The 95,999-nt window shown below is 70.2% G+C and carries 80 protein-coding genes and 3 pseudogenes; 43 read left to right on the top strand and 40 right to left on the bottom strand.

The features are described from left to right. A pseudogene (locus PV679_RS24930) lies at nucleotides 1-142 on the top strand (xylosidase); the annotation flags it as partial. A 97-nt stretch (nucleotides 143-239) separates the two neighbouring features. Here PV679_RS24930 and PV679_RS24935 read toward each other — a convergent pair. The 6 genes from PV679_RS24935 to PV679_RS24960 all read right to left on the bottom strand — a co-directional run bounded on the left by PV679_RS24935 (nucleotide 240) and on the right by PV679_RS24960 (nucleotide 9,784). After that, nucleotides 240-2,486: an ROK family protein gene (locus PV679_RS24935; protein WP_319682618.1), complete on the bottom strand. Its 2,247-nt coding sequence runs from the start codon at nucleotides 2,484-2,486 to the stop codon at nucleotides 240-242. Continuing rightward, nucleotides 2,479-5,634, bottom strand: a complete 3,156-nt coding sequence (locus PV679_RS24940) for an alpha-mannosidase (RefSeq protein WP_319682619.1) — start codon at nucleotides 5,632-5,634, stop codon at nucleotides 2,479-2,481. Before PV679_RS24940 ends, PV679_RS24935 begins: the two co-directional genes overlap by 8 nt. 250 nt (nucleotides 5,635-5,884) lie before the next feature. Then, nucleotides 5,885-6,964 (bottom strand): Gfo/Idh/MocA family oxidoreductase, encoded by a 1,080-nt coding sequence (locus tag PV679_RS24945; protein WP_319682620.1) that lies wholly within the window; start codon nucleotides 6,962-6,964, stop codon nucleotides 5,885-5,887. Beyond that, a complete protein-coding gene (locus PV679_RS24950; protein WP_319682621.1) occupies nucleotides 6,949-7,608 on the bottom strand; it encodes a ThuA domain-containing protein in 660 nt (219 codons plus the stop codon). Before PV679_RS24950 ends, PV679_RS24945 begins: the two co-directional genes overlap by 16 nt. Next, a complete protein-coding gene (locus PV679_RS24955) occupies nucleotides 7,605-8,894 on the bottom strand; it encodes an enolase C-terminal domain-like protein (RefSeq protein ID WP_319682622.1) in 1,290 nt (429 codons plus the stop codon). Before PV679_RS24955 ends, PV679_RS24950 begins: the two co-directional genes overlap by 4 nt. A gap of 104 nt (nucleotides 8,895-8,998) precedes the next feature. Beyond that, complete coding sequence (locus PV679_RS24960; RefSeq protein ID WP_319682623.1) at nucleotides 8,999-9,784, bottom strand: IclR family transcriptional regulator; 786 nt, start codon at nucleotides 9,782-9,784, stop codon at nucleotides 8,999-9,001. Nucleotides 9,785-9,941: 157 nt separating this feature from the next. On the opposite strand from PV679_RS24960, the gene PV679_RS24965 reads away from it, so the two are divergent. The 7 genes from PV679_RS24965 (at nucleotide 9,942) to PV679_RS24995 (ending at nucleotide 20,014) form a co-directional block, all read left to right on the top strand. After that, nucleotides 9,942-11,330: an ABC transporter substrate-binding protein gene (locus tag PV679_RS24965; protein WP_319682624.1), complete on the top strand. Its 1,389-nt coding sequence runs from the start codon at nucleotides 9,942-9,944 to the stop codon at nucleotides 11,328-11,330. Continuing rightward, on the top strand, nucleotides 11,327-12,334 hold the full coding sequence (locus PV679_RS24970) for a sugar ABC transporter permease (RefSeq protein ID WP_319682625.1): 1,008 nt from the start codon (nucleotides 11,327-11,329) through the stop codon (nucleotides 12,332-12,334). The genes PV679_RS24965 and PV679_RS24970 overlap by 4 nt, the downstream gene beginning before the upstream one ends. Further along, nucleotides 12,331-13,209: a carbohydrate ABC transporter permease gene (locus PV679_RS24975; protein ID WP_319682626.1), complete on the top strand. Its 879-nt coding sequence runs from the start codon at nucleotides 12,331-12,333 to the stop codon at nucleotides 13,207-13,209. The genes PV679_RS24970 and PV679_RS24975 overlap by 4 nt, the downstream gene beginning before the upstream one ends. Then, on the top strand, nucleotides 13,209-14,099 hold the full coding sequence (locus PV679_RS24980) for an NAD(P)-dependent oxidoreductase (protein ID WP_319682627.1): 891 nt from the start codon (nucleotides 13,209-13,211) through the stop codon (nucleotides 14,097-14,099). Before PV679_RS24975 ends, PV679_RS24980 begins: the two co-directional genes overlap by 1 nt. Next, on the top strand, nucleotides 14,099-15,208 hold the full coding sequence (locus PV679_RS24985) for a glycoside hydrolase family 99 protein (protein ID WP_319682628.1): 1,110 nt from the start codon (nucleotides 14,099-14,101) through the stop codon (nucleotides 15,206-15,208). Before PV679_RS24980 ends, PV679_RS24985 begins: the two co-directional genes overlap by 1 nt. A 175-nt stretch (nucleotides 15,209-15,383) precedes the next feature. Continuing rightward, complete coding sequence (locus PV679_RS24990) at nucleotides 15,384-19,340, top strand: discoidin domain-containing protein (protein ID WP_319682629.1); 3,957 nt, start codon at nucleotides 15,384-15,386, stop codon at nucleotides 19,338-19,340. 125 nt (nucleotides 19,341-19,465) lie between these two features. Then, nucleotides 19,466-20,014 carry a GNAT family N-acetyltransferase gene (locus PV679_RS24995; RefSeq protein WP_319682630.1) on the top strand — a complete coding sequence of 183 codons (549 nt, stop codon included), beginning with the start codon at nucleotides 19,466-19,468 and terminating at the stop codon, nucleotides 20,012-20,014. Between the two features lie 38 nt (nucleotides 20,015-20,052). On the opposite strand, the gene PV679_RS25000 is transcribed toward PV679_RS24995, so the two are convergent. Further along, nucleotides 20,053-20,703: a glycerophosphodiester phosphodiesterase gene (locus PV679_RS25000; RefSeq protein ID WP_319682631.1), complete on the bottom strand. Its 651-nt coding sequence runs from the start codon at nucleotides 20,701-20,703 to the stop codon at nucleotides 20,053-20,055. A 380-nt stretch (nucleotides 20,704-21,083) separates the two neighbouring features. On the opposite strand from PV679_RS25000, the gene PV679_RS25005 reads away from it, so the two are divergent. From PV679_RS25005 to PV679_RS25020, 4 genes are all read left to right on the top strand, one after another. Then, nucleotides 21,084-22,481 (top strand): DUF6421 family protein, encoded by a 1,398-nt coding sequence (locus tag PV679_RS25005; protein ID WP_319682632.1) that lies wholly within the window; start codon nucleotides 21,084-21,086, stop codon nucleotides 22,479-22,481. 109 nt (nucleotides 22,482-22,590) lie between these two features. Continuing rightward, nucleotides 22,591-23,352 (top strand): SDR family NAD(P)-dependent oxidoreductase, encoded by a 762-nt coding sequence (locus PV679_RS25010; protein ID WP_319682633.1) that lies wholly within the window; start codon nucleotides 22,591-22,593, stop codon nucleotides 23,350-23,352. Further along, complete coding sequence (locus tag PV679_RS25015; RefSeq protein WP_416069794.1) at nucleotides 23,331-24,419, top strand: threonine aldolase family protein; 1,089 nt, start codon at nucleotides 23,331-23,333, stop codon at nucleotides 24,417-24,419. Before PV679_RS25010 ends, PV679_RS25015 begins: the two co-directional genes overlap by 22 nt. A gap of 186 nt (nucleotides 24,420-24,605) precedes the next feature. Continuing rightward, nucleotides 24,606-25,298 (top strand): B3/4 domain-containing protein, encoded by a 693-nt coding sequence (locus tag PV679_RS25020; protein WP_319682634.1) that lies wholly within the window; start codon nucleotides 24,606-24,608, stop codon nucleotides 25,296-25,298. Nucleotides 25,299-25,544: 246 nt separating this feature from the next. Here the strand turns inward: PV679_RS25020 and PV679_RS25025 are convergent, their stop codons facing one another. Both PV679_RS25025 and PV679_RS25030 read right to left on the bottom strand, forming a co-directional pair. Continuing rightward, nucleotides 25,545-26,273 (bottom strand): lysophospholipid acyltransferase family protein, encoded by a 729-nt coding sequence (locus PV679_RS25025; protein WP_319682635.1) that lies wholly within the window; start codon nucleotides 26,271-26,273, stop codon nucleotides 25,545-25,547. Nucleotides 26,274-26,420: 147 nt separating this feature from the next. Then, on the bottom strand, nucleotides 26,421-26,837 hold the full coding sequence (locus PV679_RS25030) for a DUF4395 domain-containing protein (RefSeq protein ID WP_319682636.1): 417 nt from the start codon (nucleotides 26,835-26,837) through the stop codon (nucleotides 26,421-26,423). A gap of 75 nt (nucleotides 26,838-26,912) precedes the next feature. Here PV679_RS25030 and PV679_RS25035 point away from each other — a divergent pair, with 75 nt between their 5' ends. The 5 genes from PV679_RS25035 (at nucleotide 26,913) to PV679_RS25055 (ending at nucleotide 31,499) form a co-directional block, all read left to right on the top strand. Then, nucleotides 26,913-27,332 carry a thioredoxin family protein gene (locus tag PV679_RS25035; protein WP_319682637.1) on the top strand — a complete coding sequence of 140 codons (420 nt, stop codon included), beginning with the start codon at nucleotides 26,913-26,915 and terminating at the stop codon, nucleotides 27,330-27,332. 169 nt (nucleotides 27,333-27,501) lie between these two features. Further along, nucleotides 27,502-28,008 carry a flavin reductase family protein gene (locus tag PV679_RS25040; RefSeq protein ID WP_319682638.1) on the top strand — a complete coding sequence of 169 codons (507 nt, stop codon included), beginning with the start codon at nucleotides 27,502-27,504 and terminating at the stop codon, nucleotides 28,006-28,008. A gap of 199 nt (nucleotides 28,009-28,207) precedes the next feature. Continuing rightward, nucleotides 28,208-28,993 carry an electron transfer flavoprotein subunit beta/FixA family protein gene (locus PV679_RS25045; protein WP_319682639.1) on the top strand — a complete coding sequence of 262 codons (786 nt, stop codon included), beginning with the start codon at nucleotides 28,208-28,210 and terminating at the stop codon, nucleotides 28,991-28,993. An 87-nt stretch (nucleotides 28,994-29,080) separates the two neighbouring features. Continuing rightward, on the top strand, nucleotides 29,081-30,043 hold the full coding sequence (locus PV679_RS25050) for an electron transfer flavoprotein subunit alpha/FixB family protein (RefSeq protein ID WP_319682640.1): 963 nt from the start codon (nucleotides 29,081-29,083) through the stop codon (nucleotides 30,041-30,043). A 181-nt stretch (nucleotides 30,044-30,224) separates the two neighbouring features. Next, nucleotides 30,225-31,499, top strand: a complete 1,275-nt coding sequence (locus PV679_RS25055) for a DUF6986 family protein (protein WP_319682641.1) — start codon at nucleotides 30,225-30,227, stop codon at nucleotides 31,497-31,499. 24 nt (nucleotides 31,500-31,523) lie between these two features. On the opposite strand, the gene PV679_RS25060 is transcribed toward PV679_RS25055, so the two are convergent. Next, a complete protein-coding gene (locus tag PV679_RS25060; protein WP_416069795.1) occupies nucleotides 31,524-32,600 on the bottom strand; it encodes a LacI family DNA-binding transcriptional regulator in 1,077 nt (358 codons plus the stop codon). A gap of 144 nt (nucleotides 32,601-32,744) precedes the next feature. Between PV679_RS25060 and PV679_RS25065 the strand changes: the two genes are divergently transcribed. Beyond that, nucleotides 32,745-33,707 carry an ROK family protein gene (locus PV679_RS25065; RefSeq protein ID WP_319682643.1) on the top strand — a complete coding sequence of 321 codons (963 nt, stop codon included), beginning with the start codon at nucleotides 32,745-32,747 and terminating at the stop codon, nucleotides 33,705-33,707. Nucleotides 33,708-33,770: 63 nt separating this feature from the next. On the opposite strand, the gene PV679_RS25070 is transcribed toward PV679_RS25065, so the two are convergent. Next, complete coding sequence (locus PV679_RS25070; protein WP_319682644.1) at nucleotides 33,771-34,166, bottom strand: hypothetical protein; 396 nt, start codon at nucleotides 34,164-34,166, stop codon at nucleotides 33,771-33,773. Nucleotides 34,167-34,477: 311 nt separating this feature from the next. Beyond that, nucleotides 34,478-34,651, bottom strand: a complete 174-nt coding sequence (locus PV679_RS25075) for a hypothetical protein (protein ID WP_319682645.1) — start codon at nucleotides 34,649-34,651, stop codon at nucleotides 34,478-34,480. Nucleotides 34,652-34,881: 230 nt separating this feature from the next. Between PV679_RS25075 and PV679_RS25080 the strand changes: the two genes are divergently transcribed. Continuing rightward, nucleotides 34,882-35,919, top strand: coding sequence for an NUDIX hydrolase (locus PV679_RS25080; protein WP_319682646.1), 1,038 nt, complete (start codon nucleotides 34,882-34,884; stop codon nucleotides 35,917-35,919). A 207-nt stretch (nucleotides 35,920-36,126) separates the two neighbouring features. Here the strand turns inward: PV679_RS25080 and PV679_RS25085 are convergent, their stop codons facing one another. Next, nucleotides 36,127-37,491, bottom strand: coding sequence for a dipeptidase (locus PV679_RS25085; RefSeq protein WP_319682647.1), 1,365 nt, complete (start codon nucleotides 37,489-37,491; stop codon nucleotides 36,127-36,129). A gap of 148 nt (nucleotides 37,492-37,639) precedes the next feature. Here PV679_RS25085 and PV679_RS25090 point away from each other — a divergent pair, with 148 nt between their 5' ends. Then, nucleotides 37,640-38,917, top strand: coding sequence for a geranylgeranyl reductase family protein (locus tag PV679_RS25090; RefSeq protein WP_319682648.1), 1,278 nt, complete (start codon nucleotides 37,640-37,642; stop codon nucleotides 38,915-38,917). A gap of 265 nt (nucleotides 38,918-39,182) precedes the next feature. Here PV679_RS25090 and PV679_RS25095 read toward each other — a convergent pair whose 3' ends face one another. After that, a complete protein-coding gene (locus PV679_RS25095) occupies nucleotides 39,183-39,632 on the bottom strand; it encodes a nitroreductase family deazaflavin-dependent oxidoreductase (RefSeq protein WP_319682649.1) in 450 nt (149 codons plus the stop codon). 128 nt (nucleotides 39,633-39,760) lie between these two features. Here PV679_RS25095 and PV679_RS25100 point away from each other — a divergent pair, with 128 nt between their 5' ends. Next, on the top strand, nucleotides 39,761-40,462 hold the full coding sequence (locus PV679_RS25100) for a TetR/AcrR family transcriptional regulator (RefSeq protein WP_319682650.1): 702 nt from the start codon (nucleotides 39,761-39,763) through the stop codon (nucleotides 40,460-40,462). A gap of 48 nt (nucleotides 40,463-40,510) precedes the next feature. Next, nucleotides 40,511-40,612 (top strand): annotated as a pseudogene (locus tag PV679_RS25105) (DNA-binding response regulator); the annotation flags it as partial. On the opposite strand, the gene PV679_RS25110 reads toward PV679_RS25105, so the two are convergent. The 3 genes from PV679_RS25110 to PV679_RS25120 all read right to left on the bottom strand — a co-directional run bounded on the left by PV679_RS25110 (nucleotide 40,576) and on the right by PV679_RS25120 (nucleotide 42,459). Next, nucleotides 40,576-40,839, bottom strand: coding sequence for a DUF6332 family protein (locus tag PV679_RS25110; protein WP_319682651.1), 264 nt, complete (start codon nucleotides 40,837-40,839; stop codon nucleotides 40,576-40,578). The pseudogene PV679_RS25105 and the gene PV679_RS25110 sit on opposite strands and share 37 nt — an antisense overlap. A gap of 78 nt (nucleotides 40,840-40,917) precedes the next feature. Continuing rightward, nucleotides 40,918-41,265, bottom strand: a complete 348-nt coding sequence (locus PV679_RS25115; protein ID WP_319682652.1) for an SCO4225 family membrane protein — start codon at nucleotides 41,263-41,265, stop codon at nucleotides 40,918-40,920. Nucleotides 41,266-41,331: 66 nt separating this feature from the next. Continuing rightward, on the bottom strand, nucleotides 41,332-42,459 hold the full coding sequence (locus PV679_RS25120; RefSeq protein WP_416069799.1) for an MFS transporter: 1,128 nt from the start codon (nucleotides 42,457-42,459) through the stop codon (nucleotides 41,332-41,334). A gap of 172 nt (nucleotides 42,460-42,631) precedes the next feature. On the opposite strand from PV679_RS25120, the gene PV679_RS25125 reads away from it, so the two are divergent. Continuing rightward, nucleotides 42,632-43,849, top strand: a complete 1,218-nt coding sequence (locus PV679_RS25125; RefSeq protein WP_319682654.1) for an ROK family protein — start codon at nucleotides 42,632-42,634, stop codon at nucleotides 43,847-43,849. A 199-nt stretch (nucleotides 43,850-44,048) separates the two neighbouring features. Here the strand turns inward: PV679_RS25125 and PV679_RS25130 are convergent, their stop codons facing one another. Together PV679_RS25130 and PV679_RS25135 are read right to left on the bottom strand one after the other, a co-directional pair. Beyond that, complete coding sequence (locus PV679_RS25130) at nucleotides 44,049-44,573, bottom strand: ATP-binding protein (protein WP_319682655.1); 525 nt, start codon at nucleotides 44,571-44,573, stop codon at nucleotides 44,049-44,051. Nucleotides 44,574-44,745: 172 nt separating this feature from the next. After that, entirely contained in the window at nucleotides 44,746-45,063 is a 318-nt protein-coding gene (locus tag PV679_RS25135) for a hypothetical protein (RefSeq protein ID WP_319682656.1), read from the bottom strand. A 186-nt stretch (nucleotides 45,064-45,249) separates the two neighbouring features. Between PV679_RS25135 and PV679_RS25140 the strand changes: the two genes are divergently transcribed. Then, the gene (locus tag PV679_RS25140; RefSeq protein ID WP_319682657.1) at nucleotides 45,250-46,431 is read left to right on the top strand and encodes a PLP-dependent cysteine synthase family protein; all 1,182 of its coding nucleotides are present in this window, start codon (nucleotides 45,250-45,252) and stop codon (nucleotides 46,429-46,431) included. Nucleotides 46,432-46,495: 64 nt separating this feature from the next. On the opposite strand, the gene PV679_RS25145 is transcribed toward PV679_RS25140, so the two are convergent. After that, nucleotides 46,496-46,930, bottom strand: coding sequence for an SRPBCC family protein (locus PV679_RS25145; RefSeq protein WP_319682658.1), 435 nt, complete (start codon nucleotides 46,928-46,930; stop codon nucleotides 46,496-46,498). Between the two features lie 45 nt (nucleotides 46,931-46,975). Beyond that, on the bottom strand, nucleotides 46,976-47,827 hold the full coding sequence (locus tag PV679_RS25150; RefSeq protein ID WP_319682659.1) for a DeoR/GlpR family DNA-binding transcription regulator: 852 nt from the start codon (nucleotides 47,825-47,827) through the stop codon (nucleotides 46,976-46,978). A 196-nt stretch (nucleotides 47,828-48,023) separates the two neighbouring features. On the opposite strand from PV679_RS25150, the gene PV679_RS25155 reads away from it, so the two are divergent. Then, nucleotides 48,024-50,519: a hypothetical protein gene (locus PV679_RS25155; protein WP_416069796.1), complete on the top strand. Its 2,496-nt coding sequence runs from the start codon at nucleotides 48,024-48,026 to the stop codon at nucleotides 50,517-50,519. Here the strand turns inward: PV679_RS25155 and PV679_RS25160 are convergent. From PV679_RS25160 to PV679_RS25200, 9 genes are all read right to left on the bottom strand, one after another. Next, entirely contained in the window at nucleotides 50,489-52,903 is a 2,415-nt protein-coding gene (locus PV679_RS25160) for a right-handed parallel beta-helix repeat-containing protein (protein ID WP_319682661.1), read from the bottom strand. The two genes, PV679_RS25155 and PV679_RS25160, sit on opposite strands and share 31 nt — an antisense overlap. A 139-nt stretch (nucleotides 52,904-53,042) precedes the next feature. Continuing rightward, nucleotides 53,043-53,651 (bottom strand): hypothetical protein, encoded by a 609-nt coding sequence (locus PV679_RS25165; protein WP_319682662.1) that lies wholly within the window; start codon nucleotides 53,649-53,651, stop codon nucleotides 53,043-53,045. Between the two features lie 431 nt (nucleotides 53,652-54,082). After that, a complete protein-coding gene (locus tag PV679_RS25170; RefSeq protein WP_319682663.1) occupies nucleotides 54,083-54,937 on the bottom strand; it encodes an MOSC domain-containing protein in 855 nt (284 codons plus the stop codon). Between the two features lie 37 nt (nucleotides 54,938-54,974). Further along, complete coding sequence (locus PV679_RS25175; protein WP_319682664.1) at nucleotides 54,975-55,436, bottom strand: DUF6643 family protein; 462 nt, start codon at nucleotides 55,434-55,436, stop codon at nucleotides 54,975-54,977. Nucleotides 55,437-55,937: 501 nt separating this feature from the next. Further along, complete coding sequence (locus PV679_RS25180) at nucleotides 55,938-56,882, bottom strand: carbohydrate ABC transporter permease (RefSeq protein WP_319682665.1); 945 nt, start codon at nucleotides 56,880-56,882, stop codon at nucleotides 55,938-55,940. Then, a complete protein-coding gene (locus PV679_RS25185; RefSeq protein WP_416069797.1) occupies nucleotides 56,882-58,243 on the bottom strand; it encodes an ABC transporter permease subunit in 1,362 nt (453 codons plus the stop codon). The genes PV679_RS25180 and PV679_RS25185 overlap by 1 nt, the downstream gene beginning before the upstream one ends. Before the next feature lie 9 nt (nucleotides 58,244-58,252). Further along, complete coding sequence (locus PV679_RS25190; protein ID WP_319682666.1) at nucleotides 58,253-59,581, bottom strand: ABC transporter substrate-binding protein; 1,329 nt, start codon at nucleotides 59,579-59,581, stop codon at nucleotides 58,253-58,255. A gap of 105 nt (nucleotides 59,582-59,686) precedes the next feature. After that, the gene (locus PV679_RS25195) at nucleotides 59,687-61,381 is read right to left on the bottom strand and encodes a glycoside hydrolase family 13 protein (protein WP_416069798.1); all 1,695 of its coding nucleotides are present in this window, start codon (nucleotides 61,379-61,381) and stop codon (nucleotides 59,687-59,689) included. 292 nt (nucleotides 61,382-61,673) lie between these two features. After that, nucleotides 61,674-62,942, bottom strand: coding sequence for an ABC transporter substrate-binding protein (locus PV679_RS25200; protein ID WP_319682667.1), 1,269 nt, complete (start codon nucleotides 62,940-62,942; stop codon nucleotides 61,674-61,676). Nucleotides 62,943-63,113: 171 nt separating this feature from the next. Here PV679_RS25200 and PV679_RS25205 point away from each other — a divergent pair, with 171 nt between their 5' ends. The 4 genes from PV679_RS25205 (at nucleotide 63,114) to PV679_RS25220 (ending at nucleotide 68,284) form a co-directional block, all read left to right on the top strand. Continuing rightward, on the top strand, nucleotides 63,114-63,620 hold the full coding sequence (locus tag PV679_RS25205; protein WP_319682668.1) for a PadR family transcriptional regulator: 507 nt from the start codon (nucleotides 63,114-63,116) through the stop codon (nucleotides 63,618-63,620). Then, a complete protein-coding gene (locus PV679_RS25210) occupies nucleotides 63,617-64,387 on the top strand; it encodes an ABC transporter ATP-binding protein (RefSeq protein ID WP_319682669.1) in 771 nt (256 codons plus the stop codon). Before PV679_RS25205 ends, PV679_RS25210 begins: the two co-directional genes overlap by 4 nt. 5 nt (nucleotides 64,388-64,392) lie before the next feature. Next, nucleotides 64,393-66,699, top strand: a complete 2,307-nt coding sequence (locus tag PV679_RS25215) for an FtsX-like permease family protein (protein ID WP_319682670.1) — start codon at nucleotides 64,393-64,395, stop codon at nucleotides 66,697-66,699. 319 nt (nucleotides 66,700-67,018) lie between these two features. Beyond that, a complete protein-coding gene (locus PV679_RS25220; protein WP_319682671.1) occupies nucleotides 67,019-68,284 on the top strand; it encodes a TerD family protein in 1,266 nt (421 codons plus the stop codon). Between the two features lie 45 nt (nucleotides 68,285-68,329). Here the strand turns inward: PV679_RS25220 and PV679_RS25225 are convergent, their stop codons facing one another. Next, a complete protein-coding gene (locus PV679_RS25225; protein ID WP_319682672.1) occupies nucleotides 68,330-69,553 on the bottom strand; it encodes a glycosyltransferase in 1,224 nt (407 codons plus the stop codon). A gap of 58 nt (nucleotides 69,554-69,611) precedes the next feature. Here PV679_RS25225 and PV679_RS25230 point away from each other — a divergent pair, with 58 nt between their 5' ends. After that, nucleotides 69,612-70,397, top strand: coding sequence for a glutamate racemase (locus PV679_RS25230; RefSeq protein WP_319682673.1), 786 nt, complete (start codon nucleotides 69,612-69,614; stop codon nucleotides 70,395-70,397). Between the two features lie 93 nt (nucleotides 70,398-70,490). After that, entirely contained in the window at nucleotides 70,491-71,051 is a 561-nt protein-coding gene (locus PV679_RS25235; protein ID WP_319682674.1) for a hypothetical protein, read from the top strand. A 111-nt stretch (nucleotides 71,052-71,162) separates the two neighbouring features. Here PV679_RS25235 and PV679_RS25240 read toward each other — a convergent pair whose 3' ends face one another. Further along, a complete protein-coding gene (locus tag PV679_RS25240; protein ID WP_319682675.1) occupies nucleotides 71,163-71,528 on the bottom strand; it encodes a peptidoglycan-binding protein in 366 nt (121 codons plus the stop codon). A gap of 322 nt (nucleotides 71,529-71,850) precedes the next feature. On the opposite strand from PV679_RS25240, the gene lnt reads away from it, so the two are divergent. After that, the gene (gene lnt, locus PV679_RS25245) at nucleotides 71,851-73,461 is read left to right on the top strand and encodes an apolipoprotein N-acyltransferase (RefSeq protein WP_319682676.1); all 1,611 of its coding nucleotides are present in this window, start codon (nucleotides 71,851-71,853) and stop codon (nucleotides 73,459-73,461) included. 117 nt (nucleotides 73,462-73,578) lie between these two features. On the opposite strand, the gene PV679_RS25250 is transcribed toward lnt, so the two are convergent. Further along, nucleotides 73,579-74,064, bottom strand: coding sequence for an NUDIX domain-containing protein (locus PV679_RS25250; protein ID WP_319682677.1), 486 nt, complete (start codon nucleotides 74,062-74,064; stop codon nucleotides 73,579-73,581). 176 nt (nucleotides 74,065-74,240) lie between these two features. Between PV679_RS25250 and PV679_RS25255 the strand changes: the two genes are divergently transcribed. Continuing rightward, on the top strand, nucleotides 74,241-75,125 hold the full coding sequence (locus PV679_RS25255; protein WP_319682678.1) for a 3-hydroxybutyrate dehydrogenase: 885 nt from the start codon (nucleotides 74,241-74,243) through the stop codon (nucleotides 75,123-75,125). A gap of 90 nt (nucleotides 75,126-75,215) precedes the next feature. After that, a complete protein-coding gene (locus tag PV679_RS25260) occupies nucleotides 75,216-77,108 on the top strand; it encodes a helix-turn-helix domain-containing protein (protein ID WP_319682679.1) in 1,893 nt (630 codons plus the stop codon). A gap of 52 nt (nucleotides 77,109-77,160) precedes the next feature. Here PV679_RS25260 and PV679_RS25265 read toward each other — a convergent pair whose 3' ends face one another. After that, nucleotides 77,161-78,561: an MFS transporter gene (locus PV679_RS25265; protein WP_319682680.1), complete on the bottom strand. Its 1,401-nt coding sequence runs from the start codon at nucleotides 78,559-78,561 to the stop codon at nucleotides 77,161-77,163. A gap of 1,395 nt (nucleotides 78,562-79,956) precedes the next feature. Here PV679_RS25265 and PV679_RS25270 point away from each other — a divergent pair. The 5 genes and pseudogenes from PV679_RS25270 to PV679_RS25290 all read left to right on the top strand — a co-directional run bounded on the left by PV679_RS25270 (nucleotide 79,957) and on the right by PV679_RS25290 (nucleotide 84,880). Then, nucleotides 79,957-80,427 carry a DUF4334 domain-containing protein gene (locus tag PV679_RS25270; RefSeq protein ID WP_319682681.1) on the top strand — a complete coding sequence of 157 codons (471 nt, stop codon included), beginning with the start codon at nucleotides 79,957-79,959 and terminating at the stop codon, nucleotides 80,425-80,427. Nucleotides 80,428-80,548: 121 nt separating this feature from the next. Beyond that, nucleotides 80,549-80,985: pseudogene (locus PV679_RS25275) on the top strand (transposase); the annotation flags it as partial. Nucleotides 80,986-81,552: 567 nt separating this feature from the next. Further along, entirely contained in the window at nucleotides 81,553-81,846 is a 294-nt protein-coding gene (locus tag PV679_RS25280; protein WP_319682682.1) for a lactococcin 972 family bacteriocin, read from the top strand. 147 nt (nucleotides 81,847-81,993) lie between these two features. Then, complete coding sequence (locus tag PV679_RS25285) at nucleotides 81,994-84,102, top strand: hypothetical protein (RefSeq protein ID WP_319682683.1); 2,109 nt, start codon at nucleotides 81,994-81,996, stop codon at nucleotides 84,100-84,102. A 46-nt stretch (nucleotides 84,103-84,148) separates the two neighbouring features. Continuing rightward, nucleotides 84,149-84,880: an ABC transporter ATP-binding protein gene (locus tag PV679_RS25290; protein WP_319682684.1), complete on the top strand. Its 732-nt coding sequence runs from the start codon at nucleotides 84,149-84,151 to the stop codon at nucleotides 84,878-84,880. A 13-nt stretch (nucleotides 84,881-84,893) separates the two neighbouring features. Here PV679_RS25290 and PV679_RS25295 read toward each other — a convergent pair whose 3' ends face one another. The 3 genes from PV679_RS25295 to PV679_RS25305 all read right to left on the bottom strand — a co-directional run bounded on the left by PV679_RS25295 (nucleotide 84,894) and on the right by PV679_RS25305 (nucleotide 87,578). After that, the gene (locus tag PV679_RS25295) at nucleotides 84,894-85,112 is read right to left on the bottom strand and encodes a hypothetical protein (RefSeq protein WP_319682685.1); all 219 of its coding nucleotides are present in this window, start codon (nucleotides 85,110-85,112) and stop codon (nucleotides 84,894-84,896) included. 84 nt (nucleotides 85,113-85,196) lie between these two features. Next, nucleotides 85,197-86,093 carry an RNA polymerase sigma-70 factor gene (locus tag PV679_RS25300; RefSeq protein ID WP_319682686.1) on the bottom strand — a complete coding sequence of 299 codons (897 nt, stop codon included), beginning with the start codon at nucleotides 86,091-86,093 and terminating at the stop codon, nucleotides 85,197-85,199. Between the two features lie 294 nt (nucleotides 86,094-86,387). After that, complete coding sequence (locus tag PV679_RS25305) at nucleotides 86,388-87,578, bottom strand: NAD(P)/FAD-dependent oxidoreductase (protein WP_319682687.1); 1,191 nt, start codon at nucleotides 87,576-87,578, stop codon at nucleotides 86,388-86,390. A gap of 434 nt (nucleotides 87,579-88,012) precedes the next feature. Between PV679_RS25305 and PV679_RS25310 the strand changes: the two genes are divergently transcribed. Beyond that, nucleotides 88,013-88,711: a DUF402 domain-containing protein gene (locus PV679_RS25310; protein WP_319682688.1), complete on the top strand. Its 699-nt coding sequence runs from the start codon at nucleotides 88,013-88,015 to the stop codon at nucleotides 88,709-88,711. Nucleotides 88,712-89,113: 402 nt separating this feature from the next. On the opposite strand, the gene PV679_RS25315 is transcribed toward PV679_RS25310, so the two are convergent. Next, nucleotides 89,114-90,028, bottom strand: a complete 915-nt coding sequence (locus PV679_RS25315) for an SDR family oxidoreductase (protein WP_319682689.1) — start codon at nucleotides 90,026-90,028, stop codon at nucleotides 89,114-89,116. A gap of 116 nt (nucleotides 90,029-90,144) precedes the next feature. On the opposite strand from PV679_RS25315, the gene PV679_RS25320 reads away from it, so the two are divergent. Then, nucleotides 90,145-90,846 carry a TetR/AcrR family transcriptional regulator gene (locus PV679_RS25320; protein ID WP_319682690.1) on the top strand — a complete coding sequence of 234 codons (702 nt, stop codon included), beginning with the start codon at nucleotides 90,145-90,147 and terminating at the stop codon, nucleotides 90,844-90,846. 193 nt (nucleotides 90,847-91,039) lie between these two features. On the opposite strand, the gene PV679_RS25325 is transcribed toward PV679_RS25320, so the two are convergent. Both PV679_RS25325 and PV679_RS25330 read right to left on the bottom strand, forming a co-directional pair. Continuing rightward, nucleotides 91,040-91,870: a hypothetical protein gene (locus PV679_RS25325; protein WP_319682691.1), complete on the bottom strand. Its 831-nt coding sequence runs from the start codon at nucleotides 91,868-91,870 to the stop codon at nucleotides 91,040-91,042. Beyond that, entirely contained in the window at nucleotides 91,870-92,247 is a 378-nt protein-coding gene (locus tag PV679_RS25330) for a hypothetical protein (protein ID WP_319682692.1), read from the bottom strand. The genes PV679_RS25325 and PV679_RS25330 overlap by 1 nt, the downstream gene beginning before the upstream one ends. 143 nt (nucleotides 92,248-92,390) lie before the next feature. Here PV679_RS25330 and PV679_RS25335 point away from each other — a divergent pair, with 143 nt between their 5' ends. Together PV679_RS25335 and PV679_RS25340 are read left to right on the top strand one after the other, a co-directional pair. Further along, complete coding sequence (locus PV679_RS25335) at nucleotides 92,391-93,443, top strand: tetratricopeptide repeat protein (protein WP_319682693.1); 1,053 nt, start codon at nucleotides 92,391-92,393, stop codon at nucleotides 93,441-93,443. Next, nucleotides 93,440-95,908, top strand: a complete 2,469-nt coding sequence (locus tag PV679_RS25340) for a CHAT domain-containing protein (RefSeq protein ID WP_319682694.1) — start codon at nucleotides 93,440-93,442, stop codon at nucleotides 95,906-95,908. Before PV679_RS25335 ends, PV679_RS25340 begins: the two co-directional genes overlap by 4 nt. Nucleotides 95,909-95,999: the final 91 nt, after the last annotated feature.

Consider the following 95,999-nt stretch of genomic DNA (forward strand, 5'->3'; position numbering starts at 1 on the left):
CGGCACCGGCATCCGCGCCCTCGACGAAGACGGCACCCCCTGCTCCTCCGACTACTACCTCCGCCTCACCGCCGACGGCGGCCGCATGCTCAAAGGCGAAATAGCGCCGACGGCCACCCGGCCGACCCGGCCGACGCTCTGAGAGCGGAACACAGCGGAACACAACAGCGCACACGAACACGCGGGCCGCCGGGACACACCCGGCGGCCCGTGCCATTCCGGCGCCGTGCGGCGGGAGTTCAGCCGGCCGGCAGATGCCGGGCCCGGCCCTCCCGGCCCCGCAGGCGTGGCGTGAACGTCGCGTGGAAGATGGTCGACGCGGCTCCCACCGCGGCGGCCTCCGCGCTCAGCACGGACGGTTCGACCTCGACCCGCCGCAGCCGTCTCGCCGTCGGGAACTCATTGACCGTACGGGCGATCTCGTCGAGATAGAAGTCGGCGACATCGTCGGTGAAGAAGGGACCGCCCAGCACGATCAGGTCGATGTCCAGCAGATCGATCAGCCCCAGCGCTCCTCGGCCCACCGCCTGCGCCACCTCGCGGACGGCGGCGGCAGCCGCCGGATCGCCGGCCGCGGCCGCCTCACCCACCGCCAGATAGGCGGCGGTGCTGCCCGACGCGGTCGGCACCGGGCGCATTCCGCCCCGTACGGCGAGATCGGGCACGGACACCGGCGGATTGCACTCGGGCATCATCTCCGGCCGGCCGTCCTTGTCCACCCGCCCCAGTGCGATGGCACAGAGCTGGCCGAACTCCCCGGCGTTGGAGCTGACCCCGCGGTAGATGTCACCGTTGAGATAGAGCCCGGTGCCGACCCCCGTACCGAGATAGAGATAGGCGAAGTCCCTCGCCCTGCGGTCCCGGCCGATCCACCGCTCACCGGCGGCCGCCGCGGTGGAGTCCTTCTCCATGAGGACGGGACAGGGAAAGTGGTCCTTGAGCAGATACAGCAGCGGGAGATCACCCCACGCCGACATCAGCGGCGGTCCGAGCACCGTGCCCGACGCGATGTCGACCGGCCCCGGCACGGCGACACCGATGCCGAGGAAGCCGTCCTCCCGCACCGCGCCGCGCGCCTCGGCCAGTGTCTCGCGGCCCAGCTCGGCCACCCGTTCGACGAATTCCGCCGGATCGGTGTCGGCGCTGACCGGCCGGGTACGGGTGCAGACGATCGCGCCGTCGAGATCGATGACGACGGCGGTGAGCACCTCCGGGTCGATATGGATGCCGAGCGCGTGCGCGGCCGTGCCGCACAGCCGCACCGGCGTACGCGGCTTGCCGGAGGTGGCACGGCGCTGCGCGTCCTCGATGAGAATGCCCCGGTCCAGCAGCGAGCGGGCGATCCGCGACACCGACTGCTGGGTGAGACCGGTCCGGTGGGCGATCTCGCCGCGTGTGATGGTGCCCGAGAGCCGTACCGTCTCGATGACGACGCACTCGTTGAACGAGCCCAGATCGATCTGGTTGACCCCGCTCCACGACTGGCTCTGCGCCGCGCCGTCCGTGGGACGGTCCGCGCCGAGATGCCCGGCGACGTTCTCGCGCAGCCAGCGCACCGCCGCGCACGGGCCGTCGGGCCGCGCCGTCGCGTATCGCTCCAGCTCGGCGGCCAGATCGAGATAGACGCGGCGGGACGACTCCGGATGGCTGGTGCTGTCCAGCGCGATCATGGCGCGCAGAAAGGTGCGCCAGGTCGAGCGCGCCGGGATGTGATGGCGCGTCACCGGTCCCTCGGGCGGCGCCGATGGCGCCGTACCGTCCGCTCTGTCCCAGAGCGTGATCGCGTGCAGGCCGAGGTCCGGATGGCTGTCGCTCGCCACGGCCAGATAGTCCGCCAGCCCGTCCTCCGGCTCGCCACCACCGTTGTCCCTGGGCGGCGCCGAGGTCAGCGCCGCCTCCAGGGCCCGGTCGAGTCCGCTGAGCACATCCGTACCGATCACCGTTCCGGCGGCGGCCGGTGGCGCCGCTCCCTGCCGGGTGCCCGCGAGCAGCACGGCGCGCACCGGGTCCACATACAGGCCCATGACCCATACGTCGGCGCCGGGCAGCGGCGGTCTGGTCGGTACCGACGGGGCCGGCGCCTCGTCGGGAGTGAGCCGCCAGCGGCGTCTGATGCCGGCGACCGTGGCGTGCGACAGACCCAGTTCCCGTGCGACGGCCCGGGAGGCGCCGCTGCCGCCGGGCGCCAGCAGCGTACGAGTGACGACCTCCGCCTCGTCCACCGTGGCGGGCCGGCCGGTACGCGGACGGTGTTCGAGGCCGTCGATGCCGGCGCTCGTCCAGCGCTGCCGCCAGCTTCCGACGGTCTGCCGCGAGACCCCGAGACGGCGGGAGATCTCCGCGTCGCGCAGCCCGTCGGCGGCGAGCAGTACGACGCTCGCGCGTGTCGCGAGCGGGCCGCCCTCCTCGGCCCAGCGGCGCAGGACGGCCCGGTGCTCCGGAGGCAGGAAACCGAGCGGAGCGACGTCCGGACGGGCGTCAGGCACCGGTGCCTCCCGCACTGCGGTCCGCCGCACCGCGCGCGCCGCGTACCAGCCGCAGTGTGAGGATCTGGAACGGCCGCAGTGTCAGCGCGACCGAGCCGTTCTCGCACGGACGGACGGCGAGCGTCTCCTCCAGGAGATCCGTCTCGTACACCGCCGTGACCGGGAAGGCGGCGGTGAGCGCCGTCCGGGCCCGGCCGCCACGCGACTCGTAGAGCCGTACGACCACATCGCCCGAGCGGTCGTCGGCGAGCTTCACCGCCTCCACCACCACATCCGGATGGCCGACGGAGACCAGGGCGGGCGCGGCGGGACCGGCGGGACCTGGGCGCAACGGCAGATTGAGCGCGTATCCCTCGGCGATCGCGTCACCGACCTCGGCGCCGGGCCGCACGGTGTGCCGGAAGTGCTGGGGCCCGCGGTCGGCATGCGGATCGGGGCTGTGCGCGGAACGCAGCAGCGAGAGCCGCACGGTGGTGGTGGTCCCCGCGTCCTCGCGGGTGTGGCGCGACACGTCGTAGCCGTAGGTGGAGTCGCCGGCCAGCGCCACGCCCCAGCCGTGCTCGCCGACATGGATCCAGCGGTGCGCCCAGATCTCGAAACGGGCCGCGTCCCAGCCGGTGTTCTCGTGAGTGGGACGCTCGACATGTCCGAACTGGATCTCGCCGCTGCTGTGTTCGGCGTGCACGTCCAGCGGCCAGGCGGCCTTGAGGATGGTGTCCTGCTCGCGCCAGTCGACCTCGGTGCCGATGGCCAGGACCCGGCTGCCCGCGGTCAGGGACAGCTCCTGCTCGATCGTGGACCGGCCGGTGCTCCGTACCACCCGCACGGACGCCAGCAGCGGTCCGCTCTCGGTCACTTCGATGTCACCAGCCCGGTCCAGGTCACGACAGGTGGCGCGGTACTGGGCGTCGAGATTCCGCGCGCTCCAGCGCGCCGGGTCGTCGCGGTGGAGCTGGAGCAGATTGCCCGCGGCGCCCGGCGCGATGGCGTCCCGGCCGGTGGCCAGATCCAGCACGGAGCGTACGAGTCCGTCGGCGTCGATACGGATCCGCAGGAGTCCGTTGTCCAGTAGCTGACCGCCTCCGTCCACGGGCCGGACGGTCACCGGCGCGACACCGGACGGCACCGGTCCGGCGGGACCACGTCCGAGGGCCGGTGCTTCGGCCAGGACGGCGGTCCGGCCGTCGGACAGTCTCTGCCCGCCGTCCACCGGGCCATCGGCGTCGAGCACGACCACTTCGCGGCGCGGATACGGACCGGCGTTGAACACGGAGACACCGGCGGCGGATCCGCCACCGGGAGCGCCGACGGCGCGCCGGATCAGCCGGTCGAGACGGCGGTGGATCTCCCGGTAGGTCTGCTCGGCCTCCTGGTGCACCCAGGCGATCGACGCGCCCGGCAGGATGTCCTGGCACTGGTGCAGCAGGACCTTCTTCCACAGCGTTTCGAGCTCGTCGTACGGATACGGGATGTTGTCCCGTACGGCGGCGGTCGCCGACCACAACTCGGCTTCGCGCAGCAGTGATTCGCCGCGGCGGTTGCCGCGCTTGGTGCGTGCCTGACTGGTGTACGTACCGTGGTGGTTCGCCAGGTGCAGCTCGCCGCGCCACACCGGCGCGTCCGGGTACTCGTCGAGCGCGTCCCGGAAGAAGCGCGCGGGATGCTGGAGGTGCACGCGTGGTGCGCCTTCGAGGTCGGCCAGCCGGCGGGCGCGCTCCAGCATCTCGCGGCTGGGGCCGCCGTCGGCGTGGCCGAAGGGCATCAGCGAGCGGGTGCCGCCGCCCTTGTCGGCGTACGCCGCGACCGAGTCCGCCAGCTCACCGCCGGTCAGGGCTGGGCTGTGAGTGCCGGCGGGCGGGAAGTGGCTGAAGATACGGGTGCCGTCGAGACCCTCCCACCAGAAGGTGTGGTGCGGCATGGCACCGGTGTCGTCCTTCGCGAGCTTCCGGCCGAGGAACCAGCGGGCCCCGGCGAGCACGGCGAGCTGCGGGAAAGCGGCGCTCACGCCGGATGATTCCGGCAGCCAGACCCCGTCGGTGTCGGTGCCCAGCTCCTCGCGGAAGAAGCGGCGGCCGTACACGAACTGCCGGACCAGTGCCTCGCCGCCGGGCAGATTGCCGTCGGGCTCCACCCACATCCCGCCGACCGGCGCCCAGTTGCCGTCGGCGACAGCCTTGCGCACCCGCTCGAAGACATGCGGATGGTGGTCCTTCATCCAGGCGTACTGCTGGGCGGAGGAGGCGGCGAAGGTCAGCTCCGGATACTCCTCGGCCAGCGTGGTCATGGTGCTGAAGACCCGGGCGCCCTTGCGTACGGTCTCCCGCATCGGCCACAGCCAGGCGGAGTCCGGCCGGGCGTGGCCGACGGCGGCGACGGTGTGCGCGGACTCGTGCGCGCGACGGGCCAGTACGGGAGCGAGGATCTCGCGGGCATGCGCGGCGGTGCCGGGGACATCGCGCGGGTCGACGGCGTCGACGGCGCGCTCCAGCGCGCGCAGGATCTCGTACCGGCGCGGCAGTTCCTCGGGGAGCGCGTGCGTCAGCCCGTTCAGGACATCGATGTCATGGATGAGCTGCCAGATGTCCTCGTCGCGGACCGCCAGATCGGCGCGGAGCAGACGGTAGAGCGGTTCGTCGCCGACGGTGACGGGGTCGCCGTAGTGTGTGCCGGCGCCGGAGCCGGCGTCGATCGACGGATTGGCGGCGGCCTCGATGAGCAACCGCACCTGCTCACCGCCGCTCGCGGCGGCCGAGACGGTTAGGGACCGATGGTGCCGATACAGCCCTTGCAGTGGTGTGCCCTGCGCGTCGTGCACAAGGCCCTCGGCGCTGCCGCCGGAGCCGTACTCCCGGTCGGCGTCCTGGTCGAAGCCGAGGTCGAAGACCGCTTCCACCCGCCGCCCGGCCCAGCGCTCCGGGACGGTGGCCCGCACCTGGAACCAGGTGGTCGACCAGGGCCCGCCCCAGGTGTCGCCGACGGCGAACGGCGTATAGCCGGCCCGCAGGGCCACCTCGACGGGGACCGGCTCACCCGGGATGTGCCACGCGCCGACGTCCAGCGGAAGCCGCTCCGTATACAGCGCCGGACGCAAACGGCCGGCGAGGAAATGGGCTGTCCGCGCCTCTCCGGACTTCCTGCGGTCATGCATGGGCGGCCCTTCCTGTCCAGCCAGTAACCGCCATGTAAAACCAAGAGTGTTATCAAGTCAACGCCTTTCTCCATTCCTTCTTCTTCCAGGTGGTGAGGGCCGGTTGAGGAATTGTCAGGTAATTAATCTGCCGAAAAGTGAGGTCATTGGAAAGTAAATGGACTGACGTCCGGGACAAAAAGAACGGCGGGGAGGCCGCCGCCTCCCCGCCGTCCGCTCAGGGTCCCGCTGACCTGCTCCGGGACATGTCTCAGTCGCTCACCGGCTCCGGCCTGGCGCAACTGCTCTCCACCCGCAGAGCCCTGCCTTCCCGGGCCGAGTCGAGCAGCGTCAGCATGATGTCGAGGACATGGCGCGCCAGTTCGGCGGACGCGCGGTGCGGACGGCCGGCGGCGAGCGCCTCCGCCAGATCGGCGAGTCCCGTGCCGCGCCCGGCGCCGGTGTATCCGGCCGAGACCGGCAGGGTCTCCCAGCGCGCACCGGACCTGTGCAGCTCGACAGGGCCGTCGAAGCCGTTCGGGTCGGGCACCGAGAGCGATCCGCCGGTGCCGTGCACCTCGATGCGCGGCAGCCGCGCGGCGTGGATGTCGAAGCTCATCACCAGTGTGGTGAGCGCGCCGTTCGCGTGCTGGAGGACACCGGTGACATGCGTGTCCACCTCGACCGCGAACCGCTCGCCGGCCCGGGGCCCGCTGCCGATCTCGCGCTCGGCGCGCGGCCGGGAGGCCGCGCCGGTGACCCGGACGACCGGCCCCAGCAGATGGACGAGCGCGGAGAGGTAGTACGGACCCATGTCGAGCAGCGGCCCGCCGCCCGGCCGGTAGTAGAACTCCGGGTCCGGGTGCCAGCGTTCATGTCCCGCGGTGGTCATGAAGGCGGTCGCGGCGACCGGAGTGCCGATCAGTCCGTCGTCGACCGCCTTGCGCGCCGTCTGGACGCCGGTGCCGAGGACGGTGTCGGGCGCGCAGCCGATGCGCAGTCCGTCGGCTGCGGCCGCGGCCAGCAGCGCGTCCGCCTCCTCGCGAGTGGCGCTCAGCGGTTTCTCCCCGTAGACGTGCTTGCCCACGGCGAGCGCGACCCGGGCCACCTCGGCATGGACCGCGGGGATCGTCAGATTCAGTACGGCGTCGACATCGGAACGGACCACCAGATCGGCCACCGAGCCGACGACCTCGGCCCCGGGCACCCGCGCGGCGGCGGCCCTGGCGCGGCTCGGGTCGAGGTCCGTGACGGCGGTGAGCGTCACATTCTCCAGCCGTTCCAGCGTGTCCAGATAGGCGCCGCTGATCTTGCCCGCGCCGACCATGCCGATTCTCAGCGGCTCGCCCACAGCAGTCCCCTCTCGGTGAGCGCCCGTACCTCGGGCACGTCGAAGTCGTCCGGCTTGTGGCCGATGGCGGAGACGAAGACCCGGCCCGCGCCCCAGGACCTGGTCCACACGGCGGGCATGGTGACCGGACGGGACCGGTCAGCGTCCGCCTCGAACTCCGTTGTCGCCAGGACGTCGATCAGCGGATCGGTGACCATCCAGTACTTCTCCGTATGCACACGGAAGTCCGCGAGACCGGCGATCACCGGATGGTCCGTGTGCTCCTCGACCAGCGTCACCGCGTGGTCGGAGAAGCCGTGCGGATGCGTCAGGAACTGTCCGCCGGTGAGCAGTTGATAGCCGACGTCACCGCGGAAGGAGTCCACGATCCCGCCGTGCCAGCCGGCCAGCCCGGTGCCGGCGCGGACCGCCGCGACGAGCCCCGCGCTCTGCTCCTCGCTGATCTCGCCCATGGTCCAGCACTGGACCACCAGATCGGTGGCGGCGAGCAGTTCGGCGTCGCCGTAGACATCCAGGCTGTCGGAGATCCGGATGGCGTAGCCGTGTTCGCGCAGAAACGGCAGGAACAGCTCCGTGATCTTCACGGGCTCGTGTCCCTCCCAGCCGCCCCGTACGACAAGAGCCCTTCGGGCATCGGATGTCACGGTCGTTGCACGCTCCCGTCGGTGTTGCGCAGCAGGGCCCAGCGGTCGTGCTCCAGTGGCTCGGGCACGGGATGGCGGCGGGCGGCGGCCTCGTCGAAGTCGACGCCGTGGCCCGGTGTCTCATGTGGTGCGAGGCCACCGTCGGAGGCGGTGATCGTGCCGGGGAACACCTCGGCGACCGGCGGCTTGAAGACCGCGGCCTCCTGGACACCGAAGGCATGGCTGCTGATGTCCAGCGCGAGGGTGGCGGCCTGGGCGACGGGGCTGACATCGGCCGGTCCGTGCGGAGCGAGCCGGACGCCGCGCAGCTCGCAGAAGGCCGCCAGCTTGCGGGCCGGTGTGAGACCTCCCAGGGTCGGCACACGCACCCGCGCGAAGTCGATGGCAGGACCTTCGAGCAGCGGCAGGAACTGGCCGACGTCGCTGAAGAGTTCACCGACGGCGAGCGGTACGGAGGAGCCCGCGCGCAGCGCCGCGAAGTGCGACGCGTCCTCCGGAGCGAGCACGTCCTCGACGAAGTACAGCCCGGCGCCCTCGACCCGGCGCAGGAAGTCCCTCGCCTGGCGCGGGTCGAGCCGCTCGTGTACGTCGTGCAGCAGCTCCACGTCGTCGCCGACGCGCTCCCGGACCTCGGTCAGGACGGCCGGCACGGCGCGTACATACGCGGCGGAGTCCCACGGCACATCGCGACGGCGCAGCGCGCGGGCGTCGGTGGCGCCGGCCGCCTTGGTGCCGTAGGTGTCGGAGCCGGAGACGGCCGCCTGGACGCGCACATGCCGGTAGCCCCGTTCCACCGCGGCCACCACCTTGTCGGCGATCTCCGCGGCGTCGGCGCCGTCGACATGGGTGTAGGCGTCGGCGCGGGCGCGGACCTGTCCGCCGAACAGGGAGTACAGCGGCGCGCCGAGCCTCTTCGCCTTCAGGTCCCACAGGGCGACATCGATACCGCCGAGGGCGTTTCCGGTGAGGGAACCGCCGCGCCAGTAGGCGCTGTTGAGCATCAGCCGGTGGATGTCCTCGATGTCGTCGGGATCGCGGCCGACGAGCAGCGGCGCCAGATAGTCGTCGAGCACGGATCGCACGGCGAGGGTGCGCTGCGGATCGCTCGCACAGCCCAGGCCGTACAGCCCCGGTTCATTGGTCTCGACACGGACGATGAGATGGGGACAGCCGTGCGGGGCCGTCAGGAATGTGCGTACGGCCGTGATGCGGATCTTGGCTCCGCGGTCCTCCACCCAGGGAGCCTGGGCGAGAACAACATCGGAGCGGGCATCAGGCTGAGCCATGCGAACTCCAGCGTACAGATGGCAGGATGGTGTACCGCCACTTGAACGTAAGGAGCGACGAATCAATTTGTCAATGACTCTACCAATTATCGACCCGAACGGCTTCAGTGGCGGCCGAGCCGTTTGAGGAGAGTGCCCAGTGAGTGGGCGGCCTCCGTGACCGCGCGGGCCACCTCCTCGGCCCGCGCGTCGTCCATCCGGCTCTTGGGCGCCGAGCAACTGATCGCGTCGCCGCTTCCGTGTCCGGTGCCGAGCGCCACGGCCACACACCGGATGTCCGGCGAGTTCTCGCCGTCCTCCGTCGCCCAGCCGCGCAGCCGTGCCTCCGCGAGCTGGTCCAGCAGTTCGTCCGGGTCGGTGACAGTGTCCGGAGTGAGCCGCTCCAGCGGCCAGTTGAGCCGCATCCGCACCTCCGCCGCGTCGTACTGCGAGAGCATCGCCTTGCCCAGCGCGGTGGCGTGCGCGGGCAGCCGCCGGCCCACCGCCGAGTACATCCGCAGGGCGTGCCGGGACTCGCGTTTGGCCAGGTAGACGACGTCCGTACCATCGAGCCTGCCCAGGTGCACCGACTCGCCCGTCTCCTCCGCGAGAGCGTCGAGAACCGGTCCGGCGACGCTCGCGACATCGTCACCCTCCAGATACGCCGTGCCCGTCAACAGGGCCTTGAGGCCAAGGCTGTAGCGGGTGCCCGACGGATCGAGATCCACCCAGCGGCGTGCCTCCATCGTGCGGAGGATCGCGTGCAGACTGCTCTTGGGCACGGCCATCGCGCCGGCCATCTCGGCGAGCGAGAGCCGGGCGCCCTCCGCGCCGAGCAGTTCGAGCACCTCCAGCACCCGAGCGGCGGACTTGACCTCTTCGGGCTTGCGCCCGCGCGCTGCTGCTGCCACCGATTCCACGGAACCTCCGCTTCCCGCACCGGCGCCCCTCGGCGTTCCGGTCAGCACGAATCTCGACGTGCGTCTTGACGCTATATCACCCCGACCATAAGTTCAGTCACTCCAACGTCATTCGGCCTTCTGAACGGTTGATCCTTAGGTAGGGGCGATGCGAATTTCTTTTGCGCGCAATGTCCGGCTCGCGGTGATCGCCGCGGCCACCGCGCTCTCACTGACCACCCTCTCGGCCTGCGGCGGATCGTCCGGCTCCGGCGGTGACTCCACGTCGCTGGAGATGTGGACCTTCAAGCAGTCCCATGTCGGTGCGCTGCGCAACGCCGCCGCCGAGTTCAAGAAGCAGACCGGCATCTCGGTGAAGATCGAGGCATACACCCCGGACGACGCCTACAGCACCAAGGTGCAGAGCGCCACGAAGACCGGTGACCTGCCGGATGTGCTGGAAGTGCACTCCGACGGCGAGGACCGGGTGTTCGGCGCCGCCGGGATCGTCTCCGACCTCAGCGCCGACTTCAAGGGCGAGTGGGCGGGCCGGATCCAGCAGGAAGTGCGGCAGTCCGGCCTCGTCACGGACCAGCGGTTCAAGGACTCGGAGCCCGACACGGCCAAGGACCACGGCATCGAGAAGGGCGCCCGGTACAGCGTGCCGCTCACCGTGGGCACCTTCGGCATCGTCTACGCCAACAAGAAGCTGCTGGCCGAAGCGGGCATCACCGAACCTCCGGCCGACTGGGAGCGGTTCCTGGCCGCGCTGAAGGCGACCACCGCGAAGAACCCGAAGACCGGCGGACTCGCACTCGGCCTGAAGGTCCAGTCCACCGGGCTGACCTGGGTGCTCCAGCCACTGGCCTTCAGCCAGCTCGGACAGCGGGCCTACGAGGACCTGTTCGGCCAGGACAAGAGCGCCGACTTCGCCTCGCCGAACGGCCTCAAGGTGCTGAACATGTACGACCAGCTCACCCCGTACTGGATGCCCGGCACCCAGAGCCTCACCATCGACCAGGCCGACCAGGCCTTCGCGCAGGGCAAGGCGGCCTTCGGCGTCGGCGGCACCTTCACCCTCGCCTTCCTCAAGCAGAACGGGATGAACCCCGACGACGTGTTCGCCTTCGGGCTGCCCTCTCCGAAGGACGGCGCCGTACCGAACCGCGCGCTCGGCCCGCTGGCCCTGACCAGCCTCAGCCTCAGCGCCACCAGCGGCCAGCCGGACAACGCCAAGAAGTGGATGGAGTATCTGTCCCGGCAGGATGTCGCCGCGCGGTTCGCCAAGGACGCCTCCGACGTGCCGGCCACCGAACTCGGCGCCGACTCCGCCACGGTCCTCGGCCCGGCGCTCTCCGCCATGGTCGAGAGCTTCAAGGGCACGCCGCAGAACACCTACGACCCGAACCGCGGCAACGAGTTCCGCGCTCCGGGATACGAACAGGACGACGCCGGCGCCATCCTGGCCGACCTCACGCCGCTCAAGCAGCAGTCCGTCGAGGTGACCGCCGACAAGCTCCGCAAGCTCAACGACTCCTTCTGGGCGGCGGCGCAGTGACAACGGCTCCCCGACAGGCCGTGCCGGGGGCGGCCGGGAGCGGCGGCGAGGACCGCCGCCCGCCGGCCGGCGCCCCTGGCACGGCCGGCACATCACTGAGCCGGCGCCCGCGTTCGTACGAGACGCTCACCGGGTACCTGTTCGTCGGTCCCGCGGTGGTCCTGTTCTGCGTCATGGGCCTGTACACCGTGGGATACGGCTTCGCGCTCAGTTTCGCCACCTGGAACGGATTCACTCCGGACTGGAAATGGGTCGGCCTCGACAACTACGCCGATCTGCTCTGGCGCAGCCCCGTCTACGCGCCCCGGGCGCGGCACGCGGCGCTCAACACCCTCTGGGTCATGATCGCCTCGCCGGTCCTGACCGTCGCGGTCGCCTTTCCGCTCGCCGTTCTGCTGAACCGGATCAAGCGGTTCCAGTCGGTGCTGCGCTCGGTGTATTTCCTGCCGTACGTGACCAGCGGTGTCGCGGTCTTCTTCGCCTGGCAGTACATCCTCCAGCCGGACGGCGCGGTCAACTTCCTGCTGGACGGTCTGGGCCTCGGCTCCCTCCAGCAGCCCCAGGGCTGGCTCGGCAATCCGTCCACCGCACTGCCCACCATGATCGTGGTGACGGTCTGGGGACAGGTCCCGGTCGCGATGCTGCTGTATCTGACGGGCCTTCAGGGCATCGACCGCAGCGTGCTGGAGGCCGCGGAACTGGACGGCGCCGGCTGGTGGCGTACCAATGCCTCGGTGGTGTGGCCGCTGGTCCGCCCGATCACCGCCGTCGTCGTGCTGCTCAATCTGCGCGAGTCCCTCCAGGGTTTCCAGACCTTCCTGGTGATGACGAACGGCGGCCCCGGTGACCACACCAATGTGCTGGGCCTGGAGGCGTACCGCCTCGCGTTCCTCAAGGACCTCGCGCCCACCCTGGGGCTCGCCAGTGCGCTCGGCTGGATTCTGTTCGCCGCCGCACTGGTCCTGGCCCTGATCAATCTGCGAGCGCTGCGGAGCAAGACATGACATCGCTTTCCCTCAAGGCCCGCCCCGGCCCGCCCGACGAGAACGGTGCCCGCACCCGCCGGGCCGTCGCCCGCACCGTCGTCGGCGTACTGCTCGGGCTGTATGGCCTCGTCAGCGTCTATCCGTTCCTGTGGATGGTGTCGGCCGCCTTCAAGGACCAGGTCGAGGTCGTCCGCGGCGGGCATCTGATCCCGCGGAACCCGACGCTGTCCACGCTCGTCGACACCTGGAACGAGCTGCACTTCTTCGACTTCTTCCTGAACAGCCTGCTGGTCACGCTCTACACCGTGGTGCTGACGCTGGTGATCTACGCGGCGGCCGGCTACGCCATCGCCGTCCTGCGCTTCCCGGGCCGCGGCGTGCTGCAGAAGCTCTTTGTCTCGCTGCTGTTCGTGCCGGGCATCACGGTGATGCTGCCGATCGTGCTGCTGGAGAACAAGATGGGCATTCTCGGTACGCACTTCGGACTGGTGCTGCCCTTCGTCAACGGCGGCGCACCACTGTCCGTCCTGCTCATGACCGGCGCCTTCCTGGCCGTACCGGCCGAGCTGCGCGACTCCGCGCGCGTCGACGGAGCGAGCGAGCTGCGGATCTTCACCAGCGTCTATCTGCCGCTGGCCAGACCCGCGCTGATCACGGTGGCGCTGCTGACCGCGATTCCGACCTGGAACGAGTTCCTGCTCACCCGTGTCTCGCTCAACGACCCGTCCACCTACACACTGCCTCTGGGACTGCAGACACTCTCGGCGGAGAACGTGCCGCACTACAACCAACTGATGGCGGGCGCGCTCATCGTGGTCATTCCGGTGATCGTGCTCTTCGTCAGCCTGCAGCGGTACTTCGTCAACGGGCTGGTCGGGGCGGTGAAGGGCTGATGCGTGTGCTGGTCACCGGAGCCGCCGGCCATATCGGAGGCTTCGTGCTCGACGACCTGCTGGCCCGCGGTCACCAGGTCGTCGCCACCGATCTCGTTCCCGTCGACGACCCGCGCGTCGAGTGTGTCCACACCGGCGATCTCCGGGATCCTCAACTGGTGCGCAAGGCCATGGACGGCGCCGAGGCGGTCGTCCATCTCGGCGCCATCCCGCACCCCAACTCGGACGACGACGGCGCGCTGTTCGCCACCAACTGCCTGACCGCGCACCGGGTCCTCGACGAGGCGGGCCGGCACGGCATCGGCCGGGTGGTCGCCGCCTCCAGTCTGTCCGCCGTCGGACTCGCCTGGTCGCCGGTACCGCAGTCGCCGCGGTACGTACCCGTGGACGAGGAACACCCGACCCTCGTCCAGGACCCTTACGGACTCTCGAAGATCGTCCTGGAGGAGATCGCCCGCGCCACCCATCGGCGCTACGGGACCGACATCGTCTGTCTGCGGTTCCCGTTCACCGGGACCGGTGAACGGCTGACGCGTCAGCTCGAAGCCGTACGGTCCGACCCGGCGGCCCACCGGAGGGACCTGTGGGGCTGGCTGGACACCAGGGACGCGGCCGAGTCGATCCGCAGGTCGCTCGAAACAGAGCTGCGCGGCTGCCATGTCCTCAATGTCGCGGCGGCCGACACCTCCTCTCCACTGGCCACGGCGGCGCTCATGGCACAGCACCACCCCGGTGTGCCGGCGTTCGCCGAACTGGCCGGACACAGCTCGCTGTTCGACACCGGCGCCTGCGCCCGGCTGCTGGGGTTCGCGCCCCGGCACGGATGGCGCACCGGTCCTCCTCTCCTCACCGAAGAGACCCCGGAAGCGACCCCACAAGGAGAAAACTGATGTCTCCCACCCCCCACCGCGAGACCGGTACGACCCGCAGAACCTTCCTGGCCGGCACGGCGGCGGTCGCCGGAGCCGCCGCGCTCGGAGCGTCGCCGGCAGGGGCGTCCGAGCCCGTCCGGGCCGCCGCCGCGCTCTCCACCGACGTCCACATCTTCTACTACCCGTGGTACGGCTCGCCGAAGATCAACGGCTCCTACCGCCACTGGCCGCAGGGCGGCCTCACTCCGCCGAACGGCATATCGTCCGACTTCTATCCCACGCTCGGTCCTTACGACTCCGCCGACCGCGACGGAGCCGTCACCCAGCACATGAACTGGATGCGCCAGGCCGGCACCGGTGTGCTCGTCACGAGCTGGTGGGGCCGGGACAGTTACGAGGACAGGCTGTCCAGGATCCTGCTGGACGTCGCCAACGCCCACGGCCTGAAGGTCGCCTGGCACATCGAGCCGTACTCCGGCCGTACCGCCGCCTCGGTCGCCGACGACGTCCGCTACATCAACACCACCTACGGAAGCCATCCCGGCTACTACCGGGACGCCGCACACGGCAACCGCAACGCCTTCTACGTCTTCCAGAGCCTGAACATCACCGACTGGGCGCCGATCGAGGCCGTCAAGAGCCAGGGCATCGTGCTCACACAGACCACCGATGTCTCCAAGGCCGCCCACTTCGGCGGCATGTACACCTACGACGGCATCGCCGCCGCCTCGCTGCCGGACTGGAGCGGTGTCGACCGCTTCTGCACCGCGAACGGCCTGGTCTGGTCGCCGTCGTTCGGCCCCGGATACATCGACGACCGCGCCGTGCCCGGCAACACCACACCGACGGTCGAGCGGGCGAACGGCGCCACGTACGACAGGGTGTGGCAGCACACGCTCACCAGCGGCGCCACCGGCAAGCCGCCGGCCTGGGTCAGCATCACCTCGTTCAACGAATGGCACGAGGGCAGCCAGATCGAGCCCGCCACCGCCAACCCGCCGGCCGGCCTTCCCTACCAGTCGTACAACGGCGCGTACGGCACGACCGGCGCCGCGGCCGAGAGGGCCTATCTCGACCGCACGCAGTACTGGGTCCAGCGGTACGTGGCGGCGCGCGCCGCCCGCTGACCACCCTCCATGCGAGAACCCCGCCGCGTGGCCGCCCGGGAGCGGCCGCGCGGCGGGGCGTCCCGTGCTGTCCCTCTCCCGACCGGTTCCACGCTGTGACATCGCGCCAGTACGCAGACGGCGGGCGGGCCGACACCGCCGGCCGCGCCACTGTCCACCGACCCCGGAGGCCGACATGTCCCGTCAGAGATCCGTGCGGAAGAGATTCCGTCTTCGGCTGCCCGTGTTACTCCTCATGATCGCCGCGCTGATCGCACCGGCTGCGGCGACCGCCGCTCCGCGCGCCGCGGGTCCCGGCATGTACCCGCACGGAATCGGCGCCGATCTCGGGCCCACTCCCAGGACACTGGGCGTCACACCCAGCGCCGGTGACGATCCGTCAGGTCTGGTCACCGGTGAACTCGACGGCAGGACGTACTGGGAGACCGACACCGCGGCCGGCACCGGCCATCTGGACTTCGACCTCGACGACGACTACGTCGCCGCGCTCGCCTCACCGTCCGCCGTCTTCAGCGTCACCTACCGCGACAGCGGCGCGGGCGCCCTCGTCCTGAGTCCGGCGGGCGGCGCGGAACCCGCCAGGGTCACCTTCACCGGCACCGGCGGATGGAAGACCAGCACCTTCGACATCGCCGTCGCCGACGCGAAAGCCGGCGCGCTCCGGCTCAGCGGGACCGACGGCGACGCGGCCCGGGACATCACCGTCGCCGCGGTCCGTGTCGGCACGCCCGGCGCGTCCGTCACCCTCGGCGCCGCGGTGAGGTCCGACGGCGTCACGCCGCGAGCGGGCGACGGCTCCACCGGCCTGGTCACGGGCGAGCGGGACGGCCGCGGCTTCTGGCGGACGGACCGCACCGCGCCGCCGCCCGGCCTCGGCTTCTTCTACATGAACGTCTCCGACACCTTCCTCTACGACACCACCGACACGGTCCTGGTCAGCGTCGACTACTTCGACGAGGGCAACGGCGCCTTCGGTCTGCACTACGACTCGCCGGGCGACCGGATCATCGACATGTTCAAGCCCTCCGACGTCTTCACGCACGGCGACACCAAGACCTGGAAGACCCACACCTTCGCGCTCGACGACGCCCTGATGACCAACCGGTCGAACGGCTCCGACTTCCGGCTGCACACCGCCGACTCGGCCGTGGAGCTGAAGGTCGCCGCCGTCCGGATCACCGTCATCCCGGCCGAACTCAAGCCCACCGAGGGCCTCGAACTGCTCATCGCCGACGCCCGGCGCGCCCACACCGCCGCGCGCGAGGGCGACCGGGACGGCCAGTACCCGGCCGGCGCCAAGGACACACTGGCCGCCGCCATCGAGGCCGCGCGGCGCACCGCCGACGCCGAGGACACCACCGAGACACAGCTCAAGGCGGCGCTGCGCACACTCGACGAGGCGCTGCGGTCCTTCCGCGGCTCGGCCGTCAGCAGCAACCTGGCCCGTGGCGCCGAGGCCACCGCGAGCAGCACCGCACCGGCCGGATCACCACGGGCGGCGACCGACGGCGACGCGGGCAACGGCTGGACCAGCGGCTCGGGCGGCGCCGGCGAGTGGCTCCGGGTCGACCTCGGCGGGGTCACCGAGGTCAACGAGGTACGGGTCACCTGGGGCGGCGACTTCTCGTCCGACTACACCGTCGAGATCTCACGCGACGGTACGGGCTACCGGACCGTGGGCCGCCACGGCGGAAGCGGCGGAAAGACGGTCCGTACCGCCTTCGCCGGCCAGGACGTCCGCTACATCCGGCTGACGGTCTCCGGCTACGCGGCGGGCAGCGAGAGCGTCACGGTCGGCGAGCTGGAGGCGCGCGAGCAGCGCACCGTGCGTCCCGAGCCCCGGCTGATCAGGACCGTCAACCCGGTCGAGTCGCCTGTCGTGGCCGACTTCGACATCCGGGACTACGACGGCGCCGACCCCCAGGGTGTCAAGGACTCCACGGACGCCATTCAGCAGGCCCTCTACGACTGCTACGACGCGGGCGGCGGCACGGTCTGGCTGCCGTCCGGCACCTACCGTGTCACCCGCACCGTGGAGGTCCACTCGTTCTGCACACTGCGCGGCGACCGCCGCGATCCCGACCGGGGCAACGGGAGTTACGGCACGGTCGTCTCCGCCGATCTGCCGCCCGGCGCGGACGGACCCGTCCTCTTCCGTATCGGCGGCAGCGCCGGGGTCATGGGCGTCACCACCTACTATCCGCGCCAGAGCGCGACCGACCCGGTGCCGTACAACTCCACCTTCGAGATCCCGGGCGACGCGTGGATCGGCAACGAGAACTACATGATGGCCACCGTCGCCGAGGTGACCATGCTCAACTCCTACCGCGGTGTCGGCGTCAGCACGATGCCCAACGACCAGGGACTGGCGCCCAGCGCCGGACAGGTCCACGAGTCGACGACCCTGCGCGACATCAAGGGCACCGTTCTCTCCGAGGGCTTCCGTGCCTACAACGGCGCCGACGTCGGCACCTGGGAGAACATCACTCTCGACAACGGCTACTGGGCGAAAGCGCCCGCCGCGTACCACCCGCCGCGGCGTGCCGCGCTCGACGCCTGGACCCGTGCCCATGGCACCGGATTCGTCCTCGGCGACCTGGAGTGGGACCAGTTCTACAAGATCAAGGCCGCGGACTACCGGACCGGCATCCGTATCGTGCCCGGCCAGCGCGCCGCCTTCACCGGCAGCTTCCTCCAGGCCGACATCCGCCGTACCGATGTCGCCGTCGACGCCGAGAGCTTCGACGCCCGCTGGGGTCTCTCCTTCGCGGCAAGCACACTGGAGGGCAGCGAGGCCGCTGTGCGCAACCAGGCCCAGGCGTATGTGAAGGTGACCGACACCAAGCTCAGCGGCGCGGTCTCCGGCATCGTCCACCGGATGTCCGGGACGGTGCCGCGCTACGAGCGGTCGGCGCTGCCGAAGCCGGCCAGGGCCGCGCTGTACGACGTGACGCGCGCGCCCTTCGAGACGCCGGTCGCGCACGGCGGCATGCCGACGCGTGACGCGACCGCGCGCATCCAGCGGGCCCTCGACAAGGCCGGCCGGGACGGCGGCGGCACGGTCTATCTGCCGGCCGGCTGGTACCGCGTCAACGGCCACCTCCGGGTGCCGGCCGGTGTCGAACTGCGCGGCGCCTCCGCCGTACCGAACCGCGATCTCAACGGCGCGAGCGGCGGCACGGTCCTGATGGCGTACGAGGGCCGGAACACACCGCGCCCCGACACGGCCACCGCGCTGATCACTCTGGACGGCGAGAACGCGGGTGTGCGCGGGCTGCGGGTCCTCTATCCGGAGAACAACCCGGCGGCGGACGAGGCGCGGGGCCCGGTGCCCTATCCGTACGCGGTGCGCGGCGACGGCACCGGTACGTACACGATCGACATCGGTCTGCCCAACGCGTGGAACGGCGTCGACATGGCCACGCACCGCAACGACCGGTTCGTGGTGCGCAAACTGTCCGGCGCGGTCTTCAACCGGGCGATCAGTGTCGGCAGGAGCGACCGCGGCCGGATCGAAGGTGTGCTGAACAATGGCAACGCGGTCAGCAGAGTCGGCTACGCGCTGCCCGGCTGGGTGCAGGAGAGCGATATCTTCCCGCAGGTCATCGACGATCCGATGCGCGAGCAGGCGCGGATCGTGACCGTCGACGGGGCGAGCCGGCTCACCGTGTTCAACGCCTTCGCCTACGGCTTCCACCACGGTCTCGTGGTCACCTCGGGAGATGTACGGGCCTTCAACCTGGGCACCGACAATCTCGGCGCCGACGGCTTCACGGTGAAGGCCGACGGCGGCGATGTCACCGCCGTCAACGTCCTGCGTTACAACGGCGCCACCAGCAGCGGGACGGCGAGGCTGTTCAACATCATGGCCATCAACATGGCGCAGCGGACGGTGCGCGCGGAAGCGGACCCCGCCGGAGCCGGCACGGTACGGCTCAGTGGCAACGAGTCCGAGCCGGGGCGCTACGAGGCCGGAAGCGGTGTCACCGCCACCGCGGTTCCGGCGGCGGGCCGGCGGTTCCTGAACTGGACCGTCGACGGCGAGGAGATCTCCCGGGAGCCCGAGGTCACTCTGAAGATCACCGAGGACCTCACGGTGACCGCGCACTTCGCACCGCCGGCCGTGGGCTGAGCGGCTGAAGCGGTGGTCACCGGGGGGCTTCCGCACCTCGGTGTCCACCGCCCTGTCCGGGCCGGGACGCTCGCGTTAGGCTGCGGGCGTTCCAGCCACCAGCCAAGATGTGGAGACCGCGCACGATGGACACTGCCTCGCGCCAGACCGGCGAACTCAGCTACCGGGACGCCACGGCGGCCGATGCCGAGGCGCTCGTCGCCCTCGTGGAGTCGGCCTACCGCGGGGAGAGCAGCCGTGCCGGATGGACCACCGAGGCGGACATCCTGGAGGGACAGCGGACCGATCCGCAGGCGGTGCTCGAAGTGATCGAGTCGCCCGGCAGCCGGCTGCTGGCCGTCGAGCAGGACGGCGAGCTGATCGCCTGCTGTCATATCGAACACCGCGGTGAGGCCGCCTACTTCGGCATGTTCGCCGTGCTGCCCGCGTTGCAGGGCGCGGGCGTCGGCCGGCGCGTCATCGCCGCGGCCGAGCGCATCGCGTGCGAGACCTGGGGCGTCTGCAAGATGCAGATGACCGTGATCACCGCGCGTGAGGATCTGATCGCCTGGTACGAGCGGCGCGGCTATCGCCGTACGGGAAAGCTGATCCCCTTCCCGTACGGCGACGAGCGCTTCGGTATCCCGCAGCGGGACGACCTGAAGTTCGAGCTGCTGGTCAAACCGCTGGTGTAGGACCGGCTCGCCGGGCCGCGCCACGTTCTCACCGCCGCTCAGGCGGTGGACCGGTCCGCTCGCCGGATCTCCGGGAAGTCGGTGGTGGCTCCGTCGAGCCGGAACGCCCGGGCGAGCTGGAGCTGTTCCCGGGTGTTCACCACCCAGCCGATGACCCGAAGGCCCTCGGCGTGCGCCCGCTCGACGACCTCCAGGGTCAGCCTGCGGATGTTCAGCGCCAGCGTGGCGGCGCCCACCGCCCTGGCCCGGTCCACCACATCCGTGCTCCAGCGGCTCGCGATCAGCACCGTGCGCACGCCCGGCACCAGCGAGCCGATCTCGGCGACCGCCTCGTCGTGGAACGAGGACACCTCGACTCGTCCGGCGAGCGCGCGCCGGTGCATCACCTCGGCCAGCGCGCGCGCCGCCGCCGCGTCCTTGATCTCGGCCTGGAGCGGCGACCGTACGGCGTCCAGTACCTCTTCGAAGACCGGGATCCGCTCGCCTCCGCCGGCGTCGAGCTCCCGCAGCTCCGCCAGGGTCTGTCCGGAGATCGCGCCCGTACCGTCCGTCGTACGGTCCACCTCGGTGTCATGCATCACGACGAGCGCGCCGTCCTTGCTCAGATGCAGATCCAGCTCGATGGCGTCCATGCCGGCCCGCTCGGCGTGCGCGAAGGACCGCAGCGTGTTCTCCGGTTCGACACCCATCACTCCACGATGACCGATGATCTGGAAACTCAAGATTCGCTCGCTTCCGTCGACGGCGCCTCGCGCGCCGTGCCGCGTCGGCACGGTGACAGTCCGGTGATCCTTCCCGCAAGGTCCGCCGCGTCGCGCCGCGTCCCAAGGATGCGGGCCGGTCACGTGCGGGAGAGCATGAAGGCCACACGGAGCTTCCCATGACGGCGATGGATGCGTGCGTCCAGGCCCGTTGTCACAGGAAAAACAGCGGTGACCATGAAGGTCGGCAGGATAATTTGCCATGCCTTCTGTTGTATAGGAGAACGAGGGGCCTATACGGTGTCTTTACGGCTCGACAGCCCCCCGGCTTGATGGATCGCGCCAAGTTCTTCGGTGGAGGAAGTGACATGACGGAAATTCTTGCGCAGGGCGCCGCCTCAACGGGCATAGCCAGTGCTGCCCGGGTGATCGAGCACCAGGCCTGGCCCGTGCTCAAGCGCGCCGTCGAGGAGATCCGTCCCTGGCAGTCCAAGGACGGCTCGATCGACTTCGACGCCGAGGGCGCTCCGTCCCGCGCCGTCGCCGAGGAGGCCGTCGGCCGTGTGATCACCGCCGTGGCAGAGCTCTCTCCGCTCCTCCCGCACGACGCCGCGTACCACGCGGCGCTCGTCGCGGACCTCCGCAAGTGGACCGACGGCGCCTTCGGCGTCCCCGACTTCCTGGACTCGCTGCTCGCCTTCCGGCCCGCGGCGGACCGGGCCGACGGCCGCCAGCATCTCGCCGTCTTCCCCATGTACACGCAGAACGGCAACCCGGACCGCAATCTGGAAGCGGTCGTGCTGCGCATGGTCTGGCCCGAGTGGCTCGCCGAGCTGGAGCGCACGCGCTACGACAACCCTCTCTTCTGCGGCATCACCTTCGAGGACTTCACCTCGGGCTACGACACCAACTCCGCGGTGTTCTTCCCGGAGACCATCTCGGTCCGCGAGGCGCCCGAACGGTTCAGTTGGGGCGGGATCTTCTGCGACCGTGAGGCCGCCCGCTTCCGCCGGGTCACCGACGCGGCCGTCCGGACCCTCGGCGTACGGCTGCCCGACGACATCCGCGAGCTGGTCGACGACCAGGACCGCTGCCAGCAGGCCTTCGTACTCTGGGACATGGTCCACGACCGGACGCACAGCCATGGCGACCTGCCGTTCGATCCGTTCATGATCAAGCAGCGTCAGCCGTTCTGGATGTACGGCCTCGAAGAGCTCCGCTGCGACCTCACCGCGTTCCGCGAGGCCGTCCGGCTGGAGGCCGACGGCGTCGCGCAGGGCCGTGACGTCCAGTACGCGGTGCTCTTCGACCGGATGTTCCGCTTCCCGGTCACCGGCGAGCGTGTGCGCAACTACGACGGTCTCGGCGGCCAGCTCCTCTTCGCCTACCTCCACCGGCACGACGTGGTGCGCTGGACGGACAACACGCTGCACATCGACTGGGAGCGCGCTCCGCAGGTCACCAACCAGCTCTGCACGGAGATCGAGGACCTCTACCGGGCCGGTATCGACCGTCCCAAGCTGGTCCACTGGTTCGCCGCGTACGACCTGGTCTCGGCCTATCTCGCACCGCATCCCGGATCGCGCTGGGCCAAGGGCCCCGACGCCCTCGACCTCACCCAGCCGCCCCGTAAACTGGTGGACGACGTGCTCCCGGACGAATTCCCGCTCAGCATGTTCTACGAGGCGCTCGCCAAGAAGCTCAAGGGCGTGATCGCCTCCACCAAGGGGATCACCGCGGCGAGCACCGGGCGAGCGGCCGCGTGAGCCATGGCGGAGCCCTGGTGACCGAGGACGACGCGGCGAGGCGCGGTGCCGGGGCACACGAGCCCGGCGCGACCCACAGGAGAGGCCCAGTGAGCGGGAGGCGGCGGACATGAACGGAAACGGCGGCGAGAACGGCCCGCTGGACGGCGCGGTGGTCGCGGTCGCCGGAGCGGGCGGCCCGGCGGGGCGGGCCGCCGTGCTGCGGCTCGCGGAGGCCGGCGCGACGGTCGTCGCCGCGGACGCGGACGCCGGGCGCCTCGCCGAATCCGTCGACGCCGCGCGCTACGCCCACGGCGGAGCCACGGTCACCGGCGACACCGTCGATCTGCTCGACCTCGCGGCCACCCGTGCCTGGGCGGACAGGACCGAGAAGGAGTTCGGCCGGATCGACGGACTGGTCCATCTCGTCGGCGGCTGGCGCGGCAGCTCGGGCTTCGCCGAGACCGACCTGGCCGACTGGGATCTGCTGGAGAAGCTGCTGATCCGTACGGTCCAGCACACCTCTCTCGCCTTCCACGAAGGACTGCTGCGCAGCGACCGCGGCCGCTTTCTGCTGATCAGCGCGGCCGGTGCGACAAAGCCCACCGCCGGCAACGCCGCCTACGCCGCGGCCAAGGCCGCCGCCGAGGCATGGACGCTGGCGCTCGCCGACGCGTTCCGTAAGGCGGGGGGCGAGGAAGGCCCGCGCGCCGCGGCTGCCATCCTGGTCATCAAGGCACTGGTGCACGACGCGATGCGCGCCGAGCGCCCGAACGCGAAGTTCGCGGGCTTCACGGACGTCACGGATCTGGCCGAGGCCATCGCCGGAGTCTGGGACCGGCCCGCCAGGGAAGTGAATGGAAACCGCCTGTGGCTGACCCCCGAGCCGTGACGTCCCGTACGACGGACGCGCGCCGGCACCACGACCCCGAGGTACGCGGCTTCGCGAGCGACAACTACGCGGGAGCCCACCCGGAGATCCTCGCGGCGCTCGCCGTCGCCAACGGCGGTCATCAGATCTCCTACGGCGAGGACGACTACACGAGTCACCTCCAGCGGATCATGCACAGCCACTTCGGCCCGACGGCGGAGGCGTTTCCGGTCTTCAACGGCACCGGCGCCAACGTCGTGGCGCTCCAGGCGCTCACCGAACGCTGGGGCGCGGTCATCTGCGCCGAGACCGCGCACATCAACAGCGACGAGGGCGGCGCTCCCGAGCGGGTCGGCGGCCTCAAGCTGCTGACCGTGCCCACGCCGGACGGCAAGCTGACACCCGAGCTGATCGACCGGCAGGCCTACGGCTGGGACGACGAGCACCGGGCCATGCCCCAGGTCGTGTCGATCACCCAGAACACCGAACTGGGCACGGTCTACACACCCGACGAGATCCGGGACATCTGCCGGCACGCGCATGAGCGGGGCATGAAGGTCCATCTCGACGGCGCCCGGATAGCCAACGCCGCCGCGTCGCTGGACGTCCCGATGCGCACCTTCACCAACGCCGTCGGTGTGGACGTCCTCTCGTACGGCGGCACCAAGAACGGCATGCTCTTCGGTGAGGCCGTCGTCGTGCTCAACCCGGACGCCGTACGGGCGATGAAGCATCTGCGCAAGCTGTCCATGCAACTGGCGTCCAAGATGCGCTTCGTATCGGTGCAACTGGAGGCGCTGCTGGCGGGCGATCTGTGGCTGCGCAACGCCCGGCACAGCAACGCCATGGCGCAGCGCCTCGCGGAGGGCGTGCGAGCGGTGGACGGCGTGCGGATCCTCCATCCCGTCCAGGCCAACGCCGTCTTCGCACGGCTTCCGCACGAGGTGGGTGTCCGCCTCCAGAAGCGCTTCCGGTTCTACTTCTGGGACGAACGGGCCGGCGATGTCCGCTGGATGTGCTCGTACGACACGACCGAGGACGACATTGACGCCTTTGTGCTGGCGCTCAAGGAAGAGATGGCCGCGTAGCGCCGGACGTACCCACAGGTACGTGGCCGGCCGGGAACCCATGGGCACCGGCCGGCTCTCTCACTTCCGAGAGCCAGGCAATTCCGAGAACTACGCAGCTCCGAGAACTACGCAGCTCCGAGAACTACGCAGCTCCGAGAACAAGGCAGCTCCGAGAACTACGCAGCTCCGAGAACAAGGCAGACGATGACCCTGACGCTCACCGTGTCGGACGAGGTACGCGCCCTCGCGCCCGGCTTCACCCATCTCGCCGTCGAGGCCCGCGGCCTGCTGAACGGGCCCAGCAACGCGGAGAGTTCGGCTCTGCTGGACGACGCGGCCCGCCGGCTCGCCGCGCGTCTGGACGGACGCGCGCCGCACGAGGACCCGCACATGGCCGCCTGGCGTGCCGTGTACACCGCCTTCGGCGCCAAGCCGTCCCGTACCCGCAACTCGGCGGAGGCCCTGGCCAAGCGCGCGCAGGCCGACGGCGGACTGCCGCGTATCAATCTGCTCGTCGACATCTACAACGCCATCAGCGTCGCCCATCTGATCCCTGTCGGCGGCGAGGACACCGACCGGATCGCGGGCGGGATGCGGCTGGTACGGGCCACCGGCGAGGAGCCGTTCCCGACCGTCGCCGGCGGCGAGGCGGCCGTGGAACATCCGGAGCCCGGCGAGGTGGTCTGGTGCGACGACGAAGGCGTCACCTGCCGGCGCTGGAACTGGCGCCAGGGCGTCCGCACCCGGCTCACCGAGGAATCGGTGAACGCGGTCTTCCTGCTGGAGAGCCTCGCGCCCATGACGCTCGGCGCACTCGGCGCCGCGGGCGCCGAACTCGCCGAGTCGCTGGAGAAACTGAGCCCCGGAGCACGCGTCACCGTCCGCGCCGCGCGCTAGGACGTGTCTGACACATGGCGCCGTCCGCCCGGAGGGCGGGGCCTGCGACGTCTGGTGCGTGCGATCTCAAGGCGGAGGATCATCCGTGTACTGGACGTACTCGGATGACTCCGACAACGCGGTGAGCGTGCGTGCCAGGCGTCGCAGGCCAGGCGGGATGTGTCAGACACGTCCTAGGCCCGGTCCTGGGCCCGTAGTGCCACCGCCGGCCGGCCGTGTGGTGGCACCGGCCGGCGGAGAGACGATTCAGCCGGTCTCCGCCGCGCGGACCTCGGCCGCCGTGGGAGCGGTGCCGCCGAGATGCGCGGGCACCCACCAGGTGTCGTTCGCGTCCCTGGGACGCACCGGATAGGCGCGCTGCGCCGCCTCCAGCAGCTCCTGCACCCGCTCACGCAGCCGCCGGGTGATCGCGCCCGCGAACTGGTCGGTGGGCGCGTCCAGCCGCTCGCCCACCCGGATCGTCACCGGGATGTGGCTGCGCCTGAAGTTGCGCGGACGGCCCTTGGTCCACAGCCGCTGGGTGCCCCACAGAGCCATCGGGATCAGCGGCACACCGGCCTCCTGGGCCAGCCTGGCCGCGCCCGACTTGAAGCTCTTGAGCGTGAACGACGGCGAGATGGTCGCCTCGGGAAAGACCCCGATGATCTCGCCGGACCGCAAGGACTCCAAGGCGTGGGCGTACGCCTGCTCGCCCTGCTTGCGGTCCACCGGGATGTGCTTCATACCGCGCATGAGCGGTCCGGAGATCCTGTGCCGGAAGACCGACTCCTTCGCCATGAAACGCACCAGGCGCTTCTGGGGAAGCGCCGTCAGTCCCGTGAAGATGAAGTCCAGATAGCTTATGTGGTTACTGACGAGCACGGCGCCGCCGGTGCGCGGGATGTGCTCGGAACCCTGCGTGTCGATCTTCAGGTCCAGCGCCTTGAACATCGTGCGGGCGGCGCCGATGACCGGCCGATAGACGAGCTCTGCCATCTGGTGAGGACCCTTCTGTTCCGGGGAGGGTTCTCCCGTCGGAAGTTACGCAGCCGTAGGTTTTCGGCATTGCGCCGATGGTGCCCCATACACGGCCCTGTGGCCAGTCCTGGTCTGCGCGTATGGCGAGATTCTCATCACGTTAGGTCAGCGCGTCCCGGCCGTCGCCCGCAGGAACAACGGATACAGCTCGCAGCCGAGGCAGTAGCTGAAGGCCGCGTTGAGGAAGGCCGCGGCCAGCGCGCATCCGGTGGCGGCGAGCCCCAGCCAGCCCGGTCCCCAGAGATAGCCGACCAGACCGGCCAGTGCGAACACCAGCCCGACGGCCTGGGCGAAGCGCGGCGGTGCCGCGGACTCGAACTCCACCGCCGGCCCGACGCGCGGGCGTATGGCGGTACGGAAGAGCCAGCCGTACGGCGAACGCTGCACGCCCGCGACCGCGCCCACCGCGAAACACAGCGCCTGCCACGCGAGCAGCGCCTCACTGCCGGTGATGAGGACGAGGGCCAGCACGACGCTGGTGACGGCCGCGCCGAAGCGCGGACCTCTGATGTCGATGTTCATGACACCAGCATCTCCCGGCGCGGCCGGGCCCCGGACCCGGAATATTTTGCGGTTCTGTGAACGCTGCACCGGAGGATGACGACTACGGGAGTGGTGGTGTGCGCGGCGGTCCTCGCGGCGGCCGGTGTCTTCGGCCTGCTGCGCCGCCGCGTCGACGGGAGGCTGAAGGTGCGGCGGGACGACGGCGAGAGGCGGCTCGGCGTGGCCGAGCTGGGCGCCGAACTCGGTGAGCGGGCCACGCTCGTCCAGTTCTCCAGCGCGTTCTGTCAGCCCTGCCGGGCGACGCGGCGCACCCTCGCCGAGGTGGCGGGCATGGTCGAAGGCGTCTCCCATGTGGAGCTCGACGCCGAGCAACGGCTGGAGCTGGTACGGGAGCTGGGCATCCTCAAGACTCCCACGGTGCTGGTCCTGGACGCGGCGGGCCGCATCGTACGCAGAGCCGCAGGACAGCCACGCAAGGTGGATGTGATCGCCGCGCTCGGCGAGGCGGTGTGAGACATGTACTTGACTGTTTCGCCGCCGCGTCGTCACTCTGACGAGATGCCCCAGGAACTCCTTCTGCACGGGCGGGCCCATGTCGACCTGGCCCGCGACGCGAGCGCGCGCTGTCCCGGTGTCTGAGCGGTCACGCACCCGTACGTTCCTCTCGCGGAAGGACAACTCGATGACGGCGACGCCCGATCTCGGCACTCCTGAGCTGGCCTCTCCGGACCTGCTGCGGTCCGTGTTCCGGCAGCACGCGGCAGGCGTCGCGGTGGTCACGGCCCGGGGCGAGCACCCGGTCGGCTTCACCGCCACCTCACTCAACTCGGTCGCGGCCGAACCTCCGCTGGTCTCCTTCGGCGTGGGCACCTCGTCGTCGAGCTGGCCGGTCCTCGCCGACGCCGGTCATGTCGGCGTGCACATACTCGGGGAGCACCAGGAGGAGCTGGCCGCCACCTTCGCGCGCAGCGGCGCGGACCGCTTCGCGCCGCCCACCGCCTGGCGCACCGGACCCGAGGGCGTGCCGGTGCTCGACGGCGTACTGGCCTGGCTGGTCTGCCGTGTCGTCGCCCGTGTCCCGGCCGGCGACCACCGCATCCTGATCGCTCAGGCCGTCGTCGGCGATCCCGCCGGATCAGGCCGGCCGCTCCTCTACCACCAGGGACGCTTCAACGCTCTGCGTGACTGAGAGTTCCCCTCTTCCGCGTCTGTCCCGCGTTGGCAAGGTCACAGTTCAAAGCGCTTGCTCAGCGGGCACGCTCTGGATGTACTGGCGAGTAATATTTACTCCGGTGCGCCGGTCTCCCCGACCGGAAACCGCCCCACAGGGCGCCTATGCTGCGTGCATCAAGGCAGCCCAGAAATGACGACGCAGTAGGAGAGCCGGCGTGAGCCTGAGGATCGTTGTCTGTGTGAAGTATGTGCCCGACGCCACCGGCGACCGGCACTTCGCCGATGACCTGACCGTCGACCGGGACGACGTCGACGGCCTGCTGTCGGAGCTCGACGAGTACGCGGTCGAGCAGGCGCTGCAGATCGCCGGTGAGGCGGACGACGCGGAGATCACCGTGCTGACCGTCGGCCCCGAGGACGCCAAGGACGCGCTGCGCAAGGCGCTCTCCATGGGCGCCGACAAGGCCGTCCATGTCGAGGACGACGATCTGCACGGCACCGATGTCCTCGGCACGTCGCTGGTGCTCGCCAAGGCCATCGAGAAGACCGGCTACGACCTGGTGATCTGCGGTATGGCCTCCACCGACGGCACGATGGGCGTGCTGCCCGCGATCCTCGCCGAGCGCCTCGGGGTCCCGCAGGTCACGCTGCTCTCCGAGGTCTCCGTCGAGGACGGCACCGTCAAGGGCCGCCGCGACGGCGACTCCGCGAGCGAGCAGCTTGAGGCGTCCCTGCCGGCCGTCGTCTCCGTGACGGACCAGTCGGGCGAGGCCCGCTATCCCTCCTTCAAGGGCATCATGGCCGCCAAGAAGAAGCCGGTGCGGTCCCTGGACCTGGAGGACCTGGAGATCGACGCCGACGAGGTCGGTCTCGGTGGCTCCTGGACCGCGGTGGACTCGGCCGTGCAGCGCCCGGCCCGTACGGCGGGCACGATCGTCAAGGACGAGGGCGAGGGCGGCAAGCAGCTCGCGGCCTTCCTTGCGGAGCAGAAGTTCATCTGACCCAGCCCGGTGCGCCGGAGGTTCCTCCGAGCCCAGGCCACCCTCTCAACCGCCCCCGGATACTTCGCATTCGCAGGAGACCCACCCATGGCTGAAGTTCTCGTCTATGTCGACCACGTGGACGGTGCCGTCCGCAAGCCCACTCTGGAGCTGCTGACCCTGGCCCGCCGTATCGGCGAGCCGGTCGCCGTCGCGCTCGGTGCCGGCGCCGAGGCCACCGCCGCCACGCTCGCCGAGCACGGTGCGGTGAGGGTCCTCACCGCCGACGCCGCCGAGTTCGCCGACTATCTCGTCGTGCCGAAGGTCGACGCGCTGCAGGCCGCCTACGACGCCGTCGCACCGGCCGCCGTGCTCCTTCCGTCCTCCGCGGAGGCCAAGGAGATCGCGGCCCGTCTCGCGGTCCGTATCGGCTCCGGCATCATCACCGACGCCGTCGACCTGGAGGCCGGCGACGAGGGCCCGGTCGCCACGCAGTCGGTCTTCGCCGCCGCGTTCACCACCAAGTCCCGTGTCTCCAGGGGCACTCCGGTCATCACCGTGAAGCCGAACTCGGCTCCGGTCGAGGCCGCTCCGGCCGCCGGTACCGTCGAGGCGCTGTCGGTGACCTTCGGTGAGAAGTCCACCGGCACGAAGGTCGTCTCGCGTACCCCGCGCGAGTCGACCGGACGTCCGGAGCTGACCGAGGCCGCGATCGTGGTCTCCGGCGGCCGCGGTGTCAACGGCTCCGAGAACTTCGCGATCATCGAGGCACTGGCCGACTCGCTCGGCGCCGCCGTCGGTGCCTCGCGCGCGGCGGTCGACGCCGGCTGGTACCCGCACTCCAACCAGGTCGGCCAGACCGGCAAGTCGGTCTCTCCGCAGCTTTACATCGCCTCCGGCATCTCCGGCGCGATCCAGCACCGTGCCGGTATGCAGACGTCCAAGACGATCGTCGCCGTCAACAAGGACGCCGAGGCCCCGATCTTCGACCTGGTCGACTACGGCGTGGTCGGCGACCTGTTCGAGGTCGTCCCGCAGCTCACCGAAGAGGTCAAGGCCCGCAAGGGCTGAGCGGACGCTGTACGGGCCCGGGGCCGCGCGGTGGACGACCGCGCGGCCCCGCGCCGTATCCGGCCGGGATCCCGCCGCTCCTCACCGTTCCGGGCCACCATTGACGCGGATCGAGAGAGCGCATTAGGTTCAACGGATTGTTGATTCCGTGGAGCGGAAATTGCGAACGGAGGGATGGGGCATGGACCGGCAGGAGAAGGTGGTCACGAGCCTCGCGGGCAGTGTCGTCGAGGCCGTCGGCGCCTCTCTCGCGCCGGTCGACGCGGAGCTCGCCCGTCGCTATCCGGGCGATCCCGGCACGCGCCAGCCCGTGCACACCGTCTATGTGCCCGGCGACGACTTCACCGCGGACACCGTCCGCACCTGGGGCGACCGCGCGCTCGACGCACTCGACGAACACGCACCGGACGCCGCCTCGCTGGCCCGAGTCCTCGGTCTTCCCGGCGAACTGGCCGGACCCGTCCACGAGCGGGTACGGGCCAAGCTGGCGAGCGAGCCCGTCGAGGACCTGCGGATCGACTTCGAGGACGGCTACGGCGCGCGGTCCGACGCCGAGGAGGACGAGGACGCGGCCCGCGCCGCCCGCCTGGTCCACGAGGCGTACGAGAACGGCACCGCCGCCCCGTACACCGGTATCCGGATGAAGTGCCTGGAGGCCGCCGTACGCGACCGCGGCATCAGGACCCTCGACATCTTTCTGAGCGGTCTGATGGCGGCGGGCGGGCTGCCCGCCGGACTGGTCCTGACCCTGCCCAAGGTCACCTACGCCGAACAGGTCACCGCGATGGTGCGGCTGGCCGAGGAGTTCGAGAAGGCGCACGCTCTGGAGCCGGGACGGATCGGCTTCGAGATCCAGATCGAGACCAGTCAGTCCATCCTCGCCGCGGACGGCACCGCCACCGTGGCCCGGATGATCGACGCGGCCGGAGGCCGGGCCACCGGGCTGCACTACGGCACCTTCGACTACAGCGCCTGTGTCGGCGTCAGCGCCGCCTATCAGTCCAGCGACCATCCGGCCGCGGACCACGCCAAGGCCGTGATGCAGGTCGCCGCCGCCGGGACCGGTGTGCGGGTCTGTGACGGCTCCACCAATGTCCTCCCGGTCGGCCCGACCGCGCAGGTCCACGAGGCATGGAGGCTGCACTACGGCCTCACCCGGCGGGCCCTCGCCCGCGCCTACTACCAGGGCTGGGACATGCATCCGGCCCATCTGCCCACGCGTTACGCGGCGGTGTACGCCTTCTACCGCGAGGGTCTGGAGCCGGCCGCCGCCCGGCTGGCCGGCTATGCCGCCAAGGCGGGCGGCGCTGTGCTGGACGAGCCGGCCACCGCGCGGGCGCTCAGCGGTTATCTGCTGCGCGGACTGGACTGCGGCGCTCTTGACACCGACGAGGTGGCCCGGCTCACCGGCCTCGGCCGCGCGGATCTGGAGAGCTTCGCGATCCCTCGGCGCTGACGAGCGGACAGGGCCTAGCGGGGCCTAGCGGTTCGGCGGCGGTGGGATCTCGCCCGAGCCCCGGGCGATCAGCCGCGTCGGCAGTACCACCCGCGAGGTGGGTCCCGCCGTTCCCTCAAGGCGCTGGAAGAGCCGCTCCGCGGCCGTACGTCCCAGGGTGGCGGCATCCTGCGCGATGACCGTGAGACCGGGCACCAGCAGATCGGCCAGCTCGATGTCGTCGAAGCCGACCAGCGCGACCGGCCGGTCGTGCGCGGCCAGTACCCGTACCGCCGTCACCGTCACACGGTTGTTGCCCGCGAAGATCGCCGTCACCGGCTCGTCGGCACCGAGCATGGTGACGACGGCCTCACGCACCCGGTCCGGCGCGGTCGTGCCCAGCGAGACCCATTCGTCGTCGATCACGAGACCGGCGTCCGCCATCGCGGTGCGATAGCCGCGCAGCCGCTCGATCGCCGTGTGGATCCGGGGCTGGTCGCCGATGAAACCGATCCTGCGATGGCCGTGCGCGATCAGATGGGCGGTCCCGGAGCGGGCGCCGCCGAAGCTGTCGGAGAGCACCGCGTCCGCGTCGATCCGTCCGGCCGGGCGGTCCACGAAGACCGTGGCGACGCCCGCCTTGATCTCCGGCTCCAGATAGCGGTGGTCGTCGCCGGCCGGAATCACGATCAGCCCGTCCACCCGGCGTGCGCAGAGTGCGAGAACCAGTTCCTGCTCGCGATCCGGGTCCTCCGCGCTGGAGCCGTTGATCAGCAGCGCTCCATGCGCGCGGGCCACTTCCTCCACGGCGCGGTTCAGCGGGCCGTAGAAAGGGTCCGCGAGATCCTCCAGGACCAGGCCGATACTGGCCGTACGGCCCTTGCGCAGAACACGCGCCGAATCGTTGCGGCGGAAGCCCAGCGCGTCGATGGCCTCCTGCACCCGTCGCTCGGTGTCGGGGGTGACACCCGGCTCTCCGTTGACCACACGGGAGACCGTTTTGAGCCCCACTCCGGCGCGCGCGGCCACGTCCTTCATCGTGGGCCGGTTGCCGTAACGAGGCTCGGGGCGGCGGGGAGAGTCGGCCACAGTGCGCTGTCCTGTCGTCGTGCGGGCTGCCATCGGGTTTGCCATCCGAGGCTGTGGCGACGAGCATAGGCCCTGGACAACGTTGTCAGGTGAATAGAGACTGTTCATCGAAGCCACAGGTCCTTTCAACCATCCCGCGCCCGCGGGGGTACTTCGTCCCCTGGAGATCCGAGACCGATGCATACCGACCCCGTTGCCGCACTCGACATCGGCGGCACCAAGATCGCCGGCGCGTTGGTGGACGGCAACGGCAGGATCCTCGTACGGGCGCAGCGGCCGACGCCGGCCCAGGAGGACGGCGAGACGGTGATGCGAGCCGTCGGAGAGGTCCTCGCGGATCTGACGGCGTCCCCGCTGTGGGCGTCGGTCACGGTGCTCGGCATCGGCAGCGCCGGTCCCGTGGATGCCTCCGCCGGTACGGTCAGCCCGGTCAATGTCGCGGGCTGGCGGGGTTTTCCTCTGGTGGAACGCGTACGGCAGGCCACCGGCGGACTTCCGGTGACGCTGGTCGGCGACGGCGTCGCCATGACCGCGGCGGAGCACTGGCAGGGCGCGGCCCGTGGCTATGACAACGCGCTGTGCATGGTCGTCTCCACCGGCGTCGGCGGCGGACTCGTCCTGAACGGGAAGCTCCACCCGGGGCCGACCGGCAACGCCGGGCACATCGGTCACATCAGCGTGGACCTGGACGGTGATCTCTGCCCGTGCGGCGCCCGCGGCTGTGTGGAGCGGATCGCCAGCGGCCCCAACATCGCGCGCCGGGCGCTGGAGGGCGGCTGGCTGCCCGGACCCGACGGCGACACCTCGGCCGCCGCGGTGGCCGCCGCGGCCCGGGCCGGCCATCCGGTCGCCATCGCCTCCTTCGACCGGGCCGCCCAGGCGCTGGCCGCCGGGATCGCCGCGACGGCCACACTGGTCGAGATCGGCATCGCGGTGATCGGCGGAGGAGTGGCGAACGCGGGCGAGGTGCTCTTCGCCCCGCTGCGCAGATCGCTCCAGGACTACGCGACCCTCTCCTTTGTGCGGCAGCTCAAGGTGGCCCCGGCGCTGACCGGCACCGACGCCGGCCTGGTCGGCGCGGCGGCGGCCGCGGCCTCGCTCGCCGGCCGCGGTGAGGCCGCGGCGACGGTGAGCGGCTGAGCGCGGTCATCGGCCGAGCGGCCGGGCCGGAACCTCGCGGTTGTCCGGCCCGGGCCCGCCGTGTCAGCCGGTCGTCTGGCAGGCGGTGCGCCTGCTGCCACGGAACTTCACACACAGCTCGATACCGGTGCCGGTGTCCCAACGCGGCCAGGTGTGGGCGAGCGCTCTGTCCGAACGGGTCGCCCGGGCCGTGTCGACGCGCGCTCCGTCCCGGAAGAGGGACACCGTCCGGAACGCGGCACGCGGCGGAGGATTGGTCCAGATCCCGGTGACCGCGTTCCGGCCGCCGCTGCCTTCCAGCCGGATACAGATCTGCGGACCGGAGAAGTGGTGGGTGCAGGCGGCGCTGTCGGCCGCGGCGGGCGTGACTCCCAGTGAGACGGCGAGGCCGGCCAGTGCGAGGACCAGGGCGGCCTGCCGGAAGCGAGCGCGCGGGCGCTGGGCTCCTTCAACTGGCACGGCGGGCGCGACTGGTCGGGCCGGCGGGGCTAACACGGGGGAATTTATGGTCATTTCGGACTCCCGGGTCGTCATGGACTCGTTGACATGTGCGCGGGCGCTCGGCCGGCGGCCCTGGAGGCGGCGCTGTGGGCCCCTCTTGGGCATGCCTGAAAGCCTGGTCCGGCGCGCGGCCGCGTCCGTTCGATGGCGGAGCGGCCTGAACTCGGCGCGGTGTACGCGCTCGCGAGGGTGGAGGACCGATGGTGGGCCGGACGTTTCCCGGCTGATCCGGCGAATTGGAAGATATGCGGCAAGCGGGAAGTGTCGGACTAGGGCGAGTCTGTCGCCTGCTGTGGTACGACCACCAGGAAAAGGTCCGAGTCGAGGTCCATCACCACCTCGGCCGGTGTTCCCTCGTCCCGCCGCGCCCGCGCGAATTCCTCCGCGGGCCAACTGCCGCGCGGTCCTCCCGCGGGAAACTTCTCCAGCACCGTCCGGCGCATTGGGCACCCCCTTGTCACATCAGGTTCCAACGATGTTCCTCGGGGATGTGTTACGGCCCGGTATGGACATCGGTTCGTACATAAGACGCCGCCGTCGGCCTCAAGACGACGTCGAACCGGCCACAGCTCGGCCACAGCGCGGTGCCGACCGGGCGCTTCTGATCTCGTAAGGGGTTTCCGGGGCAGGGTGTTGCGGGCAGTCCACTGAGGGCTACGGAAGAGGGGGAACCGTGATCGTCTGGATCAACGGTGCGTTCGGAGCGGGCAAGACCAGTACCGCGCGCGAACTGATCGACCTGATCCCGAACAGTACTGTGTACGATCCCGAGCTGATCGGCGGCGAACTGGCGCGACTGCTGCCGCAGAAGCGGCTCGCCGAGGTCAGCGACTACCAGGACCTGCCGATCTGGCGGCGGCTGGTGATGGACACCGCGGCGGCGCTGCTGGCCGAAGTGGGCGGAATGCTCGTTGTCCCCATGACCCTGCTGCGCCAGGAGTACCGCGACGAGATCTTCGGTGGGCTCGCCTCGCGGCGCATTCCGGTCCGGCATGTGCTGCTGACAACAGACGAAACGATCCTGCGGGGACGGATCGCGGCCCGTGAGGTCATCGAGGGCGACCCGGAGGCCAACGAGCGCGCCCGCCAGTGGTGTTACGAGCACATCGAGCCGTACCGAGCCGCGCTGGGCTGGCTCACCGGCGACGCCCATGTGATCGACAACTCCGGCCTCACGGCGCGCGAGACCGCCGTGTCGCTCGCCTCGGCGATACGGACCGGCGCGGCCGGTGTCCGTGAGATCGTGCAGACACCCGAGCCCACGGCCGAGACCCTCGCGGCCGGAGTGCTGCTCTTCGACGAGCAGGACCGGGTGCTGCTCGTGGACCCCACGTACAAGCCCGGCTGGGAGTTCCCCGGTGGCGTGGTGGAGCCCGGCGAGGCGCCCGCTCGCGCCGGCATACGCGAGGTCGCCGAGGAGATAGGCATAGAACTCACCGTCGTGCCCAGGCTGCTGGTGGTGGACTGGGAGCCGCCTCGGCCGCCGGGATACGGCGGTCTGCGGCTGCTCTTCGACGGCGGCCGGCTGTCCGCCCGGGCCGCCGGACGGCTGCTGCTGCCGGGACCGGAGCTGCGCGGCTGGCGCTTCGTCGGCGAGGAAGAGGCGGCCGGGCTGCTGCCCGGGGCCCGCTACGAGCGGTTGCGCTGGGCCCTGCGCGCCCGGGAGCGCGGGACGGTGCTCAATCTGGAGGACGGTGTGCCGGTCGGCTGAGCGGCCCGGCCCGGTCCGGCACAATCCGCTCGGCTCCCGCGACGGGCTCGCCGAGCGAGGTCCGTGAGGCTCCGGGAGCCTCCGTACGGCGAACGTACCCGGCCGGATACGTTCGCCGTACGGTGCCGTGTCCCCGGCGGTCCCGGCCAGTCTTCGGCGGTCGTCGCCTCCCGTCGAACCGCTGTGGACTCCGGCCGTCGGGACGGCTCAACCCTGATGGGACCGCGCGTAGTTGAGCAGGAAATGGGCCTCGGTGACCGAGAGGCGCTCCAACTCCTCCGGCGAGACGCTCTCGTTCACCGCGTGGATCTGCGCCTCCGGCTCGCTCAGCCCGATCAGCAGGATCTCCGCCTCCGGATACAGCGCGGCCAGTGTGTTGCAGACCGGGATGGAGCCGCCCTGGCCGGCCGTCTGCATGTCCTCGCCCGGGTAACCGACGCGCATCGCCTCGGCCATCGCGGTGTACGCCGGGCTGGAGGTGTCGGCGCGGAACGGCTGGCCCTGGCCTACCTGCTCCACCGTGACCCGCGCGCCCCACGGCGTGTGCTTCTCGATGTGTGTGGTCAGCAGCTCGGTCGCCTCGACGGCGTTCTGGCCCGGCGGCACCCGCAGACTGACCAGCGCTCGGGCGCTCGCCTGCACGGACGGTGTGGCGCCCACCACCGGCGGGCAGTCGATGCCCAGCACGGTGACGGCGGGGCGCGCCCAGATCCGGTCGGCGACCGAGCCCCGGCCGATCAGCGCGACACCGTCGAGCACCTTGGCGTCCTTGCGGAAGTCGGCCTCCGCGTAGTCGAGTCCCTCCCAGTCGGCGTCGGCGGCCAGGCCGTCCACGGTGGTGGAACCGTCCTCGGCGCGCAGCGAGTCCAGGACCCTGATGAGAGCGGCGAGCGCGTCGGGCGCCGCACCGCCGAACTGGCCCGAGTGCAGGTTGCCCTCAAGGGTGTCGACCCGGACGCGCAGCATCGTCATACCGCGCAGGGTGGCCGTCACCGTCGGCAGACCCACCCGGAAGTTCCCGGTGTCGCCGATGACGATGGTGTCGGCGGCCAGCAGCTCCGGATGCGCCTCGGCGTACCGCTCAAGACCGTCGGTGCCCTGTTCCTCCGAACCCTCGACGATCACCTTGACGCTGACCGGCACACCGCCGTTCGCCTTGAGCGCGCGCAGGGCGAGCAGATGCATCAGGAAGCCGCCCTTGCAGTCCGCCGCACCGCGTCCGTACCAGCGGCCGTCGCGCTCGGTCAGTTCGAAGGGCGGTGTCTTCCAGGCGGCCTCGTCCAGCGGCGGCTGTACGTCGTAGTGGGCGTAGAGCAGAACCGTCGGCGCGCCTTCGGGGCCGGGCAGCAGGCCGTACACGGACTGGGAGCCGTCAGGCATGTCCAGGGCCGCGACATCCTGGAATCCCTCGGTACGCAGCGCTTCGGCGACCCACGCGGCCGCGGCCTCGCACTCGCTCCTGGGGAACTGCGCCGGATCCGCCACCGAGCGGAACGCCACCAGTTCCGTCAGCTCCGCCCGGGCGCCGGGCATCAGGGAAGCCACGGTCTCGGCTATCGCGTTCGCGGTCATGGGCACGCTCCTCGTCGGTGCGACGTTGTCCTGTTGGGTGTACGTCGAAGGCACTGTCGATCCTCCCACAGCGGGTTCGTCTCGGCCGCGCCGTAGGATGCCGTTCGACAGCAGGGGCCACCGGTCGGATCAGGAGCAGAAGCACATCGTGAGCAGCGAGAACGCAGACGCCGGAAGCGAGCACGACGAGCCGGTGTGGGATGTCGTCGTGGTCGGCGCAGGACCGGCGGGAGCCTCCGCGGCATACGCGGCGGCTGTCGCGGGCCGTCAGGTGCTGCTGCTGGAGAAAGCCGAGTTGCCCCGCTACAAGACCTGCGGGGGCGGAATCATCGGGCCTTCCCGGGACTCGCTGCCTCCCGGCTTCGAGCTACCGCTCAAGGACCGCGTGCACGCGGTGACCTTCTCGCTGAACGGGAAGCTCGCTCGTACCCGCCGCTCCAAGCGCATGCTCTTCGGGCTCATCAACCGCCCGGAGTTCGACGCGAGTCTGGTGGAACACGCGCAGAAGGCCGGCGCCGTGCTCCGTACCGGTGCGACGGTCTCACGCGTGGAGCAGCACGGCCCGGCCGTGCCCGACCGCCGTACGGTGGCCGTCGTGCTCGCGAACGGCGAGACGGTGCTGGCCCGGGCCGTGGTCGGTGCGGACGGCAGTGCCAGCCGGATAGGCGCCCATGTCGGAGTCAAACTCGACCAGGTGGACCTGGGTCTTGAGGCGGAGATCCCGGTGCCGCCGACGGTGGCGGAGGACTGGGCGGGGCGGGTGCTCATCGACTGGGGCCCGCTGCCGGGGAGTTACGGCTGGGTGTTCCCGAAGGGCGACACCCTCACCGTCGGCGTGATCTCGGCGCGTGGCGAGGGCGCGGCGACCAAGCGGTATCTGGAGGACTTCATCGCGCGGCTCGGGCTCGCCGGCTTCGAGCCCTCCGTGTCGTCCGGACATCTGACACGGTGCCGCAGCGAGGACTCACCGCTGTCGCGGGGCCGGGTGCTGGTGTGCGGGGACGCGGCCGGGCTGCTGGAGCCGTGGACCAGGGAAGGCATCTCCTTCGCGCTGCGGTCCGGGCGGCTCGCGGGGGAGTGGGCGGTACGGATCTCGGAGTCGCACGACGCCGTGGACGCGCGCCGTCAGGCGCTGAACTACGCCTTCGCCATCAAGGCCGGTCTCGGCGTGGAGATGGGCGTCGGCCGGCGGATGCTCGCCATCTTCGAGCGCCGTCCGGCACTGCTGCACGCGGCGATCACGGGACTGCGGCCGGCCTGGAACGCGTTCGCGGACATCGCTCGCGGTTCGACCTCGCTGGCCGGTCTGGTGCGGACGCATCCGCTCGTGCGGCGCGCGCTGGACATCCTGGACCGCAAGCAGGCGGCGGCCGGGCCGGCCACACCGGAGGCGGCCGGTGCGGCGGAGGCCGGTGCTCAGGAGTAGACGGCCGCCCGGCAGCGGGCGGCGCGGATCCGGCCGGACAGGCGGATCCGGCCGGACAGGCTGATCCGGCCGCGCAGCGGGTGATCCGGACGGGCGCGCGGGCCGGTTGGGAGATGGTTCCGACCGGCCCCGGCGGTCTGATCGGGTCGTCGCGCCGGAACCCGGTCCGTCAGCGAACGCGGTCCCGGTCCCGGTCAGGTCCAGTGCCTGACCGGGCGGCGGCGTTTTCCGGGTGCGGTTCCGGATCTCCCGGGTGCGGTTCCGGTCAGGAGGCCGTCGTGATCAGGAAGACCGGGTGGTCGGGAGCGGCGGCGAGGATCTCCGCGTCGGAGGACTTGGCGGTGACGCCTTGGAAGTACTGGTTGACCTCCCAGCCCCAGCGCTCCAGATAGGTGCGCAGGATCGCGAGCTTCTCGCTGTCGGGGATCTCCGCAGCGGTGAATGACCGGATCTTGCGGCCCGTGCGGACTTCGCCGCCGCCCGCGACCCGCATATTGCGCACCCACTGCGAATGGCCGCGCGCCGAGACCAGGTACTGATTGCCTCCGTGACGGTGCGGGTTGACCGGGATGCGCTGCATCTGGCCGCTCTTCCGGCCGCGTACCGAGAGTTCGGCCATGCCGAACACGCTCAGCCCGTGCCGGGCGAGCCGGCCGAACAGGCTGTTCATCCGGATGGTGAACGGGCTGCCCTTGAGGTAGTACGGCTCGGACATGACGACTCCTCTGGAGTTATGAGAGCACTGCTCTCGCTTGAGAGCAGTGTGCACCGAATCGTCGCTCCAAAGCAAGAGCACTGCTCTCAATTCAGGTCAGTGTTCCGGAACATGGCACACTGCTCTCCATGACGACCATCCGTGGAGCCAGGGAACGGGCCCGTATCGAAGTAACGGCGGCCATCAAGGACGAGGCCCGCAGTCAGCTCGCGGCCGAAGGCGCGGCGAAGCTCTCGCTTCGCGCCGTCGCGCGGGAGCTGGGCATGGCCTCGTCCGCGCTCTACCGCTACTTTCCCAGCCGTGACGACCTGCTGACCGCGCTCATCGTCGACGCCTACAACGCGGTCGGTTCGGCCGCGGAACAGGCGCTCGCCGACGCCGGCCCGGCCGGCCCGCCCGTCCGCTGGACCGCCATCTGCACGGCGGTACGCTCCTGGGCTCTCGCTCATCCGCACGAGTACGCGCTGATCTACGGTTCTCCCGTACCCGGCTACAACGCGCCTCAGCTCACCATCGAGCCCGCGTCCCGGGTCGGCCTCGCCCTCATCTCCGTCGCCCGCGACGCCCACCACGCCGACGGGCTCGCGCTGCCGCCGCTCGCCGTGGAACTGCGTCCCGAAGCCGAGCGGCTGGCCTCGCTGTTCGCGCCCGGCCTCCCGCCGGAGGTCACGGCCGCTCTCGTCGCCGCCTGGGCCCAGCTCTTCGGGCTGATCTCCTTCGAGGTCTTCGGCCAGTTCAACGGCGTGGTCGAGGCCCGCGACGAGCTGTTCGTACACGCGGCGAAGCGCCTCGCGTACGAATGCGGTCTACTGGACGGCCGCCGGACCTGACGCACCGTCACCTCGGACGGGAGTGCGTGTGACCACCATGTCCGGCTGACGCGTGCCGGCCGCACGACGGTGAAGCCGGCCGTCCGCGACCGGGCTCAACGGGCCGTCCTCGCCTACGAGTCAGGTCTCGTACGGCCGGGCCGGCTCGGCCGGCCGGAACGGCGCGGGAAACGCCACAGGACATGCACGACGCGCGCCACGAAGGTGAGACACGCGGCGACGGCGCCGACGTGTCCGACGACGCGGGGCAGCTCGAAGTACCGGGCGGAACCCGCTATGACGCCGTACACCAGCCCTGCCGCGAAGGCCGCCGTCAGCACGGCGTAACCGATCTCCACCGTGATGGCGTCCCGCTCGGCGCCGCTCCTGCTTCCCATGGCCCGAGTCTGGCCCGGGACCGCGAAACGCGACAAGGCCGCCACTCCGCCGGGCCTTCCGAGGTCAGGCTTTCGCGGTCACGCTTCCCGGGGATGTCCGCCGCTCGGCCGGTCGCGCAGCAGCCGTACGAAGCCGCCCAGGGCCGCCGCCTGGATCAGTACCGAGAGCACGAGCGCGGCGTAGAGGAAAGGACCGGAGTCGAGGACCGACTCGCCGAACAGTCCACCGCCGACGAAGAAGACGAAGACGGTCGGCGCGGCGACGAAGAACAGCCACACTCCGGCGAACGAGGCGTCGTCGTGGTGCACGAAAAGTGTGTCGATCGCGACGAACACGGCGACCGCGGCGACCACGCCGAGGTAGACCTGAGAGGCGCGATTGCCGAAGGTCAGCCGCGCGAGTCCGGTAAGCCGTTCGGAGATCATGGCTTTCTCCTCCTGAGGTATTGGCTTCCAGAGTGGGATGAATCGAACGGACATGCCTGAGTACGCCTACTCATCTGCCCGCTGCGCCGGGGTGTAAGGCGCTGAGTACGCGATGAGCGCGGCGGCGGCCGCCAGCAGGGCCACCGTGGTCAGGGCGAGCGGCAGCGAGAACCAGTCGGCGAGGAACCCGATCGCGGGCGGTCCCAGCAGCATGCCGCCGTAGCCGAGAGTGGACGCGGCGGCGACACCGCCGGGACCGGCCAGCGCGCCCGCGCGGCCGATGGCCACGGGAAAGATATTGGCGAGGCCGACACCGGCGACGGCGAAACCCACCAGCGCGGCCCAGACGGTCGGCGCGAGGGCGCCCAGCAGCATGCCGAGAGCGGCCGTGACGCCGCCGCCGACCAGGGCGCGGGTCTGGCCGAGGCGCTCCATCAGGGCCGTACCGGACAGTCGTCCCACGGTCATGGCGAGAGCGAAGAGCGAGTATCCGGTGGCCGCGACGCCGGGTGTGGCGTCGAGATCCTGTGTGAGGTGCAGTGCGCTCCAGTCGGCCATCGCTCCTTCGCCGTACGCCGTGCAGAGAGCGATCACGCCGAAGAGCACGACCAGCCGACGGGCGCGCGCGTCCAGCCGCCTGGGGCCCGCGCTCTCCGAGGGCCGCTCCGGGACGGGCGCGGGATGCCGCAGCAGCGCGGGTCCTGCCACGGCGGTGACGAGCAGGCCGACGCCGGCCAGGACGAGCAGATGGACGGAGGCGGAGAGACCTCCGGCGATCAGTCCGCCGAGCCCCGCTCCCGCCATGCCGCCGAGGCTGAAAGCGGCGTGGAAACTCGATATCACCGGCCGCCGCAGGGCCGCGACCAGATCGACGGCCGCACTGTTCATGGAGACGTTGAGTGAGCCGTACGCGGCGCCGAAGACCAGCAGTACCAGGCCGAGCGACAGGGCCGAGTGGGCCCGCGGCGGTAGCACGATGCTCAGCGAGAGCAGTACCGCGCTCACGACCGTCACCGGATGACTGCCGAACCGGCGGCAGAGCCGGCCGGTGAACACCATCGTCACCACGGCGCCCGCGGAGACGCCCAGGAGGGCCAGTCCGAGATCGCTCGCAGAGGAGCCGGTCTGCTGCTTGATGGCGGGGATACGGACGACCCAGCCGGCGAACATGAAGCCGTCGAGCGCGAAGAACACGGTCAGCAGGATGCGGAGGCGGGAGAGAGGCGATCGGGCGGCCGGGGCCCTGTCGCTTCCTCTCATCGCGGCGGCCCTTTTGTTTAGGTCTGACACAAAGTGAGCATAGGGTCCCTGACCCCTTCGGTACAAGGCGCCGGCGGCGCCTTCGGATCATGGGAGACTCGCCCCCATGAACGGCAAGGCGACCACCACCAGGACAAGGCTGGAGAGAGGCCGCGGCGCGCTCGGCCCGGCACTGGAACTGGTACACACGGGACGTGCGCCCACGCGCGCCGTGCTCACCTCGGAGCTCGGTGTCACGCGTGCCACGGCCGGCGCCGTCGCCGCCGAGCTCGAAGCCCTCGGTCTGATCCGGGTCGACTCCAGGCCCGGCGCGGCGGCCGGCTCACAGGGCCGGCCCTCGCACCGGCTGTCCATCGACGACCAGGGCCCCGTCGTCCTCGCCGCGCAGGTCCACGCGGACGGCTTCCGCGCCGCGCTGGTGGGGCTCGGCGGCCGGACAGTCGCCACCGCTCCCGTCCGGAGTACGGTCACGGCCGACCCGGCCCAGGTGCTCGGGGAAGTCGTCGAGGCGGGCGCCGGACTGCTGCGTACCAGCGGACGGCGCTGTGTGGGCGCCGGCCTCGCCGTGCCCTCGGCGGTCGCCGAGCCGGAGGGCACGGCGCTCAATCCGCTGCACATCGCCTGGCCCGCCGGTGCGCCGGTCCGGGAGATCTTCGCCGGGCTGGTGCGCGGGGCGGGCATCGAAGGCCCCGCGTTCACCGGCAACGACGTCAATCTCGCCGCACTCGCCGAGCACCGGCACGGCGCGGGCCGCGGCGCGCAGCATCTGCTCTGCGTCGCCACCGGCCACCGCGGTGTGGGCGGAGCGCTTGTGCTCGACGGACGCCTGCACACCGGCAGTTCGGGCCTCGCGCTGGAGGTGGGTCACCTCACGGTCAATCCCGAGGGACGGCCCTGCTACTGCGGCAGCAAGGGATGTCTCGATGTCGAGGCCGATCCGCTCGCCTTCCTGACGGCGGCCGGCCGCGCACCGGGCCCCGAGGTCTCCCTGCTCCAGCAGTCCCGCGATCTGCTTCTGACGGAGTACGCCGACCCCGCCGTGCGGGCCGCCACCGAGGAGCTGATCGACCGGCTGGGCCTGGGGCTGGCCGGGCTGGTCAACATTCTCAACCCGGACCGGATCATCCTCGGCGGACTCCACCGGGAACTGCTCGGCGCCGACCCGGACCGGCTGCGCGCCGTCGTCGCCGACCGCAGCCTGTGGGGACGCGGCGGCGGTGTTCCCATCCTGCCCTGCACGCTCGACCACAACAGTCTGGTCGGGGCGGCCGAGCTGGCCTGGCAGCCGGTGCTCGACGACCCGCTCGGCGCGCTCACCCGCTGACTCCGGCCGCCGCTGTACCGCTCACCGGCGGGCGTCGGGGGACTTCGTTACGCGTGGCGCGGATTCGGAGCGCGGAGGCAGCAGGCGCGGCGGCCGGCGTGACGGCGGGCCGTACCGTGAGCGCGTGGCACTGTGCGATCGCACGGCGTCGCGCGATCGCACAGTGCCACGCCCCGTCCGGTCCGGCGGGCCCGCCGGCTCAGCCGACCACGGCCGACCGGGCGGCGGCGTGTCCGTGCTCCCCGGCCAGGGCGACGAACTGCGTCCCCCGGAAAGGGCCGTCGGTCGTCGCCCCGTACACCGCGCGTAGCGGCGGGGCCAGGGCGGAGGGCGGCGCGGGAAGCGTGAACCAGATGCTCTTTCCCGTGTCGCCCCGCGGGCGTACGCCCCAGCTCTCGCTCACGGCCGCGATCAGTGCGAGACCACGGCCGCTGGTGTCGAACGGCTGGGCGTTGTTCACCGTCGGCAGCCGCGGATCATGGTCACTGACCGAGACCATGAGCCGTTCGAGGAGCAGCTCCACGTCGACGGTGCATATCTTGTCCGGCTGAGCGTGCCGGTGGACATTGGTCAGCAGCTCGGTGACGCCGAGAGCCGCTTGGTCGATCAAGGGATCAAGATGCCAGTAGCGCAGTTGCGCCGAGATGATTCTGCGGACCTGACCGATCCGCGACGGCAGGGCCTGGAGCTCCACCGTGCAGTGCCTGCTTGGCCGGCTGATCACGGCTGCGACTCCCCGAATGAGGTCCGGAAGAAGACGAAGGATCGGATCCAGCAGCAGACTCGCTGCTGTTCCTGCGCCCGGCGGGGATCTACCGCATTGTCACCGCCGGTTAACCCTGAGTGATGTGAGACCAGAGTGAACCAGCGGATTCCGCTCCGCAACTCGCGGCGGATCAGCCTCTCTCCCGCCGCCCTCTGCGCACGGCTTCCAGAAAACGCCCGGCCAGCGCCGTCGCGTCGGGCCGGCGGCCGCGCTGGCCCATGGTCAGCCGGTAGCGCGTCCCGTTGACCGTGGCGACCGCGCCGCCGCGCCCCGCGAACCAGGGCTTAGCCGCTCGTACGGCCCGCAGCGGAGCGCTGTCGATCACCCGGCCGTAACTGGTCAGCAACGCCAGGCTGCCGTCCTGGATCCGGACTTGGCCGGCGGTGGTGAGCGACCGCGGCCACCGCACGATACGCACTCCGCTCGCACTGAACTCCGGCTCTGCCATGGCTCCTCGACCCCCTCAGCGCCGTCCCCTTCCACAGAAGTCTGCACAAGGATCCCAGCGGGCACCAGAGCGCCTCCCTGGTGATCAAGAAGCCATCCCTATGGATCCCCAAAGCCGGTGTTTGTGCAGGTGGTGGGCTTACTGTGAGGTCCGGAGACCATGTCGACGAGGCGAGGAACGGCGCGTATGAGGCAGCAGGGCACTGGCGGAGCGGGCGAGGACGAGGTGAGCGCCGGCGGCCGGTCCACGGCGTCCGGCGGGCGCGGAGCCGCGGCCACCGTCGATGTGGACCGCAGCGATCCCGAGTACCGCGCATGGCTCAAGGAAGCCGTACGCAAGGTCCAGGCCGACGCGAATCGCTCGGCCGACACCCACTTGCTGCGGTTCCCCCTGCCCGAGCACTGGGGCATCGACCTCTATCTCAAGGACGAGTCGACGCACCCGACCGGCAGTCTCAAACACCGGCTGGCCCGTTCGCTGTTTCTCTACGGTCTCTGCAACGGCTGGATCCGGCCCGGCAAGCCGGTGATCGAGGCGTCCAGCGGATCGACCGCCGTCTCCGAGGCGTATTTCGCGAAGCTGATCGGCGTGCCGTTCATCGCGGTCATGCCACGCACCACCAGCGGCGAGAAGTGCCGGCTGATCGAGTTCCACGGAGGACGGTGTCACTTCGTGGACGACTCGCGGAAGCTGTACGAGGAGTCGTCCGGTCTGGCCGCCAGGACCGGCGGCCACTACATGGACCAGTTCACCTACGCGGAGCGCGCCACCGACTGGCGGGGCAACAACAACATCGCTGAATCGATGTTCCAGCAGCTCAGACTGGAGCGCTATCCGGAGCCCGCCTGGATCGTCGCCACGGCAGGCACCGGCGGCACCTCGGCGACCATCGCCCGCTACGTCCACTACATGCAGTACGACACCCGGATCTGTGTGCCCGACCCGGAGAACTCCTGTTTCTTCGACGGCTGGGCGCGGCACGACGCGCTGGCGAGCAGCGAGCACGGTTCACGGATCGAGGGCATCGGCCGGCCACGGATGGAACCGAGCTTCGTGCCCGGCGCCATCGACCGGATGATGAAGGTGCCCGACGCGGCGAGCATCGCCGCCGTACGAGCCCTGGAGCGTGCCATCGGACGCAAGGCGGGCGGCTCCACCGGCACCGGCCTGTGGAGCGCGCTGAAGATCGTCGCTGAGATGGTCGCGGAAGGCCGCCAGGGCAGTGTGGTCACTCTGCTCTGCGACCCGGGCGACCGCTATCTCGACAAGTACTACTCGGACACCTGGCTCGCTCGGCAGGGCCTCGACATCGCTCCGTACACGGTCACGCTCGACCACTTCCTGGCGAACGGTGTCTGGCCGGACTGAGAGCCGTGCACACCTGACGTACCAGACCTGACGGTCAGTCATCAGACGGGCACGGAAGGCCCGTTCAGCCGCGCAGCAGCCGGCCGACCACCCGCCCGAACACCGCCTGTGCCGCGCGCGCGGTCAGCGGATCCAGCAGCCGCGGCAGCCGGCCGACACGCAGCTCCTCCTCCCAGCGCACCCGGGTCAGGCCCGCCTCGCCGCGCACCTGGATCTCGGCCCAGCCCGTAACGGTCCGGCCGCGCTTCTCCAGCCGGCAGTGGCCGGAGAGGCCCGGCGCGGGCGGCTGCCAGCGGACGACCTCCATGGGGTCGTCGAACCCGGCGGCGCCGAGCGCGCTGCGGGCGACGAGGACCGTGCCTACGCGGGTGGGTCCCGGTGTCAGTACGGAGATGGTCGTCAGTGGTACCTGGTCCGCGTGCGCCGGCCAGTCGGTGAGCCGCCGCCACGCCTCGTCGGCGGACAGCGGCGTGGTGCGGTCGATGCGGAAGGCGCTCACCCGGCGATCGTAAGCCGGGGTGTCCAGGGCCGCCCGCCGGCCGGTTCAGCCGTCGCCCGGTGTGGCCGGGCGGTAGTCGGACTCGCCCGCCACCACCAGGCCCGGCAGATGTTCGGCGATCTCCTGGCGGGCCCGCTCCGGCAGCCCCGCGTCCGTCACCAGCGTGTCGACCTCCTCCAGCGTCGCGAAGGAACTCAGGCCCACCGTGCCCCACTTGGTGTGGTCGGCGACGACCACCACGCGGCGCGCGGACCGCACGAACCGCCGATTGGTCTCCGCCTCACCGAGATTCGGCGTGGACAGACCGGCCTCGACGGAGATGCCGTGCACACCGAGGAACAACACGTCGAAGTGGAGCGAGCGGATCGCCTGGTCGGCCACCGGGCCCACCAGCGAGTCCGACGGTGTACGCACGCCTCCGGTGAGCACCACCATGGCCGCGCCGGGGCGCCGGCCGCCCGCCGCTCCGGCCGACTGGGCGGCATGGAACACATCGGCGACGCGTACCGAGTTGGTCACCACCGTCAGATCCGGTACGTCCACCAGATGCTGGGCCAGCGCGTAGGTCGTGGTCCCGCCGGACAGCGCGATGGCGCTGCCCGGCACCGCCATGGCCGCCGCCGCCCGCGCGATGTCCTCCTTGGCGCTCAGCTCCAGCGCCGACTTCGCCTCGAAACCCGGCTCGTGCGTGCTCGCCTCGACCACCGGCACCGCGCCGCCGTGCACCTTCTCGACGACTCCCTGGCGGGCCAGCGTGTCCAGATCCCGGCGCACGGTCATGTCGGACACATTGAGCTTGCGCGTCAGCTCGTTGACGCGGACCCCGCCGCGCCGGCGCACCTCGTCGAGGATCATGGCACGGCGCTGCTCCGCGAGAAGGTTCTGGTTGTCGTTCACCGCCGGGCCGGTCCTTCCGCGTCGTCATCCGCCGTTGTCGTACCCGGCGGTCCTGGCTGTCCGATCGTGGCTGTCCGATCATCAGGAGTCCCTCATCCTCCCACGGTGCTCCGGCAGGTGCTCCGGTCCGGGGTTGGCGGGGTCGGAGGCCGGGGAGATTCCGTGAGGGCCCGGCGGCGAACGGCCCGCGTCCGGAATGCTGACGAGCGTTCCCTTCCGCCCCGTCGCGCCGACCGCGCCGGCCGGTCCCGCCACCCGAGAGCGAGTCACCGAAGTGCCCTCTGAGACACCTGATCCGCGCAGCGGCGAAGCCGCGCTCGAACTGCTCGTCCACGGCGTCGGCGGGGCCACACCGCAGGAGACGCTCGACGATCCGCGCACGGTCAGGATCACCGGTGACGAGACGGCCGCCGTGTACCGCCGGGCCGACGACACCGACGCCGAGCTCCGGCCCGAGCGGTACCGGGACCGGCCGGTCCGCGAGGCGTACTGCTGGTCCAATCTCACCTCGGGCGACGGCTCCCGGGCCCTGTGGCTGCTGCTCCTTCCCTTCATGGTGGTCAACCTCGCGCACTGGATGCGGCCCGCCACCAAGGGGCTCGGGAAGTCCCAGCGGCTGTACGGCGTGCTCGTACGCCTGGTCGCTCTCACTCTCACCGTGCTGTTGACGGCCTCGGCCTGTGAGGTCGCGCTCGATCTGACGGCGTGGCAGTGCGCCGGCTCGCCGGAGTGCGTCGCGAACCAGTCCTGGCTCGGCTTCCTCTCACCGGAGCGCCAGGGCTGGTGGTCGCAGCCGGGACGGCGGCTGGCCCTCGCGGCGACGGTGCCCACGGCGCTGGTGGGACTGTTGTGGTATCTCTCCAACCGGACGTGGAGCGCGTACGAGGCCCAGCGCCCGCCCACCGACGAGCGCTCCCAGGAGCGTTCTCAGAAGGCTCCGGCGGACCCGGACGACGGCGTGGACGAGCACCGGCCGGCACCGGCCGCGGATGAGGGCCCGAAGGTGCGGCCCGCGCTCGGCCGTCCCGGATTCTGGTACGGCCGCCGGCTCGTCGCCCGGCTCCGCTCCGCGCACACCGCCGCCGGATTTCTCACCGTCGCCGCCGCGCTCAGCGCGGCCGTCACCGAACACGACGGCGGCGCCGGCGGTGTGACGGCGGTCCTCGGTCCGCTGCTGCGGGCAACGATCGCCGGCTGCGCGGCCGTTGTGCTCTGGGTGGTGTGCAGCAGAGGGCGCAGCGAGCGCCGGCGCGACGGCACTCTCGACCGCGCCATGATCAGCCGGCTGCCGTCCGTGGCGCTCACTCTGCTGGGCCTGTCCGTGCTGTTCGCCGCCTGGTCACGGCCCGGCTGGGTCTCCACCGGCACTCTTCCCGGCGATGCCACCTTCCAGATGATCGCGCTGGCGCAGGTCGCGCTGATCGTCGCGCTCGCCGTCACGGCCCGTGCGCTGTACCGCCGCGTGCCGCAGCCGAGGACCGCGATGCGTGGCTTCGCCGGACCGGCCGTCGCGATGCTCGCGTGCGCGCTGGGCGGAGTGATGACCGGCGGTGTCGCCCAGCGCGTCGCCGACTGGCTCGACGGCGAAGCCACGCCGGGCATGGGCGGCGGCGCGATCCTGGGCCCGCCGGTGCTGCTGAGCTGGCAGGCCGCCGTCATTCCGGTGCTGCTCGTGCTGCTGCTGGTGCCGGTCGCCGTCCTCGCCGTGAGGACCGTGCGGGCCGCCCGCGCGCTGGCCCCGGTGGTGGAGGCCGAGTACGGACAGGTGACCGCGGACTCCCTCCGCACCCGGCAGATCGCGGGTCTCCGGGCCAGGGCCGCGCTCACCGACGCCGCTCCACGGCTTGTCGCTCTCCTCGCCGGCGCGGCCCTGCTGCTCGGCGCCGCCGCGGTCGCCGGATCCTGGATGAGCGGCGAAGTACCCGGGCAGGCGGCGGAAGGCACCGACTCCTTCGTCGAGTCCGTGGCCGACACCGCGCAGGCGCTGGGCTCCTGGCTGATCGGCCTCGGCTTCATACTGTTCGTCACCTGGGGCCGTCGTGCCTACCGGGACGCCTCGGCCCGGCGCACCATCGGCATCCTCTGGGACGTCGGCACCTTCTGGCCGCGCGCCGCGCATCCCTTCGCACCGCCCTGCTACGCCGAACGCGCCGTCCCGGACCTCACCTGGCGGATCGAGACCTGGACCGGCCGCACCGGCGGCCGGCTGGTGCTCTCCGGCCACTCGCAGGGCAGCGTGCTGGCCGCCGCCGCCGTCTGGCAGCTCCGGGCCGCCACCCGCCTCCGGGTGGCGCTGCTGACGTACGGCTCACCGCTGGAGCGGCTCTACGGCCGCTGGTTTCCCGCGTACTTCGGCGCCGGACCGCTGCGCGACCTGAGCAGGGAGGTGCACTGCTGGCGCAATCTCTGGCGGGCCACCGACCCGATCGGCGGCCCCGTGCGGATCGCCGCCGACGGCGACCGCCCGGAGGTGGACCGGGGGCCGCTGACGGATCCGCTCGCCTACGGCCGTACGCTCCTGCATCCACTGCCCGAGCCGGTCCTCGGGCACTCCGACTACCAGGCCGATCCGGCCTTCGCCGAGGAACGCGCGGCGCTGCTCGACCGGTTGCCGCCGGCGGCGGTGCCACGGCAGTCGCGGAGCGGCGACGACCGAGGCGCTCAGGGCAGCTCGGGCAGATCGTCCGCGTAGAGCAGGGTGAGATCGTCCGTGCTGGTCTCCGGAAGCTGGGCGACCCGGCCCGCGTGCCGCTCCACCATCGACTCGAAGGTCTGCCGCGCGGTACGGCCGTTGCCGAAGGCCGGTCCCTTGGGCAGCGCCGTGAAGTACTTGAGCAGCGCCTCGGCCGTGCCGTCGCCCAGCCGGTACTCGTGCTCCTCGGACTGCTGCTCCACGATCCGGAGCAGCTCTTCGGGAATGTAGTCGCTGAAGGTGATGGTCCGTGAGAAGCGGGACGCCACACCGGGGTTGACGGTAAGGAACCGTTCCATCTCGGCGGTGTAGCCCGCGACGATCACGACCACCGCGTCGCGGTGGTCCTCCATCAGCTTCACCAGTGTGTCGATGGCTTCTTTGCCGAAGTCCCGCCCGGAGTCCTCCGGCGAGAGGGCGTACGCCTCGTCGATGAACAGCACTCCGCCGCGCGCCCGGTCGAACGCCTCCTGGGTGCGGATCGCGGTCGAGCCGATGTGCTCGCCCACCAGGTCCACCCGGGAGACCTCGACGAGATGACCGCTGTCCAGCACGCCGAGCGAGGCCAGGATCTCGCCGTACAGCCGGGCCACGGTCGTCTTGCCGGTGCCGGGTGAGCCGGTGAAGACCAGATGGCGGCGGACCGAGGCGGCCTTGAGACCCGCCTCCTTGCGGCGGCGGCCGACCTCGATCATGTCGGTGAGCGCCCGGACCTCGCGCTTGACGCTTTCGAGGCCCACCAGTGTGTCCAGCTCACCGAGGACGTCCTCGGAGGTCCGCGCGGTGGCCGGGACGGCCGGCGCGGCGCTGGTGACGGTCGAGGACGCGCCGGCCGGAGTCGTGGGAATCGCGCCGAGAACGCCGGCCGACTGGGTCGCGGTCAGCACGGAAGGCGGTTCCGGTGTGGGCGTCAGTACGCCGCTCTCGTCACTGGTGCAGTCCTCGACGGTCGGTCCGTCCTCCGCGAAGTCGTATCCGCCGCGCGCGCACCGTTCGGTACGGCACCGCTTGAGCGTCGTACGGCAGCCGTCCATCACATGGAAGCCATAGCCGCCGCTGCCCGTCACCCGGCAGTTGTGGAAGGTGCCGCGGCCCTCGGCGGAGACATAGAAACCGGCCTCGGCGGGCGAGGTGACCGTGCAGCGCTCGATGGTGGGGTCGGCGCCCTTGGTAACGATGACGCCGGTCTGGACGGAGTCGATCGTGCAGGAGTTCAGCGTGCCGCCGCTGCCGTGGTCCCGGAACCAGGCCCCGGTGGAGGCCTCGCGGATGCGGCAGTCGTCGAGTTGCGCGGTCGCGCCGTCGCTCACCGACACCGCCGTGTTGCGGACCTGGGAGAGGTCGCTGTCGACCACGTCGACGCGCGAGCCGCGGTCGAGGACGAAGAGCGCGTCCGGCACATCATGGACACGGCAGGATTCCAGGACGGCGGTGGCGCCGTCGCTGACCCAGACCGCCGGATAGTCGCCCGTACTGTCCTGGATCTCGCACTGGTTGGCGTCGACGCGCGTGCCCGGGTCCCAGACGGAGAGGCCGTTGCGGCCGAACCGGCGGACCGTGGAGCGGGTCAGGGTCAGCACCGAACGGGACCGCAGATCGACGGCGTTCTCCGGGACGTCGTGGATGTCGCAGTCGGAGAGGGTGAGTACGGCGTCGGTGTCGAGAGTGATGCCGTCGGCCGAGGTCCGGTGCACGGAGGAGTCGGTGAGATGAGCCGAGGCACGGGAGGCGATCTGCACTCCGGTGCCCTTGATCTCGTACACCTCGCAGCCGATCGCCTCCAGGCCGCTGCCGTCGCCGGTGACGGACAGGCCGGACCCCGAGGAGTGGTGGATCCGGCAGCGTTCCAGCCGAGGATGCCCGCCGCCGCGCACCGAGACGCCGGACTGCCCGGCCGCGACGATCTCGCACTCCTCGAACACCCCGCCCGCACCGTCGAGTACGGCGATGCCGACACCGGCCGGATTGTCGACGGTGCAGCGGCGGACCGTGGGGCGGGCCGAACCCCGCACCTCTATGCCCGCCGCGGAGCGGGTCACGACCCGCAGATCCAGCAGCTCGGGTGTGCAGTCCTCGACGAGCAGCGCCGGGGCCGTCGTGTCCTGGCCCTCGATATGGAGGTCCTGGACGGTGGCCGAGGCGCGCAGAGTCAGCGGCACCCCGTCGGCCGGCGCGATACGTACGGAGCCGAGCGAGCCCTCCGGACCGCGCAGCGTGACGGCGTGCGCCACCACGAGATTCTCCCGGTAGGTGCCCGGGGCGATGGTGAGGACGTCGCCGTCGCCGGCGGCCTCCAGGGCCCCCGCGAGGGAAGCGTATTCGCCTGTGCGGCGCCGCCAACGCGATGTTCCGGTGTGCGTCACCTGGACCGTGCCCTGTGCCATGGCGCTGTTGTGCCCCCGCCTCGTGCGTGCGCGTGTTGTGCCGTCCCGGGTACCGGCCCGGAACCCCGGCCGCAACGACGGACCGGGCGGCACCACCGTAGCGCGCGCCGAGGCGCTGAGTTGACGCAAGCGGCGGGTATCAGCTCCCGGCGCCGGTACGACCCCAGTCAGGACCGGCCTTGGCCCAGGCCCGGTCGAGCCGTTTGTACCGCCGCTGTTTCAACTGCCATACGATCAGCCGCCGCAGGCATTCCACGAGCCCGGCGGCCAGCGCGGCCGAACCGAATCCGGCCAGAATGGCGTGGACGCGGGCGCTGGTCCCGTTCATCGGACCGCGTACCTGCTTGCCCTGCTCGTCGGCCCAGATACCGAACGTCTCGCCGGGACGGGGCGCGCGCAGCGGCGCGGAGACCGTGCCGGTGTGTGTCCTGCCGTCGGCGGACCGCCATGTGGCCGTCACCCGGCTGCCCGCCGCGTGGTTGGCGGCCGACTCGGCGTCATACGCGTCGCGGTGCCGCTCCGACGCGGGGCCGGTCACCACGGCGGTCGTCCGGTGCCGCTGCTCGTGCTGGAGGCGTACCGTCCGCTGCAGCGACGAATCGATGAGAGTCCCGCAGATCCAGCCGCTCGCCGGTGTCGCCACGGCGAACAGCAGCACCGCCGTCAGCGCCACCCACGCTTCCACAAGATCGGTAACCCGGCGCAGGGGGTTGCGCCGCCAGCGCCAGAGTCCCGCGATCGATCGCACAGTCCCGCACCCCCTTCCGTCTCCGTCCCAGGCCCTGTCTGACACATCCCGCCCGGCCCACGACGCCCGGCACGCCCGCTCGCGGCGTTGTCGGAGTCAGCCACGTACGTCCACTACGAGCCCGCTCCTCCGCCTCGCTGTCGCACGCACCGGACCCGGGGGCCCCGCACTGCGGGCGGACGGCGCCATGTGTCAGACAGGGCCTAGCCGCGGGCAGCACGGTTTACGCGCGACGGGTACGAAGAGAGAGCAAGCTCACCTCGGTGCTCCATGCACTCAACAGGCCCGTCGCCGGGTCGTGTTCCCCCGGCGGACGTCTTCACGCATGGAGCCGGCGGCCTCCGGCGGTCGAGGGACAATGGTGGGCCGCCGGGCGCCCGGACAGCGCCGTCGCCGGCCGCGGGCGGGCCCGATGAGCAGTCCGGGGCCGTTCACTCAAGAACGGTCACCGGATCGCCCACCCGGACGGTGCCGGTGGACTCGGGCACGATGTTCTGTCCGAAGATCAGCCGGCCGTCGAACCCGCGGTACCGGCCGAGGGTGCGCAGCGGCTCCTTGCCGCGCTCCGCCGTGCGCTGGTCGGTGGTGGTGATGACACACCGGCCGCAGGGCCTGGCGACGCGGAAGGTGACCTCACCGACGGCGAGGCGCAGCCAGTCGTCCTCCGCCCAGGGCGCAGTGCCCGCGATGACGAGATTCGGCCGGAACCGGTCCATCGGGAGCGGTCCCTCGTCCGCGTGATCTCCCTGTGCGATCAGGGAGTTGAGGGCGTCGAGCGAGCCGAGCGTGGTGACCAGCAGCGGAAATCCGTCCGCGAAGCTGACCGTCTCCCCGGGCCGCGCGTACAGCGGATTGACCGGCCGGCGCACGGCCGGGTCGTCGAGATGCACAAGCCGGACCTCCACCCCGAGGTACGCGCTCAGCAGGCCGTGCACATCCACATCACCCGCGGCATGACCGGCGAGAACCGCTTCGACCTTGGTCCCGAAGATGTCCACCACGACCGTGTCGGTGGGCTTCGGCACGCCGACGTCCACGCCCAGCGGCCCGAGGCCGGGCGCGCGCAGCCGGATCCCGCCGTCCGGCCGCGGCTCGGCGTGTGCGAGCGCCAGCCGCGGCTGCCGGCGCTGTGTGACCGCCTTCCCTGTGCCGTCGATCAATGCCCAACGGCGGTCGCCGGCAAGTCCCCAAGGCTCGACGAACGCGCTGTCCGGCGTGATTCCGGCCATCGACTTGACCGGGTGTACGCGCAAGGCGTGCAGAACAGGACGAACCGGCTTCGGCATGAAACCATCCTGTCACCGCCTCCTGACATCCCGCCTGTCAGTACCCCCGGTTCTGGTAGGGCCGGTTGTACGGGTCGTCGTACTGAGTGGGCGGCGCGGGCGCCGGCCGGGGAGCCGCCGGGCGCATCGCCTCGTAGCCCGTGCCGGGCATCGGACGCTGCGGTTGCGGCTGGGGCTGGGCGGCCTGGTAGCCACGCGGCGGGGCCTGCTGCGGGATGTACGGCGCCGGCGCGTGCTGGAGCGGCATGGGCTGCTGCATCGGCTGCTGCTGGTAACCGCCGTAGGCGGGCGCGGGATGAGAGGGAGCCGCCGGGAGTGCGGGCAGCGCGGCGGGCAGAGCCGGGAGATAGCTGTTACCCGTGTCGTAGGCGGAAGGCACTCGGATCGGGGCGATCTGAGGCGTGCCCCGCTCCGCGACCAGGGAGTCGTAGATCGGGGTGTCCGGGAACGACGGCGCGGTGTAGTAACCGCCGCCGTAGGTGGCGCGGGGGGAGGTCATAGAACATAAGTTAAGCCCACGATGTGCCGGTTGGGGAGTCCCAATCTTGGGGTCATCCCTTTTACGCTGGTTCTGTCCGACTAAGGGCTGTCCCGTGATCCCTGGTGGGTCGGCGCGCGGCGTCGGATGCGGTGCGTCGCACGGCGGAGGGGCGCTCGCGTACTGGATGTATGCGGGCGCTCCGACAACGCGGCGAGGCGCCGTGCTGTCGTCGCGCGCCCGCCGGGGATTAACGGGACAGCCCTTAAGTTGCCAAAACATTGTTAAGGCTTCCGTTAACAGCGGGGGCTTTTCCGTTGGAGGGCCCATGGTTGGCTGACGAGAAGCGGTGGATGGGCTACCAGGCGTGACACGCGCGTGGTACTCGCCAGGACGACTGTCCCTCCTGCCAGTCACGGAAGCCACCCGTACCGCCTGAGTCCGGTACGGGTGGCGACCGCCTCGCCGCACTGACGCGTCGGGGCTTCCTGCTGGGAGAGTGGGCCGGAAGCCCTCTCACCGTTACTTGACTGAGCCGGCCATCACTCCTTCGACGAAGTGCCGCTGGAAGGCGAAGAAGACGATGAGAGGCACGATCAGCGAGAGGAAGGCGCCGGGAGCGAGGACGTCGATGTTCGCGCCGAACTGGCGGACATGGGACTGGAGGGCGACGGTCAGCGGCTGGGATCCGCTGTCGGCGAAGATCAGCGACACCAGCATGTCGTTCCAGACCCACAGGAACTGGAAGATCGACAGGCTGGCGATGGCAGGACGGCCCATGGGCAGGATGAGCCGCCAGAAGATCATCCACTCGGTTCCGCCGTCCATACGAGCCGCCTCCAGCATCTCGCGCGGTATCTCGGCGAAGTAATTGCGCAGCAGGAAGACGGCGAAGGGCAGCCCGTAGGCGATGTGGAAAAGGATCACGCCCGGGATCGAGCCGAAGATACCGAGAGCGCCGAAGAGCTTGGCGACCGGCAGCAGCCCGATCTGTACCGGCACCACGAGCATGCCGACGACGAGCAGGAAGATCCAGTCCCGGCCGGGAAACTCCAGCCAGGCGAACGCGTAGCCCGCGAGGGCGGCGAGGACGACGACGCCCACGGTGGCCGGGACCGAGATCATGACAGTGTTGAGGAACGCTCGTGTCATGTCGCTGTCGTCCAGCAGACGACCGTAGTTGTCGAACGACAGCCCGCCCGTGTGGGTGAGCGCCGTCCACCAGCCGCTCCTGCTCTGGTCGGTCGACGAGCGCAGGGAGGCCACGAACAGGCCGACCGTCGGAGTGAGCCAGACGAGCGCGATCACGATGAGGACGGCCTGCACGAGGCCATTGCGCAGCCACCCGGTGGCGCGGCTCGCCGCACCGCTCCCCGGCCGCCGCGGTGCGGTGGGCGGTGCCGCCGTCTTCTTCTCGCCGCTCGGGATGACCGGCGGCAACTGCGCGGTGGAACTCTGGGCGGCCATCAGCGACTCCTGCGGAAGCGTCGGATGTTCACAGCCATCGCCGGGATCACCAGGAGCAGCAGGACCACGCCGATCGCGCTGCCCAGGCCCTGGTTGTTGCCGCCGCCGAAGGAGACCAGCCACATCTGGAGGGCCAGTACGTTGGCGTCCTGCTGCACGGGTCCCGGCGCGATGATGTAGACGAGATCAAAGACCTTCATCACGTTGATGATCAGCGTCACGAAGACCACACTCAGCACCGGCGCCAGCAGCGGGACCGTGATCCGCCGGAAGACGTTCCATTCGTTCGCGCCGTCCATACGGGCGGCTTCCAGCATCTCGCGGGGGAGCGCGGAGAGGCCGGCGCCGATCAGGACCATGGCGAAGCCGGTCCAGACCCAGAGGTACGCGCCCATGATCGCGGGAGTGATGAGGGCGCGGCCCAGCCAGGAGATGCCGCCGTAGGGCTCGGCGAAGTTCTCCGCCGGGAGCCGCACCGCGTAGGTGCCGGGCTTGGTGTCCTTGAAGGCGAAGGAGCCGTCGGCCGAGCTGGTGGTCTCCGCGACCGTCTTCCCGTCGCGGGTGAGCTGGAGCGTGATGCCGGGCAGTCCGCGTTCGCGGAGATCGACCTGGTTCGGCTTTCCGCCGCCGCCCGGTGCGAAGTCCACGTAGACGACGCCCGTCACCGCGTCCGCCGCCTGTGTGGTGGCTGGGTTCACGGCTTGCTTCGCCTCCGCCGGGATCCCGGTGGGTGGCAGGCCGACCAGACCCAGTGTGAGTGGTTCGCCGGGGCCGGTGGTGTGGACGGTGGTGTACGCGCCGCCGGTCGTGTGCTTGAGGACGGTGGCATCGCGCGGACGGGCTCCGGGATAGCCGGCCGAGTCGGCGAAGGCGTCATGGATGCCGACCGTCGCCGCGTTGAGCACACCGCGCTGCGGGTCCTGGTCGTACACCAGGCGGAACGTGATACCGGCCGCGAGGAAGGAGACCGCCATCGGCATGAAGATCAGCAGCTTGAACGCGGTGGCCCAGCGGATCTTCTCGGTGAGGACCGCGAGGATCAGTCCGAGCCCTGTCAGCAGGGCCGGCACGACGATGACCCAGACGGCGGTGTTGCGCAGAGCCGTCAGCGTGGCCTTGTCCTGGAACAGTTCACCGTAGTTGCTGAGTCCTACGAAGTGGCTGCCGCCCGCGTCGTAGGTGGAGCGGACGGCCGAGTAGAGGATCGGGTAGCCCACGAGCGCTCCGAGCAGGGTCAGCGCGGGGAGGGCGAAGAGTACGGCGGTGACCCGGGCTTTGCGCTTGCGCCGGCGGTTGGCCGCCAACTGTGCCGGAATCTCCGGAGACATGGTGGTACCGGTGGGGGCCGTGGCAGTGGACATGACGCCGCATCAGTCCTTGTAGGCCTTGGCAGCGGCGGTTTCGAGCTTCTTCGCCGTGGCCTTGGGGTCGGACGGGTCGGCGAGGAAGTCCTGCAGGAGCTTCCACTCGCCGGTGCCCGCGGTGCCGCCGAAGGCGGCCGGTGCCTGATCGGACATGTCGAACCGCACGTTGTCGCCCGCGCCGATCAGCGACTTGGCGGTCTGCCGCAGGGTGTCGTTGCTGTAGGAGGAGAGCGGCAGGGACTTGTTCGGGGAGAGGAAGCCTCCCGACTTGGCCCAGATTCCCGCGGCCTCCGGGGTGGCCAGGTACTCCAGCAGCCTCATGCCGCCCGACGGGTTCTTGCCCTCCTTGAGAGCCACGGCCGCGTCGCCGCCGCCGACAACCGGAGCGTCGCCGCCGCCCACCGAGGGGAAGGCGAAGAACTTGGCATCTGTGCCGACCTTCTTGTGCAGGTCGTTGGTGATGTTGCCGCTGACGAAGTCGCCCTCGTACGTCATGGCGGCCTTCGGCTCGTCACCGAAGACCTGTGTCACCGACGTCGGGAAGTCGGTGCGCAGCGCTCCCTCGGCTCCGCCCGCGATCAGTGTCTTCTGCTTGAAGAGTTCACCCAGTGTCGTCAGGCTCTTGACCACGGTCGGATCGGTCCAGGGGATCTTGTGCTGCGCGAGCTTGTCGTAGTTCGCGGCGCCCGCCTGGGAGAGATAGATGTTCTCGAACCAGTCGGTGAGCGTCCAGCCGTCCTGCCCGCCGATGGCGAACGCGCTCAGGCCCGAGTCGGCGATCGTCTTCGCGTCGGCCATCATCTGCTCGTACGTGGTCGGCGGAGTGACGCCGGCGTTCGCGAAGGCCGTCGGGCTGTACCAGACCGTCGACTTGTCGGACGCCTTGAAGTACAGGGCGTAGAAGGTGCCCTCCACGGTGCCGTAGTCCTGCCACACCTGGGCGTAGTTCTTGGTGGCGGCGGCCTTCACGTTCGCGGACAGCGGCGCCAGCCAGCCCGACTTCGCGAACTGCTGGACGACTCCGACCTGCGGGACCATGACCACGTCGGGGGCGTCGCCGCCCTGGATCTTGCTGCCGATGACGGTGGAGACGTTGTCGCCGGTCGAGACGAACTGGATCTCGGCTCCCGTCTTCCGTGTGAAGCCGTCGAGCACCTTCTTGAAGCTGGCCTGCTCCTCGCCGGTCCACACGGCCGCCACGGTGATTGTCTGTCCCTTGAGGGCCTGGCCTTCCTTCGGCGCGGAGGAGGCCGAGTCGCCGCCGCCGCCTCCGCAGCCGGTGCCGGACAGAGCCAGGCCACAGATGAGGACGGTGGTCACAACGGTGCGCTTCATCTTTGAAGTCCCTTCGTCAGCGTGCTCGGTAAGCCGTGCGCGCTCTTGCTGTGCGGGTGGTGCTCGGAATCAAGGGGTGACGCCGTGCGGGACGGTTCGGCGGGATTACGGTTCGCCGACGGATCCGAGGACGCCGGTGGTGTCGATCCACCACGCGGCCGTGTTGCCGGGCAGTACGCCGGGCGGGCAGGGAGCGCTGGAGAGCAGCGGAGTGCCCTGGAGAGGCGCGGGAACGGCCTCCTCGCCGAAGTTGACCGTGCAGAGCAGTCCGTCGCCGCGTATGAACGCCAGTACCTCCGGCGGAGAGTCGAGCCAGCGCAGATCGCCCTCACCGAGCTGCGGCAGTCGTGCCCGCAGACTCAGCGCGTCGCGGTACAGGTGCCAGAAGGAACTGGTGTCCAGCAGCGCACGGTCCGTGGTGTGTTCGGCGAACCACGCGGGCTGCGGCAGCCACGGCTGTGCGGTGCTGCCCTCCTCGGTGAAGCCGAAGGGCGAGGCGTGTCCCGACCACGGCAGCGGCACACGGCAGCCGTCGCGGACGTAGCGGCGGCTGCCGGTCCTGCGGAAGATCGGGTCGGTCAGCGCCTCGTCCGGCAGGTCGACCACCTCGGGCAGGCCGAGTTCCTCGCCCTGATAGATATAGGCGGCCCCGGGCAGCGCCAGCATCAGCAGTGCGGCGGCCCGGGCGCGGGTGGCGCCGAAGACGCCCGCCTCGCCGCCGTACCGTGTGACGCTCCTGACCTGGTCGTGGTTGTTGAGCACCCAGGTGACGGTGGAGCCGGTGCCGGCGATGTCCCGGAGCGCCTCGCCGATGGTCCGCCGGAAGGTGTCCGCGTTCCACGGGGCGCTGAGCAGGTCGAAGAAGAACGCCTGGTGCAGTTCGTCGGGGCGCACATAGCGGGCCTGGTCGGCGGCCGTCCTGACGGAAACCTCGCCCACCAGCAGGCGTTCCCGGCCGTCGCGGGAGGTGTACGCCTCGCAGATCGCGCGCCAGTCGCGCCACACGTGGTGCACCTCGGGCTGGTTCCAGGCGAGCGGGTTGACGGAGTCACGGGTGCGCTCATCGGCCTCGGGGTCGGGCGAGTCCGGCAGCTCCGGGTGGCGGAACAGACCGGTCGCCACATCGATACGGAAACCGTCCACACCTCGGTCGAGCCAGAAGCGCAGTACCTGCTCGAAGTAGTGACCGACGCGCGGGTCACGCCAGTTGAGGTCCGGCTGCTCCGGTGTGAACAGGTGCAGATACCACTGTCCGGGGCTGCCATCTGCCTCTGTGACACGGGACCAGGCGGGACCGCCGAACATCGCACGCCAGTTGTTCGGAGGCAGTTCGCCGTCCGTGCCGCGTCCGTCGGCGAAGTGGAACATCGCCCGTGCGGAGCTGTTGGGAGGGCTCGCCAGCGCCGCCCGGAACCACAGGTGCTCGCTGGAACAGTGGTTGGGCACGATGTCGATGACCACGCGCATGCCGAGGCGATGGGTGTCGGTCACGAGGCGGTCGAATTCGGCGAGGTCGCCGTAGACGCCGTCCACGGCGCAGTAGTCGGTGACGTCATAGCCGTGGTCGTGCTGCGGAGAGGGATAGAACGGGCTCAGCCAGATGCCGTCCACGCCCAGTTTGCTGAGGTAGGGCAGACCGGCGCGAACTCCCGCGAGGTCGCCCACACCGTCACCGGTGCTGTCGAGGAAACTGCGGATGTAGACCTGGTAGAGCACCGCGTCCCGCCACCACTGGCCCGGCGGCGGGCCGCCGTCGATGACGGGGGAGACCGACTCGACCGCCGAGGGGGCTCGTAGCACCTGACACCATCCTGATTCCGGGCGCGCGAGCGGCGTCGGCGCGGAGTCGTGAGCAACAGCGATGCGCTGGGAAGCGCGGACCGGCGGCCGGGAAGCGCCGCTGCTGTTATGCATGCATGTTAAGTACGTGCAACCAGCAGGTGTCAACGCTGTGGCGCAAGGTTTCGATGAAAACGGGCGCAGAGGTGTGTGTAAAGCCCTGGTTGAAGCCCATATGTGCACAGGCCGTGAGAGTCTCTGCTACTTAACAGGTAACTAAGAAATGGCGGAGATGGCGGCGGTCCGCGTCACCTCAGTCGCGGGATACGATGCGCCGCAACTCCCGGTCCAGCCGGGCGATCGAGGCCCGGGCGGACGCATGCCCCCGCAGGGCGTCGCTGGTGACCGCGGCCACCGCGAGGCTCACCTGTTCGTACTCGGCGCTCTTGGGACGCGGCTTGGCCGTCTTCACGCTCTGCTCCAGCACCGGCAGATACGGGTACCGCGCCGTCAGTTCGGGATCCGAGTAGAGGTCGGCCCACACCGGCGGCAGCGAACCATGGGTCAGCACCTGCCGCTGTACGTCCTCGCTCGTCAGGTAGGCGAGCACATCGGCCGCCGTCCGCGGATGACGCGAGTGGACGTCGACCGCGAGGTTGGAGCCGCCGAGGACGCTCGCCCCCGGCCCGTCGGGCCCCGGCAGCGGCGCCACTGCGAACTTGCCCGCCACCTCGGAGCCGGGTGCCGACGCCATGTCGTACACGTAGGGCCAGTTGCGCAGGAACAGCAGACCGCCGTCCTGGAACGCCCGGCGGGACTCCTCCTCCTTGTACGTCAGGGCCTCCTCGGGAATCCAGCCCTCCCGGACCCCTCGCATCAGGAAGTCCAGCCCCTCACGGGCGGCGGCCGACTCCACCGTCACCGTCCGGCCGTCCGGGCCGAGGATCGTCCCGCCGGCCGACTCCACGGCCTCGTCCACATTGACCGTCAGTCCCTCGTACGGCAGGAACTGGCCCGCGTACCCGGCCAGTCCGTACCGCGGGGCGACAGTCGCCGCGTCGCGCTCCAAATCGGCCCAGGTGCGCGGCGGTTCCAGGCCGGCGCGGTCCAGTATGTCCTTGCGGTAGTAGAGCAGTCCGGCGTTGGTGACATACGGCGCGGCGTAGAGCCGGCCACGGAAGGTCGCGGTGTCCAGCACCGAGGGAAGCAGGCTTTTCAGCGGCAGCGCGGCCGGGTCCAGCGGGGCGATCCAGCCGGCTCCCGCGAATTCCGAGGTCCACGCCACGTCGATGTTGAGGACGTCGAAGCGACCGCTGCCGGACCGCAGGCTGTCCGCCATCTGGGCATGCACCTCGTCGGCGGCCTCGGGCAGTTGCACCAGTTTCACGGGCTCGTCCGGGTGGGTACTGTTCCACCCGTCGAGCACCTGCTGGAGATAACCCGTCAGGTCTCGGCCGGTCGCGAGCGTGATGGGGCCTCTGCTGTCGGCCGGTCCGGCCGCTGATGTGCCGCTGCCCGCATAACCCGCCAGCAGTAGTGCGGCGATCAGCATGCCCCGCCGCGCGGCCCGCGACCACCGCATGCGCTCCTCCTCAGGGGCCGACAGACGTGATTTTTCGCCGCCGCCCGAGCTGTTATCTATACCTGCTGAGCATGCGGGATACTAGGCCTGGATACGGCCTGGGTGGCAGCCGCCGCCGAGCCACCGGTGCCCGCACCGGCGACACGGGGAGAGTGGAGGAGGCTGAGCCCCATGCGTCTTCCCCTGCTGGCGCTCCTGGCGAAGGGGCCGGCGCACGGATACGAACTCAAACAAAGTCTTGAGACCCTGTTCGGCTCGGCCTACCCTCAGCCGAACGTCGGACAGGTCTATGTGACTCTCACCCGTCTGGAGAAAGCGGGACTCATCCGGGGAGAGGCGGTAGAGCAGTCCAGCAGACCGAACAAACGCATCTACGAACTCACCGAAGCGGGCCACGAAGCGGTCGCGGCCTGGTTCGAGCAGACCTCGGACGAGCCGCGGGTACGCGACGAGTTCTTCATGAAACTGGCACTCGCCCCGCTGACCGGCGTCGCCGATCAGATCGGCCTGATCAACAGACAGCGCCGCCACTATCTCAACCTGATGCGCGCCATGTCCCGGCTGGCAGCCACGGAGGACCGGGACAACCGTGTCGCCCAACTTCTCATCGAGGGCGCCATGTTGCATCTACAGGCTGACCTGGACTGGCTTGAGCGATGCCAGGAGGAGATGGAATGAAGCGGAACGAGCCACCCGGCGGCCGGGCCGCCGGAGACGTCCTGGTCGTCGAGGGCCTCGTCAAGACCCACCGCGTGGACGGTGCCGAGGTACGCGCCGTGCGCGGCGTCGACCTGCGCGTACGGGCCGGCGAGTTCGTCGCCGTCACCGGTCCCTCGGGAGCCGGGAAGTCGACCTTGCTGCATCTGCTGGGCGGCCTGGAACGGCCCGACCGGGGCCGGATATGGCTCGACGGGCGCCGGGTCGACACCCTCAGCGAAGCCCGCTGGGCGACCCTGCGGCGCCGCGGCGTCGGCATCGTCTTCCAGTTCTTCAACCTCGTCTCCACGCTGACGGTCGCCGACAATGTGGAACTGCCCGGCCTGCTCGCCGGCCGGCCGCCTCGCCAGGTCAGGGAGGACCGCAAGGAACTGCTGGCCGAACTCGGCCTGGAAGGCAAGGAAGACAGCACTCCGGGCGACCTGGCCGGCGGTGAGCAGCAGCGCGTCGCGCTGGCCCGCGCGCTCATCAACCGCCCGAGCCTGTTGCTGGCCGACGAGCCGACCGGCAGCCTCGACAGCAAGGGCACCCGCGAGGTGCTCCGGCTGCTTTCGCGACACCACAGGCACGGTCAGACCATTGTGCTGGTCACCCACGACGCCAATGTGGCCAGCGGCGCCGACCGCGTCATCAGCCTCCACGACGGACGGGTCGTCGACGACATCTCCTTCGAGGAACTTCCCGCGAGCGGCCAGGCCGCGGCGGACGTCGTCCGGCTCCTGGGCTGACCGGGATGCGAGCTCTCACCCGCTGGGCGCTGGCGGACCTGCGCACCCACCGCGGCCAGGCTGTCTCCCTCCTCCTCGCCACCGGAGGCATCACCGCCGCTCTGCTGATCTCCGTGGCCCTGCTCGTCTACGCGGCCGATCCCTGGCAGCGACTCTTCGCCGCCACCCGGGGAGCCCATGTCTGGATGCGCGTCGACAGTGCCGCCGACACCTCGGCGCTGAGCGGCCTGGACGGCGTCACCGCTGTCTCCGGTCCGTTCCGGACCGTTTCGGTCACCGTGAGCAACGGCCCCGATCAGGCCGTTCTCGATCTGCGCGCGGCCGGGGCGACGCCTCCGGCCGTCGGGCGCCCCGAGATCGACAGCGGGCGCTGGCTGAACAGCGCGCCAGGGGACGGCATCGTCCTCGAAAAGTCCCTCGCCACGGCGCTGTGGGTCGAACCCGGTGACCGGATCAGCCTGCCCCGGGACGGCGCCGCCCGCAGCCTGCGTGTCGTAGGCATCGCCGAGACCGCGGAACCCGCCTACACGGACGGCGACTCGCCCGGCATCGGCTGGGCGGACCCCGAGGTGGTCGACGAGCTCGCCTTCCGTACCGGCGACTCCGGCAAGACCCTCGGCCTGCGGCTCGCCGACCCCGGGGACACCGGCTTCGTCGTTCAGAGGGCCGTCGCGGCGGTCGGACCGGCGCAGGTCGTGGACGTGTCCACCTGGCAGGACGCCCGTGCCGACGCCGAGGGCGACAACCATCTGCGCGGGCTGCTCGTCGGCCTGTTCGGACTCGGAGCGCTGCTGGCCGCGGCCATCGCGGTCACCGGAGGCGTCGGTGCCCGGGTCCTCGCGCACGCGCGCGACATCTCCGTACTGAAGGCGATCGGCTTCACTCCCGGCCAGGTCGTGGCCATGTTCCTGCTCCAGCACGTGTTCCTCGCCGTCCTCGGAGTGCTCTGCGGAGTGGCCGCCACGGAGGTCCTCGGCCCCCTGGGCCCCGGCTCCCTCAGTGAGGCCATGGAGGTCTGGCGGGCGCTGCCCGAGCACACCTGGACGGTTCCCGCCGTCTCCGTGGCCACCACGGTGGTGATCGCCTCCGCCACGACCCTCGCCGCCTGGCGGGCCGGCCGTGTCCCGTCGATCCCCGCCGCCAGGACCGCCGCGCCGGGGCGCCGCAGAATGTCAGGGGCGGCCAGGGTGGCGCTTCGCGCGCACATCCCGCCCGCACTGGTCCTGGGCGCCCGCGCCGTCCTGCACCGGCCCGGCCGATCGGCGGCCGTCGTCCTGCGGCTCGCCCTGCCCATCCTCATCGCCACGGTGGCCTTCGCCACCTGGGCCACCGTCGACCGGCTCGAACACAGCCCGGGAGAGGTCGGCCTCGCCGGTCAGCTCATCGTCCGGCCCAACGGCGTTTCGGACGCGGTGGCGGTCCGGTCCCTCGACAACGGCCCCGGTGTGGCCGCCGTGCACCCCGGCATCGAACTGGCCGCACTCGCTCCCGGCCAGTCCGAATCGGTCACGCTGCGCGGTCTGGGGACGGCGGCGCTTCCGTACCCGTTCGCCGTGGTCGCGGGCCGGGCTCCCACCGGTCCCGGCGAAGCCGTGGCTGGCCAGGGGCTGCTGGACGCCCTGGACGTGTCCGTCGGCCAGTGGGTCCGGCTGACCGTGGGCGGCACTCCGCACATCCTGCACATCGTGGGCCGCTGCATCGAGACCGAGGACAACGGCCGCGTCATATCCACCACGTACGACACACTGCATGCTCAGGACACCGGCATCACACCCGCCTACTACAGCCTTGAGCTGCGCGACGGCGAACAGCCCGGCGCGGTGGGGGAGGCCCTCGCCAGGTCCTCGCACGGCACCTTGGAGATCCGCTCCGTCACCGGCTCGGCCCCCGATCTCTCGCCCGTCCGCGGAGTGATCGTCGGCCTTGTCGTGGTTCTGTCGCTCATCGGTCTGGCGGAGTTGTCCACCGCCGTCTTCACCTCGGTCCGTGACCACTCCCGGGATCTGCGCGCCTACCGGGCCGTGGGTCTGATGCCCCATCAGGCAGCGGGAATCATGGTCGCCCAGATCGGACTGCTGGCCCTGGCCGCGGCGGTACTGGGCATCGGGCTGGGGGTCCCGCTCTCAAGCTGGCTCATCGATCTCCAGGGCGGATCGAGCGGACTCGGCGCCGGCATCGCCCGACCGCCGTCCCGAGGCGTTCTGTCGCTGCTCGCCTGTGTGTCGGTGGGTATCGCGGCCGCCGCGTGCGTCCTGCCCGCGACGCGTTCCACCGCCGCCCGAGGGCCGCGCGACATGATCAGCGGGTCCTAGGACGTGTCTGACACATGGCGCCGTCCCCCCGGAGGGCGGGGCCTGCGACGTCTGGTGCGTGCGATCCCAAGGCGGAGGATCATCCGTGTACTGGACGTACTCGGATGACTCCGACAACGCGGTGAGCGTGCGTGCCAGACGTCGCAGGCCAGGCGGGATGTGTCAGACACGTCCTGGGCCACCGAACAGGCAAGTGCCCTCTCCGTACCTTGTACACCCAGTCCATCGACGACGCCCGCCCCTCCGCCTCGCGATCCACCAGGGATTACGGGGCAGCCCTTAGGCTGGCGGGACGGAAACTTCGGGCACCCGACTCGCGATGGGGGCGAGCATGTCCATGCTTAAAGGAGCCAATCTTCCGGTAGCCGCGCCGGCTGTCCGCGTGGAATTGGGATGGCGTTCGGCACCGGGCGCGCCGGATGTCGACGCCTCGGCGCTGCTGCTCGTTTCCGGAAAGGTCCGCTCGGACGCGGACTTCGTCTTCTACAACCAGCCGTCGCACGCGTCCGGAGCCGTACACCACGAAGGCAAGCGGACCGGAGCGGACGGCGTCACGGACACACTGACGGTCGACCTCGGGCGGGTCGAGCCCGCCGTGGAACGGATCGTCCTGGCCGCCTCCGCCGACGGCGGCGGCTTCGGCCAGGTGCGGGGTCTCCATGTGCGCGTGCTGGACGCGGCGGCCGGCACCGAGATCGCGCGGTACGACAGCCAGGACGCGACCGTCGAGACGGCGTTCGTCCTCGGTGAGCTGTACCGGCGCCAGGGAAGCTGGAAGTTCCGGGCCGTCGGGCAGGGCTACAGCAGCGGGCTCGCGGGACTGGCCACGGATTTCGGTATCTCGGTCGACGAGCCGCGCCACGCGACCGCCGCGGCCCCGGCCGTTCCCGCCGTGAGTCCGGCGCCCGCCTCCGCCACCGCGACTCCCGCCTCCGCTCCCACGCCCGTCCGGCTCAGCAAGGTGACACTGACGAAGGACGCACCGACCGTTTCCCTGGCCAAACAGGGCGGCACATCCGGCACGATGCGGGTGAACCTGAACTGGCAAGTGCGCAAACAGTTCAAGGGCTGGGCCGCCAAACTGGGCCGCGCCGTCGCCGTACAAGGCGATCTCGATCTTGATCTGTGCGCGCTCTACGAACTGACCGACGGCCGCAAAGGTGTGGTCCAGGCGCTGGGCAACGCCTTCGGCGCGCTCGGCCAACCGCCCTACATCCATCTCGACGGAGACGACCGCACCGGCGCGGTCTCCAGCGGCGAGAACCTCACCATCAACCTCGACCACAAGGACCGGCTGCGCCGCGTCGTCATCTTCGTCACCATCTATGAAGGCGCGCGCAGTTTCGCGGATCTGGACGCGACGGTCACTCTCCAGCCCCAGCACGGGGCCGCGATCGACTTCTCGCTCGGTGAATGCACGGTGCCTTCGACGGTCTGCTCGCTGGCCCTGATCACCAATACCGGTTCCGACCTCGTCGTCCAGCGGGAAGCGCGCTTTCTGGTACCGGAACGCGGAGTCAGTCCGCAGCGCACCGTCGATTACGCCTATGGCTGGGGCATGAACTGGACGCCCGGCCGGAAGTGACGTACGCAAGCCGCCGACCGGCGTACCGCGCTCGCGCGATGTCCGTCAGCGGTCCGGCGCGGCCTCGGGTCTGGCATAGGTACGACCCTTCCAGGCCGCGCCGCGGCCCCGGTAGTGCCGCACGGCCGAATCGACCGTCATCAGAAGGTAGAGCAACGCCGTCAACGGCAGCAGCGGAGCCAGCCACAGCGACTGCCGGTAGTAGCGCAGCATCGGGATGTACGTTCCCGTCATCACCGCCCACGCCGCGAACCCCAGCCACCCGGCGGCCCCGTCGCCGCCGAACACGCCGTCGCCCAGCGCGGCGACGGGCACCAGATAGATGACCGCGAGCCCCGCCACGGTGCCCGCGAGCAGCAGCGGATTGTGCCGGAGCTGCGCGTACGCACTGCGCGAGACCATCCGCCACAGGTCGGCCAGCCGCGGATACGGACGCACACTGTCCACCCGCTCCGCCAGTCCCAGCCAGATCCGGCCGCCGCCGCGCCGTACCGCCCGCGCCAGTGCCACATCGTCGATCACGGCCTGCCGGATCGACTCGGGCAGCCGCGCGCGCTCGGCGGCCTCCGTACGCAGCAGCACACATCCGCCGGCCGCGGCCGCCGTGCGTGCGCCGGGGCGGTTGATCCAGCGGAACGGATAGAGCTGAGCGAAGAAGTACACGAAGGCCGGCACGACGAGCTTCTCCCACCCGCTCGCGACCCGCAGCCGCGCCATCTGCGAGACCAGGTCCAGCCCGTTCGTCCTGGCGGCGGCGACCAGCTCCCGCAGACTGTCCGGCTCATGGGCGATATCGGCGTCCGTCAGCAGCAGATACTCGGGCCGGCCGGCCCGGGCCAGCGTGATGCCGTGCCGCAGCGCCCACAGCTTTCCCGTCCAGCCGGGCTCGGGCTCGCCGGGCGAGACGATCGTCAGTGGCAGACCGCCGTACTTGTCGGACAGATCACGCGCCAGCGCAGCCGTGCCGTCCGTGCTGCCGTCGTCGACAAGGAAGATCTCGGCCCTGCCGGGATACACCTGGGCCAGCAGCGACGGCAGGCTCAGCGGCAGCACCGCGGCCTCGTCCCGCGCCGGTACGACGACCGCGACATACGGCCACCGCCGCCGGTCGTCCCGGGCGTCGGCGTCGGCGTTCTCAGGCGCCGCGAGATCCGCGAGGTCCTCACGCGCGGGCAGCCGCTGGTCCGTCCGCCAGAAGAATCCCTGACCCAGCAACAGCCAGCCCCACGCGGCCAGCGAACCCACGGCGATCCAGGCAATGGCGCTCATTGGCCGCAGTCTGCCGCACATTGCCGGGGCCGCGAGCACGGTCGACTAAGGTGACCGGGTGAAGATCGCGCTCATGGACTCCGGAATCGGCCTGCTCCCGACGGCCGCCGCGGTGCGCCGGCTGCGACCGGACGCCGATCTCGTGCTCTCCTCGGACCCCGACGGCATGCCCTGGGGCCCGCGCAGCCCTCAGGATGTGACCGAGCGCGCGCTCGCCGTCGCACGGGCGGCCGCCGAGTACCGGCCCGACGCGCTGATCGTCGCCTGCAACACCGCGTCGGTGCACGCCCTGCCCGCGCTCAGGGCCGAGCTGGAGCCGAGGCTGCCGGTCATCGGTACGGTCCCGGCGATCAAGCCCGCGGCGGCCGGCGGCGGACCGGTCGTGATCTGGGCCACTCCGGCCACCACCGGCAGCCCCTACCAGCGCGGCCTGATCGATGACTTCGCCTCGTCCGCCGAGGTCACCGAGGTCGCCTGCCCCGGGCTGGCCGACGCCGTCCAGCACGCCGACGAGGCCGCTATCAACCGCGCGGTGGCCGCGGCGGCCGCCGTCACACCGCGCGACGCCAGGGCCGTCGTCCTGGGCTGCACGCATTACGAGCTGGTCGCCGAACGCATCCGCGCCGCGGTCCAGCAGCCCGGCCTGCCGCCCGTCGTCCTGTATGGCTCGGCCGACGCCGTCGCCGCGCAGACACTGCGCCGTATCGGCGGCGGGCCCGTACCGGCGGCTCTGCCGGGAGCCCGGCTCACGGTGCTGCTCAATGGGCGCGAGTCCGTCCTCCCGAGTCCCGCAATGGCCTACGCCGAGGGACGGCTTCTCGCCGCACTCAGCCAGGTGCACTGACGTCGGTACGCACCGGATCGCGGGACAGCGGTCCGATGGCTTCCCGCTGCCACGGGACTCCCCTTCCGGCGGAACCTGGGTAATGTGCAAGGCATGAGGGAGCACCCCCGGCAAGAGGGCCACGCCGATGAGCCCCTGCCTGAGACCTGGACCGGCCGTGCCACCAATCGTGTGCAGTGGCTGCTCGCGGCCGCGGGCGTCGCGTGCGTCGCGCTCGGTGTGGAGCTGGCCGTCAACTCCACCTGGGATTCCGGTATAGCGGCCCTGCTGATGTCCGTCATCGGCTGTGTGGCGGCCGGCCTGCTGATGCTCTTCGGCACGCTGGCCTTCGTCCATGTGGCCGTACGGGTCGAAGGCGATTCCCTGGAAGTGCGCTGCGGGCATATGGGCCTGCCCCGCCGCCGTATTCAGCTCGCGCATGTCGTGGACGCCGACTTCGTGCCGAAAGTCACACCGTGCCAGTGGGGCGGCTGGGGCTACCGCTGGCGCCCCGAGATGGGCACGGCGGTGGTGGTACGCCGTGGCGAAGCCCTTGTCCTCAAAATGGGTGACGGCAGGACCTTCACGGTGACGGTGGACGACGCGGAGGCGGCGGTGCGGTTCATCCGTAAACGACTGAGCCTCGCCGCCAAGCCCAATCCGGCCGGCGGCTGACGGGACGGATCCCGTCCGGGCCGAAGCGGTGTCCGCGGACACCGCCAACCGGCCTCCGCAGAGAGCCGGTTGGCAGTGCCTACGCGTCGGCGGTCCGTATGGCGGCGGTGGTCAGCGGCGAAGGGCCGCCCAGGTCCTGACTCCTACCAGACCCTCGTCGTCGAGCCCCCGGTAGCGCTGATAACTCTCGACCCAGCCCTCGGTCCGGGGACCGAAGATCCCGTCCACCTCCACGATCTTCCTGCCGGCCTGTTTGTTGAGCAGACACTGCACTTCACGGACGTGACTGCCGGTGTCGCCCCGCCGCGTGAGCGCCGTACCGCTGTAGTAGCCGCACCATGTGGCCGCGGACCGCGCGGCCGTCGCCCGGCCGTCCGTGTCGGAGGCCGCTCCCGCACCGGACGGGACGAGAGCCAGAATCACCGCCCCCAGCCCGACCGAAGCCGAAACCACTGTGGTGCGCAGACGAGAGCTCATGACGGTTTCTCCTTCAATTGGCATCCGGATGCGAGCCGCTGCCCGCCTCCCTCTCCAGACTCGTAAGCGCGATGTAAGGAGTCAACGCCGTGTCGAGTATTAACGGCGTTGTGTTGGGTCGCGGAAGTGGTGAACAAGACCGCGGCGCGGAATCGGTCACGCCGCTTACGGCGCACGCCGCGCGTGGCAGGGCGCGGATCTCCTCGGCCACGCCCCCGCGACGCGTCACCGGCCGATCATGAGCCAACCGGAGCCCACACCGGCCTCCTCGCCCGGAGGACGCGGACGGCGAGCCACAGCCGACCGCCGTAGACTCCGCCAGGTGAGCGCCACCATGACCCCCGTCGAGACCCCTCCGCCCGCCTCCGATCCCGGCCGGGGCGGGCGGAAGCTGCTGCGGCGGCTCGCCAGGCCCGGCGCCGCGGCGCTGTCCGGCGTACTGCTCTACACGAGCTTTCCGCCCCGCGCGCTGTGGTGGCTGGCACTGCCGGCCTTCGCGCTGCTCGCCTGGAGCCTGTACGGCCGCCGGCTGCGCGCGGGCCTCGGCCTCGGCTACCTCGCCGGCCTGGGCTTTCTGCTGCCACTCCTGGTCTGGACCGGCGCGGAGGTCGGCCCGGGGCCCTGGCTCGCGCTGGTCGCGGTGGAGGCGCTCTTCGTCGCTCTCACCGGACTGGGCATCGCGGCCGTGACGCGACTTCCTCTGTGGCCGGTATGGGCCGCGGCCGTCTGGATCCTCGGCGAGGCGGTCCGCGCGCGCGTGCCGTTCGGCGGATTCCCGTGGGGCAAGATCGCCTTCGGCCAGGCGGACAGTGTCTTTCTGCCGCTCGCCGCGATCGGCGGGACACCGGTGCTCGGCTTCGCCGTCGTCCTGTGCGGCTTCGGGCTGTACGAGGCGCTGCGCCAGGTCCTCGCGTACCGGAAGTCCGGCCGGGTACCGCGCCGCGCCGCGGCCGCCGCCGCGCTCACCGTCCTCGTCCCGGTGGCGGCGGCGCTCGCCGCGCTGCCGCTCGTGGACGACTCCGCCGAGGACGGCACCGCCACCGTCGCCGCCGTGCAGGGCAATGTGCCGCGGGCCGGTCTCGAATTCAACGCCCAGCGCCGTGCGGTCCTGGACAACCATGTCCGCAGGACCCTCCAGCTCGCCGCCGATGTGAAGGCCGGAAAGGAGCCACAGCCCGACTTCGTGCTGTGGCCCGAGAACTCCTCCGACATCGACCCGTACAGCAACGCCGACGCGCGGCTCGTCATCGACGAGGCCGTCAAGGCGATCGGTGTGCCGATCTCCGTCGGCGCCGTGGTCAGTCCGCCGACCGGACCGCTGCGCAATACGCAGATCCTGTGGGATCCGGAGCGCGGCCCGACGGACACATACGACAAACGGCAGATCCAGCCCTTCGGCGAGTACCTTCCGATGCGCTCCCTGGTGCGGTCGATCAGCCCCGGCTACGCCGACATGGTGAGCCGGGACTTCGGCCGCGGCAGCAAGCCCGGTGTCTTCGACCTCGCGGGCACCGAGGTCGGGCTCGCCACCTGTTACGAGGCGGCCTTCGACTGGGCCGTACGCGACACCGTCACCCATGGCGCCCAGCTCATCTCCGTACCCAGCAACAACGCCACCTTCGACCGCAGCGAGATGACCTACCAGCAGCTCGCGATGTCACGGGTACGGGCCGTCGAGCACAGCCGGACCGTGGTCGTCCCCGTCACCAGCGGCGTCAGCGCGATCATCCGGCCGGACGGCGAGATCGTCGAGCAGACCGGCATGTTCGTGCCCGGCGCGCTGGTGGCCAAGGTGCCGCTGCGCTCCTCGATCACACCGGCCACCCGGCTCGGCACACTGCCCGAGGGCGTGCTGGTGGCGGTGGCCGTGGCCGGTCTCGGCTGGGCGACGGTCCGTTCCGTACGCGACAGGCGCCGTCCGGCGGTCGGTTAGGTCCTGTCCGGCCGGTCCTCGGGCCGGTCGGCCCGGTCGCCCGGAACGGATCGGTCGGCCGGAACGGCCCGGTCGGCCGAGCGATCACTCGGGCGGGCCTCGCTCAACGGACGTCGGTCAAGAGGCTTCCACGGGCGCGGGCTCGAACCAGGTCGGCTTGTCGGCAAGGGCCTGCTCGATCCGCAACGAGGCGTACGCGCCGAGGCCGGGCAGCGCGTCCAGGGAAAACCAGCCGACCTCCAAGGACTCGTCGTCGTTGACCCGGGCCTCGCCGCCGGTGGCCCGGCACAGGAAGGTGATGTCCATGAACTGGCAGCGGTCGTCGTTCGGATACCGCATCGGCTCCAGCGCCTGTACGAGCACGACGCGCTCCGCCGAACAGCGCACGGCGGTCTCCTCATACACCTCCCGCACGGCCGTCGCGGCGGGCTGCTCTCCCGGCTCGGGAATGCCTCCCACCAGATCCCAGGCGCCGGTGTCGGCACGCCGGACCAGCAGCACTCTGCCGGTGTCGTCGAATACGACGGCGGTCACACCAGGCAGGAAGAGCAGTTGGTGACCGGCGGAGGCACGGATGGTGCGGATGAACTCGGGCGTCGCCATCGAAAGATCCTAACTCCCGTTCGCGGAGCACCCTCCGAGCCGAAGCAGGTCGCTCTCTTCCACGATCAAGCAGGCGCTCATCGATACACCCACATGGTTCGAACCCACCACCTGGACGGGAAGTGTGGGCGCTGACCATATCGGTTGAGGGCATGGCGCTGCTTAGGGTGCGGAACATGACCGCCCCCACCACACCAGGTCCCGTACCTGGCACGCCCGAGTCCCGCACCGCCGACACCGCTGCTCCAGCCGCCGGCGCTCTCGCTCCCGGTGCTACCGCCGCCGGTGTCGCGCCGGTCGCACTCGACCTGCGGGGCCGTACGGCACTGGTCACCGGCGCGGCAAGCGGAATCGGCCGCGCCTGCGCCTTGCGGCTCGCGGCGGCCGGGGCCACGGTCAGAGCCCTGGACCGGGACGGCGAAGGGCTCGACGCACTGGCCGAGGACGCTGTCGGGCTGCCGGGCACCGTCGAACCGCGCGTACTCGATCTGACCGCTCTCGACGCGGCGGAACAGGCCGCCGCGGGCACGGACGTCCTGGTCAACAACGCGGGCCTGCAACTGGTCCGGCCCATCGAGGAATTCCCGCCGGACGTCTTCCACACCGTCCTGACGGTCATGCTCGAAGCGCCGTTCCGGCTCATCAGAGGCGCGCTGCCGCACATGTACGCCGAAGGCTGGGGCCGGATCATCAATATCTCCTCCGTGCACGGGCTGCGCGCCTCTCCTTACAAGTCGGCCTATGTGGCCGCCAAACATGGTCTCGAAGGGCTCTCCAAAACCGCGGCCCTCGAAGGCGCCACGCACGGCGTCACCTCGAACTGCGTCAACCCCGGCTATGTGCGTACGCCACTGGTCGAGAAGCAGATCGCCGATCAGGCCGAGGCACACCACATCCCGGAGGAACGGGTACTGGCCGAAGTCCTGCTCCAGGACTCCGCGCTCAAGCGTCTGCTGGAACCGGACGAGGTCGCGGAGGCGGTGGCCTATCTCTGCACCCCGCAGGCGTCCTTCATCACGGGCACCTCGCTGACGCTCGACGGCGGCTGGACCGCGCATTAGGGACTGTCCCGTCGATCTCGCGCCATCCGCATCGTTTCCGTTGTCCACAGGGCTGGCGCGGCCGGCCGTACGACAGGTAATCCTGTGTCCATGTCCCACGATCAGGCTTCCTACCTGGAACTCCTCGCGCGCGGCGCCGCGGCGGAGGCATACGACCGGCCCGCGCTGCTGGCCCGAGCGGACGGCGCGGGGCCGGAGACGCTCGCCGCCCTGGAGCACGCCAAGCGGGTCGCTCTGCGGGTACGGGCCGAGTTGGAGGAGCGACGCCGCCGTGAGGCCGAGCTGTCGGCGCTCTTCGAGACCGCCCACGACCTGGCCGGGCTGCGCGACCTCGACGCCGTACTCCGGGCGATCGTGCAGCGCGCGCGTTCGCTGCTCGGTACGGAGGTCGCCTATCTGTGCCTCAACGACCCGGCCGCCGGTGACACCTATATGCGTGTCACCGAGGGATCCGTCTCGGCGCGCTTCCAGCAGCTACGGCTCGGCATGGGAGAGGGACTCGGCGGGCTCGTCGCCCAGACGGCCCGTCCCTATGTGACCGACAGCTATTTCGACGACCCGCGCTTCCAGCACACCAGGAGCATCGACTCCGGCGTGCGCGACGAGGGACTGGTCGCCATCCTGGGCGTGCCTCTGATGCTCGGCAGCCAGGTCATCGGTGTGCTCTTCGCCGCCGACCGCCATGCCCGGGTCTTCGAACGGGAACAGACCGCGCTGCTCGGCTCGTTCGCGGCGCATGCCGCGGTCGCCATCGACACCGCGAATCTGCTGGGAGAGACCCGCTCGGCGCTCGCGGAGCTGGAGAAGGCCAACGAGATCATCAAAGACCACAGCGCGGTCATCGAGCGCGCCTCGGACGTGCACGACCGCCTGACCGAACTCGTGCTGCGCGGCGGCGGCGTCCACGATGTCGCGAGCGCCCTGTCCGAAGTCCTGGACGGCACGGTGGAGTTCGCCGGCCCGGATTCGGCCTCCGTGACCGCGCTTGAGCTGACCGGCACCGAAGGCCACGCCAAGCGCCACGGAGATGTCTGGGGCGCCGCCGTCTCGGCCGGCGGTGAACTGCTCGGCGCGCTCGTCCTGCGCGGCCATCCCGGCCTCGACCCCGTGGATCAGCGCACCCTGGAGCGGGCCGCCATGGTCACCTCGCTGCTGCTGCTCGCCCGTCGCTCCGCGGGAGAGGCCGAGCAGCGGGTCCGGGGCGAGCTGCTCGACGACCTCCTCGACGCGCCCGACCGCGATCCGCGGCTGCTGCGCGAACGGGCCGTCAGGCTTCACGCGGACCTTGACGCTCCGCATGTGGTGCTGGCCGCCCGGATCGACGGACCCGCGCCCGACACCACCGCACGCGAGACCGCCGACCGGCGCCGCCTCTGGTCCGCGGCGTCCCATCTCGCGGCCACCGGCCACGGACTCGCCGCCACCCGCCACGGAGGCACGGTCCTGCTGCTGCCGCTCGCCCGCGAGGACACGGCGGCCGACCTCGCCCGCCGTACGGCACGGCAGCTCGGCAGCGCCTTGCGCGAACCGGTCACCATCGGCGCCTCCACGGCCGTCGAAGCACCGGCCGAGCGTCCGGGCGCGATAGCGGAGGCGTACGCGGAGGCCCGCCGCTGCCTCGACGCGCTGCGGCTCCTCGGCCGCACGGGCGACGGCGCGGCCGCCCAGGACCTCGGCTTCCTCGGACTGCTCCTCGCCGACACCCGCGACATCGAGGGCTTCGTCCACCGTACGATCGGCGAAGTCGTCGACTACGACCTGCGGCGCGGCACGGATCTGGTGCGCACCCTCGGTGCCTACTTCGCGTCCGGGATGAGCCCGGCCCGTACGAAGGACGACCTGCACGTCCATGTGAACACCGTCGCCCAGCGCCTCGAACGCATCGGCCGGCTGCTCGGACCTGACTGGCAGTCACCGGCGCGGTCCCTGGAGATCCAGCTCGCGCTGCGTCTGCACACCATGTCCGTCGCCGTCGTACGGTGAACGCGGCGTTCACCGTACGACGGCGACGGGCACCGTCCCTCCGTCAGCCCTGTCAGCGACTCGGTGTGCGGGCGGAGGTGTCGGCCCGCCGGGGCGAGGGCACCTTGTCCGGCGCCGGGTCCGCGTCGACATCCGCCAGATCGCGGTGCCGGGTCTCGCGCGCACACACGATCGCCACCACGGTGATCAGCGCGGCGGCGATGACATACAGCGAGATCGGCGTCGAGCTGTCGTAGTCGGCGAGCAGCGCCGTCGCGATCAGCGGCGCCGGAGCACCGGCCGCCACCGAGGCGAACTGCGCACCGATCGACGCGCCCGAGTAGCGCATCCGGGTCGCGAACATCTCGGAGAAGAAGGCCGCCTGCGGCGCGTACATCGCGCCGTGCAGCACCAGTCCGACCGTGACGGCCAGCAGCAGATTGCCGAAGCTCGCGCTGTCGATCAGCGCGAAGAACGGGAACATCCAGGCTCCGACACCGACGGCGCCGATCAGATACACGGGCCTCCGGCCGATCCGGTCCGACAGCGCGCCCCAGGCAGGGATCACCGCGAAGTGCACGGCGGAACCGATGAGTACGGCATTGAGCGCGGTCTGCTTGCTCAGCCCCGCCGAGGTCGTGGCGTACACCAGAATGAAGGCGGTGATCACGTAGTAGCTGATGTTCTCCGCCATCCGCGCTCCCATCGCCACCAGCACGTCCCGCCAGTGATGACGCAGGACGGCGACGAGAGGCATCTTCTCGACCTCGGCGTCGGCGACCGCCTTCCGCTCCTGGGCCTGCGCCAACGCGGCCTTGAAGACCGGGGATTCATCGACTGAGAGACGAATCCACAAACCGACGACGACCAGCACACCGGAGAGCAGGAACGGGATGCGCCAGCCCCATGACGCGAAGGACGCGTCGGAGAGCAGCGCGGTGAGCGCCGAGAGCACGCCGGTCGCGAGCAACTGACCGGCGGGCGCGCCGGTCTGCGGCCATGACGCCCAGAACCCTCGCCGTTCCGCGTCCCCGTGCTCCGACACCAGCAGCACGGCCCCGCCCCACTCGCCACCGAGCGCGAAGCCCTGGATCAGCCGCAGTACGGTCAACAGCACGGGAGCGGCCGAACCGATGGTGGCGTGCGTGGGCATCAGCCCGATGGCGAACGTCGCCCCGCCCATCATCAACAGGCTCAGGACCAGCAGCTTCTTGCGCCCGATCCGGTCGCCGTAGTGCCCGAAGACCAGCGCCCCGATCGGCCGCGCCGCAAAGCCCACGGCATAGGTGAGGAACGAGAGAAGCGTCCCGACGAGCGGATCGGAGTCGGGAAAGAACAGCTTGTTGAACACCAGCGCGGCGGCCGATCCGTACAGGAAGAAGTCGTACCACTCGATGGTCGTGCCGATGAGGCTCGCGGCGACGATGCGCTTGAGTGAGCTGGGCGTTGGGGGAGCGGATGCCGAGGCAGCCATGGTCATCACTTCCGAGCGGGTCCGGGGACGGTTGTTGTGTCGCCACACCGTAGGAATGCGCAGGTCAAGGGCCCATGTGGTGGGACACCATAGTTCAGGCCCGGGGTGTGCGCGTGCGACCCATGTCAGCGCTCAGCGGCCCGCGCGTGGGCTCGACCGGCAGCGGAGCGGGCGGTGTCGAGGATGCGCTGTTCGGGCCGATTTGACGGGGCGGTGCTGACTCCCGTGCTGGTTCGGTGCTGACTACGCCGCGTTGAACTTCGACATCCGGGGCAGACCGGACAACGCGGTGGCGGGTCCGTGTCGCCTTTGGGTGTGATGCGGTTGGAGGCGGGCGAGATCCGGCGAGTTTGATCGCTCCGCCGGATGACGACCCGTCGGGGCAGGGCTGCCGGCTCCACCCGTGCCATCCGGTGAGGCTGCCCAGGTAGCTGCGGAGCCCGTGCGGCGCGGATGGCCCGCGGCGGCGTGGCGGGTACGGGTGCCTGTTCTTCCGCTCGGTGCGCGACCGACCGGCCGCCGGTGCCAGAGCTGTGCTGCGATGCTCAGTCGGCCGTTGGTGTGTCAGCTGTTTTTGCGGTAGTCGGCCTGTCGTTGCCGCTGCTCCCTTGCTGGTGTGCCGGGCTGTCTCGGCCTACGGCGCGCTCGTCGGCACCACTACTTGTCCGCGCCCAGGGCGCCTGCCGTGCCGCTCTCCGTGCTGTCATGGCGCCTGGGCTCCGCCCGCCCACTCGGCTGTCCGCGCGTTCCGGTCGCGTTAGTGCTCCCTCTGGCTGGGTACTGGCCCCGCCTTCTGCTGTCCGTCGCATCGGGGGTGCGAGCTGCTGTCGGCCCACGCGACGCCTGCTGCCCCGGTAAAACGCGTTCACTGCGGCAGTTGTCGTCGGAGGATCCGACCTCGTGATCGATAGAGATACGGCTTCTTTTCTTTGGCTCAGGGCAGCTCGGCGCTTCGAAAGAAAAATATGCTGAGGCACCTTGTAGAGGTCTGGTAGATGCCATCTGAAGGTCAACATCCGCGGTGCGTTCGCGTCGCAGGAGCGACCTTCGATTTTCGGCACAGCACACGGGAGACCGCGTCTATAAGACTGGACTCGCGGGAATTATGCCGCCGTTTGGGGTTTTCTCCTCCACTGGGAGGGGCCTGGCCCGAGGGGGTCACGGCGATCCAGGCAAATATTGAGGAGCAGTCCTGCCGAATTGATCTTTTTCACCGTAACGCCATCTGGTGGCAGTCATCAAAAGATGGGGCTCGGGTGTCGCTCAAAAAAAATGCCCGCCCGCCACCCTCCGCATATCGGCGGTTCGGCACTGGGGATAACGAGTGTCTTGAGCCGGTCCCACACTCGCAGGTAGCCATAGCCGGAACTGCAGCTGCGATGTAAGATTCTCAGCATGGAGGCTAAACGCGTATTTGATGAACTTCGGTCAAGCGATCATGTTTCGTCTGATCAGCTCAACAAACTGTGGCCTCATCTGGCCCCTGTGACACCTCAGGAGCTCCTCGGGAGGTGGCGAGGCGGAGTATTTGCCACGGGGCACGCTGTGAACAGTGCGCTTGAAGAAATGAACTGGTACGGCAAGGAATTCAACGGCCCGCTCGATGTCAAGCCGCTCCTATGCCGAAAAGACGACGGCGAAATCTACTCGAACACTGAACCCAGCGGGAACGGCGAAGCCTCCATGTGGTCGATAGAATTCCGCGATAAGGTCACGGCGGCTCTGGTCTATGACCGCATGCCATGGGTTGACCCTTTTGCAAGGGTCGACGATAGTTTTCTCATGGCCGTCATGGAAGGAAAGCTGGAATCGACATTGGGAGTTGAGGACCCATACTATTTTTGGCTTGAGCGTGAAGCGTCATAGGCTCCTGCCGCTAACCTCGCGCTTTCATGGGCATGCTCGTCCAGGTCTTGATCAAATAAGCGGAGAGTGCTCCTGACCTGCAACGATGAGACTTGTCTAGGTCCACCAGGCCGTCCTGAAGATGCCGAAGCAGGCGTGGACGCCGGCCTGCGACGCGGGCGGCACCGAGCAGCCCGGCGCCTGGGGCGCCGAGATCACCGACATGCCCGATCTGAGCAGATGGCCGAAGGGGATGCGGCTGGTCGGGCGCAAGGAACGGCCACACCCCGGCGCCCAGTTGCGCTTCACCGACCTCGACGGGCTGCGGCTGACCTGCTTCGCGACCAACGCCAAAGGCGGCCAGCTCGCCGACCTCGAACTGCGTCACCGCGGACGTGCACGTTGCGAGGACGCATCCGAGGCGCCCGCGACACCGGTCTGCGTAACCTGCCCCCGCACGACACGGCACAGAACCGGATCTGGCTGGAGATCGTCTCCCTCGCACTCGACCTCCTCGCCTGGATGCCCATGCTCGCCCTGACCGGCAAGACCCGCCGCTGGGAACCCAAAAAGCTCCGCCTTCATTGCGGGGTGTCTTTGAGCGGCGCATGACGGATCCGGTTTAGCGACTGGCGCCGGATGAGTTGTGGGCGCTCTTTCGGCGGGTGGTGCCGTTTACAGAGGTGAAGCTTCCACAAGGGGCCAGCCTCGGGCGGGTGACCGTGAGGCATCGGCCGCGACCATCGTCGTTGCTGCCTCGGGCTGTACGCGGCAACAGTCTCCGACGGTGTTCGGCCCAGCCTGGCGACGGTCTACCGACGGTTCGCGCGGTGGAGCCGGTACCGGGTCTGGGGCCAGGACGCACCGCTCACCAAAAGAACCGACGTCCTTGGCCACCCTCTCCGGCAGGCCGGCACGCCAACCCCTCCGAAAAGAGCTCTACCAGCAGATTCAAGGCGCGTTCAAGGTTTGTGCAAGGTCGGCTGTGCACCGTGGTTGCTGTACAAGGCCCGTGAGGGTCTGACGAGTGCTCTGATCGGATGCGCCACTTGGATGAGGAGCCGCTGGACGTAGGGAATGGCGGCCCGTCATATGCACACCCAGTGGCGAGCTCTCGGGCATGTCCATCTATGAGAGAGGGAGTCAATGGTGCGTATCAAGCACGGAATGAAGCTGGCGATTGCGGCCGGTGCCCTTGTCGTCGGCACGGCTGCACCGGCGCTGGCCACCGTGGTCGGTGCCGGGGGTGGCACCTGGGACTACGGTGCGGACGCTACCTGGACGTGGTCGGACTATTACCACGGAAGCAAGTGCCACGGTTCTTCCGTACAAGGGAAGAATTACTACACGAGTGGTGACACAGCGGCAGGCACTTGGGCCAACGCCGGTGCCCCCGCGAAGCTGTCCGGTAACCAGGCGTACTGGCGGAATTCCTGCTGAGTTGACGAGACGTCTTCGCGGCTCTGGGTTTCCAGGCGCCCCTTTCTGACTGTTGGGGAGCGGAGAAGACCGCTCCCCAACAGTTCTTACGATATTCGACGCAGTCCTTCGAGATGTGCCCCCGAGCGTCCTGATTTAGGTGACGGAATGCACCGAGGTATTAAGTTCGTCCACGCCGCCGTGCTCGCGTTCTCCGCGATGCTGGCATTTCTGTTGGTCCGAGGGCTTGATGAGGACTGGGTTCTGGGCCACTCCGCTGTGGTCTGGGTGTCCGAGTCCCGCAACTCGGCGAGCGGCGAGCAGGTCGCGCGGGCGATCGAGTCGTTCGCAGCCGAGCACGGGGTCACGGTGGCACGTGAGCTGCCCGATCTCAGGGATCCGGACCGGCGTAGACATCTCTATCTTGTCGCTGGCGACCCGGGGTCTGACACCGCGTCGTGGCTGACGAAGGGATACCCGACGTTCGGCCGGGACTACCACACAGACGTCCATCCGTTCGGCGAGATCGGACAGCGGGACCCCCGTGGCTTCTATTATGTATTCGGGCCGTCCCGGGCCGACGACGCGCTGCTGGCCACGTTCGCCGGTCTCGGCCTGCATGGACAGGTGAGCCATCCCCTCTCCGTCCTCGAACTGACCTCGGTCTATTCGGACAGCGCTTTGTTGTGGGCCTTTCTCGTCGTGGCTCTCGCCGCCGTCACACTGACTGGCGCCAGCGTGCTTCTGGGCGCGAAGGCGTACGGGGTCCTGCGGCTCCAGGGAGCATCATTCGCGCAGATCCTTCGCCGGGACCTGCGGCAACTGGGGCTGTTCTGGGTGATCGCGGCCGGTGTGGTGACTGCGGCAGCATTGATCTTCCTCGGCTTGTACAACGGCCTGGCGTGGTTGGGCCTCTACGCCGTCGTGGCCGCGGGGATGGCCGGCCTGCTCATTCTGCTGGTGTTGGCCGCCCACGCGGCCGTTCTCGCACTGGCCTTAAAGGTTGACGTGCCGCGGGCCCTCAAGGGCGAACTGCCTGCCCGGTCGGCGGCTTTCTGCGCCTATCTGGTGCGGGCTCCCGCCCTGCTGTTAACCCTCGGCATCATAACGACCGTCGTCCTGGCCGGCCAGGACGTGCTGGCCCGCCAGAACAGCCGGGATGCCTACGCCCAGGCAGGCGATGCCACTGCCATCCTCCTCAACGGCAGCCTGGGCCGCGAGTCCGCGGAGATGGAGGTCCGGGTAGGGCAGTGGCTCCGCAAGGCCGACGCAGAGGGTCAGATCATCGTCGCCGGGCGCCGGAAGCTCCAGAACCTCAAGCCGTCCTCGGACTTGCCGCAGCGCGAAATGCTCATCGTCAATGACACCTTCCTCGGCGAGCAGCCGATCCTCGACCCCGAGGGACGCCGGTACACCCGTGCACCGCGAGAGGGCAAGGCTCCGGGTGCGGGCCCGGTGCGGCTCATCGTCCCCGACTCCCTGGCCCGCCACGCGTCGGCCATTGCCGCAGAGATTCCCGGCCTGCTGAGCCCGCGCGACCCGAAGCGTATCCACCCGGGCGAGGTCAAAACGCTCTGGTCGAAGAGCGCGCAGCGTGTCTTTGGCTACAACAGCGGAAGCGAGAGCGCCGGTTCTGGCTCCAATCCGGGCGAGGACCGGTCACTGGTCCGTGATCCTGTTCTTGTCGTCGTTCCGAACGGCTCGACTTACCTGGCGGACAACACCTACACCGCGTTCGCCACCCAGGGGGGAGTGGTCTTCCCTGACCCTGACGATGTCCTGGGCGGCATCGCGGCGAACAAGCTGCAAACCTATGTGAGAGCCTTGCGTCCGGTCGGGCAGAACGCGGCCCTGGAGTTGCGGAGTTCCGTCAACGACTTCCGGATGCGGCTGTTCAACCTCGCCGTGGCCGTGGCCGTGCTCCTTATCTCCGGTGTCGGCGTCTGTATCGTCTACTCGCGCAAGAACGCGCAGGCGATTTTCGTCAAGCACATCAGCGGCTGGAGATTCGCGGCCACCCATCGCTCTGTGCTCGCCGGTGAGGCACTTCTCGCAGCCCTCCTTGTGGCCTGGCTCCCGTTCAACGCGTGGCAGCAGAACCAGGAACTGAAGTGGTATGCCGAACGCGGTATCCCAGCCCCTCGCAACGCGGTCCAGATCACCACGCTGGACCTGGTCCTCACCGCCGGACTGATCGTCATCGAACTCGGTGCGGTGCTCCTGGCACTGGCGGTCTTCCACCGCCGCATTGTCAAGGAGGGGGCGACTGAAGCGTGAGCACCGCCGCCCGCGCCCGTACCTCTACTTCAGCAGGAGCACCGTAGTGATCGATATTGACAGTCTGTCGAAGTCCTATGGCCCCCGGACCGTATGGTCCGATGTCACCTTCTCCGTCAGCCGCCGCGAGCTGGTCGCAGTCGTCGGCCCCAGCGGATCGGGAAAGTCCACCCTTCTCAACTGTCTCGGTCTCCTCGACACGCCAAGTGCCGGGGCGATCCGCCATGAAGGCAAAGACATCACCCGATTCGACAAGCGCGGAGTCAGACACTTCCGCCGCGACGTTCTCGGTTATCTCTTCCAGAACTACGCCCTGATCGACAACGCTACCGTCGCCGCCAATGTGGAGGTCGCCGTCAGACCGCGGCAGTTGCTGTGGCGCAACCCGCGCATCGCCGTCGCCGAAGCCCTCGACCGCGTCGGTCTCGCAGGGCGAGAGAAAGAGAAGGTCCATAAACTGAGCGGTGGAGAGCAGCAGCGGGTGGCCCTCGCCCGGCTCATAGTCAAGCGGCCGGCCCTCGTGCTGGCCGACGAGCCCACCGGCGCCCTAGACCACGCCAACACCACCATGGTGGTCGACATACTTCGCGAGATGAGTGACGCGGGATGCGCCGTCGTCATCGCGACGCACAACGACTATGTCCGCGACCGATGCGAGGCTGTCCTCACCCTGGGACGGGTTCTCCCCGGTGCTGGGGTCCCGGCGGAAGCCCCCGCGGCGGAGGGATGCCGACAAACGCCGTCGCTGAAAGTGAACGAAGCCACCCTGCCCTCATGAGGCAACGATCCGTCTACGAAACCACGACGACCTTGAGGCAGACGAGGAGCTTGGTCTGCTGCGGCGGACAGCCGGGCCGGTTGGAGTAGTTGGGTAGGGAGAGCGCGGTCAGGCCGAGGACGGCAGCGGAAGTGGTGCGAAGTGCATGCGAACTCTGGTGTGGACGTGTGGGCTGGGCCAGCACCGCTCCTTGGGACGGTGTGTCCTGGCATGCGGCGGAATCAGCAACCATCCGTCTTCCCTGCCCGCCGGGCGGGAGCCGGCTCCCGCCCGGCCGGTGTCACACTGCTTGGCCGGCCGCCGGCGGGTGCGGTGGTCACCGTAGGGTGAGCGGGGTTTCGGACTCGACGCGGGTGAGTTTCTCGGGGTTGCGGACGTAGTAGAGGCCCGTGACGCGGGCGTCCTCCGTGCGGAACGCCAGCACGCCGTCGATCTCGCCGTCGAGGCGCAGGATGAGTGCTGGATTGCCGTTGACCGTCGTGGGTTCACCGGTGAGGGTGGCATTGGTCTTGGCGGCGCTGCCGACGATGAAGCGGATCACCTTGTCGGCGCCGTGGACCGGTCGCAGTGCCGCCTGTTTGAGGCCGCCGCCGTCGCTGACGAGGACAACGTCCGGGGCGAGTACATCGAGCAGTGGTGTGAGGTCGCCGGTCTGGAGTGCGCGCTGGAAGGAGTCCAGTACCGCTCGATTCTCGGCGGGGGAGACGGTGGTGCGTGGGCGGCGGGCGTCGACGTGCAGGCGGGCGCGATGGGCGATCTGGCGTACGGCGGCTGCGCTCTTGCCGACGGCGGCCGCGATCTCGTCGTAGCCCACGTCGAAGACTTCGCGCAGGACGAAGACGGCGCGTTCGGTCGGAGAGAGGGTTTCGAGGACCAACATGAGTGCCAGCGACAGGTTTTCGGAGAGTTCGACGTCCTCGGCCACGTCCGGCGCGGTGAGGAGCGGCTCGGGCAGCCAGGGGCCCACGTACGCCTCCTTGCGACGTTTGAGGGTGCGTAGCCGGTTGAGTGCTTGCCGGGTCGTGATTCGTACCAGGTAGGCGCGCTGGTCCCGCACCTGCGTGAGGTCGGTCCTGACCCATCGCAGCCAGGTCTCCTGGAGGACGTCCTCCGCGTCCGCGGCCGATCCGAGCATCTCGTAGGCGACGGTGAAGAGAAGGTTCCTGTGGACGAGGAAGGTCTCGGTCGCCGGGTCGGTGACATGGTCGTTCATGGCTGGGTTTGCCTCTTTCCTGGGCGGCCGCAGAGGCCGGGCGCCGTCGAACACGTAATCAGAGCGGCGCCGACGGCGCCGGCGGACGTCGAACCCGGTGACCAGACCATGCGCGGTGAGCGAGTGGGGGCGCCGCCCGGCGCACGGCCGGGGCCCGCGAGCCGACGAAGCGGCAAGCCGCGCGCCACCGGACCGTGGCGCGCGGGCGGTACCGTGCTGGGCGTGTGGGGGCGTTCCGACAACGCGGCGAGGCGCCGGAGTTGTCGTCGCCCGCCAGGGATTACGGGACAGCCCTCAGGCCGTACGTCGGGTGCTGGACGGCGTCGTGCCGTGCTCGGCCCCCAGCGTTTCCCGGCGTTCGGCGCCGTCGCCTCGCGAGCTGCGCGAACCGGCCTTGCGCGCCCCGCTCGTCAACTGCTTGAAGGTGGCATCGCAGACAAACTCCTTGATCCGGCCACCCAGCCGTCCGTCGATGTGGAGCCCGCGCACGGTGTCGTTCAGGTGGGCGAACTGGATGACGCCCGTCTGCCGGCCGAGGCTGATGCACTGCCCGGCGAAGAGCAGCCGAACGGGAGCGGGTGTCTTGCCCTCGATCCGGCGCAGCACCGTGGTCGCGGCTCCCGAGCCCAGTTGCACGGCGGCCTGGCAGCTCATGCGGAAGGGCCGGTCCGAGATCGCCGCCGCGTCCCCGGCGGCGACAATGCGTATGTCGTCCACGCTGGTCAGCGTCGCGTCGGTGAGCAGACGGCCGTCGGAGTCCGTGCGCAGCCCGCTGCGGGCGGCCAGGTCCGGCACGCCGAAGCCCACGGTCCACACGGTCACCGCGCTCGGCAGCTCGCTGCCGTCAGCGAGCCGTACGGTGTCGCGCGTCACCTCCGTCGCCCGCGCGCCGGGGCCTTCGAGCACGGTCACCCCCAGTTCGGCGAGCCGTTCGGCGACCGCGCGGCGGCCTCGGGGATGCAGGTAGGGGCCGAGCACGGTTCCGCAGACCAAGGTCGTTTCGTGGCCCGCTTCCGCCAGCTCGGCGGCGGTCTCGATGCCGGTCGGACCGGCACCGACCACGGTCACCGTGGGCGCGTCGGACAGCGCCGACCGCAGCCGTCCAGCCTCCTCCAAGTCCCCCACCGAGTAAGCGAACTCCGCCGCTCCGGGCACGCTCGGACCGGTGACGCCGCTGCCCACGGCGTAGATCAGATAGTCGTAGCCGACCGTGTCGCCGCTCTTCAGCGTGACCCGGCGCTCGGCGGCATCGATCCGGGTCGCGGCGTCGACCACCAGCCGGACGTCCCCGCCCAAGACCTCTCCGTAGTCCGCGACCGCGTCATGGGAGCCGGCCACGAGCTGGTGCAGGCGGATCCTCGACACGAACTCCGGCCGCGGGTTGACCATGCTCACGGACACGCCGTCGCGCCGCGCGAGGCGGTTGGCCGCCATGACACCGGCGTAGCCGCCACCGACCACGACCACCTGGACGTTCTCGCTCATCATGTCTCCTCTGTTTTGGCCTCGGCCTCTAGACACCGCCCGCGCGCGCTTTGTGACAGCCCCACGCGAGTGACGTGGCGCACACCCGGCACGGCAGATGTCCTCCTTACCTTTTGTCCTGGTTTCGCAATCGGCCCTCGGGCCCTCGGACCCGGCACCCCTTGTTGTTCACGCTCTGAGGTGTGTTGTCACCCGGCCCGGGACATCAACAGACCACGGACGAAGGGCCTGGGTGCTACGCGGGAGGCGCTCGAAGCGCGGACGAAGAAGAACCGTGGCCTCTTCCGATGCCGCCGGTAGCCGGCCCGGCCGAGCCCAAGGCGGCTTCGGGCAGACCGTCCTCGAACGGCGGATTGCCCATCCCACCCGAGTGCGCTGGGGTAGTGCCTACGCCGGCTGGACCTCCCGGCCGGGCCAGTGCGAAGGAGAGGCCGATGCGCAGCTTCGAGGCAGGCCAGACGGTCGTACGGCGCGATGTGCACCGCTCCGGGCGGGTGTGGACTGAACACGCGCTGCGGGTCGTCGACGACACCAGCGCGGCGCTGGTGACCGCCTGCGCTCCCGGTGCCGAGGTCCGCTGGCCCTCCCTCTACGACAAGGCCCGCACCGACGGCGACCGGGCGGTGCGTACCGAGGCGTTCGACGCCATGGCGACGGGCGAGTGGAGCCTCGCGGACAGCGTCTGGCAGGAAACCGAGCTGCTGCTGTGGAAGCCACCGGCCGGATGGTTCAGCATCAACGCCTTCTACATCCCTGACGGCGACGGCCGGCGGCTGCGGAACTGGTACGTGAACTTCGAGCACCCCACCTTCCGCACCCGGGAGGGGTTCGACACCTTCGACCTGGCGGTGGACCTGGTCGTCGATCCCGACTTGAGCCGCTGGACGTGGAAGGACGAAGACGAGTACGCCCACGTGAGGCGGCTCGGCATCATCAGCGATACCGAGCACCAGGCCGTGGAAGACGCCCGTGCCCAGGTGCTCGGCATGCTCGCCGACCGCTCCGGCCCGTTCGCGGCGGCGGAACGGTGGGCGGCCTGGCGGTGGGAGCCGGCCTGGCCCGCGCCGCGTTTGCCGGAGCCCGGACAGACCTGCGTCGAACTGACCGACGCCCGCCGGACGGACTGCTCCTAGGCCCTCCTAGGCCCGTTCTGGCACATCCCGCCGTCCGCCCGGGGGCCGCGGCCCCCGGGTCCGGTGCGGGCGATCGCGAGGCGGAGGAGCAGGCTCGTACGGGACGTACGTGGCTGACTCCGACAACGCCGCGAGCGGGCGTGCCGGGCGTCGTGGGCCAGGCGGGATGTGTCAGACAGGGTCTGGACGTCACGGGCTGGACGCGGGACGAGATCGGCACCGGCGTCGTAGAGGCTGCCGTCGTAGGCGCAGGTGCGGAACGTGTACAGCGCTCCGGGCTTGAGGATGCCGTACGACACCGTTGCCTTCGCCGTGCCGACGCTCTCGAACAGTGTCAGACCGTGTGAATCAAGCCTCCTCGTATGCCATCACGGTGGGCTCCGTCGGGCGAGGTCCGCCGCCTTATCGAGGGGTGGCGACACCGGTCAGGCGTTCGGCCTGGGCCCACAGGCGTGCGGCTGTCGCATCATCGAGCGCCCGGCGTGGGATCCGGGCGGTCGCGGTCGGCCCGACCAGGCCGAATCGGCCGCCGGGGCCGTAGTAGGCACCTGCGGCGGCGTCGGGGCTGGTCGCGGCGTACAGCAGCGGTTCGACGCCCTGTTCGACCTGCTGGGACGGCAGGATGGGCAGGCCGTTGAGCAGCGAGCGTTTGGGCTTGTCGCGGCCCAGGCTCGCTCCCGCGCTTTGGAGATTGGTGTGGGTGTAGCCGGGATGTGCCGCCGCGCTCAGCAGGTGCCAGCCGCGTTCCCGGGCGATGTCGGCCAAGTGGCGGGCGAATATGAGGTCGGCGAGCTTCGACTGCGCGTAGGAACGGTTGGCGCTGTAGCGCCGCTGTTTCCATTGGAGGTCGTCGAAGTGGATCCGGCCGTACGAAGCGGTGCCGCTGCTCATGGTCGCCACTCGCGGCGCCGGGGCGGCCAGCAGGCCGGGAAGCAGATGCAGGGTGAGGGCGAACGGGCCCAGGAAGTTGCTGCCGAATTGGAGCTCGAAGCCGTCGGCTGTGGTCATGCGGGTCGGGGGTGCCATCACACCGGCGTTGTTGACCAGCAGGTCCAGCGGGCCGTCGGCGAGGACGCCGTCGGCGAACTCTCGCACCGAGGCCAGGTCGGCGAGGTCGATCCGGCGCACCTCCAGGCGGGCCTGCGGGTTCTGCGCCAGGATCTCGTCGCGGGCGTGCTCACCTCTGACCGGGGTGCGTACGGCCATGATGACGCGTGCTCCGGCAGCGGCGAGCCGGCGGACGGCCTCTTTGCCCGTGCCGCTGTTGGCACCGGTGACGACCACGGTCCTTCCGGTCTGGTCGGGAACTGCATACATGGGACTCCTCGGCGCTCTCGCTCGACCGACGCCATAGCGGACCGCCGGTCTGTTGTGGAGAAATTAACAGACTGGCGGTCTGATAGCAATGGACCGGAGGTCTGTACGATGACGGCGTGGTCCCGACCTCAGCACCGACGCCGCCTCAGGGCTTTCAGCGCGCGCGCAGCCAGGAGCAACGCGCCCAGCGCCGGCGACTCATTCTGGAGACCGCCGCGGCAATGCTGACGGAGATGCCGGTGGCCGAGGTGAGTCTGAACGAACTGAGCCGTCGCGTGGGGCTCGCGAAATCCAACGTGCTGCGCTACTTCGAGTCCCGCGAGGCCGTGCTGCTGGAGCTGCTCCACACCGCGTCGCAGGAGTGGCTGGAACACCTGGACCCTGCGCTCGGCCGTACGGTGAATCCGGATGCGGAACTGGTCGGCCGCAGCCGGGCCGTGGCCGCCACGGCCGCGACGACCCTGGCGGCACGCCCCGTCCTGTGCGATCTGCTGAGCGCCCAGGCCGCGGTGCTCGAACGCAATGTCTCCGCTCAGGTGGCAGCCGAGTACAAACGCGCCGCCATCAGCGACGTCGAGGCGCTCGCCGACATGATCGGCGGGCGGCTGCCCGAACTCGGCGCGGCCAACGCACCGCGTTTCGCCGCCGCCGCCATCATGACGACCGGCGCGCTATGGGCGCACGCGCATCCTTCGGCCGCCATGCTCGCCGCCTACGAGGCCCATCCGGAGCTGGCCGCGATGCGATTGGACTTCACGGAGTCGCTCCGCCAGTTCCTGGAGGTACTGCTCGCGGGCCTGCTGGCCGGGTGGGAGTGACGCTTCCCGAGTGACCGCGCCGGTGGCGGCGCGGCGCCAACACGTGCGCCACCAACACGTCCTGATGCGGATCGATCTCGCTGCGGCAGCCGGCATCGCCGCGTGCCGGTGCCCGCGGTACGCACACCGCACCTGCCCGCTCCTGTCCTCACCGGACGTCCGAGCACTGAGCACGGACGTTCTCCGGTGGTGGTCACGCACCCTTGTGCAGTCGATCCTCGATCAGCGCTGCTTCCTCCGCGGTAACCGCGTCGCCGGAGATCGTGACGCCCAGCGCCGTGACCAGTGTTCGCCAGTGAATGTCGATCGTGGACTCGACCAGGGTCGCGAACTCGTCGAGGGCGAGCCGGGCTCGGCGCCAGGCGACCAAGGTGGTGGTCAAGCCGATGAGGCACGCGGGCCACCAGTACAGACCGACCAGGAGATAGGGAATCGACCAGCCCGCGAGGACGCATGCCTCGTCGAAGCGGGCGCGAGCTTGGCGGACAGGGGCATGCACTTCCTCTGAGACAAGCAGCCAGATCCGGGGCCAGGCGAGTGTCGCGCTGAACCAGTACTGACCATGGATCCTGGCCTCGATCAGGCGAAGGCGGTCGCTCATCCAGGTCGGCCGCTGCGGCAGGTACGCCCGCACGGGTTCGACGCCGTGGCGGCTTGCCGCGGTCAACGCCCGGTGGTGCCTGGACCACCGGCGCGAAGTGAACCGCGCCGGCTGAGGCAGGAGATGCCGTTCGCGCAGCCAGAAGCGCTGAACCAGCCCTCCGGTGCCACGGGCGGCGATACCCATGAGCCCGGCTGCGGCGACAGCGAGGGCCAGCTCCACCGCCCAGCGGACCGGGTGACCCCGCAGCCGGGCCCACACGCGTTCGGTGGCAGCGACCAGGGCGTCGGAGTCGAGCGCTTGGCCATGGCCGAGTGCTGCCGCGCAGCCGATGACCGCTACCAGGAGCAGGCCGGGGAGCAGTACTTCGGTGAACCATCGGGTAGCGATGCGTTTGCCCACCTCGGTGAGCAGCCCGATCATCAGCGGGCCGGTGTCATCGGGATGTCGAACGCGGCGCAGGTGGGCACATGACCCTGCTCGTCACGGGCCGCACGGCGGTCGCACCTGGTCACCGGACAGCGGTACGCCCCAGCTCCGGTCGGCTTGACCGGGGACGGGCCGGGAAGCCCGGCCACGCCGGCTCCGGGAGGATCCGACCATGAGCGCCACGTACCGGGTTCGTCCGCGCTCCGCCACTTCCGGTATGCCGTCAGCGCCGAGCCGCCGGCGCGGACCCTGGCGACATCCCGTTCGAGCCGAGCGGTAGCACCGGCCTCCGCGGCTTCCTCGCGGATCGCGGTCAGATGCGCGCACCACACCGCGAACGCCTCGTCCTCGGTTGGATCCGACTCCTCCATCAGGCCCCGAACCTCCGCTTCACCACGCCGGATTGGTTCTCTCATTTTGCCCGATCGGACTGCGCCGCGTGGGTAATACTTAGCGGATGACCGCCCAACGGGACGTAGCGAAAAGAGAGTTACGCAACCGGATCGATCGGTACATGGCGGGCGGGAAAGCCGAAGCCGTATTCGATCGTGAGGCGAACGCACTCGCCGACTGGCTCGCCGCGCAGACACCGGCCGGGTCGGCAGAGTTCGTGGATGTGGTGCAGCTCCTCGGGCTGATCCACCTGTGCCGTAACGGCATTCTGCGGCCAGGCGCAGAGCTGCCCGTCCTTCCCGAGACAGCCAGGCTGCTGGCCCCGGTCCACCGCTCCGCGCCGCAGACCCTCCCCATACCGCTGCTGCTGACCGTCGAACTGATCGCGGAGTTGCCGCCGTACCGCAAGCCGGAGCAGCTCGCGGGCAAGGCGCTCAACCTGATGAACCACGGCGTCGCGGAAAACGACGTGCCGTCGGTGGCCGGGGCGATCAACCTCTTCCTGGACGCCGCGGCCGCCGCGTCCTCTGACCATCCCGATCGCGCCGGCATGCTGACGAACGCCTGCTCGGGCTGGCTCACCGTGTACGAGATGACCGGCGATCCGTCCGCTGTCGATCACGCCGTTCGTACGGGCGAGGAGTCGTTCGCGGCGCTACCGCCACAGGGAGCTCACCGGGCCGAGTCGGCGAACAATCTGGGCATCGCGCTGCGCCTGCGATTCGACCGCGGCGGCGACGCCACCGATCTGGATCGGGCGATCGAGCTGCTGGGTGAGGGAATCGCGTACACACCTCCGGACCATGTCGACCTGGCCGTTCGGCAGAACAACCTCGGCATCGCTCTGGGGACGCGGTTCAACCACTCCGGTCGCCGCCAGGATCTCGACCTGGCGATCGCCACTCTCCGGCAGGCGGGCGACGCTCTCGGACCACATCGGAGGGAGCGGCCGGGATTCCTCGGTGACCTCGCCTACTTCCACTGGGTTCGCTTCCAGCGGACCGGCGACCGTACGGACCTGGAGGCGGCGGCCGAGTTCTTCGAAGTGGCCGTCACGTCACACGACGAGGGACTCCAACAACGGGCGTACGCCTATCTGCAGGCGGCCCGCGAGGAACTGGCGAAGCTGCCACAGCAGCACGGTCGGCGCAAGGGAGTGTGGAAACGCAGGTGACTGGGCGCGATCAGGCGATGCGGCTCAGCCGCGCCGAGCACGAGTACGAAAAGGCGCTCAGCACAGGCGATCCGGGCGATTTCGCCCGCGCACTCTCGCCTCTGCGTCAGGCACTCGCCGTAACGCCGCTGGAGCATCCGGACGGTGTGTGGTGTCGATTGTCCCTGGCCACCGTTCAGACGGTCATCTTCAAGACGACCACGGACCTCGCCGCGCTCAACGAAGCGATCGCTCTGCTGACCGATCTGACGCACGCGCTGCCCCGGGGTGATGTGGCCCGCAAGACCGCTCTGGTCAACCTCGCCGATGCGTTGGCCGCGCGGTACGGCTTTCTCACCGAGCCCGCCGACCTGATGCGCGCGGTCGACTCGATCAAGGAGGCACTGGTTGCCCAGCCTCATGACGCCATGCTGCTCAGCAATCTGTGCACGCTGCTGCACGACCGGTACCGGCACACGTCGGACCCCACCGACCTCGACGAGGCCGTCGACGCGGGCGAACGCGCGGTCGACTTCGCTCCGCCCAAGGCCAGGTACCGGCATGCGGCGCTGGCCAACCTCGGTGGCGCGCGGCTGAGCCGCTATCGAATCCATGGCGACCTTGACGACCTCGACGTCGCGATCGCCCTTCTCCAGCAGGCGATCGAGCCGTTGTCCCCCGACATGGCCGACCATGTCGCAGTCCTCGACAAACTGGCTGAGGCATGGCGTGATCGCTTCAAGGCTCGCGGTGACCCGGCCGACCTCGACCGGGCGATCGACTCCTATCGGCTGGTCACGCGAGGACAGGCGGCCAACCGCACGGCGGACTCCCTCACCGGCCTGGGAATCTGCCTCAGCACCAGGGCCCGGTCCACCGGCTCCGCGCAGGATCTCGACGAGGCGATAGCGACGTGGCGGACGGCCGCCGCGACACCCGGCCAAGCCCGAATGCGTTTTATGGCCGCCGCACTCGCCGCGACGACCCAAAGTGAGCACGGCCGGACGGCCGAGGCGCTGGAGGACTACGCGACCGCGGTCGGACTACTGCCCTTGCTGGCCTGGCGCGGCCTCGACCGGCCCACCCGCGAGGGCCTGCTCCAGCAGTCCGCCGGCCTCGGCCCGGAGGCTGCCGCGTCCGCCATCGCGGCCGGCGAGCCCGAACGCGCGGTGGAACTGCTGGAACAGGGGCGTTCGGTTCTCTGGGGACAACTGCTGGACACTCGAACCGATCTCACCGCACTGCGCGAAGCCCATCCCGACATCGCCACCCGGCTCGGCCGGCTGGCGGCCCGTCTCGACAAGCCGAGCGAGGACCCCGACGACCGCCGGCAGGTGGCCGACGAATGGGACGGCCTCCTCGCCCATGTCCGCGCCCTCGAAGGATTCGCTCATTTCCTTCTCCCGACGCCGTTCGCGCAACTTTCACAGGCAGCGGCAAGCGGCCCCGTGGTGATCGTGAACGTCAGCCGGTTTCGATGCGACGCCCTCGTGGTCGGTGTCGACGGAGTCCAGGTGATTCCCTTGCCCGCACTGACCTACGAGGACGCGGCACAGCGGGCGACCCAGTGCCTGGCGGCGGTCGAGCGTCTGACCCACGACGGCCACGGGGCCGCACGACAGGCGATCTTCGCATGCCTGGAGTGGATGTGGGAGGTCTGCGCGGGCGAGGTGCTCGACGCACTGGGGCACACGTCCTCACCGTCCTCGCCCGAAGGCGACTGGCCGCGGATCTGGTGGTCGGCGACCGGGCCGCTCACGTACCTTCCGCTGCACGCCGCCGGCTACCACGACCCCGACGACGACCGGTGCGGAGACGCCGTACTGGACCGGGTCATGTCGTCGTATACGCCGAACCTGCGCGCTCTGATCCACGCCATGCGCCCCGACCCGGCGACGCCCGGTGCCGAAGGGCTGCTGATCACCGCCGTCCCCACCGCATTGCCCTACGCCGCCGCCACGAGCGCGCTGCCCACCGCGGCTGCCGAGGCCGACCTGCTCAAGACCCACTTCACCGGTCCGTGCACCACACTCATCGGTGCGGAAGCCACCCGGTCGTCGGTCATCCGGGCCATGCCCACCCACCCGTACATCCACTTCGCCTGCCATGGAGGGCAGGACCTCTCCGACCCGAGCAGCAGCGCCCTCTATCTGTACGATGCTCCGCTGCGCCTCACCGATCTCATCACCCTCGATCTCGAACCGGCCAGGCTCGCGGTGCTGTTGGCCTGCGAAACCGCTCTCGGTGGCCTCGTGCTGCCTGACGAAGCGGTCCACCTCGGCGCCGCCTTTCACGTGATCGGATACCGCCAGGTCGTCGCCACCCTCTGGTCCGTGAGCGACCGCACGGCCCCCGTGGTCGCTGTCTCGGTCTGCGAGAACCCACGGAACGCCGCCGGCGCCGTCCACCACACCACTCGTCGCCTGCGTGATCAACACCAGGACGATCCAATGGCCTGGGTGCCCTACCTGCACATCGGCGTCTAGGGCGTGTTTCGAAAGTAGCGCCGTCCGCCCCCTGGGGCGGGGCTCGCGGCGTCTGGTGCGTGCGATCGCAAGGCGGAGGATCGTTCGCGTA

This window comes from Streptomyces sp. AK02-01A (genome assembly GCF_033795305.1).
Taxonomy (GTDB): Bacteria; Actinomycetota; Actinomycetes; order Streptomycetales; family Streptomycetaceae; genus Streptomyces.

Bases quoted from the DNA above. Each gene is read 5' to 3' on its own strand.
- PV679_RS24940 (WP_319682619.1), bottom strand. From the start codon at position 5,634: ATGCATGACCGCAGGAAGTCCGGAGAGGCGCGGACAGCCCATTTCCTC.
- PV679_RS24955 (WP_319682622.1), bottom strand. From the start codon at position 8,894: ATGGCTCAGCCTGATGCCCGCTCCGATGTTGTTCTCGCCCAGGCTCCC.
- PV679_RS24965 (WP_319682624.1), top strand. From the start codon at position 9,942: ATGCGAATTTCTTTTGCGCGCAATGTCCGGCTCGCGGTGATCGCCGCG.
- PV679_RS24975 (WP_319682626.1), top strand. From the start codon at position 12,331: ATGACATCGCTTTCCCTCAAGGCCCGCCCCGGCCCGCCCGACGAGAAC.
- PV679_RS24980 (WP_319682627.1), top strand. From the start codon at position 13,209: ATGCGTGTGCTGGTCACCGGAGCCGCCGGCCATATCGGAGGCTTCGTG.
- PV679_RS24985 (WP_319682628.1), top strand. From the start codon at position 14,099: ATGTCTCCCACCCCCCACCGCGAGACCGGTACGACCCGCAGAACCTTC.
- PV679_RS24990 (WP_319682629.1), top strand. From the start codon at position 15,384: ATGTCCCGTCAGAGATCCGTGCGGAAGAGATTCCGTCTTCGGCTGCCC.
- PV679_RS24995 (WP_319682630.1), top strand. From the start codon at position 19,466: ATGGACACTGCCTCGCGCCAGACCGGCGAACTCAGCTACCGGGACGCC.
- PV679_RS25000 (WP_319682631.1), bottom strand. From the start codon at position 20,703: ATGGGTGTCGAACCGGAGAACACGCTGCGGTCCTTCGCGCACGCCGAG.
- PV679_RS25005 (WP_319682632.1), top strand. From the start codon at position 21,084: ATGACGGAAATTCTTGCGCAGGGCGCCGCCTCAACGGGCATAGCCAGT.
- PV679_RS25010 (WP_319682633.1), top strand. From the start codon at position 22,591: ATGAACGGAAACGGCGGCGAGAACGGCCCGCTGGACGGCGCGGTGGTC.
- PV679_RS25020 (WP_319682634.1), top strand. From the start codon at position 24,606: ATGACCCTGACGCTCACCGTGTCGGACGAGGTACGCGCCCTCGCGCCC.
- PV679_RS25025 (WP_319682635.1), bottom strand. From the start codon at position 26,273: ATGGCAGAGCTCGTCTATCGGCCGGTCATCGGCGCCGCCCGCACGATG.
- PV679_RS25030 (WP_319682636.1), bottom strand. From the start codon at position 26,837: ATGAACATCGACATCAGAGGTCCGCGCTTCGGCGCGGCCGTCACCAGC.
- PV679_RS25035 (WP_319682637.1), top strand. From the start codon at position 26,913: ATGACGACTACGGGAGTGGTGGTGTGCGCGGCGGTCCTCGCGGCGGCC.
- PV679_RS25040 (WP_319682638.1), top strand. From the start codon at position 27,502: ATGACGGCGACGCCCGATCTCGGCACTCCTGAGCTGGCCTCTCCGGAC.
- PV679_RS25050 (WP_319682640.1), top strand. From the start codon at position 29,081: ATGGCTGAAGTTCTCGTCTATGTCGACCACGTGGACGGTGCCGTCCGC.
- PV679_RS25055 (WP_319682641.1), top strand. From the start codon at position 30,225: ATGGACCGGCAGGAGAAGGTGGTCACGAGCCTCGCGGGCAGTGTCGTC.
- PV679_RS25060 (WP_416069795.1), bottom strand. From the start codon at position 32,600: ATGGCAGCCCGCACGACGACAGGACAGCGCACTGTGGCCGACTCTCCC.
- PV679_RS25065 (WP_319682643.1), top strand. From the start codon at position 32,745: ATGCATACCGACCCCGTTGCCGCACTCGACATCGGCGGCACCAAGATC.
- PV679_RS25075 (WP_319682645.1), bottom strand. From the start codon at position 34,651: ATGCGCCGGACGGTGCTGGAGAAGTTTCCCGCGGGAGGACCGCGCGGC.
- PV679_RS25085 (WP_319682647.1), bottom strand. From the start codon at position 37,491: ATGACCGCGAACGCGATAGCCGAGACCGTGGCTTCCCTGATGCCCGGC.
- PV679_RS25095 (WP_319682649.1), bottom strand. From the start codon at position 39,632: ATGTCCGAGCCGTACTACCTCAAGGGCAGCCCGTTCACCATCCGGATG.
- PV679_RS25100 (WP_319682650.1), top strand. From the start codon at position 39,761: ATGACGACCATCCGTGGAGCCAGGGAACGGGCCCGTATCGAAGTAACG.
- PV679_RS25110 (WP_319682651.1), bottom strand. From the start codon at position 40,839: ATGGGAAGCAGGAGCGGCGCCGAGCGGGACGCCATCACGGTGGAGATC.
- PV679_RS25115 (WP_319682652.1), bottom strand. From the start codon at position 41,265: ATGATCTCCGAACGGCTTACCGGACTCGCGCGGCTGACCTTCGGCAAT.
- PV679_RS25125 (WP_319682654.1), top strand. From the start codon at position 42,632: ATGAACGGCAAGGCGACCACCACCAGGACAAGGCTGGAGAGAGGCCGC.
- PV679_RS25135 (WP_319682656.1), bottom strand. From the start codon at position 45,063: ATGGCAGAGCCGGAGTTCAGTGCGAGCGGAGTGCGTATCGTGCGGTGG.
- PV679_RS25140 (WP_319682657.1), top strand. From the start codon at position 45,250: ATGAGGCAGCAGGGCACTGGCGGAGCGGGCGAGGACGAGGTGAGCGCC.
- PV679_RS25155 (WP_416069796.1), top strand. From the start codon at position 48,024: ATGCTGACGAGCGTTCCCTTCCGCCCCGTCGCGCCGACCGCGCCGGCC.
- PV679_RS25160 (WP_319682661.1), bottom strand. From the start codon at position 52,903: ATGGCACAGGGCACGGTCCAGGTGACGCACACCGGAACATCGCGTTGG.
- PV679_RS25170 (WP_319682663.1), bottom strand. From the start codon at position 54,937: ATGCCGAAGCCGGTTCGTCCTGTTCTGCACGCCTTGCGCGTACACCCG.
- PV679_RS25175 (WP_319682664.1), bottom strand. From the start codon at position 55,436: ATGACCTCCCCCCGCGCCACCTACGGCGGCGGTTACTACACCGCGCCG.
- PV679_RS25180 (WP_319682665.1), bottom strand. From the start codon at position 56,882: ATGGCCGCCCAGAGTTCCACCGCGCAGTTGCCGCCGGTCATCCCGAGC.
- PV679_RS25185 (WP_416069797.1), bottom strand. From the start codon at position 58,243: ATGTCCACTGCCACGGCCCCCACCGGTACCACCATGTCTCCGGAGATT.
- PV679_RS25190 (WP_319682666.1), bottom strand. From the start codon at position 59,581: ATGAAGCGCACCGTTGTGACCACCGTCCTCATCTGTGGCCTGGCTCTG.
- PV679_RS25200 (WP_319682667.1), bottom strand. From the start codon at position 62,942: ATGCGGTGGTCGCGGGCCGCGCGGCGGGGCATGCTGATCGCCGCACTA.
- PV679_RS25205 (WP_319682668.1), top strand. From the start codon at position 63,114: ATGCGTCTTCCCCTGCTGGCGCTCCTGGCGAAGGGGCCGGCGCACGGA.
- PV679_RS25210 (WP_319682669.1), top strand. From the start codon at position 63,617: ATGAAGCGGAACGAGCCACCCGGCGGCCGGGCCGCCGGAGACGTCCTG.
- PV679_RS25215 (WP_319682670.1), top strand. From the start codon at position 64,393: ATGCGAGCTCTCACCCGCTGGGCGCTGGCGGACCTGCGCACCCACCGC.
- PV679_RS25220 (WP_319682671.1), top strand. From the start codon at position 67,019: ATGGGGGCGAGCATGTCCATGCTTAAAGGAGCCAATCTTCCGGTAGCC.
- PV679_RS25225 (WP_319682672.1), bottom strand. From the start codon at position 69,553: ATGAGCGCCATTGCCTGGATCGCCGTGGGTTCGCTGGCCGCGTGGGGC.
- PV679_RS25235 (WP_319682674.1), top strand. From the start codon at position 70,491: ATGAGGGAGCACCCCCGGCAAGAGGGCCACGCCGATGAGCCCCTGCCT.
- PV679_RS25240 (WP_319682675.1), bottom strand. From the start codon at position 71,528: ATGAGCTCTCGTCTGCGCACCACAGTGGTTTCGGCTTCGGTCGGGCTG.
- PV679_RS25250 (WP_319682677.1), bottom strand. From the start codon at position 74,064: ATGGCGACGCCCGAGTTCATCCGCACCATCCGTGCCTCCGCCGGTCAC.
- PV679_RS25255 (WP_319682678.1), top strand. From the start codon at position 74,241: ATGACCGCCCCCACCACACCAGGTCCCGTACCTGGCACGCCCGAGTCC.
- PV679_RS25260 (WP_319682679.1), top strand. From the start codon at position 75,216: ATGTCCCACGATCAGGCTTCCTACCTGGAACTCCTCGCGCGCGGCGCC.
- PV679_RS25265 (WP_319682680.1), bottom strand. From the start codon at position 78,561: ATGGCTGCCTCGGCATCCGCTCCCCCAACGCCCAGCTCACTCAAGCGC.
- PV679_RS25270 (WP_319682681.1), top strand. From the start codon at position 79,957: ATGGAGGCTAAACGCGTATTTGATGAACTTCGGTCAAGCGATCATGTT.
- PV679_RS25280 (WP_319682682.1), top strand. From the start codon at position 81,553: ATGGTGCGTATCAAGCACGGAATGAAGCTGGCGATTGCGGCCGGTGCC.
- PV679_RS25285 (WP_319682683.1), top strand. From the start codon at position 81,994: ATGCACCGAGGTATTAAGTTCGTCCACGCCGCCGTGCTCGCGTTCTCC.
- PV679_RS25295 (WP_319682685.1), bottom strand. From the start codon at position 85,112: ATGGTTGCTGATTCCGCCGCATGCCAGGACACACCGTCCCAAGGAGCG.
- PV679_RS25300 (WP_319682686.1), bottom strand. From the start codon at position 86,093: ATGAACGACCATGTCACCGACCCGGCGACCGAGACCTTCCTCGTCCAC.
- PV679_RS25305 (WP_319682687.1), bottom strand. From the start codon at position 87,578: ATGAGCGAGAACGTCCAGGTGGTCGTGGTCGGTGGCGGCTACGCCGGT.
- PV679_RS25310 (WP_319682688.1), top strand. From the start codon at position 88,013: ATGCGCAGCTTCGAGGCAGGCCAGACGGTCGTACGGCGCGATGTGCAC.
- PV679_RS25315 (WP_319682689.1), bottom strand. From the start codon at position 90,028: ATGTATGCAGTTCCCGACCAGACCGGAAGGACCGTGGTCGTCACCGGT.
- PV679_RS25325 (WP_319682691.1), bottom strand. From the start codon at position 91,870: ATGATCGGGCTGCTCACCGAGGTGGGCAAACGCATCGCTACCCGATGG.
- PV679_RS25330 (WP_319682692.1), bottom strand. From the start codon at position 92,247: ATGGAGGAGTCGGATCCAACCGAGGACGAGGCGTTCGCGGTGTGGTGC.
- PV679_RS25335 (WP_319682693.1), top strand. From the start codon at position 92,391: ATGGCGGGCGGGAAAGCCGAAGCCGTATTCGATCGTGAGGCGAACGCA.